This is a genomic window from Streptomyces zaomyceticus, from assembly GCF_014656215.1.
GTDB classification, from domain to species: Bacteria; Actinomycetota; Actinomycetes; order Streptomycetales; family Streptomycetaceae; genus Streptomyces; species Streptomyces zaomyceticus.
Window position 1 is genome coordinate 1 of sequence record NZ_BNBZ01000008.1, and the last position, 115,343, is coordinate 115,343.

General features: G+C 71.3%; 92 protein-coding genes and 1 riboswitch (1 of these 93 running past the window's edge). Of the genes, 45 read left to right on the forward strand and 47 right to left on the reverse strand.

Annotated elements, in window-relative coordinates; translation table 11 throughout:
- Positions 1–183 precede the first annotated feature (183 nt).
- Positions 184–810, reverse strand: coding sequence for an HAD-IA family hydrolase (locus IE311_RS13090; RefSeq protein ID WP_189831809.1), 627 nt, complete (start codon positions 808–810; stop codon positions 184–186).
- 261 nt (positions 811–1,071) lie between these two features.
- The gene (locus IE311_RS13095) at positions 1,072–2,331 is read right to left on the reverse strand and encodes an MAB_1171c family putative transporter (protein ID WP_189831810.1); all 1,260 of its coding nucleotides are present in this window, start codon (positions 2,329–2,331) and stop codon (positions 1,072–1,074) included.
- 1,093 nt (positions 2,332–3,424) lie between these two features.
- Here IE311_RS13095 and IE311_RS13100 point away from each other — a divergent pair.
- Positions 3,425–3,772 carry a hypothetical protein gene (locus IE311_RS13100; RefSeq protein ID WP_189831811.1) on the forward strand — a complete coding sequence of 116 codons (348 nt, stop codon included), beginning with the start codon at positions 3,425–3,427 and terminating at the stop codon, positions 3,770–3,772.
- A 747-nt stretch (positions 3,773–4,519) separates the two neighbouring features.
- Here the strand turns inward: IE311_RS13100 and IE311_RS13105 are convergent.
- Both IE311_RS13105 and IE311_RS13110 read right to left on the reverse strand, forming a co-directional pair.
- The gene (locus IE311_RS13105) at positions 4,520–5,407 is read right to left on the reverse strand and encodes a phosphotransferase enzyme family protein (protein WP_189831812.1); all 888 of its coding nucleotides are present in this window, start codon (positions 5,405–5,407) and stop codon (positions 4,520–4,522) included.
- Complete coding sequence (locus IE311_RS13110; protein WP_229901890.1) at positions 5,404–6,795, reverse strand: helix-turn-helix transcriptional regulator; 1,392 nt, start codon at positions 6,793–6,795, stop codon at positions 5,404–5,406. The genes IE311_RS13105 and IE311_RS13110 overlap by 4 nt, the downstream gene beginning before the upstream one ends.
- Before the next feature lie 175 nt (positions 6,796–6,970).
- Between IE311_RS13110 and IE311_RS13115 the strand changes: the two genes are divergently transcribed.
- From IE311_RS13115 to IE311_RS37330, 11 genes are all read left to right on the forward strand, one after another.
- On the forward strand, positions 6,971–7,444 hold the full coding sequence (locus IE311_RS13115) for an ATP-binding protein (RefSeq protein WP_229901891.1): 474 nt from the start codon (positions 6,971–6,973) through the stop codon (positions 7,442–7,444).
- A 36-nt stretch (positions 7,445–7,480) separates the two neighbouring features.
- On the forward strand, positions 7,481–7,933 hold the full coding sequence (locus IE311_RS13120) for a DUF6415 family natural product biosynthesis protein (RefSeq protein ID WP_189831814.1): 453 nt from the start codon (positions 7,481–7,483) through the stop codon (positions 7,931–7,933).
- Positions 7,933–8,406, forward strand: a complete 474-nt coding sequence (locus tag IE311_RS13125; RefSeq protein WP_229901892.1) for a DUF6302 family protein — start codon at positions 7,933–7,935, stop codon at positions 8,404–8,406. Before IE311_RS13120 ends, IE311_RS13125 begins: the two co-directional genes overlap by 1 nt.
- A 43-nt stretch (positions 8,407–8,449) precedes the next feature.
- Positions 8,450–8,650, forward strand: a complete 201-nt coding sequence (locus IE311_RS36680; protein WP_229901893.1) for a DUF5999 family protein — start codon at positions 8,450–8,452, stop codon at positions 8,648–8,650.
- Positions 8,647–9,312 carry a hypothetical protein gene (locus tag IE311_RS13130; RefSeq protein WP_189831815.1) on the forward strand — a complete coding sequence of 222 codons (666 nt, stop codon included), beginning with the start codon at positions 8,647–8,649 and terminating at the stop codon, positions 9,310–9,312. The genes IE311_RS36680 and IE311_RS13130 overlap by 4 nt, the downstream gene beginning before the upstream one ends.
- A 204-nt stretch (positions 9,313–9,516) precedes the next feature.
- Positions 9,517–10,752: a methyltransferase, FxLD system gene (fxlM, locus tag IE311_RS13135; RefSeq protein ID WP_189831816.1), complete on the forward strand. Its 1,236-nt coding sequence runs from the start codon at positions 9,517–9,519 to the stop codon at positions 10,750–10,752.
- Between the two features lie 50 nt (positions 10,753–10,802).
- Positions 10,803–11,000 carry an FxLD family lanthipeptide gene (gene fxlA / locus IE311_RS13140; RefSeq protein WP_189831817.1) on the forward strand — a complete coding sequence of 66 codons (198 nt, stop codon included), beginning with the start codon at positions 10,803–10,805 and terminating at the stop codon, positions 10,998–11,000.
- 91 nt (positions 11,001–11,091) lie between these two features.
- The gene (locus IE311_RS13145; RefSeq protein WP_189831818.1) at positions 11,092–14,151 is read left to right on the forward strand and encodes a lantibiotic dehydratase; all 3,060 of its coding nucleotides are present in this window, start codon (positions 11,092–11,094) and stop codon (positions 14,149–14,151) included.
- The gene (locus IE311_RS13150) at positions 14,148–15,371 is read left to right on the forward strand and encodes a lanthionine synthetase C family protein (RefSeq protein WP_189831819.1); all 1,224 of its coding nucleotides are present in this window, start codon (positions 14,148–14,150) and stop codon (positions 15,369–15,371) included. Before IE311_RS13145 ends, IE311_RS13150 begins: the two co-directional genes overlap by 4 nt.
- Entirely contained in the window at positions 15,353–16,477 is a 1,125-nt protein-coding gene (locus IE311_RS13155; protein ID WP_189831820.1) for a thiopeptide-type bacteriocin biosynthesis protein, read from the forward strand. Before IE311_RS13150 ends, IE311_RS13155 begins: the two co-directional genes overlap by 19 nt.
- Before the next feature lie 375 nt (positions 16,478–16,852).
- Positions 16,853–17,371, forward strand: a complete 519-nt coding sequence (locus IE311_RS37330) for a hypothetical protein (protein ID WP_229901894.1) — start codon at positions 16,853–16,855, stop codon at positions 17,369–17,371.
- On the opposite strand, the gene IE311_RS13165 is transcribed toward IE311_RS37330, so the two are convergent.
- Together IE311_RS13165 and IE311_RS13170 are read right to left on the reverse strand one after the other, a co-directional pair.
- Positions 17,319–18,113, reverse strand: a complete 795-nt coding sequence (locus tag IE311_RS13165) for an IS5 family transposase (RefSeq protein WP_189831821.1) — start codon at positions 18,111–18,113, stop codon at positions 17,319–17,321. The genes IE311_RS37330 and IE311_RS13165 overlap by 53 nt on opposite strands.
- Positions 18,114–18,579: 466 nt before the next feature.
- A complete protein-coding gene (locus IE311_RS13170; protein WP_189831822.1) occupies positions 18,580–19,425 on the reverse strand; it encodes a hypothetical protein in 846 nt (281 codons plus the stop codon).
- 438 nt (positions 19,426–19,863) lie between these two features.
- Here IE311_RS13170 and IE311_RS13175 point away from each other — a divergent pair, with 438 nt between their 5' ends.
- Positions 19,864–21,069: an IS110 family RNA-guided transposase gene (locus IE311_RS13175; RefSeq protein ID WP_189831823.1), complete on the forward strand. Its 1,206-nt coding sequence runs from the start codon at positions 19,864–19,866 to the stop codon at positions 21,067–21,069.
- A gap of 3 nt (positions 21,070–21,072) precedes the next feature.
- Here IE311_RS13175 and IE311_RS13180 read toward each other — a convergent pair whose 3' ends face one another.
- The 7 genes from IE311_RS13180 to IE311_RS13210 form a co-directional block, all read right to left on the reverse strand.
- Positions 21,073–21,597: a hypothetical protein gene (locus IE311_RS13180; protein WP_189831824.1), complete on the reverse strand. Its 525-nt coding sequence runs from the start codon at positions 21,595–21,597 to the stop codon at positions 21,073–21,075.
- 44 nt (positions 21,598–21,641) lie between these two features.
- Entirely contained in the window at positions 21,642–23,372 is a 1,731-nt protein-coding gene (locus tag IE311_RS13185) for a flavin-containing monooxygenase (protein WP_189831825.1), read from the reverse strand.
- A 109-nt stretch (positions 23,373–23,481) separates the two neighbouring features.
- Positions 23,482–24,702 (reverse strand): MFS transporter, encoded by a 1,221-nt coding sequence (locus IE311_RS13190; protein ID WP_229901895.1) that lies wholly within the window; start codon positions 24,700–24,702, stop codon positions 23,482–23,484.
- Positions 24,703–25,077: 375 nt separating this feature from the next.
- A complete protein-coding gene (locus tag IE311_RS13195; RefSeq protein WP_189831826.1) occupies positions 25,078–26,628 on the reverse strand; it encodes a SulP family inorganic anion transporter in 1,551 nt (516 codons plus the stop codon).
- Positions 26,629–26,699: 71 nt separating this feature from the next.
- A complete protein-coding gene (locus tag IE311_RS13200; protein WP_189831827.1) occupies positions 26,700–27,302 on the reverse strand; it encodes a carbonic anhydrase in 603 nt (200 codons plus the stop codon).
- Positions 27,303–27,776: 474 nt separating this feature from the next.
- Positions 27,777–28,436: a response regulator transcription factor gene (locus IE311_RS13205; protein ID WP_189831828.1), complete on the reverse strand. Its 660-nt coding sequence runs from the start codon at positions 28,434–28,436 to the stop codon at positions 27,777–27,779.
- Entirely contained in the window at positions 28,366–29,856 is a 1,491-nt protein-coding gene (locus tag IE311_RS13210; RefSeq protein ID WP_229901911.1) for a sensor histidine kinase, read from the reverse strand. Before IE311_RS13210 ends, IE311_RS13205 begins: the two co-directional genes overlap by 71 nt.
- A 733-nt stretch (positions 29,857–30,589) precedes the next feature.
- Here IE311_RS13210 and IE311_RS13215 point away from each other — a divergent pair.
- The 3 genes from IE311_RS13215 (at position 30,590) to IE311_RS13225 (ending at position 32,692) form a co-directional block, all read left to right on the forward strand.
- Positions 30,590–30,745 carry a hypothetical protein gene (locus IE311_RS13215; RefSeq protein ID WP_189831829.1) on the forward strand — a complete coding sequence of 52 codons (156 nt, stop codon included), beginning with the start codon at positions 30,590–30,592 and terminating at the stop codon, positions 30,743–30,745.
- Positions 30,746–30,875: 130 nt separating this feature from the next.
- Entirely contained in the window at positions 30,876–32,117 is a 1,242-nt protein-coding gene (locus IE311_RS13220; protein WP_189831830.1) for a phenylacetate--CoA ligase family protein, read from the forward strand.
- 65 nt (positions 32,118–32,182) lie between these two features.
- Positions 32,183–32,692 carry a glycine-rich domain-containing protein gene (locus IE311_RS13225; protein WP_189831831.1) on the forward strand — a complete coding sequence of 170 codons (510 nt, stop codon included), beginning with the start codon at positions 32,183–32,185 and terminating at the stop codon, positions 32,690–32,692.
- A gap of 568 nt (positions 32,693–33,260) precedes the next feature.
- Here IE311_RS13225 and IE311_RS13230 read toward each other — a convergent pair.
- Positions 33,261–34,256 (reverse strand): PP2C family protein-serine/threonine phosphatase, encoded by a 996-nt coding sequence (locus IE311_RS13230; protein ID WP_189831832.1) that lies wholly within the window; start codon positions 34,254–34,256, stop codon positions 33,261–33,263.
- A 426-nt stretch (positions 34,257–34,682) separates the two neighbouring features.
- On the opposite strand from IE311_RS13230, the gene IE311_RS13235 reads away from it, so the two are divergent.
- Positions 34,683–38,387 (forward strand): S8 family peptidase, encoded by a 3,705-nt coding sequence (locus tag IE311_RS13235; RefSeq protein ID WP_189831833.1) that lies wholly within the window; start codon positions 34,683–34,685, stop codon positions 38,385–38,387.
- 43 nt (positions 38,388–38,430) lie between these two features.
- Here IE311_RS13235 and IE311_RS13240 read toward each other — a convergent pair whose 3' ends face one another.
- Positions 38,431–39,375 (reverse strand): helix-turn-helix domain-containing protein, encoded by a 945-nt coding sequence (locus IE311_RS13240; RefSeq protein ID WP_189831834.1) that lies wholly within the window; start codon positions 39,373–39,375, stop codon positions 38,431–38,433.
- A 197-nt stretch (positions 39,376–39,572) separates the two neighbouring features.
- The gene (locus tag IE311_RS13245) at positions 39,573–43,163 is read right to left on the reverse strand and encodes a S8 family serine peptidase (protein WP_229901896.1); all 3,591 of its coding nucleotides are present in this window, start codon (positions 43,161–43,163) and stop codon (positions 39,573–39,575) included.
- Positions 43,164–43,777: 614 nt separating this feature from the next.
- On the opposite strand from IE311_RS13245, the gene IE311_RS13250 reads away from it, so the two are divergent.
- On the forward strand, positions 43,778–47,413 hold the full coding sequence (locus tag IE311_RS13250) for a S8 family peptidase (RefSeq protein WP_229901897.1): 3,636 nt from the start codon (positions 43,778–43,780) through the stop codon (positions 47,411–47,413).
- A 332-nt stretch (positions 47,414–47,745) separates the two neighbouring features.
- On the opposite strand, the gene IE311_RS13255 is transcribed toward IE311_RS13250, so the two are convergent.
- Positions 47,746–52,011: a S8 family serine peptidase gene (locus IE311_RS13255; RefSeq protein ID WP_189831837.1), complete on the reverse strand. Its 4,266-nt coding sequence runs from the start codon at positions 52,009–52,011 to the stop codon at positions 47,746–47,748.
- A gap of 455 nt (positions 52,012–52,466) precedes the next feature.
- Here IE311_RS13255 and IE311_RS13260 point away from each other — a divergent pair, with 455 nt between their 5' ends.
- The 5 genes from IE311_RS13260 (at position 52,467) to IE311_RS13280 (ending at position 60,551) form a co-directional block, all read left to right on the forward strand.
- A complete protein-coding gene (locus tag IE311_RS13260) occupies positions 52,467–56,219 on the forward strand; it encodes a S8 family serine peptidase (RefSeq protein WP_189831838.1) in 3,753 nt (1,250 codons plus the stop codon).
- A gap of 201 nt (positions 56,220–56,420) precedes the next feature.
- A complete protein-coding gene (locus IE311_RS13265) occupies positions 56,421–56,909 on the forward strand; it encodes a hypothetical protein (RefSeq protein WP_189831839.1) in 489 nt (162 codons plus the stop codon).
- Positions 56,910–57,043: 134 nt separating this feature from the next.
- Positions 57,044–58,039 (forward strand): helix-turn-helix domain-containing protein, encoded by a 996-nt coding sequence (locus tag IE311_RS13270; RefSeq protein ID WP_189831840.1) that lies wholly within the window; start codon positions 57,044–57,046, stop codon positions 58,037–58,039.
- A 141-nt stretch (positions 58,040–58,180) separates the two neighbouring features.
- Positions 58,181–59,296, forward strand: coding sequence for a PP2C family protein-serine/threonine phosphatase (locus IE311_RS13275; RefSeq protein WP_189831841.1), 1,116 nt, complete (start codon positions 58,181–58,183; stop codon positions 59,294–59,296).
- 226 nt (positions 59,297–59,522) lie between these two features.
- Positions 59,523–60,551, forward strand: a complete 1,029-nt coding sequence (locus tag IE311_RS13280) for an NAD-dependent epimerase/dehydratase family protein (RefSeq protein WP_189831842.1) — start codon at positions 59,523–59,525, stop codon at positions 60,549–60,551.
- A gap of 70 nt (positions 60,552–60,621) precedes the next feature.
- Here IE311_RS13280 and IE311_RS13285 read toward each other — a convergent pair whose 3' ends face one another.
- Both IE311_RS13285 and IE311_RS13290 read right to left on the reverse strand, forming a co-directional pair.
- Positions 60,622–61,734 (reverse strand): sensor histidine kinase, encoded by a 1,113-nt coding sequence (locus tag IE311_RS13285; RefSeq protein WP_189831843.1) that lies wholly within the window; start codon positions 61,732–61,734, stop codon positions 60,622–60,624.
- Positions 61,727–62,536 carry a response regulator transcription factor gene (locus IE311_RS13290; RefSeq protein ID WP_189831844.1) on the reverse strand — a complete coding sequence of 270 codons (810 nt, stop codon included), beginning with the start codon at positions 62,534–62,536 and terminating at the stop codon, positions 61,727–61,729. The genes IE311_RS13285 and IE311_RS13290 overlap by 8 nt, the downstream gene beginning before the upstream one ends.
- A 124-nt stretch (positions 62,537–62,660) precedes the next feature.
- Here IE311_RS13290 and IE311_RS13295 point away from each other — a divergent pair, with 124 nt between their 5' ends.
- The 3 genes from IE311_RS13295 to IE311_RS13305 are packed head-to-tail and all read left to right on the forward strand — an operon-like array spanning position 62,661 to position 64,647.
- The gene (locus tag IE311_RS13295; protein ID WP_229901898.1) at positions 62,661–63,377 is read left to right on the forward strand and encodes a glycosyltransferase family 2 protein; all 717 of its coding nucleotides are present in this window, start codon (positions 62,661–62,663) and stop codon (positions 63,375–63,377) included.
- A complete protein-coding gene (locus IE311_RS13300) occupies positions 63,374–63,994 on the forward strand; it encodes a TIGR04282 family arsenosugar biosynthesis glycosyltransferase (RefSeq protein ID WP_189831846.1) in 621 nt (206 codons plus the stop codon). Before IE311_RS13295 ends, IE311_RS13300 begins: the two co-directional genes overlap by 4 nt.
- Positions 63,991–64,647 (forward strand): class I SAM-dependent methyltransferase, encoded by a 657-nt coding sequence (locus tag IE311_RS13305; RefSeq protein ID WP_229901899.1) that lies wholly within the window; start codon positions 63,991–63,993, stop codon positions 64,645–64,647. Before IE311_RS13300 ends, IE311_RS13305 begins: the two co-directional genes overlap by 4 nt.
- 66 nt (positions 64,648–64,713) lie before the next feature.
- Here IE311_RS13305 and IE311_RS13310 read toward each other — a convergent pair whose 3' ends face one another.
- Positions 64,714–65,118, reverse strand: a complete 405-nt coding sequence (locus tag IE311_RS13310) for a hypothetical protein (protein ID WP_189831848.1) — start codon at positions 65,116–65,118, stop codon at positions 64,714–64,716.
- Entirely contained in the window at positions 65,118–66,260 is a 1,143-nt protein-coding gene (locus IE311_RS13315; RefSeq protein ID WP_189831849.1) for a molybdopterin-dependent oxidoreductase, read from the reverse strand. The genes IE311_RS13310 and IE311_RS13315 overlap by 1 nt, the downstream gene beginning before the upstream one ends.
- A 113-nt stretch (positions 66,261–66,373) precedes the next feature.
- On the opposite strand from IE311_RS13315, the gene IE311_RS13320 reads away from it, so the two are divergent.
- On the forward strand, positions 66,374–67,807 hold the full coding sequence (locus IE311_RS13320) for a glycosyltransferase 87 family protein (protein WP_308439808.1): 1,434 nt from the start codon (positions 66,374–66,376) through the stop codon (positions 67,805–67,807).
- A 118-nt stretch (positions 67,808–67,925) separates the two neighbouring features.
- On the opposite strand, the gene IE311_RS13325 is transcribed toward IE311_RS13320, so the two are convergent.
- From IE311_RS13325 to IE311_RS13360, 8 genes are all read right to left on the reverse strand, one after another.
- The gene (locus IE311_RS13325) at positions 67,926–68,444 is read right to left on the reverse strand and encodes a hypothetical protein (protein WP_229901900.1); all 519 of its coding nucleotides are present in this window, start codon (positions 68,442–68,444) and stop codon (positions 67,926–67,928) included.
- Positions 68,441–69,616 (reverse strand): molybdopterin-dependent oxidoreductase, encoded by a 1,176-nt coding sequence (locus IE311_RS13330; RefSeq protein WP_373313840.1) that lies wholly within the window; start codon positions 69,614–69,616, stop codon positions 68,441–68,443. Before IE311_RS13330 ends, IE311_RS13325 begins: the two co-directional genes overlap by 4 nt.
- Positions 69,617–69,939: 323 nt before the next feature.
- Positions 69,940–71,241: a Na+/H+ antiporter NhaA gene (gene nhaA, locus IE311_RS13335; RefSeq protein ID WP_189831851.1), complete on the reverse strand. Its 1,302-nt coding sequence runs from the start codon at positions 71,239–71,241 to the stop codon at positions 69,940–69,942.
- Positions 71,242–71,461: 220 nt separating this feature from the next.
- The gene (locus tag IE311_RS13340) at positions 71,462–72,520 is read right to left on the reverse strand and encodes an SPFH domain-containing protein (RefSeq protein ID WP_189831852.1); all 1,059 of its coding nucleotides are present in this window, start codon (positions 72,518–72,520) and stop codon (positions 71,462–71,464) included.
- A 3-nt stretch (positions 72,521–72,523) separates the two neighbouring features.
- The gene (locus tag IE311_RS13345) at positions 72,524–72,955 is read right to left on the reverse strand and encodes an NfeD family protein (RefSeq protein ID WP_189831853.1); all 432 of its coding nucleotides are present in this window, start codon (positions 72,953–72,955) and stop codon (positions 72,524–72,526) included.
- A gap of 694 nt (positions 72,956–73,649) precedes the next feature.
- Complete coding sequence (locus tag IE311_RS13350) at positions 73,650–74,762, reverse strand: tyrosine-type recombinase/integrase (RefSeq protein WP_457853424.1); 1,113 nt, start codon at positions 74,760–74,762, stop codon at positions 73,650–73,652.
- Between the two features lie 342 nt (positions 74,763–75,104).
- The gene (locus IE311_RS13355) at positions 75,105–75,749 is read right to left on the reverse strand and encodes a LysE family translocator (RefSeq protein ID WP_189831855.1); all 645 of its coding nucleotides are present in this window, start codon (positions 75,747–75,749) and stop codon (positions 75,105–75,107) included.
- 198 nt (positions 75,750–75,947) lie between these two features.
- Positions 75,948–76,721: a class I SAM-dependent methyltransferase gene (locus IE311_RS13360; RefSeq protein WP_189831856.1), complete on the reverse strand. Its 774-nt coding sequence runs from the start codon at positions 76,719–76,721 to the stop codon at positions 75,948–75,950.
- A gap of 1,215 nt (positions 76,722–77,936) precedes the next feature.
- Here IE311_RS13360 and IE311_RS13365 point away from each other — a divergent pair.
- The gene (locus IE311_RS13365; protein WP_189831857.1) at positions 77,937–78,356 is read left to right on the forward strand and encodes a TOBE domain-containing protein; all 420 of its coding nucleotides are present in this window, start codon (positions 77,937–77,939) and stop codon (positions 78,354–78,356) included.
- 165 nt (positions 78,357–78,521) lie between these two features.
- Complete coding sequence (locus IE311_RS13370) at positions 78,522–79,076, forward strand: MoeA family protein (protein WP_189831858.1); 555 nt, start codon at positions 78,522–78,524, stop codon at positions 79,074–79,076.
- 363 nt (positions 79,077–79,439) lie between these two features.
- Here the strand turns inward: IE311_RS13370 and IE311_RS13375 are convergent, their stop codons facing one another.
- The 5 genes from IE311_RS13375 to IE311_RS13395 form a co-directional block, all read right to left on the reverse strand.
- Entirely contained in the window at positions 79,440–81,401 is a 1,962-nt protein-coding gene (locus IE311_RS13375) for an ABC transporter permease (RefSeq protein ID WP_189831859.1), read from the reverse strand.
- Positions 81,402–81,494: 93 nt separating this feature from the next.
- On the reverse strand, positions 81,495–82,304 hold the full coding sequence (gene modA / locus IE311_RS13380) for a molybdate ABC transporter substrate-binding protein (protein ID WP_189831860.1): 810 nt from the start codon (positions 82,302–82,304) through the stop codon (positions 81,495–81,497).
- Positions 82,305–82,397: 93 nt separating this feature from the next.
- A complete protein-coding gene (locus IE311_RS13385) occupies positions 82,398–82,787 on the reverse strand; it encodes a TOBE domain-containing protein (protein ID WP_189831861.1) in 390 nt (129 codons plus the stop codon).
- Positions 82,788–83,091: 304 nt separating this feature from the next.
- Entirely contained in the window at positions 83,092–85,875 is a 2,784-nt protein-coding gene (locus tag IE311_RS13390; protein ID WP_189831862.1) for a molybdopterin-dependent oxidoreductase, read from the reverse strand.
- The gene (locus tag IE311_RS13395; protein ID WP_189831863.1) at positions 85,872–86,714 is read right to left on the reverse strand and encodes an FAD binding domain-containing protein; all 843 of its coding nucleotides are present in this window, start codon (positions 86,712–86,714) and stop codon (positions 85,872–85,874) included. The genes IE311_RS13390 and IE311_RS13395 overlap by 4 nt, the downstream gene beginning before the upstream one ends.
- 227 nt (positions 86,715–86,941) lie before the next feature.
- On the opposite strand from IE311_RS13395, the gene IE311_RS13400 reads away from it, so the two are divergent.
- The 4 genes from IE311_RS13400 (at position 86,942) to IE311_RS13415 (ending at position 92,950) form a co-directional block, all read left to right on the forward strand.
- Positions 86,942–88,471 (forward strand): PucR family transcriptional regulator, encoded by a 1,530-nt coding sequence (locus IE311_RS13400; RefSeq protein ID WP_189831864.1) that lies wholly within the window; start codon positions 86,942–86,944, stop codon positions 88,469–88,471.
- 310 nt (positions 88,472–88,781) lie between these two features.
- Positions 88,782–90,539, forward strand: a complete 1,758-nt coding sequence (locus tag IE311_RS13405) for an FG-GAP repeat domain-containing protein (RefSeq protein WP_189831865.1) — start codon at positions 88,782–88,784, stop codon at positions 90,537–90,539.
- A 4-nt stretch (positions 90,540–90,543) separates the two neighbouring features.
- Positions 90,544–91,623, forward strand: coding sequence for a hypothetical protein (locus IE311_RS13410; RefSeq protein ID WP_189831866.1), 1,080 nt, complete (start codon positions 90,544–90,546; stop codon positions 91,621–91,623).
- Positions 91,624–91,675: 52 nt separating this feature from the next.
- Positions 91,676–91,760, forward strand: a riboswitch (ZMP/ZTP riboswitch).
- Positions 91,761–91,798: 38 nt separating this feature from the next.
- Positions 91,799–92,950, forward strand: coding sequence for a phosphoribosylaminoimidazolecarboxamide formyltransferase (locus IE311_RS13415; protein ID WP_189832006.1), 1,152 nt, complete (start codon positions 91,799–91,801; stop codon positions 92,948–92,950).
- A gap of 382 nt (positions 92,951–93,332) precedes the next feature.
- Here the strand turns inward: IE311_RS13415 and IE311_RS13420 are convergent, their stop codons facing one another.
- The 3 genes from IE311_RS13420 to IE311_RS13430 form a co-directional block, all read right to left on the reverse strand.
- Positions 93,333–93,506 (reverse strand): hypothetical protein, encoded by a 174-nt coding sequence (locus tag IE311_RS13420; RefSeq protein ID WP_189831867.1) that lies wholly within the window; start codon positions 93,504–93,506, stop codon positions 93,333–93,335.
- A gap of 79 nt (positions 93,507–93,585) precedes the next feature.
- Positions 93,586–93,894: a hypothetical protein gene (locus tag IE311_RS13425; protein ID WP_189831868.1), complete on the reverse strand. Its 309-nt coding sequence runs from the start codon at positions 93,892–93,894 to the stop codon at positions 93,586–93,588.
- Between the two features lie 164 nt (positions 93,895–94,058).
- On the reverse strand, positions 94,059–94,379 hold the full coding sequence (locus tag IE311_RS13430) for a hypothetical protein (RefSeq protein WP_189831869.1): 321 nt from the start codon (positions 94,377–94,379) through the stop codon (positions 94,059–94,061).
- Positions 94,380–94,573: 194 nt separating this feature from the next.
- On the opposite strand from IE311_RS13430, the gene IE311_RS13435 reads away from it, so the two are divergent.
- A complete protein-coding gene (locus IE311_RS13435; RefSeq protein WP_189832007.1) occupies positions 94,574–95,476 on the forward strand; it encodes a PhzF family phenazine biosynthesis protein in 903 nt (300 codons plus the stop codon).
- A gap of 211 nt (positions 95,477–95,687) precedes the next feature.
- Positions 95,688–96,485, forward strand: a complete 798-nt coding sequence (locus IE311_RS13440; RefSeq protein ID WP_189831870.1) for an SGNH/GDSL hydrolase family protein — start codon at positions 95,688–95,690, stop codon at positions 96,483–96,485.
- 290 nt (positions 96,486–96,775) lie between these two features.
- Here the strand turns inward: IE311_RS13440 and IE311_RS13445 are convergent, their stop codons facing one another.
- Together IE311_RS13445 and IE311_RS13450 are read right to left on the reverse strand one after the other, a co-directional pair.
- Positions 96,776–97,171 (reverse strand): HflX-like GTP-binding protein, encoded by a 396-nt coding sequence (locus tag IE311_RS13445; RefSeq protein WP_229901901.1) that lies wholly within the window; start codon positions 97,169–97,171, stop codon positions 96,776–96,778.
- Positions 97,172–97,550: 379 nt separating this feature from the next.
- Positions 97,551–97,832: a hypothetical protein gene (locus IE311_RS13450; RefSeq protein WP_189831871.1), complete on the reverse strand. Its 282-nt coding sequence runs from the start codon at positions 97,830–97,832 to the stop codon at positions 97,551–97,553.
- A 249-nt stretch (positions 97,833–98,081) separates the two neighbouring features.
- Between IE311_RS13450 and IE311_RS13455 the strand changes: the two genes are divergently transcribed.
- The 4 genes from IE311_RS13455 (at position 98,082) to IE311_RS13470 (ending at position 100,994) form a co-directional block, all read left to right on the forward strand.
- Entirely contained in the window at positions 98,082–99,053 is a 972-nt protein-coding gene (locus IE311_RS13455) for an acetylxylan esterase (protein WP_189831872.1), read from the forward strand.
- 134 nt (positions 99,054–99,187) lie between these two features.
- Entirely contained in the window at positions 99,188–99,673 is a 486-nt protein-coding gene (locus tag IE311_RS13460) for a hypothetical protein (protein ID WP_189831873.1), read from the forward strand.
- Between the two features lie 86 nt (positions 99,674–99,759).
- Positions 99,760–99,960: a hypothetical protein gene (locus IE311_RS13465; RefSeq protein WP_189831874.1), complete on the forward strand. Its 201-nt coding sequence runs from the start codon at positions 99,760–99,762 to the stop codon at positions 99,958–99,960.
- 356 nt (positions 99,961–100,316) lie between these two features.
- Positions 100,317–100,994: a class I SAM-dependent methyltransferase gene (locus tag IE311_RS13470; RefSeq protein ID WP_189831875.1), complete on the forward strand. Its 678-nt coding sequence runs from the start codon at positions 100,317–100,319 to the stop codon at positions 100,992–100,994.
- Here IE311_RS13470 and opcA read toward each other — a convergent pair.
- Together opcA and IE311_RS13480 are read right to left on the reverse strand one after the other, a co-directional pair.
- On the reverse strand, positions 100,964–101,875 hold the full coding sequence (gene opcA, locus IE311_RS13475) for a glucose-6-phosphate dehydrogenase assembly protein OpcA (protein ID WP_189831876.1): 912 nt from the start codon (positions 101,873–101,875) through the stop codon (positions 100,964–100,966). The genes IE311_RS13470 and opcA overlap by 31 nt on opposite strands.
- 82 nt (positions 101,876–101,957) lie before the next feature.
- Positions 101,958–102,530 carry a DoxX family protein gene (locus IE311_RS13480; RefSeq protein ID WP_189832009.1) on the reverse strand — a complete coding sequence of 191 codons (573 nt, stop codon included), beginning with the start codon at positions 102,528–102,530 and terminating at the stop codon, positions 101,958–101,960.
- 218 nt (positions 102,531–102,748) lie between these two features.
- On the opposite strand from IE311_RS13480, the gene IE311_RS13485 reads away from it, so the two are divergent.
- The 3 genes from IE311_RS13485 (at position 102,749) to IE311_RS13495 (ending at position 105,356) form a co-directional block, all read left to right on the forward strand.
- On the forward strand, positions 102,749–104,125 hold the full coding sequence (locus IE311_RS13485) for a dipeptidase (protein WP_189831877.1): 1,377 nt from the start codon (positions 102,749–102,751) through the stop codon (positions 104,123–104,125).
- A 48-nt stretch (positions 104,126–104,173) separates the two neighbouring features.
- Positions 104,174–104,776 (forward strand): HdeD family acid-resistance protein, encoded by a 603-nt coding sequence (locus IE311_RS13490; RefSeq protein WP_189831878.1) that lies wholly within the window; start codon positions 104,174–104,176, stop codon positions 104,774–104,776.
- A 157-nt stretch (positions 104,777–104,933) separates the two neighbouring features.
- Positions 104,934–105,356 (forward strand): DUF350 domain-containing protein, encoded by a 423-nt coding sequence (locus IE311_RS13495; RefSeq protein WP_189831879.1) that lies wholly within the window; start codon positions 104,934–104,936, stop codon positions 105,354–105,356.
- A 120-nt stretch (positions 105,357–105,476) separates the two neighbouring features.
- Here IE311_RS13495 and IE311_RS13500 read toward each other — a convergent pair whose 3' ends face one another.
- The 4 genes from IE311_RS13500 to IE311_RS13515 all read right to left on the reverse strand — a co-directional run bounded on the left by IE311_RS13500 (position 105,477) and on the right by IE311_RS13515 (position 109,857).
- Positions 105,477–105,899: a hypothetical protein gene (locus IE311_RS13500; protein ID WP_409351068.1), complete on the reverse strand. Its 423-nt coding sequence runs from the start codon at positions 105,897–105,899 to the stop codon at positions 105,477–105,479.
- Positions 105,900–106,000: 101 nt separating this feature from the next.
- Entirely contained in the window at positions 106,001–107,434 is a 1,434-nt protein-coding gene (locus IE311_RS13505) for a WGR domain-containing protein (protein WP_189831881.1), read from the reverse strand.
- 169 nt (positions 107,435–107,603) lie between these two features.
- Entirely contained in the window at positions 107,604–108,308 is a 705-nt protein-coding gene (locus IE311_RS13510) for an ABC transporter ATP-binding protein (protein WP_189831882.1), read from the reverse strand.
- 37 nt (positions 108,309–108,345) lie between these two features.
- Positions 108,346–109,857 (reverse strand): ABC transporter permease, encoded by a 1,512-nt coding sequence (locus IE311_RS13515; protein WP_189831883.1) that lies wholly within the window; start codon positions 109,855–109,857, stop codon positions 108,346–108,348.
- A 123-nt stretch (positions 109,858–109,980) separates the two neighbouring features.
- Between IE311_RS13515 and IE311_RS13520 the strand changes: the two genes are divergently transcribed.
- The gene (locus tag IE311_RS13520) at positions 109,981–110,823 is read left to right on the forward strand and encodes an MBL fold metallo-hydrolase (protein ID WP_229901902.1); all 843 of its coding nucleotides are present in this window, start codon (positions 109,981–109,983) and stop codon (positions 110,821–110,823) included.
- 92 nt (positions 110,824–110,915) lie between these two features.
- Here the strand turns inward: IE311_RS13520 and IE311_RS13525 are convergent, their stop codons facing one another.
- Positions 110,916–112,127, reverse strand: coding sequence for an ROK family transcriptional regulator (locus IE311_RS13525; protein ID WP_189831884.1), 1,212 nt, complete (start codon positions 112,125–112,127; stop codon positions 110,916–110,918).
- A gap of 318 nt (positions 112,128–112,445) precedes the next feature.
- On the opposite strand from IE311_RS13525, the gene IE311_RS13530 reads away from it, so the two are divergent.
- The gene (locus IE311_RS13530) at positions 112,446–113,384 is read left to right on the forward strand and encodes a ketopantoate reductase family protein (RefSeq protein ID WP_189831885.1); all 939 of its coding nucleotides are present in this window, start codon (positions 112,446–112,448) and stop codon (positions 113,382–113,384) included.
- A gap of 169 nt (positions 113,385–113,553) precedes the next feature.
- Entirely contained in the window at positions 113,554–114,150 is a 597-nt protein-coding gene (locus tag IE311_RS13535) for a DUF1349 domain-containing protein (protein WP_189831886.1), read from the forward strand.
- 20 nt (positions 114,151–114,170) lie between these two features.
- Here IE311_RS13535 and xylB read toward each other — a convergent pair whose 3' ends face one another.
- Positions 114,171–115,343, reverse strand: the 3' portion of a protein-coding gene (gene xylB / locus IE311_RS13540; protein WP_189831887.1) for a xylulokinase. The gene runs 306 nt beyond the window's last position; the window shows 1,173 of its 1,479 coding nt (coding positions 307–1,479); its start codon lies beyond the right edge, outside the window — the gene reads right to left on this strand; the stop codon is at positions 114,171–114,173.

Here is a 115,343-nt window from a genome sequence, read left to right on the forward strand (position 1 = left end):
TCGCCACCCGGTACGACAAGACCGCCGAGTCCTACGACGCAGCAGTCACCCTCGCGTCACTCCTGATGTGGGCGTGACATTTGAAGACAGAACCTAGCGGGGATGCCCTTGTAGGGCATCCCCGCTAGTCCCTTCACTGTTGCTGTTCTCGGCACTCCAACGCCGCGTGCGGTCGGCGCCGGCTTAGGCCGTGAGGTCCACACCGAGCAGCTCGGAGAGAGTGTCCACCGTCTGCTGGGGGTCCTGGTTGTGCACTCCCGCGAGGCCCAGCTGTTCGGATGCCTGGACGTAGGTTGCGGTGTCGTCGACGAAGACGCACTCCTCGGCCGGCAGATCCATGAGCTTGAGCGTGATCTCGAAGAGCTCAGGGTCAGGCTTGCGCAGCAGGTGCTGCTCAGAGATCACCACGACGTCGTACAGCCGCTCAAGCTCGTAGCCGTCGTACAGGTCCCAAGGGGCCAGCCCCACGCTGTTGGACAGGATGCCCACCTTGATCCCGGCCCGCCTCGCCGCGGCTGCCGCATTGATCATCAGCGGCTCGGGGCGAAGGTCGCCGAAGATGCGGCCCATCAAGTTGTCAGCCGGCACGCCCAGCATCTTGCCGGCGAACTCGTTCCAATCAGTCTGGGAGACCGCTCCGCGCTCGAGGTCGCTGGTGATCCGGACGCCCTCCTCGTGCTTGTACAGGGCCGTGAGGCAGGCGCCCTGCGGGAGGCCCTCGCGCTGTTCGAACGCGAGCACTGCAGGCAGCAGCGGAGTGGTGAGAACACCTCCGAAATCGAGGATGAGGCCCGTGCGGCGGTTGGACATACGAGAACTCCAGATTGCTGAGATTTCGGACGCCCATCCAGACTGGATAGCGTCACTGCCCGGCCACATGTGGCGACGGGAGTAGAGGTTCGTCGCAGGCCGGGGTGAACTTACGAGGCGGAGCAAGACCTATCTATCCGCATGACCCACGGTACCAGCCTGGTTCACGCGGCGGACGGTGCCAAATCTCACTCACCGACCCTCCCTACAAGATCCCAATGCGGCCTGGTTTCACCCGTCGAGAGGGTCTGGATCGAAAAATCAGACTGTGAAGCTGTTAACGGGCTGGCGGCATGGTTCGGATTCCACCTCCATGGAGTGCAGGAGAAGAGCCCGAGCTTGATCCATGGTGATGTGCGAGTAGGCCGTGCTGACTCGCGAAAGCCACGCTGCTTCACTATCGGTGTCAACAAACGGTTTCTCTCTCAGAGGGGCAGTGGCGCACAGGTTGGCTCGCGAGGTGTCAGCGGCCTGGAGTGCAGCCTTAATCCAGTACGCTTCCGCAGCCGGCTCAGGGTCGGGGTGCGATGCGGTGATGTCCTCGGCGGCGAACATCAAGTTCCGTGGAGCGTAATAGCGCAGCTTCTCGCAAGCGTCAGCAATGTCTTGTGTCCATCGGTCCAGGCGAACATCGATGGGGACGCTTATGTGCCTGAGTTCCGCGAGGCGCCGCGCGGGTGGATACAGGCTCGTGCCGGGGAATGCATCCACCAGGTCAAACCAGAGTGGGTAAGTCCTGTACAGGATGCACCAAGTTCTCCACCGAGCCGCCGCCGCGCGGGTGGTGGGGATGCTCGCACCTACGGCAACGATCAGGAAGAGCAGGTTCATCCATATCGCCGTGGCGTCTACAAGAAGTCGGACCGTGGAGGGACTTAGAGGGAACGCGACCGCAGCCCACAGGATGGCGATACGCGCGACTGTGTGGGTCAGCCCCATCCACATTGAAATCCCCATCAAACCCAGCCCAATGCGCATGCTCGTGTTCTCGACCCGTCGCGCCGCCCTCGTCCACTGGTAGCCGCAAACTGCGGTCGTAACGAGCGGAAAGAAGTAGAACACGGTCATGTAGACCGCGACCCCCCATTGCCCTGCGTGGTCGATGAGGAAGTTCTGGCTCGGCTTTTCGCGGTCCACCACGGTGAAAAACAGGACCGTGAGCAGAATGACGCCTACCGCCCCCGTCCCGTAGGACGCGCGTGCGATTCGGCGGGAGACAGTAACGTGGCGGGGTACGACCGTCTCCGAGCTCCTCCCGTAGCTGGTGGCGACGTAGGTCAGGGCCGCGATGATAGCCGCGGTACTGGCAAAGTGCCTGAGTAGGGCGCTCAGGTCTACTACTGGAATGCGATCCACCGCATCCATTACTGCTGGCGTGTAAAGCCAGAGAGCGACGGCGAATCCCGCATAGCCGCCCCAGAGCGCCCGGCGGTGGGCGTCGGCGTACCGAACTGCAGGGAATCGCCATACGGCGATGAGGGTCATCACAGCCGCAGTAAGGTACTTGATGTAGTCGAACACGGAACCAATGGGTATCTGCGCCGGCTGCGCGTTTCGCCGACCTGGAAGGTCAGTCGGGCGCAGCCTTAATTGCCAATAGGTGGACTGCAGGATGTGGCGAAGCCGTAAGGCCGGGAGCTCGCCTCAGTGGCCGCCAGTCGATCGCAGCTAAGGTCGGCGCCGCGGTGGAGCAGCGACTGGGTGAGCAAGTGAATGCTCCAGGAGACTGACCATGTCGTCTCCCGTGAACGACTGACGGCGTGCCAGCCGCTTTATCAATGAAGCCGAAAGCTCGGCTTGTTTTTCCTCCGGGCTGCCAAAATCCACGCGTCCTTGGACCAGAGCTGACGGGAAACGCCGAAGAACTTCCTGACGAATACGCTCAGGGACGTATCGCTCGATCTCCGCATCCGTCAGGGAGGTCCCGTGGTTCAGCCACTCGTGCGCGAGCTCATGGAGAATGATGTGCTCGGTTTGATTGCGACTTGTACGGCGGCGGTAGAGAATCATCGTGGACTCCGGCGCTTTGACCCGCAGACCACATGCCGTGCCCAGGCCCCCGTCGGTGTCATCCAGTGGCACTAGCCGAATCTGGCGCCCCAGCGCGCCCTCCATATTCCGCACCAGCGCCTCGACGCTGAATGGAGCGGGGATAGGGAGATCGGCGAGCAGAATCTGACATTCTTTCACGAGGGCCCGCCGTGAAGGGTCCCTACGCCAACGCATCGCCGCTCCATCGAAATGCTACTGAGGTGTCACTGCCGGCCCGCGGCGCTAATAGCCAGGAGCTTGTACTTGAGGTGCGCGACGGTCGACCGATGCACACTGTCTGCCTAATCGTACAAGGAGGGAAGCTTGATACATGCCGACGAGCGTGTTGGGAAGCTCACCAAAGTGCAGCAGTCGCAACCTGGTCCCCAAGATCGAAATTTGGTGACGACGCGTTAATTGAAGTTTCAATGCCGGGTGTGGCGTTCCCGTCGGAAGACGATTGAACTGGTGGAACAGGCCTCGCCCTGCCCTCGATGCCCGGGCGGCCTGCGAGAGATGACCGTAACGTCCGCGCCCTCACCAGCAGGTCGGCCGGCCGACTCCAATCAATGTGAGCCGTTACGTGTACCAGATACGCAAGGCGCTGCACCTCTGCGTCGATCGCGATCGGCGGGGGATCGAATGGTCAGTGGCGATCGAAGCCGGTGACGACATCGAAAAGGTCTCCAAGGACGGCAGGGGCTACCACCAGCTGAAGCACAGGGCGCCAGGAGCAAGTCTGACGGACGCCAGCACGGATCTGTGGAAGACGCTGCGCATCTGGGCGCATGCCATCGCTGGTCATCGGCTGGACCCGGAGGAGACGGATCTGGTCCTCATGGCCACGGCGGAACTGCCCAGCGGCTCGGCGGCCAGCTTGTTGCTACCGACTGTGAGGCAAAGAGATGATGCCGGCGCACTGAAGGCTTGACCGCGGCGCGCACTCCACGAACAAGGGCCTCAAGAAGGCCTTCGTGGCGTTCGGCACTCTCACGGAAGAGCAACAGCAGGGCATGGTCAGCCGCCTCCAGGTGCTGGGCCTCGCTCCGGACGTGCGAGGGCACATGCACCTGTCGGTGGCCCGGCGGTGAGTTCGTCCTGCTGGGAATGCCGGCCTTGGCCCTCTCCCTGGACGGAGACCGGACATCGCCCCAGAAGGGGCTACGCCAACTGGGAATCATCCTTCGGTCCGTCGACGTACTTCGTGACCTGCCCGGCTGTGCACGGGCACAATGGACCACGCTCCAACGACCGTGGCGCTGCCGTGCCTGCAGCACCGTGCTCGAGAAGGAGCAGCTGCACAGGCCCGTCGACCGATTCGTCAAGTTCGTTGAAAGTACAGGTGATGGACTCTTCTCCCTGCCGGACCTGGGCGAGCGTCACCGACGCGGAGCTCGGACTCGACGAGGAGCACGACGAGGGCTTCCTGTAGCCAGGCTCGTCGCGAGAACCCTGCCGCAAGGCGCTAACCCAGCCGTTCAGCGATGGCCTGGGCCGCCTCTCGAGCCGTGCGGCCCACGCCGACGAGGGCGTGGCAGTCTTTGAACGGCCTGGACTGCGGCTGGACCTCCCACCAGGACCCGGACAAAGCCACCCGCGGTGTCGCCGTGGCTTCGAGCACCGACCAAACGCATAGGTCCAAGGGGGCCTTCGGGCACGCCTCTTCTGCCGTCCGGGGTCAGAGAATTCCCTTCCACGACCACGGCCGCGGGCCGGATCGACCGCGCAGGCAGTCGATCCGGTGCTGCGCCTGCCCCCTCCACTCCACGTGGCTGGCAGCGTGCTGGGCCGCGTATGTCACCATCCGCAGTTCTCGGGCGCGTGAGAGGAGGGGGTACCCCTCCCACTCCGTCACGTCGTACCCGTAGACCGCACAGAACCGGTCGTACTCGCGCCTGCTGACCGCGCCCGTGGTCATCGCTCGCACTGCAGTGGACACCAAGTCCCACTCCGGAGGCCCCACTGAGAAACGCTCCAGGTCCATCATCAGGACCCCGTCGACGGTGCGGACGATGTTGCCGGGCCAGGCATCGCCGTGCACTGCCCGGTCGGGCAGACCGGTCGGCCGTTCGGCCCATGCTGTCGCGAGGTCGCGGCGCAGGCCCTGCAGCCACTCTTTGTCCTCGCTGCTGATCGTCGTGGCCGCTTGCAGTCGTTCGCTGACCCGGACGAAGGGATCGAGGTACCCCAGGTCGATGTCCGGTGCGGGCAAGGAGTGGAGCTGGGACAGGAGGCGAGCCACGTCTTCGACAGAACCGTGCTCCTGCGGCGGGAGCTCCACCCAGAAGGTCACGGGCCTGCCGTCTGCGATGATCGGCTGCTCCACGTCGAATAGGCGAACGGCGGCGACGGCCTCCTCGGCGAGCCAACGCGCGACGCGTACCTCACGAGCCGTCGCAGCGCCTTGGCCCTCGCGCGCGATACGTACGATCACTCGCTGACCAGGGAGCCGCCATATCTGGTTCTCGGCCAGACGAAGCGGCTCCGCCTCGCCGGCGTCCAGCCCGGCCGCAGCGCATGCCTGCTCCAGGACCTGGCGCGCGGGTGCCGCTGCCGAAGTAGTCATGTGGAAACCGTAGCGGCGATGCGCTCCCGCAGCCCCGACGCCTCTGGAACCGTCTGATGCTTCGACGCGAAGTGACCGAGCTGCCGCAGATCATCGGCGGCTCGCCGGGAAGTGAGTCGGCCGACCTCGTCCAAGGCGTGATGACCGAGTGCCGCCGCCTGGCGCGGGTCGCCCTTGGCCATGATCAGAGAGGCCAACTTGGTCCGCGAGATCGCCCGCGACCGCTTGAAGGCATCCGCGTGCCCCTTCACCGCCGTGTCGAAGCGGCGCGCTGCCCGGCCGGGGTCCTGCCCGGCCAGGACGGCGAGATCGAACAGGGCGTGAGCTGTGTCCCCGTTGTGCTGCGCCTCGTCGTAGTAGGCCATCCACGGCGCGTCTTCGGCAGGACACGCCCGGGCGAACGCCTCATCCGCAGCGCCGACAGCCGCCATGGTGTCGCGCACGTTGCCCATCTTCCCGAAGGCTCGGGCCCGTGCGGTGTGGAGCATCGCCTGCTCCGTCGCGGTCAGGCGGTCGGAGCGCACGAGCCCCTTCTCGGCGTAGGTCAGGCCGTCATCGGGTGCTCCGATCCATACGGCCTGCCGTGCGAGGAACGAGTACGTCTTGGCCCGCAGATGCCATTGCCCGGCCTCCTCAGCGCAGTCTGCTGCGAACCGGAACGTCCGGGTGGCTTCATCGTGGTGATAGGCATCGAAGGCGGAGGCGCCCACCACGATCCCGAGTCGGGAGACGGCGGCGAACAACTCGGTGCGTAGGTGCTCGGGGCACTGGGCTTGCAGCAGGCCGGCTGACCACTGCATTGCCCGACTGGCCACGTCACGGACCATGCCGCCGCCGCCCAGCTCGTTGTCCATGCCGCTGATGGCGGTGGCAGCGGCCAAAACCTGATCGAGGTGACTCGGCTTGACGGTTGCTGGAAGGGACGGTTCGGAGGAGGCGAAGACGTTGGTGAGGTCGAGGGGGGCTATGGCGGCGAGGCCGCTGAGGTGGAGGAACGAGCGTCGAATCACGGGCTCATGGCTCCCAGGGCGCGGAGTGGGTTCGTCTCTGCCCAGGATGCGGCCTGCCGACGCCTGGGCGGGGCTCTCCTTCCCGCGCGTGGGAGGCTTATCGGCATCAGGCCGCTTTTTCTCGGCATCACGGTTGCCGAAGACCATCGGCCACGCGCGGTCGAACAGCCCTCCGGTGCGCAGGATGTCGTCGAGCCGTTGAGCGACATCACGACGGCAGCTGGGGTACTTGCCCTTCTCGATCGACAAGATCATGTCGCCGCTGACCTGCACTAACCGGCCCAACTCCTTGGCGGAGAGGCCCTGCTCAAGGCGGAGTCTGCGCAGCTCGTTTCCGAACCATTCCTGAGGGGACGCCCCCGGGTCGAGCTGCTTCATGGGCTGCGGCATGGTCTGTCCCCGAAGTCGTTGATGCCGAACTCTTCGGCTCTCGGCATCAGGCTCTGCACGCGCTCGGCGCGCTCTGCCTAAATGGTTGCTGATCGGTTCCAGCCCAGTACACACCGCAACCCACCCCCGCTGAAGGGGTTCTGGCAGAACGGAGGAAGCAACGATGGAGCTGCTCGTCAACACCACCGAGCGGGATGCTTCTGTTCGAGCCATGTCCAGAAGCGTGGACACCCAACTCGACATGATCTTCGACGTCCGCGCGGAGGACCTGGGAACCGTGCGGGACATCGTTGCAGCCCACCTTCGCTGGTGGCGCATCGACGCCGGCACCGTGCACCGCTTGCTGACCGTGGTCAACGAGCTCCTCACCAACGTCTTGCAGCACACGCTCGCGGGCGCGGACGGACACCGGATGGCCAGCCTCCTCCTCCAGAAGGTGCCGGATGGTGTCACCGCCGTCGTCCGTGACCAGGACCCCAGCTTGCCCGTGTACGCGACGCCGGACCTCATGGCCGAAGACGGACGCGGGTTGCTGCTGCTGAAGGCCTTGGCTGACGACACGTCCGTCTCTGTGACCCCCGCAGGCAAGGACGTGTGGGTCTTCAAAGGGCTCCCGGAAACGATCGAGCACCCCTAGTCCCCGGCCAGCACCTGGTCCCTTTCAGGAGTCCCGATGCCCCTCAGCGTTCTGGTTCCGGAGAACGACGTGGTCTCTCCGCCCGCCGACGAGCCCAACGCACCGCGGTGGATGCCCCCACTCGACGCAGACGGCCTGCGGTCGGTCCTGGAGCGCATCAAGGGCTGGAAGCCGTTCGACGTGGAGGAGGTCTTCGACGATCTCGACACCGCCATCGGCAACCATCCGCCGGCCGTCGCGGCGACCGACACCCTGATCGACCGCCTTTGCGGGCACGTGAAGCAGCTCAGCGACATCGCTGTGGCCGACGAGAAGTACCCGCCCACCACGGAGATGGTTCGGCTCGTTGAACGAGGGCGCCCCTTGCGAGAAGAGCGCACGCCAGCTGACCACCAGCAGGCCGTCGGCCTCGCTCGTCGCCTGGCCTTCGTCACCTCAGACCTGGTCGAAGCACTGATCGAAGCCCGATACATCAAGGAAGCGGAGTGATGCACAACCCCAACTCCGCCAGACACCCGGTCGTGACCGCCACGGCGGTAGGCGTCCCACAAGACGCCTTCGACTACGACTACTACGTCCGGCGGCTCTCGGACACCTGGCTCGTGGAGAAGAGCATCGCGGTACGCATCATGCGCATGCCGTTCCTCGCGGTCCCCGTCGGAGGAACACGGCGAGGCGGGTACTACCCCGTGCCGTGTATCTGCTTCGGGCTCGCGGTCCGTGACCTCCTCCGCGAGCACGCCGGTTTCCCGGACCTGCGGCTGCACTGGTCACAGGATCCGGAAACCAGCGACGTCGTCGAGTGGGGAGAGAAACCCCCGAGGCTCTGGGGCAACGACGACACCACCCTTGGCCGCTTCTACGGCTACAGCGAAACGGCCATCGCCGCCTTCATACGGCGACGGTACCCCACGACTCCCTCTTCGGCCTTGCCCGAACCGTGTCCCCCCACGGCACCGTAGCTCGCCGAAGAGGCCCAACTTCCCACCCGAGAGGACGAGCACCATGTGTGCGCACAACCCGCCGTGCCCCACGGCTGAGGACCCCGACAGGGAGGCCGCACACTCCCTTACGCACCGGCCTGAGCAGGGTTGGAGCCTGCTGTGCAACGGAGTGCTTCTCTTCGAGGACACCGGGGAACTCCTCCCCGACGGCCGTATCGTCGCCCCGCACCGGCCCCTCGCCAGGGCGAGGGCCGCCGCGTGAAGAGGACCAGCACAGCGCCGAAGCTCGTCCCATACATCACCCAGCGAGAGGGCGAGTACGGCGGGCTGGCGTCGGAACTCACGCTCAGCATGGACGCCTTCGGCTCCGTGCGCCTCGCCTACCAGGACGAGACCCCAGCGGATCGTGGGCCGGGCCGAGAGCTCTGGGCGCGGTGCTCCCAGTCGCTCAACGCCGCCGGGAAGCCGACGGGCAAACCGCAATGGCGACTGGTCAACCCGGCTCGGCAGCGGGAGGCGATGGAGCGGCTTCGGTGTCAGGTCGGTCTCTGCCCGGCCGAGACCGGCCAGGGCTACATCTTCCTCGCCGGGGTCACGGACGACGAGTCCTACCGCGCCGGGGGACCCGTGAGGACGTCCCAGCCACCGGTGTGCCTGAGGCACTTGCGGCCGGCCCTGGAGCTGTGCCCGCACCTACGGAAGGGGCACGTTGTCTTCCGCGCGCGGACGACGTCGGTCTGGGGTGTTATCGGCTCCCGGTACCGCCTCACGGCCACCGGCCTGGCGCCACTTCCCGTCGAGGAGGACGACGCTCCTGTGCCCTACGGGCACCCCCAGCTGGGCTGGTTCCTGGCGAGCCAGCTCGTACGCGAACTGCGGGACTACGAGGTCGTCAATCCGGATGATCTCGCGACCGCCGCCTAGACAGCCGCCCGGCCCTCCTGAGCGATCCGAACGGGAGCGCCGGGCGGCCTCCACCGGCGCCGAGCCATCGCGCGCCATCCAGCCCGAGAATCACCAACCCCTGGTGGTCTGGCCAGAACGGAGAGCCCTCGCCGATAGCGTCCCCGCCCACCGGCACGCAATGCCGGTCTCCCCTCCCCGAACATGAACAACCGAAGGAAGCCCATGACGAACACGACCGTCGAGCCCGACGAGGCGACCCGCCTGCGGAACAAGGTGGTGGACGAGCTGTGCGCGGACGGCAACATCTCCTCCCCCGAGATCGAGGCGGTGATGCGCCGCGTGCCTCGGCACGCGTTCACCCCCGACACCCCGCTGGAGAAGGCGTACGACACGTACGCCGCCGTGATCACCAATACGGACGAGCACGGCGTGCAGCTCAGCTCCGTCTCCGCGCCGCAGATTCAGGCGATGATGCTGGAGCAGGCCCAGGTGAAGCCAGGGATGCGCGTCCTGGAGATCGGCTCGGGCGGACTGAACGCGGCCTACCTCGCCGAACTCGTCGGCGAACAGGGTGAAGTCGTCACCGTCGACATCGACCTCGCCGTCACCGACCGCGCGCGTCGGCTCCTGGACGAGCACGGCTACGGGCGGGTCCACGTCGTCACCACCGACGCCGCCGAGCCCATCCCGGACCTCGATGAGGTCGACGTCGTGATGGTGACCGCCGGGGCCTGGGACATCTCGCCGGCCTGGACCGCGCAGCTCAAGCAGGGCGGCCGCCTCATCGTCCCGCTCCGGATGCGCGGTCTGACCCGGTCGGTCGCCTTCACCCTGGTCGAGGGCGAGCACGGCCCTCACCTGGAGAGCGAGTCGGCCTGCATCTGCGGCTTCGTCCCGATGCAGGGGTCGACCGCCCACCGCGAAGAGCTCCTTCTCGTCAACGGCACCCCGGAGATCGGGCTCAAGTTCGACGACGGCCTGCCCGCCGACCCGCACCGGCTCGACAACGCGGTGACGTTCACGCGCCACGAGATGTGGACCGGCGTGACCGTCCGGATCCAGGAGCTCATCGACACCCTCCAGATGGCGATGGCGATCAGCCTGCCGGGCTTCTGCACGATGGCCGTCGACGAGACCTCGGACACGAAGCTGGTCGACCCCGTCAACAGGCGGTTCGCCCTCGCGGCCGTCGACGACGACACCTTCGCCTACCTCGTTACCCGCCGCACCGAGGACAACAAGCTCCTGGAGTACGGCGTGCACGCCCTCGGCCCGCACGCGGAGCAGCTCGCCGACAAGGTGGCTGACGTGCTCCGCGACTGGGAGGCCAACCGCCGCGGCGGCCCCAGCCCGATCATCCGGGCCTACCCGGCCAGCACCCCCGACAGCCAGATCCTGGCCGACCGGGTCATCGACAAGGTGCACAGCCGGATCTCGCTCTCCTGGCCCCCGGCATAACGCCTGGAACCAGGTAGTCCCGCAACACCCCGACAAGAGGAAGGCACACCATGACCAGCGCCACTCTCACCCCGCCCGCGGTCACGCCGGCGGACGACCTGGACGACGACTTCGCGCCCCTGAACGTGAAGATCGTCGTCGCCGAGCACGGCTACGGCCACCTCATGTGCTCCACGGGCGACGGCTGCGGCACCACCTGCCAGACCGGTGCCTCCGCCTGCGGCTCCTTCACCGAGGACCCGGCCTGATCAAGGCCGCTTCTCTCCTGGGGGCCGGGCGACGTATTTCGCCCGGCCTCCAGGCACCTCCCTCCCCGCGCCGCCTCATGGAAGGAGCCCTATGGCTTCCCGAGCAGCCGCCGGATACCTGTGGCAGGGCGTTGCGATGCTGCGCGCCACCACCAGCCCGGGGCCGGCAAACATCCCCCGAACTCTCAACCTGGACGACGTGGCCGTCACCCGCGGCTGGCTGAACCGCATCTGGAAGCGCGAGGACTTCCGCAGCGCCCTGGAGCTGACCACGCCCGTCCTGTCCGAAGCCATCGAGTCCGTCGTCCGCGGCCGACAGACCGAGCCCCGCCACGTCCGCCGCACCGCGCTGTCGACGGTCTCCTACCTGCTGCGCTGGCAGCACCGGCCGACCCCGCTCGGCCTGTTCGCCGGCATCGCCCCGGTGTCCGTCGGACCCCGGGCGAGCGCGCGGTGGCGCAACAAGCACCTCGCTCTGGTCCGACCGGACGCCGAGTGGGTCACCGAGATGGTGCTCCGGTTCCAGCGCGCCCCCGCACTGCTGCGCCGGTTGCCGCTCGTCGCCAACAACGCCGCCCGTGTCCGCGGCGACCGGCTCGTGGCGCCGGGCCCGCCCTCCGAGGGTCACGCCCTTCTGCTGGCCCCGGTCGAGATATCCGTCCGCAACGCCCGGCCGGTGGCCGCCGCCATGGACGCGGCCCGCACTCCCATCCCCTACAGCGACCTCCACAGCCACCTCCGCGACCGCTTCCCGCAGGCCACCTCGGAGAAGATCGACACCCTTCTCGCCAGCCTGGTCGAGCAGCGGTTCCTCCTCACCAGCCTGTGGGCGCCCATGACCACCGTGGACGCCTTCCAGCACCTGTGCCGCGAGCTGGCCCAGCACCAGGCGGACCACCTCCCCGAGGTGCGGGACCTGGTCCACGCCCTGCACACCCTGCGCGACGACCTCTCCGCACACCAACCGACGCTCTCCGACACCAGCGTGAGCACCATCGCCGCACGCATGCGCGCCCTGACGCCGGTCACTCCGACACCGCTGCTCATTGACACCGCCCTCGACTGCGAGACCCAGCTCCCGCCGACCGTGATCGCGGAAGCGCAGGCAGCTGTCTCGGCTCTCTACCGGACCACCCCGCAGCCCTACGGCTACCAGCACTGGCGCGACTACCACCGCCGCTTCCGGGCCCGGTACGGTGTCGGCGCCCTGGTGCCGGTGATGGACCTGGTCGCCGACAGCGGCCTGGGCCTGCCCGCCGGATACGTCGGATCCGAACGCGGCACCGCACTGAAGGTACGCACCGAACGAGACGAACTGCTGCTCGCGCTCATGCAGCAGGTCCTCCTGGACGGCGGTCGTGAACTGCTGCTGACGGACGACATGATCGACGCCCTGGAGAAGGCTGCCGGAACGGACGAGCGGCTGTTCGTGCCCCGGGTGGAGATGGCCTTCGAGGTCCACGCCCCCAGCACCCAGGCCCTCTCCAGCGGCACCTTCGACCTCCTCCTCACCGCTGTCCCCCGGCCGGGCAGCAGCATGGCTGGCCGGTTCGCCCACCTTCTGCCGCCCGAGCAGCGGGACGCCCTTGCTGCCACGTACCGCGGAGCGCCGGACAGCCTCGCCGCGCAGCTCGTGTTCCCTCCGCGCCGCCACCGCAACGAGAACGTCATCCGGACACCCCGGCTGCTGCCGCACGTTGTGGAGTTGTCCGGCAGCCAGGAGAGCGAGGACGCGGCGATCCCGCTTGCCGACATCGGCGTCACTGCGGACCCGCGCAGCTTCCACCTCGTGCAGATCTCCACCGGCCGGCGCGTCGACGTACGGGTCCTGCACGCCTTGGAAGGCGGGACGCAGACCCCACCCCTGGCCCGGTTCCTCGCCGAAGTGGCCCACAGCCGCTACGCCGCCTACAAACCGCTCGACTTCGGCGCCGGCTCCCGGCTCCCCTTCCTCCCCCGGGTGCGCTACCGCCGCACCATCCTCACGCAGGCCCGATGGCTGCTGATGGCCGACAGTCTGCCCGGCCCCAAGAACCCGACCGAGGAGTGGGAGGACGCCTTCACCGCCTGGCGGGAACGGCTGCGGGTCCCGATGCAGGTCGCCATCATCGAGTACGACCAGCGCCTTCCCCTCGACCTGTCCCACCCGGTCCACCGCCGGGTACTGCGCACCCACCTCGACAAGGCCCGCCGCCTGGAGCTGCGCGAGGTCCCGGACCCAGACGCCCACGGCTGGATCGGGCGCGCGCACGAGATCTGGCTCTCCCTGGGCCGGACGCAGCCCGACACCGCCACCGTGCCCCGGCCACGCCCCGCCACGGCCGCCGGACGGCATTTGCCCGGCGCCGGAAACGTGGTGTTCGCGCAGCTCCACGCCCACCCGCGCCGTTACGACGAGATCCTGGGCCGCCACCTCCCGGGCCTCCTCGCCGCGTTCGGCGACACCCCACCGCTCTGGTGGTTCATCCGGCACCGGGAGGTGGCGCGTCCCGAAGCCGACCAGCGCCTCGACCTCGCCCTGCACCTGTCTCCGGACGCCTACGCGGCCGCCGCACAGTACGTCCGTACGTGGGCGGACAACCTGCACGGGGTCGGCCTAGCGGCCGGGCTCGTCCTGGCCCCCTACCAGCCGCAGACCGGGCGCTTCGGCAACGAGGCGGCCATGGATGCCGCGCATCAGGTGTTCGCCACGGACTCCGCCGCAGCCCTCGCGCAGATCCGGCTCGTCGAGCGCACCGATGCCGTCGCCGCGCAGGCCCTCGCGGCGGCCAGCGCCCTGCACCTCGTCACCCCGCTGGCTCCGAACGCCGCTGTCGCCGAGGAGTGGCTGGTGCGCGCACTTCCCCAGGGCACGGGCCGACTCGATCGGACCCTGCGCGCCCAGACGCTCGAACTGGCTGGACCGAACGGTGCCTCCGCGCTCGCGGCTCTCCCCAGCGGCCAGCTGGTGGCCGACGCGTGGGCGGCCCGCGCTACCGCCGTCGAGGTCTACCGGAACGCCCTGACCGGCCAACGTGACCCGCTGGACGTCGCCCGCTCGCTCCTGCATCAGCACCACGTCAGGGCCCTAAGCGTCGAACCGCGCGCCGAGGAGACCACCATGCGGCTCGTCCGAACCGCCGCCCTCCAGCATCGGAGGGCAGCCCGATGACCCCGCCGACCGTCGCCTCCGCGACACTCCTGGAGCAGTACACCGCCCGCCTCGCCCAACCCGCTGCGCCGCCACCGGGCGAGCCCTGGGCCGCACAGTCCCTGGCCGACGGCGCCGCCGGTATCAGCCTGCTGCACATCGAACTGGCCGCTCGTCACAGCGACTCCTGGCGCACCGCGCACCGGTGGATCACCGCCGCGACCGCCGGCCACATCAGCGCGGCCGACACCGCCGGGCTCTTCCTCGGCGCCCCGGCCATCGGCTTCGTCCTCGCCACCGTCCCCCCGGACTTCCAGCACCTGTACGACTCGGCCCGTCAGACCGTGCACCAGCACGTCATCGACCTGGCCCACCGTCGCGTGGACGCCGCTCTCACCCGGATCCGCAAGGGAGACCTGCCTGAGTTCGCCGAGTACGACCTGTTCTACGGCCTCACCGGCATCGGGGCGTACCTCCTGCGGACCGACCCCGAAGGGCTCGCGCTGGAACGAGTCCTGAAGTACCTCGTCGCGCTGACCCGCCCCATCGGCTCCGACGAGCGCGGCCTGCCGGGCTGGTGGGTCCGCCACGACCCGGCACGCGGCGAATCAGCCCACTTCCCGGGAGGCCACGGCAACTTCGGTACCGCGCATGGCGTCAGCGGCCCGCTCCTCCTCCTGGCCCAAGCCCTGCGGCGCGGGATCACCGTCAAAGGCCACCGCGAAGCCCTGTGGCGCATCTGCGAGCACCTGGACGCCTGGTGCCAGCTCAGCCCCTCTGGCCCCTGGTGGCCCGAACACATCTCACGCCGTGACCTCGACCGCAGGCGCCCGCACCACGACTCACCCACCCGGCCGAGCTGGTGCTACGGAACCACCGGCATCGCACGAGCCGGACAGCTCGCCGGGATCGCCCTGCGCGCGCGCAACGTCCAGGAGTTCTACGAGGACGCCCTGTACCGCGCCCTGACCGACCCCGAACAGCTCGACCAGGTCACAGACTCCGGCCTGTGCCACGGCTGGGCAGGCATCTACCAGACCGCCACCCGCGCCGCCGCCGATGCCGTCGACCTCCGGGTCCAGGCCCTCCCGAAGCGGCTCGGCAGCATCCTGGCAGCGAACGCCCCTTCCCCCCTTCCCGCGCCGGGCCTGATCAACGGCGACGCCGGCACCGCGCTCGCTCTCTCCACCTGCGCCTCGGCGCCGAACACCGGATGGGACGCATGTCTCTTGATCGACTGACCCTGACGGATCCAAGCCGGGTCCAGCGCGCGGTCTCCGCTGTGCTCACCGGCCTGTCGATCCCCGCGGCCGCGGCCCGCCACGGGGTGGAGTCCACGGTCCTGTCCGATGCCGTGGCCGTCTACAACCAGGCCGGCCGTGAGGCCCTGACACGCCACGACCCCACCACAGACTGGCAACAGGCATACCTCCACTTCACCGACTGGGCGAACGCCGACTCCACCTTCACCACGCATGTGCTCCCCGTGCTCCAGGAGGCGGAGTCCGCGGGGGTCATCGACGGCTGGTGGTACACCCGCAAGCACCCCTGCTGGCGCCTACGCCTCCGCCTTCATCCCGGAGCCAGGCCGACGTTTGACGACAGCTTTGATCGCCTGGTCTCAGACGGGCAACTGCAACGGTGGTGGCCTGGAATCTACGAGTCGGAGACCGCTGCGTTCGGTGGCGAGGCCAGCATGACGGCCGCACACGCCCTGTTCATCACCGACAGCCGGGAATCGTCACGGCTGCGGCAGCGCGACGACCTGACCGTGGGACCGCGCGAGCTGTCCGTTCTCCTCTGCACGATCATGATGCGCGCCGCCGGCCTGGAGTGGTACGAGCAGGGAGACGTCTGGCACCGCGTCATCACGGAGGAGCACCGATCGGCCGTCAGTGACGTCCCAAGAGACCGGCTTGACGCCCGCGCCCAGGAGATCCGTCCCCTACTCTTCGCCGACAGCGACGTACTGCTGCGCCCCGGAGGGCTGTTGGGGCCGGTCAGCGACTGGGTCGACGCCTTCCGCAGAACAGGACAAGAACTGCGGCGTGCCGTTCAAGACGGAACCCTCGACCGCGGGCTGCGGCAGGTGCTCAGTTTCCACGTGATCTTTCACTGGAACCGGCTCGGCTTGTCGCTACGAAGCCAAAGCGTTCTGGCCTGGGCAGCCAGAGCGGCGATCCTCCATGGCGAGAACGGAGGATCGACCACCTGGGCCCTGCCGATGAGCACGAATGTAACTGCCGCCGCGCGGAGCGCATGGCACCAATTCCAGACCGAGCTCGGGCTCGACGTACCTTTCGAGGATTACGAGCGCCATCCTGGCCCACCTTTCGCGCCATTTTGAAGCGGCTCGGGCTTACCGAGTCCGAGAGGTTTCACCGTACATACGAATAGGCGCCAATCTCGGCGCCTCACCTCGCCCGCGAGTTCGACGGTGCCATGGAGGGCCTGAAACCTCCGTCGCCGCCGGCTCCTTCCTCGGTGTCGGCGTACTCGTGAACGTGCCCAGTCACGTACGGATGAACGGGCTCTGTCGCTGATCTTGTGACGCCGTGATGATTGGATCGTTTCGCTTAGGTGTGCGTATCCGGGGGTTTGCATCAGAAGCCGTATCTCAACCGAACACGATCGCTTGATTTCCGCTGGTCAGGCATGATGTGGCTCAGAGTGAGGGAGGCATGCGGCGTCTTGTGTCGGCTCCGTGATCGAGGGGTGAGAGATGGCGTCAGTGCTGGGAATGCTGGAGGAGCGGGAGGCGGCGGCCCGGGTGCGGGTGGAGGGTCTGCGGGAGGAAGCCGCGCGGCTGGCTGAGGTGTTGGAGGCCGCGGAGATCGAGCTGGACCGGCGGGTGATCGCGCGGGAGGAGCTGGTCGAGGCTCTGGCCCTGTCCGCCGCCGAGAGTGCCGTGGCCGAGGCGGAGGGGGAAACGGCGCCCGCGCCGGTGCCGGGGTCGATCGTGCCGCCCTGGCGGGACGGGCTGCCGGTGACGGCGTTGACACCGGACTACCAGCGGCTCCTGGGCGTGCTGGAGGAACGGCGGTCAGCGGGCAAGGGTCCGGTGAAGGCCAAGGAGATCGCGGTGGAGGTGGGCCTCGGGGCGACGCAGGCGAAGGTCGAAGGGGTGCGTTCGAAGGCCAGGCGCCTGGCGGAGCGCGGGTGGCTCGTGCAGGAGGCGTCGGGGATGTTCAGTGCCGGCCGGCGGCCTGTGGCCGTGCCAGGCGCTGGCCCATCCGCGTGACCATCGACCACCGGATCATCGCCTCGCTGGTGGCGGGCAGGGTCTCGTAGTCCCGGGCGAGTCGGCGCGAGTGCATCAGCCACGCGAACGTGCGCTCTGCCACCCACCGTCTGGGCAGCACCACGAACCCGGTCATGTCGTCAGTGCGCTTGACGATCTCCAAGGTCAGGGCGAGTTTCTGGCGGCACCAGCCGACGAGGCCACCGGTGTAGCCGCCGTCGGCCCAGACGAGGGTGATGTCACGGTGCAGGCGGTGCAGGCGGGTCAGCAGGCCCACGGCGGCGTCCCGGTCGCCGATGTTCGCGGCGGTGACCGCGACGACCAGGAGCAGACCGAGAGTGTCGGTCACGAGGTGCCGTTTGCGGCCGGGCACCTTCTTCCCGCCGTCGTAGCCACGTGAGGCGGCCGGCACCGTCGCGGCGGCCCGCACCGACTGCGCGTCGATGATCCCCGCCGTGGGTTCGGCCTCCCGGCCTTCGTGTTCACGGACCGTGCCGCGCAGCCGGTCGTGGAAATCGGTGATCAGCCCGTGCTCGCGCCAGCGGCGGAAGAAGGCGTAGACCCAGCCCCAGGCGGGGAAGTCCGCGGGCATCGCCCGCCAGGAGATCCCGCCCGCGACCAGGTAGCGGACCGCGTCCAGCATCTGGCGGTGGCAGTAGCCCTCGGGCTGCCCGCCCCGCCCCTGCATCCAGGCCGGCACCGGCAGCAAAGGCCGGACAGCCGCCCACTCCGCGTCCGTCATGTCCGACGGATACCTCCGCACCCGATCGGGATGATCGGCCGCGTTGCCGTACACGTGCGCGAGGCAATCGCACGACACGGCAGGCGAGTTGAAGTGAAGGGGCTCGGGCACGAACAACAACGACAACAGGGCCTCCGGAACCGCTCGGATGGGATCGCACCCCCGAGCTACCAGGAGGCCCTGCCTTCATGCACACACGGTCGGAAGATCACCCGACCAGGAACTCTGTTCGACCGGGCGGTGCGGCAGCTCCACGAGGAGGACCAGCCGGCCCTGGTCGTGGGCGTACGCGCCGGGGCGGACGGACGCCACGGGGTGGGCGCCGACACCCGTACGCCCTCGGCGCCGCCGCTGGTCGCGTACTGCTCGGTCCCGCTCAGCCCTGCTCGGTCCCGCTCGGCTCCGCGCGGGCGCGCTGCCCGCTGCCGCGCTCGGCGCCGCCGTGGGCAGCGGGCCCCGCTGTCCGCTACTGCGCCCAGTCGAAGACGCCCGACTCCAGGTCGATCTGGGCGTTGCCGCCGCCGAAGTTGACCCCGCCGACGCCGTCCTCCAGCTCGAAGACGTACGGCGTCAGCCCCTCCGGCAACGTCTGGCAGGGCATCACCGTCCCGCCGAGGTGCGAGATGCCCTCGACGGACGACCAGAACGCGTCGAGATCCTTGTCGTCCGAGGACCATGCCTCCACGTAGCCGCCCTCGCCGTCCTCCGCCGGGGCGATGCCGGTGTTCGGGTCGCCGGTACGCTCCCCGATCCAGACCGTGATTTCGGGGGCGCTGTCGTCCCAGGCGTTCTGGCCGCGGCTGTACTTGTTGCCGAGGCCGTCCGGCCGGATGTCGGCCGGGGGATCCATGCGGGGCGCGGCGAACTCCTCGGCGGTGAGCCAGATGAGCGCGTGCGCGCCGCCGATCATGTCCTCCAGGTCCTGCTGCTGGGGGTGGCGGGCTGCGGCCGTCGCGGCCACCGCGGCGAAGAACGGATCGGCGGCCTGCTCCGGGGTGGGCACGGTGCCCGCCAGCAGCTCGTCCACGCCCTTGATGTCGTCGGCGACGTGGTCGTCGGCGTGGAAGAAGGAGACGGCTACCAGGTCCTGGCCCTTGCGCCGGTAGTCCTCCGGCAGTTCGAGGGTGATGACATGGGTCATCGGCAGTCCCGTGACAGGGCTCCGGGGCCAGGAGGCCGTTCCGATGCCGGGCGCACGACCGCCGCACCACCCGGCAACGCGGGCCCCGGGCAGATCGATCTCGACGGGCTTGCCGGGCCGGACCGACAGCGCGTCCACGGCTTCTCCGAACCCCAGGTCGTATGCCTTCACCGTGTTCCTCGTTCATTCCGTTCGACTGCGACGGTGCTCAACCTACGCGAGGCCTCCGACAGTCCCCGTCCCCGTCGCTCCCGCTCGGTCCGCCCGGGCACCCGAACCAGTCTGCTCGTACACCAGCCGCCCACTCCGCGTCCGTCATGTCCGACGGATACCGGCGCACCCGGTCCGGATCATCGGCCGCGTTGCCGCACACGTGCGCTTGGAAGATCACCCGGCTAGGAACTCTGTTCGACTTGCACGTTCCAAGATCGGTTGAGATACGGCTTCTAAAACGCTCATGCCGTGGATGTGGCTTTGACTGATTGGCCGCCCAGCGCCCCGCGACGACACGGCCACTCATTGGGATAAGCGAACAGAGATCGCTTCGTAAGGACACGTCGGCGTGGTCGTCTGCAGGGACCAGTCAACCCATCGACGAGGGAGGCTCGGGTGCCCGAGCTCTGGGCGGGGACGGATGCCGGCAAGGCCGCGCATCACTGCACGGTGATAGACACGGACGGCACGAAGGTGCTCTCGCGCCGTGTTCCCAACAACGAGGCCGAGCTTCTGGAGCTGATAGGCGACGTCCTCGCACTGGCCGAGGACAGCCCGGTGACCTGGGCCATCGACCTGAACGCCGGCGGGGGTGCACTTCTGATTGCTCTGCTCACTGGCCATGGTCAGCGGCTGCTCTACATTCCTGGCCGTACCGTCCATCACGCTTCCCGTGGCTACCGCGGGGACGGCAAGACTGATGCGAAAGACGCCTACGTCATCGCCGATCAGGCGCGGATGCGCCGGGACCTGCAGCCTCTGCAGGAGTGGGACGAGATCGCGGTGGACCTGAAGATTCTCACCGCCCGCCGCTACGACCTCGCAGCCGACCGCACCCGCTCCATCAACCGGTTGCGGGCCCAGTTGCTGGAGTACTTCCCGGCCCTGGAACGGGCCTTCGACTATGCCGCCTCCAAGGCCGCACTCGTGCTGCTGACCGGCTACCAGACACCGGCCGGCCTGCGCCGGGTCGGTCCGAGTCGGCTCGCGACGTGGCTGAAGAACCGCAAAGTCCGAGGCGCCCAGGCCCTGGCTGATGCGGCCGTCGCCGCGGCGCAGGCCCAGCACACCGCCGTGGCCGGGGAGAGCACGGCCGCCGCCGTGGTGAACACCCTGGCCCGGTCCGTCCTGGCTTTGGACGAAGAGATCGCCGCGGTGGATGCAAGGATCGCGGCACGCTTCCGAGAACACCGGCATGCTGAGGTGATCCTCAGCATGCCTGGCATGGGCTCGTTGCTGGGGGCGGAGTTCATCGCTTGCACCGGCGGAGACATGGACGCCTTCGGGACCGCGGGCCGACTCGCCGGAGTCGCCGGTCTGGCACCTGTCCCACGGGACTCAGGCCGGATCAGCGGCAACATGCGCCGGCCGCACCGCTACCACCGCCGACTCCTGCGCGTCTTCTATCTATCCGCCCAGATCGCAGCCCGCTTTTGCCTGACCTCGAAGACCTTCTACGACCGCAAACGGGCCGAGGGCGAGAGCCACAAGCAGGCGATCCTCGCCCTCGCTCGGCGGCGCCTCGACGTCCTATGGGCCCTCATACGCGATCAGCGAACCTTCGAGGCTCAGCCTCCCCAACGGGCCCTCGCCGCGGCCTGAGCCTCAGACCGTGAAGAGCGGCTCGTAGGGGTGTCCCTCCGGCGTGAAGATCAAAACGAAGTCTTCCCCCAGCCGAGTGGCCACCTCTCTCAAGCGCGCCAGGACCTCGGCCTGACCCGGAAGATCGAGGCCAAGGGCTGCGGCAGCACGGTCCCTCCTGGCCGCGAGGTCCGGCATGTCCTCCAGATACTCAGCCTCAAGCTCGCGACTCTCCTCGTCCGTGAACGCCTGGCAGTCGCGCCACCACGGAACGACCAGCAAAAGCCGCACCAGCTCGGCCAGGCCGATGGCAACCAGAGCCGCACCTCCTTCGGAGTCGGCATAGAGGATCGGACGCTCCTCCCCGCCTTCACCGCAGAAGAAGAACGTGCCGCCAGCACCGTCGCCGGCAAACCCCTCAAGCCTGGTGCCCGAGGCGAGGTGCACTTGCTCGACATGATCGCCTCGGTCAAGGTCGAAGTCCCCCGGCCAAGCGAGAAACCGGGCAGCTTCTTCGTGCTCACGGACAGCAGCGATCAACGATTCCATGGGCCGCAGCCTACGGCCCGCTGCTTGACAACCATCATTGGGAATCATTCACAGCCCATGATCCGCTTTCGGTGCACGGGCCGGTTCAGGTCCGACAGGGAACGCCCGTCCGCGGAGGAAGAGAGCACGAAGCCGGTGTAACCGGCGCGGGCCACGGCGTCACACTCTTCCCGGTACCGGTCGAGCCCGCCCGCGTAGGCGAGGAACACGCGGGGTTTCCCCGGGACGTTCGCCCCGGTGTACCAGGAGTCCACCGCCGGGTAGAGCGTACGGGCGGCGAGTTCCGCCACGCGTGCCCCCCAGTCGGCCTCGGCGGACGGGGTGACGTCGACCTCGGTGAGACCGTTCCTGAGCAGGTGGTCGATGCAGTCGGTGATCCACTCGACCTGTTGTTCCAGGGACACCGTGATGTTGGTGAGTACGGAGGGGCTGAGCGGCCCGAGGACGGTGAAGAGGTTGGGGAAGCCGGCCGAGACGAGCCCGAGGTGGTTCCGGGGACCTTCGGCCCACCGCTCCCGGAGCGTTATGCCTCCCTTTCCCACAATGTCGATGGCGAGCTGGGAGCCGGTGAGGGCGTCGAAGCCGGTGGCGAAGACGATCACGTCGAGGTCGTGCTCCCCGTCCGAGGTCCGGATGCCCCGGGGGGTGATCCGCTCGATCGGGGTCGCACGCAGGTCGACGAGCGACACGTGCGGCAGGTTGTACGTCTCGTAGTAGCCGGTCCCCAGGCAGGGGCGCTTGGTCGCGAACGGGAACGTACGCGGAGAGAGCAGTTCCGCCGTCGCGGGGTCGGTCACGATCGACCGGATCTTGGACCGGACGAACTCCGCCACGGTCTCGTTGGCCTTCTCGTCGGTGAGGATGTCGGTGTAGGTGCGCAGCAGCCCGTTGAGGAAGCCCTCGTCCCAGGCGGCCTCGTAGGCGGCGGTGCGCTCCGTCTCGTCCGCCTCCAGCGCCGAGCGGGTCGGGGGTGCGAAGACGGTCCCGCCCCGCGAGAGTCGTTGGGCCTGCCGGAACTCGGGGTATCGGGCTTTGAATGCCTCGCGTTCCGTGGCCCGCAGCGGACGGTTGCGGGCAGGCAGGACGTAGGCCGGGGTGCGCTGGAAGACGGTGACGGAGGCCGCCTCGTCGGCGATGACGGGAACGGCCTGGACGCCTGAGCATCCGGTGCCGATCACGGCGACCCGCTTCCCGGCGAAGGAGACGTCCTCGCGCGGCCACCGCGCGGTGTGGTGGACGGCGCCGGTGAAGCTGTCGACACCGGATATCGCCGGGTCCTTGGGCACCGACATACAGCCTGTCGTCATGATCACGAAGCGGGCGGTGACGGCCCGTCCGGTGTCCGTGGACAGCCGCCAGCGATGATCCGCCCCGTCGTACACGGCGCGTGTGACCCGAGTTCGCAGGACGACGTCTCTGCGCAGGTCGAACCGGTCGGCGACGTGGTGGATGTAGCGCAGGATCTCCGGCTGGGCGGCATACCGTTCGCTCCACTCCCACTCCTGGTCGAGTTCCGGGGAGAAGGAGTAGGAGTACGACATGCTCTCGATGTCGCAGCGGGCCCCGGGGTAGCGGTTCCAGTACCACGTTCCGCCGATGTCGTCGCCGGCCTCGACGACCATCGCCGTCAGGCCCAGCTCCCGCAGCCGGTGGAGCTGGTAGAGACCGGAGAGACCGGCCCCCACCACCACGGCGTCGACCCGGTCGCCGTCGGCGGGCGGCCGGGCGGCGGAAACCGTCGGGTCGCTCGTCGGAGAACTCGTCGGACGGCTCATCTGTCGGCTCCTGTTCTGTCGGATCACGGACGAAGAGGGAAGGGGCGCAGAGAGGCTGTCGTGACGGGTTCCGGGTCGTCCTCCCGCGCACGTACCGGCCGGCCGCTCGTCAGGTGGGGCGGCTGCAGCTCATCGCCACCGCCGGGATGACCGCGAGGGCAAGGGCCCCGGCTGCCGCGGCCAGGACCGGGTATCCGCCCCCGCCCATCACCAGCCCCGAGACCATGCCGCCGGTCGCGCCCGCCACGGACATCCCCACGTCCGCGAGGCCCTGCACCGCGGCCCGGTTCTCGGCGGGCGCGGCGTCCGTGAGCATGGCAGTGCCACCGAGCAAGGCCAGATTCCAGCCCACTCCGAGCAGGACCAGCGCGCAGGCCAGGAGGGGGACGGAGTGCGGTGGGGCGAGGCCGGCGAGCAGACCCGCGCCCAGCAGGACGGCTCCGGCCGCGACGGCGACCCGCCGCCCGCCGATCCGGTCCGCGAGCAGCCCGCTCAGTGGTGACGGCAGGAACATCGCGCCCACGTGCAGGGCGATGACCAGGCCCACCGCCTGTGTCGTGTGGCCGTGACCTGCCATGTGGACGGGTGTCATGGTCATCACGGCGATCATCACGAGCTGCGCGGTGATCATCACGGTGGCGCCGGTGACGACGCCAGGGGCGGGGCGCCCGGTACGGGCGGCCCCGAGCTCCGGGGGCGGGGCCGGTGGCAGCGTGTCCGGGCGCGACCACACCAGCAGGACGAGCGCCGCGGCCACGTACGCGACCGCCGCCAGCAGGAAGGGACCCGTCAGTCGTGGCAGGCCCCAGGTGTCGGCGAGGTCGCCGGTGGGTCCGGTCAGGTTCGGGCCCACGACCGCTCCCAGGGTCATGGCGAACAGGACGGTTCCGGCGGCCCGGCCACGTCGTTCCGGTGGAGCGAGGTCGGCGCCCGCGTAGCGCGCCAGGAGCCCGGTGACCGTGCCTGCCCCGTACACGAAGAGGGCGGCCAGGAGCAGGACGGGCCAGCGCGCCGCGGCTCCCGCGACCACGCCCACGCTGCCCAGTGCGGCGATGCCATGGCCGAGCGCCAGTCCCGGACGGCGCCCGAAGCGCTGGCTGACGCGCCCGAGACCCGCCGCTCCGAAAGCCGCGCCGGCGGTGTACAGCGCGGCCGGGACTCCGGCCAGACCGGTCGAGCCGAGCAGGTCCTGGGCGAGCAGCGCGCCGACGGTGATGCCGGCCGCCATGCCCGCGCCGCCGAGCGCCTGCGAGATGCCGAGCACCGTCAAGGCGCGGCGCTGTCCCCGGGAGAAACCCGCCACCGTGGCCGAGGGGATCGTCTGGGTCACGCGTGACCCCGAGCGGGGACCGTCGGTCCGTCGGACGTCGCCGACTTTCCGGCCGGCCCAGCTGTCTCCGCCGGCGACATGTGCAGTGCGTCGTGCTGGGCTGTCTCCGGCTTCTTCAGGATCGGGAAGTGACCGCGCTCGACGGAGGCACGGTAGATCGGAATGTCACGCACCTTGTCCAGGACATCGGCACTCGGCAGGCGCTTCACTAGAGCTCTCCGGGGCGGGTCGACGGCGGGCGGAGCGAGAGCTGTCGGCGCGGCGACGGCCGCGCCGACAGCGTGGGGCGTCAGCGGGTCGGAAAATGCGACCGCTCTTGGTGGTGCTGGTGCACGGTGGAGCCTCCTGAGAACGATGAGAAGGGGTGCATGTCCGTCAAGAGGTGGTTCCGCGAGGGCCGTCCCCGGTGTCGCCGCCCCGTGCGGCAGCCACGAGGGCGGTCTCGCGCGGTGCCGGATTCGGCATGCCTCCGGGGTCCCGGATGCCGGCGCTGTTCTGGGCGGTCCACGCGTCAAGGGCGGTACGGCAGGCATGATCGAGGTGACGCAGCCGCGAGAGGTCGATCTCCACCGGCCGGTCCTTGGGCAGCGCCTCCAGAGTGTCGAGGATCAGCGGAAGGCGCAGGAAGGTGGCGCTGCCGCTGAGGTTGACCGTGGTGCGCTCCTCCCGCTCGTCGATGTCGAGACGGACAGCGGAGGTCTCCCACGCCGTCTTGAGAACGGCCACCCCGATGCCGAGCAGGACACCCATGAACATGTCTGTGGCGATGATCGCCAGCCCGGTCGTCGCCAGCACCACGGCCTCGCCGCGGTGTTCGCGCCAGAGCGTCGCGAACATCCTGACCGGGACGAGCTTCGCGCCGGCGTGGATGAGCACCCCGGCGAGCGCGGCCACGGGTATCAGGCCGAGGACGGCGGGGAACAGGGCCGCGAACAGCAGCAGCCACACTCCGTGCAGGATCCTGGACATCTTGGTACGGGCACCGGCCTGGACGTTGGCGGCGCTGCGCACGATGACGGCGGTCATGGGCAGCGCGCCGACGAGGCCGCACAGTGTGTTCCCCGCTCCCTGGGCGACGAGCTCCTTGTTGTAGTGGGTGCGCGGGCCGTCGTGCATCCGGTCCACGGCGGCGGCGCTGAAGAGGGACTCCGCGGAGGCGATGAGCGTGAAGGCGAGAACGACGCCCAGCAGCGCGGGATCCGCCAGCAGCCCGATGTCGTCCAGGCCCGTCAGGTTCAGGGAGTCGACCAGGCCGCGGACCTCGATGGTGGCGACGGGCAGGTCCAGCACCGCCACCGCGAGGGTGGCCAGCCCCACGGCCACCAGCGGTCCGGGAAGCAGCCGGGGCAGGCGCCCGGGAAGCCGCTTCCACAGGATGAGCACGGCGATGGCCCCGACACCGATCGCACAGGAGGACAGGGCCGGGGCTCCGGACACACTCCTCGTGAGCAGCTCCGGAAGACCGGCCAGGTTGTCGAGACCGTTTCCGTGCGCCTCGGCTCCCGCCAGGGCGTAGAGCTGGCTGCCGATCAGGACGAGGCCGATGCCGGCGAGCATGCCGTGGACGACCGCGGTGGAGATGGCACGAAACCACCTTCCGAAGCCGACGACACCGAGCGCGATCTGGAGCAGTCCCGTGGCCAGGACGAGGATGCCGAGCGCACCGACCCCATGGCTGGTCACGGCCTCGTACACGAGGACCGTGAGCCCTGCGGCCGGGCCGCTGACCTGAAGCGCGCTGCCCGGCAGCGCGCCGACCAGCAGCCCTCCGACGATTCCCGTGACCAGGCCCAGTTCGGCGGGGACACCGGAGGCCACGGCGATGCCGACGCACAGGGGGACGGCGACGAGGAACACCACGACCGATGCGAGCAGGTCGCGGGAGAGGACGTCCGGCTGTAACCGGAGACGTGGAGAGGTCTTCATTGACTTCAGCTCCTGGGGGTGGGGGGAGCGGCAGCCGAGGGCGGCGGGGGACCGCGCGCCGGCACCGCCGTCTACAGGGAGGAGAAGGTACCCGTGGCGATCTGGTGGGCCTGGACGGTGCCGGTGTGGACCTCGTAGTACCAGGCGTGCAGGCCGAGCCGGCCCTCGCGGACGGCCTCGCTCACGCAGGGGTAGTCGCGGAGCCTCTGCATCTGCGCGACGACGTGGTGCTGCACGGGCAGCGCGACATCGGGACCGAGGTCGCCGAAGTCGGGCCCGCCGTCGTCCGTGGGGACGGACCGGCTGAGCCAGCCGCGCACCGCGGGCAGGGTCCGCAGGTCGTCCCCCCGCGCCAGGGCTCCTACGGCGCCGCAGTGGGAGTGCCCGCAGAGGATGATGTCGGACACCTCCAGCACGGAGACCGCGTACTCGATCGTCGCCATCTCGCTGGTGGCGTTCTCCGGGTCGTACGGGGGAACGACGTTCCCGGCGGTGCGCAGCTCGAACAGTTCACCCGGGCCGACGCCGGTCAACAGCGTCGGGACCACACGGGAGTCGGAGCAGGTGATGAACATGGTGGAGGGCCGTTGGCCGTCCGCGAAGCCCTGGAGACCGGGTCCCTCTCCGCCGTAGCGGGAAGGAAAGGCCCGGGTCTGGTCGATGATGTGTAACACAGGAGTGTCCTCCTTGGGGAAGTGGTGCGCGGCTCGTCGTGCCGGTGGCGGCTACGACCGGCGCGACGGGGCTCTCGGGTGTGCGGGGTGAACGGGTGCCGGAGGAACAGGTGCGAGTGGTCGCGCGGAGGAACCGTCGAGGTCGTCCATGCCTGCTGTCGGTGCGATGGCGCCCGGGTCCCGGAATGTCGCCACGGCGACCGAACGCGCCGTCCCAAGGGCGTCGCGTCGCCGGTGACCCGCAGGAACACTATTGGTCCAGACCATGAGCTGGAAATGAGATGACGGTGAGACAGTTCTCATGCGCCGGGGCCGGAGGCCGCCCGCCGGCAGGACGCGCTGGCGGCCGGCACGACCCGCGGCCGCCCGCACACGAATCCGCCCCGACGGTCCACGGGCGACGCCTCCCGTGGACCGGGCGCCGCGCGTGCACAGGCCGGCGCGGGCCGCCACAGCTCGGACTCGCGCCGCTGGTCAGACTCTGAGCCGGTAGCCGACCCCGCGCACGGTCTGGACGCGTTCGGCCCCGATCTTGCGCCGCAGGTAGCGGACGTAGACGTCGACGATGTTCGAGCCGGGATCGTAGTCGAACCCCCATACGTGGCTGAGTAGTTGCTCCCGAGAGAGCACCCGGTCGGGATTACGCATGAGGATCTCCGCCAGGGCGAACTCGCGGGCGGACAGGTCGGTGACCCGGTCCCCCGCCCGGACCCGGCGGGTACGGAGGTCGAGGACCAGATCTCCGACCCGCAGCAGGAAACCGTCCAGCGGTTCCTCGCGGCGCAGCCGCAGCCGTACCCGCGCCAGTAGCTCGTCGAAGGCGAAGGGCTTGGACATGTAGTCGTCGGCCCCGCTCTCCAGTCCGCCCACGACGTCGCTCACCGCGTCACGGGCGGTGAGGATGATGACGGGCAGGGTGACGCGTGCGTTTCTCAACTTGCGCAGGACCGTCAGTCCGTCGTGGCCGGGCAGACCGAGATCGAGGATCAGGAGGTCGAAGTCCCGGCCGCGTGCGAGCTCGTAGGCGGAGACGCCATCGGCGACGACATGGGTGACGTATCCGCTACGGCTCAGCCCCTTTTCGACGAAGGAGGCGATTCTTGCATCGTCCTCCGCTATCAGGATCCGGCTCACCGTGGGTGTCCTCCGTCGTCGGGTGCAGTGCGGGAATGTCGATGACGAAGCGCGCGCCACCGCCGGGAGCGTCCTCGACGTGGGCGCCGCCGCCATGGGCTTGGGCGATCTCGCTGACGAGCGCGAGCCCGATGCCGATACCGGTGTCGGAGCTCGCCGTATCGGCCTGGTAGAAGCGGTGGAAGATCCGCTCGCGGTCCTCCGGGGCCACGCCCGGCCCGGTGTCGGCGACCCACAGCAACACCCGGCCGTGCCGCAGACGCGAACCGATCTCGATGGCGCCCGCCTCGGTCGTGTGGGCGACCGCGTTGGCGGCGAGTTGCATCAGCGCCTGGGTCAGCCTCTGACCATCCGCTCGCACGGTGGCGTCGGCGACTTCGGCGACCTTCCAGTGTCGACGCCCCAGCCCCTGCGCGCTGGCCGCCACGTCGACCGCCAGATCGGTCAGCGAGGTCGGGCCGAGGTTGAGGAAGTCCGGGCGCTCGGCCCGCGCCAGGAGGAGGAGGTCGTCCACGATCCGGCGCATCCGGTCCAGTTCGCTGAGAAGCAGGGCTCGGGTCTGAAAGGACTCGCCACCCTGGGAGGCGTCCATGAGCTCCAGATGTCCGCGCACGACGGTGATGGGTGTCCGCAGTTCGTGCGCCACCTCGTCCAGGAAGCGGCGCTGTGAAGTGAAGGCCTGTGAGAGCCGTTCGAGCATATGGTTGAACGTTTCAGCGAGTTGTGCCACGTCATCGTTGCCCCGTACGGGCAGCCGCTGCGTCAGGTCGGTCTCGCTGATTCGTTCCGCCGTCTGCCGGACCAGTCGGATCGGAGCCAGTACTCTGCCCGCCACCAGCCAGCTCGCCGCTCCGGCGACCAGCAGAGCGACACCTCCTGAGGCCAGCAGGGTTCGTGCCATCTGCGACTCCCGGCTCAACTGCCGGTCCCGGAAGGCCACCAGGACGAGACGGGTGTCGGCGCGGTCGCCACTCACCCGCACCGGGACGACGCCGTAGCGGACACGTCCCGCCGGGGTGTCCAGCCACCGGATGCCCGGATCGGTCGTTTCCGCCACCATGGCGATGACCTCGGGATCCCGATCCAGACGGGTCGGCACCGGGCCGGGGCTGCGCCGGTCCGCGCGCCCGTCGACGACACTGAAGAAGGCGGTGTCATGGGCGGGATGGTGGACCGTCATGAACGCCGTGAGCAGCGCGGCCCCCGTGGCGAAGGGCTCTCCGGAGTGCGGGTCACGCGAGGTCCCAGCGAAGGCACGCAGTTTGTCCGCCTCGGCACGGAGCTGTACGTCGACCTGGCGGTCCAGCTCGGCCCGCCAGAGGACCGTGATCCCGAAGGTGGGCACGGCCAGAGCCGCACTCAGCAGCATCATCATCCAGCCCACGATCCGGGACCGAGCGCTGATCGACAGACTCGGCATCAGTCGTCCCACTCGTCGTCATCGTCGTCTCCCCAAAGGCAGCCCGACCCGTCCCGTACCTCCAAGTCCGTCAAGTCGTCCCAGAAGTCGTCGTCCTCGCTCTCCGGGGGAGGCAGGGCCGCCACCTCCCTGCCTCCGGAGCCGGGGCACGCGGAGGGCTGCGGGGAGGTCGGGGAAGGCTCGGCCGGCCGCCCCGGGCGGGACGCGGAGGCGGTCGGAGGCGCCTGCACGAGTGGAGGCCCCAGGACGACCGCGGGGCCCATGGAAGGTGGAGAGTGCTGCCCCGGCCAGTGCCAGACGATCAGCAGCGCCGGCAGGGCCACTCCCGCTCCTAATGTCAACCCCAGCCTGTGCCACAGCATCCGATCATTGTGCCCGCTCATGATCCAGGTGCCGGACACGAGGAGAGGATTCTCATGCGCGGGTCGCGGGAACCCGGTCGGTGCCCCCTCTCCTGTCCGCCGTCGCGACCGTCAGCCCACGTCGCCGCGTATGCGGGGACGTGACACAACGCGCTGGACACGTCGGCGCCGAAGCAGGGCCGAGAGGTCGGAATCACGCCAAAGACAGCTTCGGCGCGACCACTTCACATGATTCTTCTTTACCAATCGTTGACAGTCGATCGATCACGCTTCTAAATTCACCGAGCGGATCGTCAGGAGTGAATCGTCAGGCAATGCCTCCGTGATCGGTCCGCGCGAAGTGAACCGTCCACACGAGCATCGGAGAAACCATGGAACAGCTCATCCGAAGGATGGCAGCGGACGACGTCTGGAAGAACTGGCTGGCCGTCAACTCGGCCCAGGTGCAGGCGAAGAACGGCTGCATCAGCGAAACGACCAAGAGCGGCTGCATCAGTGCGGCTCCGAAGGCCGGCTGTATCTCCTGACACGTCGACAAGGGCGCCCGGGGCGAATTCGCGGGAGGTTCCCCTGCTTGCCCCGATACGCTCCGGGCGCCCCGACAGCCGATCCCCTGCCCCGTTCCGATTCAACCATGCGCAACATGAGAAGGAATTAATGAAGGGCCAGCCGACCGACACGGTGATCCAGCATGTTCGCGACATACCGATCTACCAGAAGGCGTTGGCCGAGGGGTACTTCCCCCTCCTGGAGAAGCCGGAGATCGCGCGGGGCTTCCCCGACAACTGGATGACGCCCCGACTCGCGGCGGCACTGGCATCGGGTGAGGCGGAGTTCGTCCTGTCCACCGGGACCAACCACGCGCGCATGCGGATCATCCGGCCTCCGTACTTCCTGCTGCGCTCCTACTACGAGTTGTGGAGCAGCCACCCCGACATCGCCGAGACGTGGCGGTCGGGCTGCCGCCGCGTCTCCCTGACCACGGTGCTCGCGACGGAGCACGTGGCGAGGATCAACGCCGCCCGGCGGGGCGTCGAGCCCGGCCCCGTACTCACCCTCGACGACCGCTGGCTGGACGAGCGCACCTGCTACCTCAACCTCCATCTCGATCCGGCGACATGGGACCGCGGGGAGGTGCTGCGCATGCTCGACGAGATCGATCGGGCGCGGAGAGACCACCCCCAGGGGCTCTACCACCTCGACTGCTCCGGCTACCACCTGGCGCATCTGGTGCGGAAGGCCCTGGCCTGGAACCTGTGGGACGCCTTCCCCCCGCCCGCCAGCATCATCCACGCCTACGAGTACACCCCGGTGAACGTACGGCGCTACCTGCGCGCCCACTTCGACTGTCCCGTCATCGACCTCTTCGGCAGCACGGAACTGGGCTACCTGTACTTCAGCGACCGTGACGGCCGGTACCGGCCCCACCTCGACGGGATGAGCGTCGAACTCCTCCCGGTGGCCCACGGAAGCACGATCCACGAGCTCGTCGTGACCAGTGTGCGCAACCCCTACATGCCGCTGGTCCGCTACCGGACGGGGGACTGCGTGCGCACGTCGGACGGCAAGCCGGACCCGGAGACCATCGTCCAGTTCTGCGGCCGGGTGAAGGAGTTGCTGAGCACACCGCAGGGACCGGTCGCCCAAGGCGATCTCGACCGCCTCGTGGGCGACGCGTCCGACGCGGTCTTCGTCCACCGGCTCGACGTCCACGGCGACAAGGAGGCCACTCTCCTGTACACGACGTTCACCGGCGAGCCCGTCGGAACCGGGGAGGCGGAGGCGCTGCGGCAGGGGCTCGACGAACTGACCGGTCGTCGCTGCCGAATCGAGCACCGAACCCACATTCCCATCGGGAAGTCCGGGAAGTACGCCTGGCTCACCGCCGGCGGCGCCTGACCTCACCGACGGATTCCCTCTCCCCTTTCTCTTCTGACTTCCTTTTCCTCAGGAACCGGAGCACCATGACCAGCGGTCGAACCCTCTCCACCTACGACATGAAAAGCCTCCTCGGGGAGTCGCTGCACGCGGAGATCGTGCGGCATTTCACGGACGGGACTCCGGACGCTCCGGTGGAGTTCGTGGAGCGCCAGATAACCGAGTGCCTGCGCTACCTCTACCTCGTCTCCCGTCATCGGGAACAGCTCAGCGGACTCTTCCTCCCGGTCGAGCAGGAAATCGACGAGATATGGCATTACCTCATCCTGCAGACACGCGAATACCGCACCTTGTGCGAGGAGCGCCTCCCCGGGCGATTCTTCATCCATCACCGGAGCATCGCCTACGAGGACTACCAGCAAGAGCCGGGTCGGGAACGGGCACTGGAAGAGGCGTTGCGTTGGATCCCCCTGTACTGCCGTGAATTCGGGCCCTTCGACGAGGGTGCGCTGCCCCACTGGACCATCGTGCGATTCCTGCACGAGGAGATGGGCCTGTCTCTCGCCGCCATCGCCGATCTGAAGCAGGTGGCCTAAGCGTGAGCGGTCCCCTTCCTCGGAGCGCCGCCGTTCCCGATCCGGCCGGCCCACTGGGCGGCCACACGTCCCGGATCCGCGCGGCGTCCGCGCTCCACGAAGCGTGACGCGGCGGCAGGAGCCCGGACACGAGTGCAGCCTCCTGTGCGCCAGCATCGGACTCGTGCCCGATCAGGACGCAGGCCGCGGGCGACGGCACCACTTGACCGGCGCACTGATCCTCGCCCACGCAATCGTCTCAGGTGCCCGGACCGTCGCCCGGGACACCGCGCGGAGACAGCGGCCCGCCACCCGGTTCCGGGGCGACCCGGCGTCCAGCGCCGTCTGCCTGAACGCCGGAACTCCGCGCCCTGCTTCACACTGACCCGCTCCGCGGCGACGCTCGAGATTGCTTGAGCGGGCGTCGATCTCCGCTACCGGGCCGAAGCCGTCCAGCTCGGGGACGGACCTGAAGGGCGGGCCTCGGGTGTGTCGGGTCGTCACCGCCATTTCCCCGGAGGCGGGTAGCGGGGCTGAGCCGCACCGGGGCGGCGGCATGGTGGTGGGTGCCACCGCCTCGCCAGGATGTCTACGTCGTCCTGTTGGACGGGCTCTGCACGGCGAGCAGGGCCATGTCGTCGGTGGGGTGACCGCCCGTGTGGCTGCGGACGTCCTTCACCACAGCCGAGAGAAGGCGTTGGGGTGTGGGAAACGTGCGTCCGGTGAGGCGTTGGACGGGGTCGTAGAACCGGCCCATCTGGTCCCGGGCCTCCGAGAGGCCGTCTGTGTACATCAGCAGGATGGCCCCTGGTGGGAAGTCCCAGTGGTCTTCCGCGGGTTCGCCGCAGGCGAGTGGGGCGAGTCCCAAGGGGACCGAGAAGGCGTTCGGTGTGAGGAGCGAGGCCGTTCCGTCGGATGTGAGCAGCAGTGGGGGTGGGTGGCCCAGGTTGATGGTGCGCAGGGTGCCGGGTTCGTCAGGGATTTCCGTGAGGAGGCAGGTGGCGAAGCCTTCGGCGTCGCCGTAGCCGCTGCGTCGTGCGGTTTCGCGGGCCAGGGCGCGTTCGAGGTCGTTGGCGACCTCGGTGAGGGTGGCTGCCCGGTCGGCTGTTTCCCAGAAGGCGCCGAGGATGATCGAGACGGTCTCGATGGCTTCCAGTCCCTTGCCGCGTACGTCGGCGACGATGGTCCGGGTGCCGTGCGGGGTTGCGCGGGCTGCGTACAGGTCCCCGCCGACGAGCGTGTCCTGCTGGGCGGTCTCGTAGTGCGTGCTCAGGCGCAGTTCGCCGATGTGCTCGGGTGCGGCCGGCAGGACGGCGCGCTGCGCCGCCTCGGCCACTCCTCTGGCCGCTGTGATCTGGGCGTGGACTCGTACGGCGGCGCGGTTCAGTACGCCGGCCATGACGGTGGCGAATCCGATGGAGATGAGATGGGTGGCGAGGTCCTGGTTTGCCGCGGTACCCCCGATGCTGTCCGAGACGACGCTGAGCAGCAGCTCGGCCGCGATGCCCGCGACACCGAAGGAGAGTGTCCCCCACCAGGTGTAGAAGGGAGCGGCCATGAGGGGGGCGACGACGAACGCGGGCATTCCGGTCAGCTGTTCCGGGGTAAGATCTGGAAGACGACGCCGAGGGTGACCAGAAGGGCGGGAATCGCGCGGGCGCGCTTGCGGGTGGTTTCGCCGCCCGAGTTGTTGCTGCTCAGAGACATTTCGCTCCGTTGTGTCCCCTCCGGTTACGCGACGGCCCTGAGACCGGTCCGGTCAGGCTACGCCGGATCGCCGCCCTGTCGTCGCTGCCACGCCCCGCGGCTTGGCGCCGGGCACGGGCCGCTACAGGGCGCGGTCTCCAGGACTCCAGCCCTTTGCCGGCCCGCTGACGGACGGCGCGGAGCCGTCGGCTCGACCGGGCGACACCGGACACGCGGTCTCCTTGACTGTCCGACTTCCGCCATGGCGGAACCTTGCCATCCGGTACCACTGTGCCTGTGTTTCGCCACCCGATAGACCAGGGCCATGAGATCCATATCCCGCCGGCGGTCCACCCTGGCCGCCGCTCTCGTCCTGGCCCTCGCCGGCTGGCCTCCCCTCTCCGCGGCATCGGCGGACACCCCGCCGCTCCGCGCCGCGGAGGACGGCACACCGGAGTCCGCCCGGTCCCACGACATCACCCTCGTCACCGGTGACGTGGTGCACTTCACCGATCTGCCCGGCTCCCGCGATGTGGTGACGGTCGAGCCCGCCGCCGATTCGTCCGGCCCGGTGCAGGTGTACACACGAGGTGAGGACACCTACGTCGTGCCCTCGGACGCGATGCCGCTGCTCGCGGCGGGACGGGTGGATCCTCGCCTGTTCAACGTCACGGATCTGCTCGCGATGGGGTACGACGACGCGCGGGCGGACTCGGTCCCGCTCATCGCGACACCGTCCTCGGTGAACCGCTCCGCCACGCCTCCGCCGGCGCCCGTCGGCTCCCGGACCGTACGGACTCTGCCGTCGATCCGTTCCACGGTCCTGAGCGTCGACAAGGAACGGTCCCGTGCGTTCTGGCAGGGCATTGCCCCGGGCGGCGGGACCTGGAGTCCCGCGAGCGGCGTCGGCAAGCTCTGGCTCGACGGCCGGGTCGAGGCCTCCCTCGCGGCGTCCACGTCCCAGGTCAAGGCTCCTGAAGCCTGGGCGAAGGGATTCGACGGCAGCGGTGTGAAGGTGGCGGTGCTGGACACCGGCGCCGACCTCGATCACCCGGACCTGCAGGGGCGGGTCGACGAGGCGAAGAGCTTCGTACCGGGTGAGGGCGTCGACGACGGCAACGGTCACGGCACGCACGTCGCCTCGACCGTCGGGGGCAGCGGGGCTGCGGCCGGCGGCGCGGAGAAGGGCGTGGCGCCCGGCGCCCGCCTCCTGATCGGCAAGGTGCTGGCCGACTCCGGATCCGGAGCCGACTCCGGAGTCATCGCAGGCATGGAATGGGCCAGGGCACAGGGCGCGGACGTCGTGTCGATGAGCCTGGGATCGAACGACCCCTCCGGCGGCGACGACCCGATGTCCCTGGCACTCGACGCGCTGTCGGCCGACGGCGGCCCCCTCTACGTCGTTGCGGCGGGCAACAGCTACTCTCCCGGCAGCATCGGTGCGCCCGGAGCGGCGAAGTCCGCCCTGACGGTGGCCGCCGTCGACGCGAAGGACAAGCGCGCCGACTTCTCCAGCCAGGGCCCGCTCACCGGCTCGCACGGGCTGAAGCCGGATCTCTCCGCCCCCGGTGTGGGCGTCCTCGCCGCCGCCTCCCAGTCCGTGCCCGGGTGGTCCGGCGGCATGTACCGGTCGATGAACGGCACCTCCATGGCCACCCCGCACGTCTCGGGTGCGGCGGCCGTGCTCAAGCAGCGCCACCCCGACTGGAGCGGTCAGCGCATCAAGGACGCGCTGATGTCCACGTCGCACACCACGGACGGAAAGCCGTACGAGACGGGCACGGGCCGTCTGGACGTGGAGACCGCCGTGGACACCGTCATCGACGCGACGGGATCGGTTCCGGCCGCCGTCTACCAGTGGCCCCACACGGGGGATGTGTCCAGCACCCGCACCGTCACCTACCGCAACAGCGGTGACGGCGCGGTGACGCTCGACCTCGCCCTGGACACCGCGGACTCCGCCTACAGCCTCTCTGCGTCCTCGGTGACCGTGCCGGCCCGTGGGAGCGCCGAGGTCACGCTGACCCTGGATCCGTCGCGGGTGCCCGTCGACACGACCTTCTCCGGCAGGATCGCCGCCACCGACGCGGCCACGGGCAAGGTCGTGGCCCACACAGGCTTCGCCCTGTACAAGGAGAGGGAACTGTACGACTACACGATCAAGGTCATCGGCCGGGACGGGAAGCCGGCCAGGGACACCGTGGTCGTCAACAGTCCTCACCGGAGCGACCCGATGTACGTCAACGTCGACGGTGAGACCACGCTGCGCCTGCCCCCGGGCGACTACACCGCCTGGTCGTTCATGGAGGTCCCGGGCGACACCTCCGACGGGCTCGGCATGGCCCTGCTCCTCGATCCCACGACCACGGTCGACGCGGCCCACCCGAGCGGCGAGGTGCGTCTCGACGCGAGCCGGGCGCGCCGCGCGTACGCCGTTCCGGAGCGCGAGAGCACGTCCACCCAGACGATCCTCGACTTCTCGCGTGCCTACGAGACGGGCCCGGTGACCTCGGCCTTCAACTGGAACAGCGCCCTGCTCCTGCCGGCCGCGTACGACTCCCTGTACCTCTCTCCCACGCAGCCGGTGACCAAGGGTTCGCTGGACACGCTGATCCACTGGCGGATGCGCGAGAAGGCGCTGGACGCCGAGACCGGCAGCGGTCGCGAGATCGCTCTCACGGCGCAGCGCAACAGCCCGTTCCGCGAGGGCACCAGCACCCTGCGGACGGTGTACGCCGGGAAGGGTTCGGCAGCCGACTACGCGGGGCTCGACGTCCGCGGGAAGGCCGTCGTCGTCGACCGCAGCACGGAAGTCCCGATCGCCGAGCGTGTGCGGGCCGCCTCCGAGGCCGGCGCCGCCCTGCTGATCAGCGTCAACGACACGCGGGGCCGACTCTACGAGTCCGCCACCGCGGGCGGTTCCATGCCCGTCGCCTCGGTCATGCGGCGGGACGGTGAGCTGCTCATCGCCGAAGCCCGGTCGGGACGGGGCAAGCTGCACGTACGGCAGAAGGAGTACCCGGACTACACCTACGACCTGCTGCAGACCTTCAAGGGCTCCATCCCGGACACCCCTCTCGTTCACCGTCCCGCGAACGACGACCTGGCACGTGTCGAGACCACGTACAACGCCACCCCCGGCACCCTGGGGCAGGGCTCGCGTCACTTCGCACCGACCTGGGGCCCGGCCGTGGGCGCGGACGAGTACGAGCGGTACTCCCGCACGGTCACGGAGTTCGTGGCCCAGCACCCCGCGGGCCTCGGGACCTGGTACGAACAGCACGCAGGCTCGGGTACGGGAGCCGGCTTCGCCGAGCGGAACGTGAGCGCCTCCTACACCGCGGGCAAGCGGTACCGCGCCGCCTGGTTCGCCCCGGTCACCGCGCCGCGCCTGAGCGCCGGCTCCAACTACGTCGCCCAGCAGAACGTCAGCGGAACCTTCCAGTGGAACGTCGCCATGTGGTCCAGCGGTCACGACGGCCACCTGGGCGTCGGGGGCACGGGCACGAAGACCACGTTGTACCGCGACGGCATGCAGGTCGCCACGTCCACCAGCCAGTCCGGCCGGGCGTGGAACGCTCCGCAGGGCAGGTACGAGCTCGTCGCCACCGGGCAGCGGGACAGCGTGGCCTGGCCCACGTCGACCCGCACGCGCACCGCGTGGGGCTTCGACTACCTGCCCCTGCCGGCGAACGGCGCCGTCCGCGCCGACGTACCGCTGCTGAACCTGGACTACGACGTCGCCACCGACATCCAGGGGAAGGCGCGCGCGGGACGCCGTCTCGACCTGGGGCTGCGCTCGACGACGTACACCGGTGAGATCGCGGCCACCGCCGCCTCGCTCCAGGTGTCGTACGACGACGGGGCGACCTGGCGACCGGCTCCACTGAAGCGGACGGGTGAAGGACGGTGGGCCACGGTCCTCCAGAGCCCGGACGACGCGTCCTCGATCTCCCTGCGGGCGACGAGTGAGGCGCCGGGCGGTCTGAGCGTCGAGCAGGAGGTCGTCCGGGCGGTCCTCCTGAAGTGATAAACACTCCGTGGGGCCGCCCGGGGGGCGGCCCCACGGTTTCTCACACCCAGCTGTGGTGTTTGGCGTGCCAGCCGAGTTGCAGTCGAGTGGTCACCTGCGCTCGTGCCATGAGGGCCTGCAACCGTCGCTGGACGGTCCGCACGGACATGCCCAGCTGGCCCGCTACGGCGGAGTCCGTCAGCCCTGCCAGGAGCAGCCGCAGGATGTGCGTGTCCAACACGTCGATCGCGGGATGCGGATCCAGGTAGGGCCGTCCCTGCGTCCAGACCTGCTCGAAGAGCACGGCCGCCACCTGGGCGAGACCGTCGCGCAGGACGACCGTCGGATCGACGTCCTCGCCGTGACAGCGCAGGGGCAGCATCGCCGTCTCGCCGTCGACGAGGATGAGCTTGCACGGGACGCGGTCGACGACGCGTACCTCCACGCCGTCCTCCACTGACTGCGCCACCTGGTCCTGCGCCCCCGGCTCGGTCAGGAACGTGCGGTCGACGACGGCCCGGACCCGCACGCTGCGACCGATGGCCGTCACCTCCTGGCTGTCGTCGGGCGCGACCGCGCGAGGATCCCCCGCGGACAGGATGTCGATGGTGCTGCGCGCGGACAGCTGGAGCTGGAGGTGGCGCCGGCGAATCGCCGCGGTCCCGTGGACGATCTCCACCAGGTCCCGCTCGGCCCGGTCCACGTCGACGGTCCGGTACGCCTCGACGAGCTGGGTGACGGTCAGTTCCGCCCGCAGGAGGCGTTCGCGCTGGGCCGCGAGCTCGGCGCCGAGCGCCACGGCCGGCGGTGAGGCCGCGTATCGTTCGCCGTCCGTCGTCAGGGCTGCGAGACCTCGGTCGACGAGGAGACTCAGTGCGTCCTCGACCCGGTGGTCCGGCAGGGCGGCCGCGTCGGCGACCTCTGCGCGCCGTGCCGCCGGAAGCCGCACGAGAGCCTGATAGACGGCGTCCTCGTCCGCCGTGAGTCCCAGCTCCTCCAGGCTCATGTCCGCTCCTCGTCCTCGTCCTCCGCCGACCGGATCCCGGCATTGTCGCAGGTCGTCGCGGTGGACCTGGAAAACCGGTGGCCGCCTTCGCCAGGCCGGGAGCGTCAGGCGCCACCCTCCGACGCGGCGACGCGGGACGGCCCGCCCGGAGGAAGACCGGGCGGGCCGCTGTGATCTGTGCGTCGGGCCGCTGTGACTCAGCCGGCCAGGTCAGGCCGCTGGGTGACCCGGATGGAGTTCACCAGCGACTTGCCGTGGATCGCCGACAGGCGGACGTTGAGCTGACCGTCGGTGACCTTCACCGTGATGGTCTTGTCCAGAGCCGTGAACGTGCCCGCCTCCAGAGCGATGTCGAGGTTGGGCACGAACTCCCGGCCCTCGGCGAGCAGGTCGACGACCCTGGCTCCGGGCTTGGTACCGCTGACCTCGGCGAATCCCAGCTCGATGCGGTAGACGCCGTCGGGGACGTTGTCGAAGCGGTACTCCTGCGCGCCGGTACGGGCCGTGCGGTAGAGCTCCTGCTCGTTCGTGCCGGAGATCGTCTTCTTCGTGCTGGACATCCCCCCGGACCCGATGTAGCCGTACGAGCCGGCCTTGTACGCCCGGTCGGGACCCCAGGCGTCGCCCCGCAGGTCCGTGATCGAACCGGTGGCGCCAGTGTCGAGCGCCGCCTGGTAGGCCGGGACGACGATCTTCAGCGGAACCTCGATGAGGGGGACCCGGCCGCTCTCCGACGTGATGAGGAGCGTGCCGGACAGAACCGTGCCCGGAGTGGCGCCGCGGGTGTCGAAGAGCAGGCCCACCTTCTGCGTGGCGCCCTTGGCGAGGGTGCCGGAGGTGGCCGCGATGGTGACCCAGGCGGCGGAGTCCTTCTCCTTCACCGTGTACGCGGTGGCGATGCCCTCGTTGGTCAGGGTCAGCGTGCGGGTGCGCGTCTGCTCCGCGGGAACGACCACGGTGTACTGGTCCGCGGAGGCCTTGACCAGAGCGGTCTTCAGGACGGCGTCGGCCACGGCGATGCCGCGTGCCTTCACCTCGCGCGCCGCGGTGGCGCCGGTGTAGTGCTCCGCGGAGACAGCGATGTCGTAGGTCGCCTCCGTGCTGCCCGCCGGAACCTGGAGGAGGTAGCTGCCGTCGGCACCCGTGGTGCCCGTGGCGATGTCGGTGCCGCCCTTGCCGACCTTGACGGTGGCGCCCTCGACGGCCTTGCCGTCATTCTCGTCGGTGACCTTGCCGGCGAGCACGGCGCTCCTGCCGGTGCTGAAGGAGACGCTCAGGCCGTTGGCGACGGCCGGCTGGTTGAACGAGTACTGCAGGGCGTCCATGCCGGTGTGGTCCTCGACACCGATCGTCGCGCTGGAGCCGTTCTCGTAGGTGCCGCCGTCGATGTCCTTGTAGTGGTACGAGACGGTGCCGTCCTCGCCGATGACCGCGGAGAAGCTGATCCGCTGAGCCGAGGCCGAGATGAACTGCAGGTCGCGCCACTCGACGACCACGGAGCGGTGCGGCGCGGTGCCGCGGGTCGCCCAGTAGACACCCGAGTTGCTCGAGCCGGTGTCGATCTGCAGGTTGTCCCAGAAGGGGTAGAGGACGCCGTTGGGAACACTGGTGGACGGCAGGCTGACGTTCGCCGAGGTGATGCTGGGGGTGCCGAACGCGAGAACGCCCTTCACGGTGGCGTTGGCGGAACGGTACGTCTTGCCGTACAGCGCGACCGGGAACGGCAGGTCCATCGTGGCTGCGCCGGCCGTCGGGCTGGCGATGGCGAGCTTGGTGTCACCGGCAGGGAAGGCGGCCGTGCCGACCGTGCAGGTCGTGCCGAAGCCGTCCTCCCGGCTGGCCAGGGAGAAGTCCTTGCCCATCGGGGAGGTCAGTTCCACCCGCGCGGTCGTCGCCGTGGCGCAGCGGCTGACCGGGGTGACGGCGATGTTGTACGCGCCGGTCGGCAGCGTCATCGAGTAGGTGCCGTCGGCGGCCGTGACCGTCTTCACCGGGGTGCCCTGGACCACGACGGTCGCACCGGCCTCGGTGCCGCCCTCGGTCCGCACGGTGCCGCTGATCGTGGCGTCCGGTGCCTTCTCCAGGGAGAAGTCCTTGGTCGCCGTCCCGTTCTCGACGATGGTGACGGTGGACTCGGTGGAGTGGTAGCCGAACTTGGAGACGGTGACCTTGTAGTCGCCGACCAGGACCTTGGGAACGCCGTACGAACCGTCCACGCCGGTGGTCAGCGTGGACTTCATCGGTCCGTCCAGCGTCACCGTCGCACCCGCGACACCGGAGCCGCCGGAGCCGACCTTGCCGCCGATCGCGCCGAGCGCGCCACGCGGGCTGGCCTCGACCGCGGCGAGCGCGTCCAGACGCCCCTCGCCCCAGACGTTGTTGAACTCCGCAGTGCCTCCGCAGCTCAGGTCGGCGGTGTCGATCGCGGTCTCGTTGAGGATCCGCTCCGTCGCGACGACGTCTCCGCGGAGGGCGGGCGAGGCAGCCCACATCAGCGCCACGGTGGCGGCGGTGTGCGGGGAGGCCATCGACGTACCCGACTTGACGGTGTATCCGCCGCCGGGCGCGGCCGAGCGGACGTTGGCACCGGGCGCGGCGATGTTCGGCTTGATGATGCCGTCCTCGCCGGTGCCGCGGGAGGAGAAGCTCGCGATGGCGTTGTTGCTGTCGAACGCGCCCGAGGCGTAGGAGTTGGAGTAGTTGCCGGGTGAGCCCGCGGTGTTGCAGCCCTCGGCTCCGTTGTTGCCGTTGGAGAAGGCCGGGAAGATGCCCGCGTCTCGCCAGGCCTGGACGAGGTCCTTGTACCAGGTGTCGATGATGTCGGCACCCCAGGAGTTGTTGATGACGTCCGGCGCGAGGTCGGGCCTGGGGTTGGCACCGGAGGCGTCCGTGGGCGCGAGCATCCACTGTCCGGAGGCGAGCAGGTCCGCCTGGGAACAGGAGCTGGTTCCGCAACCCTTGGCCGCTATCCACTGGGCGCCGGGGGCGACGCCGATCCGGTTGCTGCCGCCGTCGTCGCCGACCATGGTGCCCACGGTGTGGGTGCCGTGGCCGTTGTTGTCGCAGGGCGCGGAGGTCGGGCAGGTGCCGCCGGGGTCGAACCAGTTGTACGCGTGGTCGTACGAGCCGTCGATCTTCAGGCCTCGGTACTTCGACGCGAGGGCGGGGTGGTCGAACTGGACGCCGGTGTCGATGCTGCCGACGACGACGCCTTCGCCGCGGATGCCGAGGTCGCTCCAGATCTTGGGGGCGTTGATCCGGTCGACGCCCCACTCCACGGCGTTGACCCGGGGCACCTCCTCGGTGCCCGGCAGCGGGTCGGGAACCACGACCGGGTCGTCGGCCTCGATGGCGGTCACGTCCGCGCGGGCCGCGATCTTCTCGGCCAGCGCCCGGTCACCGGTGATCTTCACGGTGTTCGAGATCCAGAACGACTGGTACGTCGCCCCAGCTTCTTCGGCCAGGGCGATGACCCCGGCCTGGGACTTCTCGGCGAACGCGGTCTTCGTCCGGTAGACAGCACGGGCCTTGGCCGGCTTGCCCTTCGCCGCACGGGCGGACGTGGCGTCCGCTTCCTGCGTGAAGGTGACCCAGAAAGTCACCTTCTTCTTGTCGGCGAACTGCTTGAGCACCTTGCCCTCGGACTTCGCCTGGTAGGCGGAGTGCGGGGTGGGGTCCGTCTGAGCCTGGGCCGGAAGGGCTCCGGCCACCAGGGGTACCGCGGTGATCGCGGCGGTGACGAAGGCTGCGGAAGACCGTCGCCTGAGACGCGTGAAACGTCTGAGCACAAGCTCTCCTTGAGCAGTGGGTGGTGGGGGGCTGTCCCAAGTGGGTTCGGCGCAGCCGAGAGACGCGGCCGGCCGCCGGGACATGTGTGGGAGGTGCCGCAACTGGTGCCGGCGGGGCAGATCCTGTGGCACGTGGGGCGGACGACGCAAGACTCCCGGACGGCCACCGAGCGCCCTGCCGGCCTTCCTCGCCCGCACGATCGCGGCGGGACCACCGCGTGCCGTCGATGGCTCGCCTCCCTGCCGCCCGCGGCTGTCGATCCCCGGCACGGACGTCGCCCGACGGCCCCTCGTCCAGGACTCTGACCAGGCAGTAGGCGACGTGACGGACGCTCCGCCCGACCGGGACCGGCCGGTGGGAGACCCGCACCGGGAGGGGGTCCGTGCACCGTTCGCCGACGCGGCGCGGCGGTGCCCAGGTACGTCAGGCGGGTGCGAATCCGGGCCACTGGCGGTGAGTGGCCAGGCGACTTGCCGCCACCGTGCGGAGGCCGGCTACCCGCCCGGCAGGACGGAGGATGCCGCGTATGACCTCCGAAGCCCCAACATCCGGTTACCCCCGGCCGACTCGCAGGTGGCGAGGCCAGCTGGCGGCGCTCACCTGCGCCGCAGCCATGAGCGGCGGCCTCCTCATCCCCCTGCAGGCCGCCGCACAGCCCGCCGCCTCCGCGGCACCCGCCCAGGCACAGGACACCCGCTCCTACGACGTCACACTGATCACCGGTGACGTCGTCCACTACACGGACGGGCCGGGTACCCGTGACACCCTCACCGTCGATCGTGCGGACGGCGCCGAGGGCGGCGTCGAGGTGCGGCAACTCGGGGACGACTACTACGTCATTCCCGACGAGGCCGCCCCGCTGATCGCCTCAGGCACGCTGGACCGCCGGCTGTTCGACGTCACCGGTCTGATCGCCATGGGCTATGACGACGCCCGCACCGATGGCCTCCCCGTGATCGCCACCTACGGTGCCACGACCCGTTCCGCACCCGCCGTCCCCAGGGGCAGCTCCCTGACCCGTCGTCTGGACAGCATCCACGGCGCCGCGCTGACGGTGAGGCGTTCGGGGCAGGGGACGTTCTGGGACGCCGTCGACGCACCGGGTGCGAACCGTGCGCTCTCCGCCGGAGTGAAGAAGCTGTGGCTCGACGCCCGGGTCAAGGGTGCGCTGAAGGACTCGGTACCCCAGATCGGCGCGCCCGCGGCCTGGGCCGAGGGCTACGACGGCAAGGGCGTCAAGGTCGCGGTGCTCGACACCGGCATCGACCCCGCTCACCCCGATGTGAAGGACCGGATCGTCGGCTCCAAGAGCTTCGTGCCCGGTGAGGAGGTGCTGGACAGAAACGGTCACGGCACCCATGTCGCCTCGACCGTGGCCGGCTCCGGTGCCGCCTCGGGCGGCGACCACAAGGGCGTCGCCCCCGCCGCCGACCTGCTCGTCGGCAAGGTCCTCGGCGACGAGGGCTACGGACAGAACTCCGGGATCATCGAGGCCATGGAGTGGGCCAAGGAGCAGGGTGCCGAGGTCGTCTCCATGAGCCTGGGCGACACCACGCCCGACGACGGCACCGACCCGATGGCCCAGGCCGTGAACGCGCTGTCGGCCGACGGAGGACCGCTGTTCGTGATCGCCGCGGGCAACGCCTACGACCCCGGGGCGATCTCCACGCCCGGCTCCGCGGAGAAGGCCCTGACCGTCGCCGCCGTGGACGGTGCCGACCAGCGGGCGTCCTTCTCCAGCCAGGGTCCGCTGGTAGGGACGTCCGGCCTCAAGCCGGACATCTCCGCGCCCGGTGTGAACATCACCGCCGCCGCCTCACAGGCGGTCCCCGGCGCCACCGGCATGTACCGCACCATGTCCGGAACCTCGATGGCCACCCCGCACGTCGCCGGGGCGGCCGCGATCCTCAAGCAGCGGCACCCGGACTGGACGGGGCAGCAGCTCAAGGACGCGCTGATGAGCACGTCCGTGAAGCTGCCGGACTACACGCCGTACGAGATGGGCACCGGCCGCGTGGACGTGGCCGCGGCCGTCGACGCGCGGATCACCGCCACGGGTTCGGTCGCCGCGGCCTCGTACACATGGCCGCACCCGGCCGACGACCCCGTCGCCGAGCGCACCGTGACCTACCGCAACCAGGGTGACGCCCCCGTCACCCTGGACCTCTCCACCGGCACCTCGGACGCCGCGTACACCCTGTCCACCGACCGGGTCACCGTCCCGGCCGGCGGGAGCGCCGAGGTGGTCCTCTCGCTGGATCCGGCGAAGGTGGTCGCAGGGACCACCTTCTCCGGACAGGTGACCGCCGAGGACCACGCCTCCGGAAAGGTCGTGGCCCACACCGGGTTCGCCCTGGCCAAGGAGAGCGAGCGCTACGACCTCACCATCGACGTGCGCGGACAGGACGGAAAGGCCGCGACCAGTACGGTCAACGTGGCCCGGCTCGGATCCGGCACGACCGACACGTATGAGGTGGCGGGCACCAAGACCCTGCGCATGCCGCCGGGCAACTACGTCGTGTGGTCCCTGCTCGATGTCCCCGGCGACGGCGCGGACACGGCTGCGAAGGCCTTCCTCGTCGACCCGGAGACCAAGCTGACGCAGGACGCCACGGTCTCCCTGGACGCGTCGAAGGCGCGGCGGGTCAGCGCCACGACACCGAAGCGGACCGAAGCGCGCGAGACCCGGTACGAGATGGTGCGCACCGCGCAGGACGGCACCGTCATGCGGAGCGTGGTCACCCTGCCGATCGCGGCGGACCAGCTGTGGGCCACCCCCACCGACAAGGTGAGTGACGGCGACTTCGCGTTCCTCACCCGCTGGAACCTCCAGGAACCCCGGTTCACCTACCGGGCCGGCGACGGCTCGCTGCCCGCCTTCTCGCAGGGCGGCAGCGCGTCCGTCGCCGGACGGCTGCGCCTGCACACCGCGTACGTCCGTACGGGCGCCGAAGCCGACTACGCGGACGCCGACGTCAAGGGCAAGGCCGTCATCGTGGACCGCAGCGACGCGGTGCCGCCGAGCACCCGGGTGGCCAACGCCGAGGCCGCCGGAGCCAAGGCGCTCGTCGTCCTCAGCGACCGTCCGGGCAGGCTGTACGAGACCTACTCGAGCACGCAAGCCGGTATCCCGGTGCTCTCGGTCCGCCGGTCCCAGGCGGCCGATCTGCTGGACCGGGACGCTCGTGGCAAGGAACTCGTCATCGACGCGCAGGGTTCCCCCCGCTACATGTACGACCTGGTGTCCCGCCACGCCGACCGGATCCCGGACCGCACGATGAACTACGCGCCCGACCCGGACCGCGACCTGGCGCGCGTCGTCAGCAGCTTCCACTCGGACCGCGTCACCGCCGGCTACGGCTACCGCTACGACATCCCCACCTACGGCGCGGGCGTCGGCCTCAACCTGGAGGAGCACTACCCGATGGTCCGCACCGACTGGGTGGACCACCTGGAGAACGGCGCCACCTGGTTCGAGGACCACACCATGTCGGACACGCGCGGACGGCAGCAGATCACCGGTGGGCAGGTGAGCTACGCGGCGGGCAAGCGCTACACCAGCAGCTGGTTCTCACCGGTCCAGCATCCCGTGGCCGGCAGCGCCTACGCGGGGCCCTACCGTGACAGCAACAACAATCTCTCCCTGTCCGTCACCCCGTACTCCGACGGCGGCGCCGTCGACCGGTCCGGCTTGCTGGACACCGGCACCAGCAAGATGGCGCTCTACCAGGGTGACACCCTGATCGCGCAGTCCTCGGGCCGCTCGGTGCGCGCGATGCGCCGGCCCGCCGACGTGCTGCCGTACCGGCTGGTGATGGACAACGCACGGAACGCGGACGACTGGCACACCTCGGTGCGCAGCCGTTCCGAATGGGGCTTCGTCTCCGGGGCGGTCACCTCCGACGAGGGCAGGGAACCGGTGCGGCTGCTCCAGCCGCACTTCGAGGTGGACACCGACCTGGCGGGCGACGTCGCCTCGGGTCGCCCTGTCGAACTCACCCTGTCCGCCTCGACGCAGCAATGGCTGGACTCGGTCGTCCACGCGGACTCGGCGACCCTGTCGGTGTCGTACGACGACGGTGTCACCTGGCAGGAAGCCGCACTGCGCCGGACCGGGCAAGGTGTCTGGACGACGCGGCTGAACCTCCCGCGGAAGCCGGGCGGATTCGTGTCGCTCAAGGCCACCGCCAAGGCCGCGAACGGGCTGACCGTCGCGCAGGAGGTGATCCGCGCCTTCGGTGTGAAGTGACCCTCTGATATCCGTCGGCCGCCGCCCCGTGCACACGGGGCGGCGGCCGACGGCGTTTCCGGAGCCTGGGCGCGCCCAGGCGTAGCAGGCGCTCTGCTGCGCCTGCTGCTGCGGGTCGTGCGGCGCCCGGGCCCGTCGGCGGCCGTGATGTCATGAGCCGTCCTCGCCCGGCACCGAAGTGGCCCGCTCGCGCCGGGCGGAGAGCCAGGACGAGCGGGCCACGGGGAGGAACAGCTGTCGGTGCGCGGTACACAGGCACGTGCGCCGGTACGTCGCAACCGGCACGGCCGGCGGTCACACGAGGTGTGGCTTCCGGCCGTGACGTACGGGGATCAGCCGGGCAGTCCGGCGACGACGACCTTCGTCGACCCTCCGTCCTTCAGGTCGGTGGCGTAGAACGCCACCTCGCCCCGGTTGTTGATGCCGATGCCCTCGATCGGGGCCCAGTGGGAGGAGTCGACCATGGCGCCCAGGTCGAACATGCGGCCCTGCGGGTCCCACACCACGGACGTGGTCACGTCGGGCTCGGTCTCGGCCGTACCGATGATCCAGCCCGCGTCGTTCACCTTCAGCGCCTCGGCGTCGAAGCCGAAGTCGGGGAGCCGGGCCATCGTGCCGCCCGGGGCCAGGACGAAGGCGTCGTCGCCGCTGGTGCCGACGACCGTGCCGGCGGAGTTGACCGACTTGGCGTAGCTGTCGGTCATACCCGGGAGCGTGCCCAGGTCGGTGATCCTGCCGTCGGCGTCCCAGCGCACCGCGCGCCGCTTGCCGTCCTTGGCGGAGTGGCCGACCACCACTCCGGCGTCGTTGACGGCGATCGGTTCGGTCAGGGAGCGGCTGTCGGTCAGGTGCGCGAGCCTGCGGTACCCCTTCTGCGCGTCCCAGACGAACGGGTCGTTCACCTGCTGGTCGCGCCCCGTCGCCGGGTTCTCGACGTAGCCCGTGGCGTTGCCGGTCACGGTGCCCCCGTCGTTGACGGCGAAGCCGCGGGCGAAGGTGTACGCCTCCCAGTCCGGCAGCGGAAGTGTGGTGAGCTCACCTTCCGCGTTCCAGAGGGCCGCACGCGTCTCCTTGCCGACCGTCAACTGACCGGTGGCGTAACCGCTCGAAGCGCTCTGGGCGAACACGTATCCGCTGCCGCTGCCGGCGTTGTCCAGCAGCGTGACACCGCTGTCGGGCGACCAGCGGACCGGCCGGGTCACGTTGGACACCTGCTTGGCACCCGAGACCCGTCCCTCGTCGTCCAGGCTGTAGCCCATCGCCGGCCCGAACGAGCCGGTGACGTCAGCCTGCGGCTGCGTCACCTTGCCGAGCAGCACGTCCGCGCTGCCCAGCGTCGTGCCCTCGTCCGTCGCCAGCGAGAACCGTCCCACAAGCCGCCGTCCGGCCGGCGGCGCGGTGTCCGCGGCCAGACGGCCGCGGATCTGTATGGACTTTCCGGGGGCGAGGCGGACGGGGTCCGCCTCGTCCACGGTCACCGAGCCGAGCGAATTCGAGAACAGGGAGTCCTGGATGTCGAACGTGGTGCTGCCGGAGGGAATGTCCGTGCCGGCGATGTAGATCCCGTAGAAGCCGGGTGCCGGGTCCTTCAGGGCCAGTGACTCGCGGGCGCCTCCGTTGGTGGAGGAGGCGATCAGCCCGCCGGACGGGCCGATCAGGTACAGGTCCAGGTCGGCGTTCTCGTCGGAGGCGTTGCTGATGCTCACCTCCAGGCGGGTCGCGTCCCGCGGAACCGAGATCCGTTTGCCCGTCATCTGCTGGTCGGCCAGGGTCGGGTGCGCCTCGGAGAGCCCGCCGAGCGAGCCGCCCGATGCGTGCGCCGTCACCGGGGCGAACCGGTTGACGGCCTTGAAGGTCCGCTCCACCGGGGAGTGCAGCGCCGCTTCGTCGATCACCGAGGACGCCGGATCCAACGTCGCCCCCAGCACGGTGGCGGTCAGCCGGTACGGGTTCTCCAGGAGCGGTGAGGTACGCCGTGCGTCCACCTCGAACTCCCAGACTCCGGGCATCGGCTGCTCGTAGGTGCGGCCGTCGGACGCGCAGTCCTTCGGGTCCGAGTGCTTCGTGTAGCAGCGGCTGACCGCGGTGTTCTCGACCGGCATGCCCTGCGGGTCGATCGCCAGGAAGCGGGTCTGGCTGCCGTCGGCGATGCCGGACAGGTCCACGTCGAGCGCTGCCGCGCCGTCCGGGACCGCTACGAACAGGGACTGTGTGGCGTTGCGGTCCACCGCGTCCATGGCGGACACCGCGTACGAGGGCTTCGCCGGGTCGGCAGCCACCACGACGGTGACCGGCACGAGACGGTCGACGCCGGGCGTGGCCGGGTCGTCGACGCGCAGCAGCGCCGAGTGCGCACCCGAGGACTTCGCCCGGGCGCGGATGCCGATGGTGGTGGCCCTGCCCTCGTCGAGCTCCACCGAGCGCGGTGCGCTGAACGTACCGTCGTTGCCCAGCCACGACAGCTCGGCCGTGCGGCTGCCGGAGCCGGTGCGGATCAGCTCCACCGAGTACGTCCGGGGGCGGTGGAGCTCCTGCCCGCCATCACCGGGTGCGCAGCGGTTGTACACCCCGGTGCCGGACTTCGGCGTGGGTAGGAGCCCGGCGAGCACACCGCATACCGGTGCCTTCACCTCGTACGCGGTCGGCTCGGAGTTCTTCGCCAGCAGCTTCCACGCCGCCGGCACCGAGATCAGCCCGGCGCCCTGTGCGTAGGCAGGCTGGTCGTCGAGGAACTTCGCCGAGGTGGTCAGCGCGGTGCGCAGCGCCGCCGGGGACACCTTCAGACCGGTGTGGGACGCCGCGGACAGCAGCAGGGCGACGGCCCCGGCAGCCTGCGGTGAGGCCATCGAGGTGCCGTTGAACATGCCGTATCCCGGCGGGAGTCCGTAGCCGGTGTCCGGTACGCCCTCGCCCGGCAGCCAGGTCGGTATGGAGGAAACGGCGGCGCCCGGTGCGACGACCTGCGGCTTCATCCCGCCGTCCTCGCGGGGGCCGCGCGCCGAGAACGGGAACAGCGACTGGCGCGCCCGGACCCTGGAGCCGTAGTCGGCCCACCAGGTGTCCTTGCTGACGGAGGCGCCGACCGCGAGCACCTTGTCGGAGACGGCAGGGTCGGCGACGGTGTTCATGCCGGGGCCGTCGTTGCCCGCGGACGAGACGATCTGCACGCCGTACTCGTCGATGAGGCGGTTGTACAGGACCGCGCGCGCGTTGCTGCCGTCGTTGAGGGCCGGCAGCCCGCCGATCGAGAGGTTGACGACGTCGACCCCCTTGTTCACCACGGCGTCGATCATGCCCTCGGTGAGGGCGTAGGAGGTGCACCCGGAGGCGAAGAGGCAGACCCGCTCGGAGACGATCCGCGCGCCGGGCGCGGCGCCGTTCATCTTCCCGCCGAACAGCCCGTGCCCCGCGGTGATTCCGGCGACATGGGTGGCGTGGGCACCCGAGACGATGCCGATGTTCACGAAGTCGGCGGTCTTGCCGACACTGCTTCCACCGCGCGCCGACAGGTCCACGTCGTCCCGGTACTCGACCGTGAACGGCATCGCTTCCACGACCGCCGTCTCCGGGTCGTCGGTACCGAAGGTGCCCCACGTGCCACTTTGCGCGTACGGCCGGACGACGTCCTCGTCACCGAAGGCGCGGTCCAGGTCGGCGTCGACCCAGATCCGGTGGTCGGACGGCCGGTAGAGGACCCCGAACCGGTCCTTGTAGTCGCCGTCCCGGTTCACGTCGCCGCGGAGCTCGCCGCCCCAGGTCCCGTCCTCGTCGAAGATCTGGAACTCGTACGAGCCGTCGGGCGCCCGGTAGTCGACGCCCCCGTACCGGAAGGTGCCGTTCACGGCGGTGACGTTCAGCCGCATCTCCAGCCAGGTCGGGTCGGCGTCGGCGACCGGATCGGTGGCCGTCACCCAGTCCTGGATCTTCGGCTCGCCGGTCGTGGTGGTCCGCAGGGCCGGGTGGGCGGCGTCGACGCCGGTGTCCAGGATGCCGACCGTGATGCCGCGGCCGTCCCAGGAAGGGTGGTCGGCTGTGAAGCCGGTGGCACCGGTCTCCGCGACGGGCAGGTACGGGTTGTCGGCCGGAGTGCCCTTGCCCGGCGCGGCGGGGGAGCCCGTCCTGCTCACTGCCTTCTTGTCGGCAGCGGTGACCGGCGACGGATCGGGGATCCTGTACGTCTCGTTGAGGTCCACGGCACGCACCGAGGCGAGTGCGGCGAGCGCGGCGACCTTCCCGGTGGGCACGGTCGCCCGGACGTAGCCGAGCTTGTCGTCCGCCTTCCCGACGTGGCCCCCGATGTCCGCGATCTTCGCGCGCAGCGCCTTCGTGTCGCCCTCGCCGGTGGCGAGCAGGACGGTGACGGTGCGCTTCTTGCCGCTCGCGGCCTTCTGCAGCAGCGTCCGGTCATGGGAGCCGAGCTTGTCCTTCGCGGACGCCAGCGCCTTCTTGGGGGAGTCGGGCACGGATGTGCCCAGCGGATGCGGCACATCGGCCGCCTGCGCGGGCAGGGCCGACAGGCTCAGGAGTGAGCCTGTCAGGCCGACCGCGAGGGCGGCGGCGGTGTACCGCCGTCTGCGGCGGGGGACGGAGCGTAGCATGGGTGGCCTTTCGGATGGCGGGTCCACGGCGGGAGCCGGGACTTCGGCGGTCACGCGAACGACCTCCGCGGGATTGCCGGGAGGTCGTGGTCACCGGTCTACCGAGTGGAGCGCCGCCTAACGCCCGGTATTCGTGGCGGATACATGACAGGCATCAACTCGCCACGTGCGTAGGGTGATCCGAGCCGTGGCCGGCAGGGGACACAGCCCCCGCGTTCGCGGACCGGCGGCGACCGACGAGCCTCTCGCCCCGCCGGGCGGAGTGGGCGCCGACGGCTCCCCCCGTGTCAAGCCGTCAGCGCCCCGTCCGGCTGGCGGGTGGCGTATCCGGGGGCGCCACCGGGCTGGCGGATGTGCGCCAGGACATCATGCGCCACCTCCAATTCCCCTACACGGCCGAGACATTGATGAGGCTGTTGCCCGCCGGAACCCCTCTCTCCACCCGGAGGACACCTGTGAGACGCAGCAGATCATGGCGGCCGGCGGCCGCCGGACTCGCGGTCGTCGCCCTGCTGGGCGTCGGCATCCCCGCGGCTACCGCCGACGACGGGGCCGATGCCACCGCAGCCCCCTTCACGCCTGACCGGCCGTCCGTCGGCCGGTCCGTCACCGTCACACTGATCACCGGTGACATGGTCGACGCCCGCGTGGACGCCGACGGCCGGGTCCTGTCGGCGGCCCCCCGAACCACCGACGGTACCGACCACCCCGCCGCGGTCTGGCAGGACGGCACGCGTACCTACGTGTTCCCCGAGGGCACCGAGAAGCTCGTCGACGCGGGCACGGTCGACGCAGCGCTGTTCGACATCGGCAGGCTCGTCGCCGACGGATACGACGACGCGCACACCGACACGCTCCCCGTCGTCGTCGCGTACGAGGGCGGGCGCACGCCCCGCGGCGCCACCCCCGGCACGAGGACCACCGCGAGCCTCGAATCCATCGGCGGCGCCGGCCTCTCCGTCGCCAAGTCCTCCGCCGCCGACGCGTGGAAGGACCTCGCCCCCCGCGACGGACGGTCCAGGGCCACGGGCGGCATCCGCAAGATCTGGCTGGACGCCAAGGTGCGCGGCACGGCCGCCCCGGCCCTCGGCACCCCGACCGTCCCGCTCACCGGCGCCACCCGCGCGCACGACGCCGGGCTCGACGGCTCCGGAGTGAAGGTCGCCGTGCTGGACACCGGCGCCGACGCCGGCCACCCCGATCTGGCCGGCCGGATCGCCGCGAGCAAGGTCTTCGTCAACGGAGCCGACGGCAAGGACCGCACCGGCCACGGCACGCACACCGCCTCGACCGTCGCCGGCACCGGCGCCGCCTCCGACGGCCGCTACGCCGGCATGGCACCCGGGGCCTCCCTGCTCATCGGCAAGGTGCTCGGCGACGACGGATCGGGCAGCCTCAGCGGCATCGTGAACGGGATGGAGTGGGCCGTCGACCAGGGCGCCGACATCGTCTCCATGTCCCTGGGCGCGGACGGCGCCACCAGCTGCGGCGGCCCGGACGTCGAAGCGGTGCAGAAGCTCGGCGACAAGACCCTGTTCGTCATCGCCGCGGGGAACGCCTCGCTGCGCGGCACCGTGTCCACACCCGGCTGCGCCTCGAAGGCGCTCACGGTCGGCGCCGTCGACCGCAAGGACGGCACGGCGTCGTTCTCCAGCCGCGGTCCCTCCGCGGACGGCAGGACCGCGAAGCCCGACATCGCCTCGCAGGGTGTCGACGTGGTCGCCGCGAGGTCCGGCGGCCGCGGCGAGCTGGCCTACCAGTCGATGTCCGGTACCTCGATGGCCACCCCGCACGTCGCGGGCGGCGCGGCGCTGCTCCTCCAGCAGCACCCCGGTCTCACCCCGGCCCGCCTCAAGGGCCTGCTGACCGCCTCCGCGGCGAGCACCGGTGCGCCAGTCCTGGACCAGGGGTCGGGCCCGCTCGACGTCGCGCGGGCGATCACCCAGCCGGTGGTCGCCGAACCCGCTTCGCTGCTGGATGACTTCGCGTACCCGCAGGCCTCACTCGAAGCCGTCGAGAAACCGGTCACGCTGACCAACATCACGGACAGGCCCGTCACCCTGGCCCTGACCGTGCGGGACGTGCGCGGTGACGACGGCTCCCGGCTGGCCGGCTTCGCGAGGGCGGCCCGGCACGCCGTCACCGTCCCCGCGAACGGCACGGCCGACGTCCCGGTCCGGATCACCCCGTCCGCCCGCCTCGACGCCGGTGACTACGGCACGGTCACCGGGCGCCTTGTCGGCATCGGCGCCCACGGCACGCGCGTCACCGTCCCGTTCGGCGTGCACATGGAGGAGCCGTCCGCCGACCTCACCGTCAAGGGCCTCGACCGGCACGGCGACCCGGCGGCCACCCCGTCGACGTTCCAGCTGTACGACGACCACCGGGACACCGCGAAGCGGTACACCCTCGGCTACCCGGACGCGGGCAGCACCACGATCCGGGTGCCTCTGGGCACGTACGCGCTCGGCGGCGTGATCATGACGCGCGACGCGGCGGGCGACGTCGGCCTCGTCGCCTCCGTGTCCCAGCTGTACGACCCCGAGGTGAAGGTGTCCGGCGACACCGTCGTCACGCTCGACGCACGGGACGCCCAGCCGGTGGGCTGGGACACCGACCGGCCCAGCCGGCCGGCCGGATTCGCGCTCGGCACTACCTTCGGCATCGACGAGAGCAGGAAGCTCCTAGCGGGCTACGTCGCGGCGGTGCCGTCCTACACGCAGGGGCTGTACGTGCAGCGGGTCTCCGGCGACGACCGGCTCACCTTCCTCGCGTCGGCACGCCAGGTCGCCCCGCTCGCGGTGCTGAAGTCGTCCGAGGGCCGGGTCCTCGATTCGCTTCCGCTGCAGACGGCCACCGAGTTCGACGGGAAGGGATCGGCCGAGGTCGTCGCCGTGGGCAAGGGCACGGACGAGAACTTCGCCGCCCACGACCTGACGGGCAGGATCGCCCTGGTCGACGCCGGCGTCGCCGGAGGAAACGGCTACGGATGGGCGAAGGCGGCCGAGAAGGCGGGAGCCGTCGGCGTACTCGCGGCGGTCCCCGACACCGAGGGCCGGTTCCAGATGTCCGGTCCTGAGGGCGTGCCGCAGGCCACCATCACCTGGGCCGACTCGCTGGCGCTCAAGTCGCGGGCCGAGCAGGGCACGGCCACCGTGAGCTGGTCCGGAACCGAGAGGGCGAAGAGCCCGTACGTCTACAACCTGGCGTCCGTCACGCACGGCGCGATCCGGCCGGGCACCCAACGGGTCCGCGACTCCGGCCTCGCCGTGCGCGACGCCCGGTACCACGTGCAGAGCACCACCGACGCGATCTACTGGTCCGACGTCCAGCTGGGGCTGCCCGGCATGCCTTCGGTCTGGGCCGGCGGCACCACGCTGGCGCTGCGCGCACCGCAGACCCGCACCGAGTTCTTCACACCTGCGGGCCGGGACGGCCTGACCTGGACGACGCTGATGCGCCGGAACCTCGGACCGAACGGTGGCACCGCCTACGACGGTCCGCACACGGTCGACAAGGGCCGGGCGACGGCCGACTGGTACAAGTCGCCCTACGGTCCGGTCCTCAACACCTACGCCAAGCCGCTGATGACCCGGGACAGCAACCGGCTCTCGTACGCCCTCGCACCGGTCGGTGACGCGGGCGGCCACGACTCGACGATGGAGCAGAGGGACTCCAACGCCCGGCAGCTCCTCGTGAACGGGGAGGCGGCGGTCCCCACCGCCGGCCTGGTCACGCTGCCGCAGGAGAAGGCGGAGATCACGTTCCGCCAGGCGTGGCGGCGCCCCGCCTCGGCCACCGCCCGTACGGGACTGGCCTACAGCACGGAGTGGACGTTCTCGTCGGCCGCCGCCGACCAGGGCGCGCAGCGCCTGCTCGTCCCGGTCGTCGACGTGCCCAGCGACCTGCGCAACAGCCGGCCGGCCGGCGTGACGACCACGATCGGGTTGGGCGCCGTGATCGACGGTGCCGACGGCCCCGTCTCCCTGGCAGGTGCGACGCTGGAGTACGCCTACGGCGACGAGAGCGCCGTCGAGTCGGTCACGGCCTGGCAGCCGGCCCGGCCGGCGCGCGTGGGCGGCACCTGGCGGGCGACGCTCCCGGCGGACGCGCCCGCGGGCACCTTCGTGCACCTGCGGGTGACCCTTCGCGACGGTGACGGGGCCGGGGTGACCCAGACCCTGGTCCGCGCCTACGAGGTGCGCTGAGCACCTGACTTCGGGCCCTTGATCACGGACGGTACGGGCCCGGATCACCACGGCGTCGCCCCCGCGACGGCGCGCGTGCCGCCGTGACCCGACCTTCCCGAAGGCGTCTCCCGCCCTGCTGCGGGGCCCGGCACACCGGGTCCCGCAGCAGGGGTCACGGTCCGCGTCGGGCGCGTAGTTCATCGGCCGGTCCGGAATGCGGTGGCGAAGGTCGTCAACAGCTTCCACTCGGACCGCGCCACCGCCGGATTCGGCTCCCGCTACGACGTCCCCGCCTACGGCGCGGCCGTCGGCCTCACCCTGGAAGAGCGCTACCCGGTGGTCCGCACCGACTGGGCGGACCACCTGGAGGGTGGCGCCACCTGGCTCGAGAGCCACACGATGTCGGACACACGCGGAGTGCAGCAGGTCTCCGGTGGGATCGTGAACTACGCGGCAGGCAAGCGCTACACCACCAGCTGGTTCTCACCGGTCCGGCACCCCGCGGTCGGCAGCGCCTACGCGGCCCCTACCGTGACAACAACAACCTCACCCTGTCCGTCACCCCGTACTCCGACGGCGGCGCCGTCGACCGGTCCGGCTTGCTGGACACCGGCACCAGCAAGACGGCGCTCTACCAGGGCGACACCCTCCTCGCGCAGTCCTCGAACCGCACGGCCCGCCGAAGTGCCGGTTGCGCATGTGCCGTAGGGCCTGGCCGGGGCACACGACTCCGGCTGAGCCTGGGGCGCCTGTGCCCGCCTCGGCACGCTGCGTCACACTATGGCCTTCGAGACCGCGATGTTCGCGGAACGGAAGCGGAAGCGGAGGGAGATGAGAGGGCCATGCTTGGATCCATCGGTCTACCGGAGGACGAGGAGCGGGTGTACCGGGTACTGGTACGGCTGGGCAGCGCGACGGCCCCCGAGGTGGCCCGGCATCTGAACCTGGACGCACGGGAGGCTGGAAGACTGCTCGGCAGCCTGGAGAACGGCGGGATGGTGTCCCGTGATGTCGGGCAGGTGGGCGCCTATGTGGTCGCACCGCCGCGGCTGGCCTTCGGCCCCGCCCTCGCCGCGGGGCGCCATGCCCTGGAGCAGGCGGAGTCCACGGTGGCCGCCCTCGCCGACGAGTACCGCCGGTCCGTGGCCGGGCAGGAACGCGCGGGACTGCTGGAGGTGGTGACCGGAGCGGAGGCGATCCGGAACCGGTTCGAGCAGATCCAGTACGGCGCCCGGCATGAGCTGCACGCCCTCGTCACGGTGGAGCCGGCAGTCGTACGGGAGGACGAGCACGAGGCCGAGGAACACGCCACCGCCCGCGGGGTCAGGTACCAGGTGATCATCGAACAGGCCGCTCTCGACCGACCGTCGACGACGGCCGAGCTCTCCGCGGCGCTGGGGCGCACCCAGATGGTGCGGGTGGCCGAGCGGGTGCCGTGCAAGCTGGTGGTGGCCGACCGTTCCACCGCGCTGATGCCGTTGCTGCGCCGCGATGCCGGTCCGGCCGATGAGCCGACCTCCGTGGTGGTGCGCGCTCCGGGCACGGTCGAGGCGCTGCTCAACCTCTTCGAGGCGGTCTGGAGGTCGGCCCGTCCCCTGCTGTTGTCGGCGTCGGGCGAAGTGGAGGTGGAGCCGCAGACCGAGGGCCCGGACGAGACCGACCTCCTCCTGCTGTCCCTGATGCTCACCGGACTCACCGACCGCGCCGTAGCGGCCCGCCTGGGGCTCGGGCTGCGCACGGTCCAGCGTCGGCTGCAGCGGCTGATGGAGGTCGCCGAGGTCTCCACCCGGATGCAGCTCGGCTGGCACGCCTACGAACGGGGATGGGTACGGCGCTGAACGCCTGGCGAGGTCCCGTCTCCGTATCGCGGGCGCGACACGCGCTTTCTATGCTGGCACCCAACCACCCAGATCGGACTTTTACCCCATATCGACACTTCAACCCTTAAACTTCGAGTCTTCGATCGTACGGGAGGTCTGGTGACCGAGTGGCGCCGAGCGGTAAGAACGGTGGGGCGGTCACCCAGTGCGCTGCCGCTGGCCATGATGCTCGGAATCGCGGTCGTGGACGCCTCCACCGGCTCGGAATTCAACCTGCTGCCCGTGTACGCGGCAGGTCCCGCGATCGCCGCCGCGCGCGGACCCGTCCGGAACGTCGTGGCGATGGGTGGCATCGCGATCGCCCTCTGCCTCCTGTTCGCCGCGAAGGCGGACCGGTTCGGCGCGCTGCGGATGTACGTCGCGCTGGTCGCCATCGTCTACGTCACCCTTGCGGCGGTGTACGCGGCATGGGCCCGGCAGAAGACCGAACGCCGTCTGGTGGACGTGCAAGAAGTGGCCAGGACGCTGGAGGACGTGCTGTTCGTCCCTCTGCCGTCGGAGATCGGCCCGGTCCGCCTCGGAGCCTCCTACCTCTCCGCCAGTCGCGCCACCCGCGTCGGAGGAGACCTGTACGAGGCCATGCCCTCCCCCCATGGCGTGCGCCTCGTCATCGCCGACGTCCAGGGCAAGGGCCTGCAGACCGTACGCTGTGCGGCGGTGGTACTGGCCGCGTTCCGCGAAGCCGGCCACGAACTCGAAGACCTGACGGAGCTCGGCCTCCGTATCGAGGCGGCACTGGACCGCCGAACGGACGGCCAGCGGTTCGTCACGGGCATCCTCGCCCAGATCAGCCCGGCCGGACACCTCCTCATGCTCAACCACGGCCATCCTCCGCCCCTGCTGCTCACGCGCGACGGCAGGATCAGCTCGGTCGAGGCGGACGAAACAGTCCCGCCTTTCGGCCTCAGCGCCCTTGCGGCACCCGTCCAGGACAGCGTGACGAGGCTGACCCTCCACGCCGGGGACCGGCTCCTGTTCTACACCGACGGCCTGAGCGAGGCCCGGAACAGCGAAGGGCAGTTCTACCCCGTGAGCGAGCGAGCGGGCCCACTGCTGAAGCAGGGCAGCCCGCAAGAAGCCCTCAGCCGCATCCGAACCGACGTCGCCGACTTCACGAACGCCCCGTCCGAAGACGACTCCGCCCTCCTCCTGGTGGAGTTCACCGGAGAGCCGGGCGACCAGGAGGACCAGGCGTGGGGCTTGCAGGTCGCATGACCTTCGCAGCCCCTCGGCATGACCGCGCGCAGCTGCCGTGACGAGCCGTAATCCGGGCTCGGCGCCTCTCACTGAGCGCCCCTGGCTGGGGAGAATCCGGGAAGAATGCACAGCGGTGGGGAGTGCACGCCTGGGACTGGCAGAGAAGGCCGAGCATCCCTTACGGATCCGTGACGCGCGGCACGCCGGCCGCCTCGCCGGGACCGGGGCGGCATAGCTTCGGGGCATGCGCGTACTTGTGACTGGAGGAGCGGGCTTCATCGGCTCGCACATCGTCGCCGAGCTGATCGGACGCGGGCACGACCCGGTGGTCTTCGACATGACGGAGGAAGGGCGGGACGTACGGGATGCCGCCGCCGTGCGGAGAGCCCTGGCCGGGGTCGACGCGGTCTGCCACCAGGCGGCCAAGGTGGGCCTGGGCAAGGACTTCGGCGACGCACCCGCGTACGTGTCGGTCAACGACCTCGGGACGGCGGTGCTGCTGACCCAGATGGCGGATGCCGGCGTGCGGCGGCTGCTGCTCGCCGGGTCGATGGTCGTCTACGGCGAGGGACGGTACGCGTGTGCCGCGCACGGCGTGGTCCGGCCCGGTCCGCGTGCCGAGGCCGATCTGAAGGCCGGCCGGTTCGAGCCGCGCTGCCCGGACTGCGGTGCCGACCTGGCACCGGGGCTGGTCTCGGAGGACGCGCCGATGGACCCCCGGAACGTCTACGCCACCACCAAGCTGGCGCAGGAGCACCTGGCAGCCGCGTGGGCGCGGGCGGTCGGCGGACGCGTGATCTCGCTGCGCTACCACAACGTCTACGGCCCCGGGATGCCCCGCGACACCCCGTACGCGGGCGTGGCCGCCCTGTTCCGGTCCGCGCTCGCGCGAGGCGCGGCGCCGCGCGTCTTCGAGGACGGCGGTCAGCGGCGGGACTTCGTCCACGTACAGGACGTCGCGTCGGCCAACGCGGTGGCACTGGACGCCTTGGCGGAGGGGCCGGGCTTCGCCGCGTACAACGTCGGCAGCGGCGATCCGAGGACCGTCGGCGACATGGCTCAGGCGCTGGCCACCGCGTGCGGAGGCCCGGACCCGGTCGTCACCGGCGAGTACCGGCTGGGCGATGTCCGGCACATCACCGCCGACTCAGCGCGGCTGCGCCGCGAGCTGGGCTGGCGCCCCGCGGTGGCGTTCGCCGAGGGCATGGCCGAACTCTCCGGCGGCACGGCACGCCCGGCGCTGCGGGAGGCCGGGCTCGCCCGGCAGCCTTAGGGCGGCGCGGGGCGATCCGGTTGAGGGACGTCCCCGTGGGGTGAGGGACCTCCCGTGGGGTTCCCGGCCCCTACCCCGCCGGTGCCGGCAGGGTCAGTTCGAAGCGACAGCCGCCGGAGACGTTGCGGACGTCGGCCCGGCCCGCGTGGGCCTCGACGATGCCCCGGACGATTGCCAGGCCGAGGCCCGCCCCCGAGGGCGGAGTACGTGCCGGAGTGCCGCGCCAGCCGGTGTCGAAGACACGCGGGAGGTCTTCCTCGGGAATGCCTCCGCAGGCGTCGGTGACCGAGAGCACCACGGAGGCCGCGCGGCGTTCGGCGGCGATCGCGACCGTACCGTCGGCGGGAGTGTGATGGATGGCGTTCACGAGGAGATTGGCGAGAACTCTGGTCATCTCCTTGCCGTCCACCTCCACCGGGAGCGGTGCGACGTTCTCGCCCACCAGGCGCACGCCGTGTTCCCTGGCGAGCGCGTCGGCGCCGGCCAGGGCGTCTCCGACCAGGTCGTAGAGAGACATCCGGGTGGGGCTGAGGGACAACGCGCCGGCGTGGATGCGGGAGAGCTCGAACAGGTCGCCGACCATGGAGTTGAGGCGGTCGACCTCCGTGCGCATCTGCCGGTGGTAGCGGGCGGGATCGGCGGCCATGCCGTCTTCCAGCGCCTCCGACATGGCGCGCAAACCTGCCAGTGGGGTGCGCAGGTCGTGCGAGATCCAGGCCACGAGCTCGCGCCGGGAGGTCTCCAGGGCCCGCTCGCGTTCACGGGAGGCGGCCAGGCGTTCACTGGTGAGGGCGAGCTCGCGGCTCAGGGCCTGGAACTCGGCGGGGGCGGGTACGGGCGGTGGCGAGAACGTGCCCTGCTCCCCGAAGCCGCGGGCCGCGCGGACGAGTTCCCGGCATCGTCGTACGACCTGACGGCCGAGGAGCAGCGCGGTGGCCAGCGACACGGCGGCCGCCATCGCCACGACCGTGGTCACCACGGCGAGGTCGTGGGAGGACAGGAACATCGCCCACGCCACGGCGAGCGTCCCGGCGAGCATCGCGGCCACGGCGACGGCAGCGACGACGGCGAGGGACACCGCGAGGCTCCGGTGCCTCAGCACGCGCAGCGCCACGCCCCCCAGAAGGCCGGCGGCGCCCGCGCCGAGAAGGGCGTACAGGACGATCAGCAGCAGGTCACGCATGGACGGCCGCCCTCCCGACGGCCGTTGCGGCCTCCGTGGGCCGCATCGACTCGAAGCGGTAGCCGACGCCCCAGACGGTCTGGATCAGTAGCGGGGCCGCCGGGTCGTCCTCGACCTTTCCGCGGAGCCGGCGCACGTGGACGGTCACGGTGGACAGGTCTCCGAAGTCCCAGCCCCAGACCTCCCGCATCAGCCGCTCCCGGTCGCAGACCTGACCCGGGTGCCGCAGGAAGTAGGCGAGGAGATCGAACTCCCGCAGGGTGAGGGCGAGTTCCCTGCCGTTCTTGGTGACCCGACGCGCCGCCGGGTCCAAGGACAGACCCGCCGCGGCGAGGCGCGGCTCACCGGCCGGAGCGGCGGCCGCCGCCCGGCGCAGGACCGACCGCACCCGCAGGACGAGCTCTCTCGGGCTGAAGGGCTTGGTCACGTAGTCGTCCGCCCCCACCTCCAGGCCCAGGATCCGGTCGTCCTCGTCGCCGCGCGCGGTCAGCATGATGACCGGGACCGGCCGTGCGCCGGTCTCCCGTGCACGGATTCGGCGGCAGACCTCCAGTCCGTCCATGCCGGGCAGCATCAGGTCGAGCACCACGAGGTCGGGCGGGAGCTCTTCTGCGCTGCGCAGCGCGGCCGTCCCGTCTGCCGCCAGACGCACCGCGAAACCGGCCCGCTCCAGGTATCCGGCCACGACCTCCGAGACGGTCGGGTCGTCGTCCACGACGAGAACACCGCCCAGGGCACCGGCCTCGCCAGTGCCGGTCGCCCGGTGCCCCTCGTACGCACTCTCCCCATCGTTCTCTGCCATGGCTCCAGGTTGTCACCCGTCTGGGCGCGGACGCAGTGCGCGTTCCCGTGCTCCGGGATGGCGTCCGCGTTTCGTAAGGACTGGAAGGGCCGTTTCCCGCCTCTCGGTTCCTACGGTGTGGAGGGTGACTTCATCTGCTTGCTCACCGCCCCGCGCGGACCTCGTCCTGCCGTGCCTCGACGAGGCAGAAGCGCTCCCCTGGGTGTTGGGGCGCGTGCCCGCCGGGTGGCGGGCCATCGTCGTCGACAACGGGTCGACCGACGGCTCCGCGGAGATCGCCCGAAGCCTCGGGGCGACCGTCGTGCACGAGAGCCGGCGTGGTTTCGGTGCGGCCTGCCACGCGGGGCTGCTCGCGGCCCGGGCCGACGTGGTCTGCTTCTGCGACTGCGACGCGTCGCTGGACCCCGGCCTGCTCGCCCCCATGGCCGCGCGCGTGGCATCGGGCGAGGTCGACCTGGTGCTCGGGCGTCGACGCCCGCAGGGGCGAGGGGCGTGGCCCGCACACGCACGCGCCGGGAACCTCGCCCTCGCGCGCATGCTGCGTCACCGCACCGGGCTGCGGCTGCACGACCTCGGGCCGATGCGGGTGGCCCTCCGAGAACCCCTCCTCGGGCTGGAGCTGACCGACCGGCGCAGCGGCTACCCGCTCCAGATGGTCGTGCGCGCCGCCGACGCGGGCTGGCGGGTCACCGAGACGGATGTCCCCTACCTGCCCCGGTCGGGGAAGTCGAAGGTCACCGGGACTTGGCGGGGCACCTGGCAGGCGGTGCGCGACATGCGGCGGGTCCTCGCGGAGCCGCCCGGCGCACCGTCCGTCGCGGCCGGGGAGGTCGCCGTATGACCGCCGTCCTCGTCATCGCCAAGGAGCCGGTCGCAGGTCGGGTCAAGACGCGCCTCACCCCGCACTTCACCCCGGAGCAAGCCGCCGAACTGGCCCGAGCCGCCCTCCAGGACACGCTGGCGACGGTGCTCGACACCCCCGTCGATCGGCGTGTCCTGGTCCTCGACGGGCGACCGGGGTCCTGGGTGCCCGAGGGCATCGAGGTCGTTCCGCAAGGTGCCGGCGGGCTCGACGTCCGACTGGCCGCCGCCTTCTCCCACGTCGGAGGACCCGCCCTGCTCATCGGCATGGACACGCCCCAGATCACACCCGGTCTCCTCGCCCAGGGCCTCGACTTCGGCGAGACCGACGCCTGGTTCGGCCCGGCCGACGACGGCGGGTTCTGGGCGCTCGGCCTGGCCGAGCCCGACCCGGCGCTGCTCCTCGGCGTCCCCATGTCGATGGCGTCCACAGGAGGGGAACAACGCCGGCGGCTGACCGCGTCCGGGCGGACGGTACGGGACCTGCCCGAACTGTGCGACGTGGACACCCCGTCCGACGCGGCGCTGGTCGCGGCCGCCGTACCCGGTACGCGCTTCGCCACCCTCCACGACTGCCTGTGCGCGGTGGCGCGGTGACCGCCCAACTGGCCGAGCCCGCCCTCGCCTGGCGGGTCGACCCGTACGCCGAGGCGCTCCGCACCGGCCGGGGCCCCCTCTACCTGCGACGGGACGACGGCTGGCTGCTGCCGCTGGAGGTCGAGCGGTGGTGCGCCGAACCCGACGAGGCCGACGCCACCGTCCTCGACCGCTGCGAGGGCCCCGTCCTGGACGTCGGGTGCGGACCCGGCCGGCTCGTCACCGCCCTCGCCGCCCGCGGACACCGGGCTCTGGGCGTGGACGTCACTCCGGAGGCGGTGGCCCGCACCGTCCGTGCGGGTGGCAGCGCCCTGTGCAGATCGGTCTTCGACCCCCTGCCCCGTGAGGGCCGCTGGGGCACCGTGCTGCTCATCGACGGCAACATCGGCATCGGAGGCGACCCGGCCGCCCTGCTGCGCCGGGCCGCCCGACTCGCCTCACCGTCCGGCTCCCTGCTGGTCGAGGTGGCCACCGTCGACGTCGACGAACGCGTCGAGGTCCACGTCGACGACGGCCGCGGCGGCCGTGGGGGGCCCTTCCGGTGGGCCCGGCTCGGCACGCGGGCCCTGTGCGCGGAGGCCCGGGAGGCCGGCTGGCCCCGCTCCCTCACCTGGCGGGCCGCCGGCCGCAGCTTCGTGGGACTGCGCCGCTGACCACCACGCGACGCGGAAGGGGGCCGACGCGGACACGCGTCGGCCCCCTTCCGCGTCGCCCTCGGATCAGCGCCGCCGAACCGCCCGCCTCAGGAGAGCGCGCACCCCGGCGTACACGAGCGTGAGCACGGCGACGGCCGCCATCGCGAGCAGCCAGTTCCGTGCGTAGTCGAACGGCAGCACCGTCGCATTGGCCACACCCCCGGGGCGCAGGAGCGGCGGCAGCGCGATCACGGTGAGCGAGCCCGCGACGACCAGCGCGGCGCGCGGAACTCCGCGGGGACGCGGACCCACCGCCACGGCGAGCGCGGCGCAGGCGAAGACGAGCGGGGCGATCAGCCCGTCGTGGACGAGGACACCGCCCGCGAGCCACACGGCGACACGCCACGGCTCGGGTTGCTCCAGCAGCAGAGCGCCCCCGAAGCCCATGAGGACGAGTCCACCGCCGCCCACCACGTACCGGTACGCCATCACCGCACCTCCAGTCGGCCGACCCACTTGGTCTGGAGCACTCCGGGCCGGTTCGGGGCGATGATCCGCGCCGGGTACCCGTGGTCCAGGGAGAGCACCTCTCCGTTCAGGCCCAACGCCAGCAGGGTGAGAGGGTCCCGTGCGTACGAGCGGCCCATGTCCGTCACCCGGTAGGCGCCCGCTGCCTCCAGTGACACCACCCGGCACCCGACGTCCGGGCTGCCTCCCGCCCGGTCCAGCAGGTCGCGCACCCGTACCACCGTCCAGCGGGCGGACTTGCTCCACCCCTCCACGCACGCGAGGGGAAGGGTCACCTCGTGCTGCGCCATCGCGTGCAGTTCTTCCAGGGTGAGGCTGTACGGGCGCGGACCGTCGACGCTCAACCGCCAGCCCGTCAGCGACGCCTCCGTGACACGTGCTGCGGCTGCCGTGCGGTTGACCGGCAGTCCCTGCGGCCCGTGGTCCGGACTACGCGGGCCGAACAGCTCCAGCGGACCGAGCGCGGTGACGGACTGGCCGACCGTCGTCAGCGTGACGGCCCCGACTCCTGCCGCGACGGCCGCCAGCAGCTGACGACGGTCCGGTCCGTCGGCGGCGGGCAGGGTGAGGGTGCCGGGTGAGCGGCGGGTGAAGTGGTCGCGGATCACCGGCCACTGAACGGCGACGTGGAGCAGCAGCGCTCCCACCAGGAGCCATCCGACGGCGTGGTGGACGGGCACGAAGGAGAACGGCCAGGGGTACCACTGGAAGGTGTTCAGCAGCCCGGTGAACAGCTCGAAGATCCCGGCGGCGACGAGCACGGCCACCGAGAGGCGTTCCAGCGCGTGCCGGACCGATCGGACCGGCGGCCAGGCGAAGAGCCGGGGGTAGACCGCCCACAACTTGGCCAGGAGCAGCGGGATCGCGGCGATGCCCGAGGCCACGTGCAGCCCCTGGGTGAGCCGGTAGCCCCAGTGCGGGCGGCTCGGCAGCCGGTCGACGAGCCAGACGGGCGGGTGCTGGAGGACATGGCTGAGCACGCCGGTCGCGAAACAGGCGACGACGGCGAGCCCGAGCCATCGACCGATCACCGTCGCGGTACGGGCATCGTGCAGACGGCCCTTGAAACCGATCGGCGGTCGAGGAGACGGGATGAGGCGCATGGGCCCATGACACCCCCGGAAAGGGCCCCGCGGGTGGTCGGAACACCTTACGAAACACGGACGCGCGGGGCGCCCGACCTCACTTCCGGAACCGACCCTGGAACGCTGCGGACGTGAACCCGCGCACCGCCCTCACCGCCACCGCCCTCGCCGCACTCACCATGGGCCTCGTCCTCACCATCCGATACGACGGCTACGTCGCCGATCCCGGCGGGCTGTTCTGGTGGTACGCCGCGTGCTGGGCGCTGTTCGCCGGAGCTCTGCTCGCGCTGCGCCGGGTACCGTCGTCCCATGTCGTGCCCCTGCTCGTGGCCGGGGCGATCGCCGTCACGGTGACCGGTCTTGTGGCGCCGCCCCGGACCAGCACCGACGCGTACCGCTACGCCTGGGACGGCCGTGTCCAGTCGGCCGGCATCTCCCCGTACGACCACGCACCGCAGGACCCGGAGCTGGTCCGGCTGCGCGACTCGTGGCTCTTCCCCACGGGCCCGGCCTGCGCCGCCCCCGACCGTGCCCGCGTCCCCCACACCGGACCGGTACCGCACTGCACGCGTCTCAACCGGCCCGCCGTACACACCATCTACCCTCCCGTCGCCGAGGCGTACTTCCTGGCCGTCGACCGGCTCTCGCCGGAGGGCACCCGCCACAAGCCGCTCCAGATCGGCTCAGGCCTGATCTCCCTGGGCGTGACCGGTGCGGTGCTGCTGATCCTGCGCCGCAGGGGCACGGACGCACGTCGGGCCGCGTACTGGGCGTGGTGCCCCGCCGTTCCCATCGAGGCGGTCAACAACGCGCATGTCGACGCCCTCGGGGCCCTGCTGACCGTGACCGGCCTCGGGCTCCTCGCCGTCCGTCCGGACCGCCGCTGGGCCGGCGGACTGGTCCTCGGCTCCGCCATCGCCACCAAGCTGATGCCCGCCGTCGTCCTGCCGGGCGCGCTGTCCGGGGTCCGCCGCATCCGCGACGCGGGCGCCGTGCTGCTGCCCGCCGCCGCGTTCACCGTGCTCGCCTACCTGCCGTACGTCCTCCTCTCGGGCGGCTCCGTCTTCGGGTATCTCGGCGGCTATGTGGAGGAGGAAGGCTACGACGACCCCGCGGCGGGCCCCCGGTACGCGCTGCTCCGCCTGGTCCTCCCCGACAGCTGGGCGTTGCCCGTGGTCATCGCCGTCATGGCGGGCGTGTCCTTGTACGTGATGCGGCGCGGTGACCCGCAACGGCCTTGGAGCGGCGCACTCCTGGTCACGGGCTGGGCGTTCGCCCTCCTCACCCCCGGCTACTCCTGGTACGCCCTGCTCCTGGTCGCCCTCGTCGCACTGGACGGACGCTGGGAATGGCTGGGCGTGGCCCTGGCCGGACCGGCCGTGTACGTCATCGACCACCGGGAGCCGACGGCGGCGATCGCGTACGGTGTCGCGGCGCTCCTCGTCCTCGCGGGCGCCGCCGTGCGGTGGCGCCGCGGAACTGGTCCGCGTCAGCCCGAAGACGTGTCCCTCCAGGCGCCGGGGCCGGCGGCGCCCTCGGCCAGGACCGCCGACCGGCCCGCGTAGGGGCGCCGGCCGCGACGGGAGCGGAGCCTCCGACGGTCACCCGGCCGCGCATCGGCCTGCCGGTGGAGTCCACCGGCCGACGCGCGCCGCCCGGTGGGGGTCCGGTCGGCCCTCGCCGTCACCGCGCGGCTGCGCGTGCACGCCGCTCACGGCGTGCGGCTCGTCGTCGAGGGGCCGATTCGTGCCACCTCCGGACGAGGAGGGTCACGGCCGAGGCGAGGAAGAGCACGGCTGTGATCAGCAGCCAGCGTTCCAGGAAGCCGTCGGCCGGGAGCCCGGTGTACGCGGTGTAGTGGTCGACCCGGCCCAGGATCAGTGGCCACCAGACCAGCAGCAGAAGTCCCGAGACGAAGAGCGGTACACGCACGTGGTTGACGCTCGGCCTCGGCGGCCGCTCCTCCGCGTCTTCTTTCTCCCGGAACAGGCGCTGGGCGGCCCGGTCGGTCACCGAGTAGCAGGGGAGCAGCACGAGGTCGTGGATGAGTGCCGCCCCGACGAACCACAGGGCCACGCCCAGGGTGTCCCCCTTGAGCAGCCGGACGCCGGCGTACGCGGCGAGGGCGAAGGAGGAGAGCACGAGGAGCAGGTGGAGCGGAGAGGCTCCGTAGCGGCGGCGGAACGAGGTCAGGTGGCTCATGTCGGCTCCCCGAAGGTGATCCGGCCGACCCACTTGGTGTTGTGCACGCCGGGCGCGCCCGGGACGATCACGCGGGCAGGATAGCCGTGGTCCTGCGAGAGGACGGCTCCGTTGACCCGTACGGCCAGGAGTGAACGGTGGTCGCGTACCTGGTTGTCCCTCAGGACGACGGAGCTGAACGACCCTCCCCGCTGTACCGACTCCACCAGGGCCCGCGGAGTGTCGGTCCCCTGCCCCACCAGTGCGGCCAGGTCGGTGAGCCGTACACCGCTCCACAGCTGGTCGGAGGTCGACCACCCCTCCACGCAGGCGATGGGCAGAGCCGCTTCGTTCTGCTCCATGGCCAGGAGCTCCTCGCGGGTCAGCACGACCTGGCGGCCCGCGCCGCGCACGGTCAGCCGCCAGGCGGGGCCGATGTCGCTGGGCCGGATCCCGACGGATGCCGCGGTCTTGTTGATCTGGAATCCGTTCGGCCCGGAACCGGGGTCCCGGCCGTGCGGGGCGAGCAGCGCCGTCCGGCGCCACCAGCCGCCCATGCTCTGCCCCGCCGTCACCACGAACAGCGCCAGGGACCCCAGTCCGACCATGCCCAGGGCGCCCCGGCGTGAGATGGTCGGCGGCGCCGGCCGGGGCGACACCAGGCCGGCCGCCTCCTCCGTACCGGCTTCCGGGAGCTCGCGTCCGTACGTCAGCGCGCGGAGGGCACGCGGCAGCCGGAAGACCACGTGCACGACGAAGGCACCGATGAACACCCACGCCCCGTAGAAGTGCAGGACGTAGAAGGAGCCCGGGAAGATGTAGTGCAACTGCACGTTGACGATGCCCGTGGCGAACTCGAAGCCGGCGCCGCCCACCAACAGGAGCAACGACAGGCGCTCGATCCCGTCGCTGACCGACCGTACGGGTGGCCACTGGAACAACTTGGGGATGACCGACCACAACTTGGCCAGCAGGACCGGCACGAGCACGACGCCCAGGACCACGTGTACGCCCTGGTTCACCCGGTAGAGCCAGTACGGCGAGGTCGGCCAGGAGAACAGGTAGAAGCCGAGCCAGCCTTTGTCCGGCGTCTGGTCGTTGACCGGCGAGAGATCCGGGTTGTACGCGGCGTACGACAGCAGGCCCGTCACGAACAGCACCGTGACACCGACCAGCAGGACCAGCCCGAGCACAGCCGTCAGCCACGGCCCCCGGAGCGGACTGCGCCAGAACTCCGGCCGCGCGGGCCCGGGCGGGGGCTCTGACACGACAGCCCGCAGACGGGCAAGCGCGGCCGGCCGCTTCTCAGCCTCCGCCGGCCCCCGGGACGAGGGCTCGGCCCGATCCCGCTCGCCGTCGCTCGCCTCCATCAGGCCACCTCCGCACACTCGCCGATCGCCGGAGACGAACATCCCGCACCACAGACCGGGCCGAGCCCGTGACACGCCCGTCCGGGGCCGTCAGGAGTTCCCACACGACGGCGGCGCCGAGTGGTGCCGGGAGGTGGGCGGCTTGTTCAGCCGGAGGCGCTGGGTCGCGCGGTGGTCTGGTAGATGTCGGGGATGCCGTCCGCGTCGTCGTCGCGTTCCTCGTCCTCCCACAGCTGCTTGTAGACGCGGTTGCGGCGACGCAGGAGAACGGCGGCGAAGGTCGCGGCGACGAGGGATCCCACGAGGACGGCGGCCTTGATGTGCTCGGTCGTGGTCGGGTCGGGGAAGGCGAGCTCGCCGATGAGGAGGGCGACGGTGAACCCGATCCCGGCCAGGGTCGCGAGGCCGAAGACATCGGCCCAGGCGAGGTCGGGGTTGAGCTGGGCGCGGGTGAATCGTGCGGCGAGGTAGGTACCGAGGAAGATGCCGACGATCTTGCCGACGACGAGGCCGATGACGACGCCGAGGGGTTCGGGGTCGGTGAAGACGTGGCCCAGTGCACTGCCCGAGATGCTGACTCCGGCGGCGAAGAGGGCGAACAGCGGAACCGCGACGCCCGCGGAGAACGGGTGCAGCAGGTGCGAGACACGGGCGGCCGGGGACGACTTCTCACCCCGGTCGCGGGTGGTGCGCAGGATGAGGCCCATGGCGACGCCGGCGACGGTGGCGTGGACGCCGGAGTTGTACATCAGCGCCCAGGTCGCGAGGCCGAGCGGTACGTACCACCACCAGCCGCGGACCCGGAAGCGCTGGAGGGCGTAGAAGAGGACGAGGCCCGCGAAGGCTCCGCCCAAGGCCCAGAAGTTGAGGTCGGAGGTGAAGAAGACGGCGATGATGAGGATGGCGCCGAGGTCGTCGACGACGGCCAGGGTCAGCAGGAACGCGCGCAGCGCCGCAGGCAGGTGGGTGCTGAGGACGGCGAGGACCGCGAGCGCGAAGGCGATGTCCGTGGCCATCGGCACGGCCCAGCCCTCAAGGCTCCCGTTGCCGATCGTGACGGTGAGCGCGTAGAGGGCGGCGGGGACCGCCATGCCGCAGACGGCGGCGATCACAGGCAGTGCGGCGGTGGCGGGGGTGCGCAGCTCCCCCACGACGAACTCGCGCTTCAGCTCGATGCCGGCGACCAGGAAGAAGACCGCGAGCAGACCGTCGGCGGTCCAGTGGGCGACCGAGAGGTCGAGGCCGAGGCCCGGTATGCCGAAGTGGAAGTCCCTGACGGACTCGTACGCCGCACTCCACGGGCTGTTCGCCCAGGCGAGCGCGACGACGGCCGCCGCGAGGAGGACGAGGCCGCCCACGGTCTCCGTGCGGAGGGCTTCGGTGATCGCCTGTCGTTCGGACCAGGGCAACAGGCCGAGGATCACCTTGCGCGGGCGTGACTGCGTCATGAGGGACGGCCTCCGGGACGGGTTGACGGTTGGGCACAGGGCCCCTCGACGCCGACCAGACTTCCCGGCACACCAGCGCGTTCCATTGACGCGTTCTTAACACCCTATCGAGCTCCCGAGAGGGTTGCCAGGGCGCCTCTCGGTTGCCGAAGCGGGTGTAGGGCCCGGCTTCTCACCAGGGCGTGAGGTGAGGGCAGGCCCCTGCGGGAGCCGGGGCGGGCTACCCGTCCTCCGGCCCCCGCGGCATCTGACGGCCACCGGTGAAGGGAAGCGTGTCGGCATCGGCCTCGGCCGCGTCGGCAAGCGCCTCGGCGGCGGCTTCCGCGGCCTTCGCCGCATCCTCGGCCGCCTGGGCGGCGGCCGTGCCCTCCGCGGACGTCTCCCTGGTGGCCGGAGACTGCGGCAGCACCTCGTTGAACGCGCGGGACACCCCTTGAAGCGCGGACGTGACCTCGCTGGGAATCACCCAGAAGGTGCTGCCCGCCCCCTGGGCGAGCTGGGGCAGCATCTGCATGTACTGGTAGGCGAGGAGCTTGGGGTCGGGGTCGTTGCGGTGCACGGCCTGGAACACCTCGTCGATGGCCCGGGACTGGCCCTCGGCCTTGAGGATCTCTGCGGTGCGGTTGCCCTCCGCCCGCAGGACGGCGGACTGCTTGTCCCCCTCGGCGGTCAGGATCTGCGACTGCCGCTGCCCCTCGGCCCCGAGAATCGCCGCCCGCTTGTCGCGCTCGGCGCGCATCTGCTTCTCCATCGCGTCCTTGATGGACTGCGGCGGGTCGATGGCCTTGATCTCCACGCGGTTGACCCTCAGCCCCCACTTGCCCGTCGCCTCGTCGAGCACACCACGGAGCTGGTTGTTGATGGTGTCACGTGAGGTCAGGGTCTTCTCCAGGTCCATCGAGCCCACGACGTTGCGCAGGGTGGTCACGGTGAGCTGTTCGACACCCTGCAGGAAGTCGGCGATCTCGTACGCGGCCGCTCGCGGGTCCGTGACCTGGAAGTACAGAACGGTGTCGATCTCGACGACCAGGTTGTCCTCGGTGATGACGGGTTGCGGCCTGAAGGAGACCACCTGTTCCCGCAGGTCGATCACCGGATAGACGCGGTCGACGTAAGGGATGACGAGGTTGAGACCCGGCCTCAGGGTGCGGCGGTAGCGGCCGAGGCGTTCGACGTTGCGGGCGCGGGCCTGCGGCACGATGCGTACCGCCCGCACCACGGTGAACACCGCGAGCGCCGCGAGGATCAGACCGGCTATGAGCAGTCCCGACACGTCCATGACCTACTCCCGGGGGTAGACGACGGCGGTGGCGCCGTCGATCTCCATGACGTCGACGGTCGCCCCCGGAGGTATCACCAGCGTCTCGTCGTAGGCGCGGGCCGTCCACTCCTCGCCACCGATACGGACCCTGCCGCCCAGTCCCGTCACCTCCGCCACGACGTGAGCGGAGCGGCCCACCAGAGCGTCCACGCCGAACCTCTCGGCCTGCGGCGTGAGCAGATGGCGCACGGCGACGGGGCGCACGAACAGCAGACTGACCACGGACAGAACGGTGAAGACCACGAGCTGCAGGGGCAGCGGGAGCCCCAGGGCGGCTGTTCCCGCCGTGACCGCTGCGGCGACACCGAGAATCCCGAGTGCAGCGGTGAGGGTGAAGATCTCCGCCACCACCAGCACCCCTGCGGCGATCGACCAGACCAGCCTAAGGTCCATGGCGCTCTCCCGGCAGGTACGACTGCGCGAAGGACTGAACAAGAAGTGCACCCTTCTGCCGTATCTACCCCGTTTTGCGAGGGAGCACGCTCAGGTCGTCGGGAACGGCCACGTCGGCGGGGGGGTGCCGTGTGCCGCCCAACGGGGCGGGCGAAGAGACGGCGAGGGTCCGTCGCCAGGGCGATCGCGGCTTCGACGGCGGGCTCCGCGCCTGTCTGGAGGGCGGATCAAGACGTCTGCCGAGAATCCGCACGACGCCGTCGACGTGTACGTCCTGCACTCCCTCCCCCTACCGAGGACGAACCCGCCCTGGACGGCAAGGGCACGAACCGTTGGACACTTACCGAAGGCTTCCGCCGAGACAGACCGTTCAGAACATGCACGACACGATCGCGCTCTTCCCCTGTCACTGTGCGTAGCCGCTTCTCCGAGCCGAGAACTAGCCTTGACCAGGGGCTGCGCTCCTGCCGAAGCAGTGCCAGCCGGGGAGAATCTGGGGAGAATCAAGCCGCCTTGGGGAGCGGCTGGGGAGAATCGGCCGCGTAAGGCGGTGTCATCGCGAAAGCTCCGGAAAGGAGCAAAGTCGCAGGCCAGCACCCCTTAGACGTCTATCTGCGCAGGTCAGCGCCCCGTGGGCGAGGACTTCAAGAAGATCTCCTCGCCCTTGTAAGATCATGCGGCCCCTACGCGCTCGTCAGGCTGCTTCCCAGAGGCCGGCGTCCAGGATCCGGGCGGCCTTGGTGATACTGCCCGGCATCAGGTGCCGGTAGGTGCGGTACGTCTCTTCGATGGACTTGTGGCCCATCCATTCCGCGACGTCGGTGATGGGGATGCCGTTGCCGAGAGCGTTCGAGGCGAAGTAGTGCCGGAAGCCGTACATCCCCACGCCTTGCTCTGGCGGGAGGTTCTCGAAGAGTCGCTTCACGCGCCGCCGCTCCATCGGCTCCGTGTAGCAGCCACTGGGACCTCGCAGCAGGTACCCGTCCCCTGTTGTGCCGTACTTCTCCGCGTAGCGCTCGATCGCCTCGTGGACCGATCGGGGCAGAGGCACCTCGCGGAACTCCCCCGTCTTCCGGTGCTTCAGCTTCGCCGGCTTGTGCGTGTTGGAATGGATCTGCTCGTCGACCCGGTACACGTCCTTGGCCACGACGTTGTTGACGTTCACCGCCCGCGCCTCACCGTTCCGCAGACCACATCCCGCCATCATCACGATCTCCAGCGCCAGCTCCTCGTCGGCGACCATCAGCGCTTTCGTCACGTAGGCGAGAGAGGGAATGGCAACCTGCTCGCGCACGTACTCCGGTTCCTGGACCCCCTTCACCGGGTCGTCCGCCATGGCCCCCTTGGCGTACGCGTCCCGCAGGATGGTCTTGAGAACCCGGAATATGTTCACCTGGTTGCCCCGACCGACCCCATCGCCCTCCATCTCGTCAAGAAAGCGCTCGACCACCATCGGGGTGACCGAATTCAGCTTCCTTGCCCCCAGGCGCGGGACGATGTGCACGTTGATCGAGCTGTCGACATGCCAGCCTGTGGAGTAATCCGTCATCCTGCGCTGCCGGGGCCGCCACTGCTTCGCGTACTCCTCGACCGTCAGCTGACCCAGCTCACGGCGGGCCGCCGCCACCGACGGCGCCGTGGTCTTCTTCTCCGCGTACAACTGCGTGAGGCGTTCGATCGCGTCATCCTGCGTGCCGTATCCGGACTCCTCACGCTGCTTGCCCAGCGCGTCCCGGAAGCGGATCGAGTACGGGTGAGGGCAGCGGGTGGGCTTCGCGCAGTCACAGTCCTTGAAGAAGGACCCCATGCCGCGGGCGAGCTGTCGGGCCATGTACGCACCATCCGTTCGAGCCCAAGAACCTGCTCAGGCGCCGCACTGTAAGGTCGCAGGTCAGCAAGCGGGGACACGTCCGGGACGCATGCTGACCGTTTGCTGACCTGAGGGGGGCACATGATGCCCCTGACCTGCGGCAACGCCAAATAGTCAGATCTTGGACTTGAACAGAGTGCGCAGCACTGTGGACTCCTCGAAGACGGCTCCCTGCCTGCTTTGTGCAGGTCAAGGGCGGCCTCGACCCTACACCGACACCCCCGCCCGATGTTTGTGAGGAACGTCGCTCCGATCAGGCGAGACGGCTTCCTGAACGGCTCAGGCCGAGACCGGTGTACGGGACAGGGCCGTACGCAGGGCGAAGACGCCGAGCAAGCCGCCTGAAGCGAACCGCTGAGCGGTCATCACGCGGGGTCGGGCGGCCAGGAACCCCGACACGCGTGCCGCGCCCAGCATGATGAGAGCGTTCACGGAGATCCCCACGATGATCTGCACCCCACCGAGCTGCAGCAGTTGCGCCCACTCCGGGCCCGCCTGCGGATCCATGAACTGGGGCAGAAGAGCGGCGTACAGGAGAGCGATCTTGGGGTTGAGCAGGTTGGTCAGGAGCCCCATCGAGAACAGGCGGGCGTCGGAGACGGGCGGCAGATCCTGGGTCGGAGCGAAGGGCGACCGGCCACCGGGACGGAGCATGTCCCAGGCCAGGTAGGCCAGGTAGGCGGCCCCCGCGAGCTTGACCACCGTGAACGCCAGTGGCACGGCGGCGAACAACGCCGACAGGCCGGCGGCCGCGGCCACCAGATAGCAGAGGAATCCCACCGCGGTCCCGCTCAGGCTGACCAGGCCCGCCCTGCGGCCTTGGGTGATCGCGCGAGAGGCGAGGTGGATCATGTTCGGTCCCGGAGTCAGGGCCATGCCCAGTTCGACCAGGGCTACTCCCCCAGCTGCGGCCAGACTGATCACCGATCAACTCCCGATCATTCAGCGGGCACTTGCTACCCGGAGTGGGGCGGCGCCCTGCTGGGACGGGCAGCTGTGACGCGTCGGCAGTGCCCACATCGCCTTCCTCAGGATACGACCCTGTCGTTCGGTGTCTCCGTGCGCCCCTCACTGCCTCTGACGGACCGCCGTCGCGGACCGTGGCTGTTCGACGGTGGCCTGTCATACCGCGCGGATGACGACGAGCGAGCCCTCGTAGGCGGGTTGGTCGCGCAGGTGACCGAAGCGTTCGTCCCAGGCCCCTGAGGCCAGGTCGCGGCGGAGCGTGCGGTCGAAGTGCTCGCGGGTGTTGTCGTCGACGAAGCTCCATGCGGAGCACGCCTGCCTGGCGGCGGGGTCGAGCAGCATTTCGGGGCGGCCGTAGTACGCCTCGTTGAAACCGTCGGTGCAGTCGAGCGGGATCGGTACGGCCTCGATGGAGACGGTGCCGCCCAGCGCTGCCGCCATCTCGTCGACGGACGGGTGGCGGCGGGCCTCCGTGTCGAGGACGGCGGGCGCGTACTCGTACAGCCAGAAGTCGCGGACGAGGGCGGGGTCGCAGGTGAGGATCACGACGGGGCCACCGGTCACGCGGCGCATCTCCCGCAGGCCGGCCGTGACGTCGCTCCACTGGTGGACGCTGAACAGGGTCATCGAAGCGTCGAAGGAGCCGTCGGCGAAGGGGAGGTCCTCGGCGACGGCGTCCACGGCCGGGTCGAGTCCGTTCGGGCGCCGGGCCCGCATGGAGGCCGACGGTTCGACGGCGGTCACCGTGCCGCCGATGTTCTCGTACGAGCCCGCGCCGGCGCCGACGTTGAGGACGGTCCGGCCGTCTCCCAGGGCTCTGGCGATGAAGCGGGCGATGCGACCGTCCGGACGGCGGTAGGTGGAGCAGCCGGAGCCGACGGTGCCGTAGTCGACGTCGCCGGCGCTGCCGTCGTGGGTACGTGTCGTCATCTGTCCGACCTCGCCTCGTGAGCAGGAGCAGCGGAGGCGGATGGGGGTGGGCCCGCCCGGAGCGGCGCATGCGGGTACGTCCGCCGCGCCGCCCGCATCACTATCCTGCATCTGCCCAGGCAAGTTGCACAATGCCCTCATGAATGCCTGGATCATCACCCGTATCGACGTGCATTTGCGGTTTGGAGGTGTCGACGGAAGAGTCGTGCGGCGGGTGTCATCCGGACGGACTGGCGCGGGCCGGGAGGTGTCCTCGCACTCGTCCAGCCCCTGCACGGAACGCCCGTGCAGCGGACGACGGTTGCGGTCGGCGGCCAACACGCCCAGGTGCCGTACGGGCACCTCGGCATGGGGTCTGCAAAGGGCCCCTGCGCGCAGAACACCGCGAACAGCGCGCAGGGCCCTTCCCGGCCGGCCGGCCTAGGACGGCGAGAGCCACTCTTCCGTCTCGGCCCCGACACGAGCCAGTCAATCAGTCTCCGACATCGGGGCGCGATGGGATCCAGGTACAGAAATCAACCCTCCCACGAGGGGCCATTACAGTAGATCATCCAAGAGGGGAAAGCGCCCTGTAGGGGCACATCTGCCAGGTGACTTCTCGACTCGGTCTCGCCGATGCGGCCTCAAGGCGAGAGGAACGCGAGGCCCCGACGGTCGAGGAAGCCGTGTCGACACCGGCTCCGCTCCATGGCCCGCGCCAGGCCTCCCTCCTGACACCCCGTCGACAGGACGTGCGCCTGGCGGCCTTCGATCTCCGCGCCGCCACCGACCGTGGCCGGGCGGCTGAGCCGGTGCCGCGCCGGACGGCCGCGGCCGAACGGCTGAGCCGGGGCTCGGGGCGATACGCCGGATCTTCATCACTCGGACTCCGCTGGACGATTGAATCGGCTTCCTGGCAGCTGAAGCGGAATTGCCGGATAGCGAGTGGCAGTTGCGGCCAATGGAGGGATGCAACAGGATCATCTGCCGCCCGTGGGCCCACCCATCAGGAGATTCAGCGACCTTCCCAGGGGATGTATCCACAGGTCAGGCCAGTAGCGCCGGACAGGGCCGCTTTATTGGATCGATTTGCGAATACGCAAGCCCAACGCGTCCGTTCGGCTGGTGCATGCGATGCGGGACACCGCGTGACTTTCCCGTTCCGGTAGCGTCGACGAAGACGAAGCAGGTCACAGACGTGACAACTGCGCTTTCCGGCTTTGTGAGGCGTGCTCCATGACCCTGTCCATTCGTAACCAGCTCCCCGGCACCGTCACCGCCGTCACCACGGGTGAGGCCATGGCCTCGGTGAAGGTGCGCCTGGTCGGCGGCCAGGACATCACCGCCGCCATCACCGCCGACGCCGTCGAGGACCTGGGCCTCGCCGAGGGTTCCGCGGTCAAGGCCCTCGTCAAGTCGACCGAGGTCGCCCTGGCGACCGGTCCGGTCGAGGGACTGTCCATCCGCAACCAGCTTCCGGGCTCCGTCACCGAGGTCACGACCGGCGGCGCCATGGGCTCCGTGAAGGTGTCCGTCCAGGGCGGCGAGCTGACCGCCGCGATCACCAGGGACGCCGTCGAGGACCTCGGCCTGGCCGCCGGCTCCTCCGTCGTCGCGCTCATCAAGTCCACGGAGATCTCCCTCTCCGCCGCCTGATCGAGGCGCTCGCGGTGAGGGCCGTGCCCCCGGACGGAGCACGGCCCTCACCGGCTTGGGGAGGACGCGGCTCACGGTGGGTTCCTACGGCCCGTGAGCCGATCGGCGCGCCGGGGACACGAGGTCGGCCGCGACCCGAAACACCGGCGGCGGAAGGTGGAGACCATGCCTCCTCCGCCCGCCTCCGCGGTGACCGAACCGTCCTCGTCCACCCCGGGCGTACCGACGCATCCGCGAGCGGTCCCTTGGCACGAGGCCCGCGTGCGCGCGCACCGCGCGGCACACCCCGCTCCCCCGCGCCGTACACCTCTGCGTGACGCCACCGGGCTCACGCTCGCCGGCGACCTCCTCGCGCTCGGCCCGCACCCTGCCTTCGACACCGCCGCCATGGACGGATACGCCGTGTCCGGAGCTCCGCCCTGGAGCGTCCGGGGAACAGCCCGTGCGGGCATGGCGTGGCCGGGGATCCTCGCCCCCGGCGAGTGCGTCCGCATCTCCACGGGCTCTCTCGTGCCGGTCGGCGCGGACGCGGTCGTCCCGCTCGAGGTCGCGACGGACACCGACGGTCACGTGTTCGGCGCCGCCCCGCCGGAGGGCCGCCACGTCCGGCGTACGGGCGAGGACGCGGCGGCCGGCGACCGGCTGGCCCCGGCGGGGACGCGCATCGGGCCCGACTGGAAGGACGGGGGTCTCGCGCCGGTGCTCCTGCCGCAGGCATGAGACCCGTGTGCCGGGTGCAGGACCGGAGCCGCCGCCGCTGCCGGCCGACGGCCTCGCGTTCGTAGCGCGATCGGACGTGGACCCGGCCGGCGGCGGCCTGCCGGCACTCCACGACGTCGGGCACCACGGTGGAGAACGTCCGGTCGGGGTCGGTGCGGTGGCGGCTCTGCCGCCCTCGAGGCATGCGGGTCGGGAACACCGGCCTCGACCGCCTTCGTCGGCAGGTCCAAAAACAGTGGGGAGGGCTCGTCCGGTGCCCTCTCCGGGTCGAACGCGGGCAGCGGGCGAGCGTAGACCTCGATACCGCGCAGCCGGGTGCGCACGGCCGGGGGATCCGTTTCCGGCATGGTGCGCTCCCGGGGTTCAGAGGGTGACGACCGTGGTCTCGGTGGCCTTGACGCTGGTCCAGACGGGCACGCCTTCGGCGAGGCCGAGTTCGGCGGCGGCCTGGGGGGTGATCTCGGCGACCAGGTCGGGGGCCTCGGCGGAGGTGACCAGGACGCGCAGGCGGCTGCCGCTGGTGGTGATCTCGCGTACGGTGCCGGGCCACACGTTGCGGGGGCTGCCGGCGGGCTTCTCCCGGTGCAGGGAGACCGCTTCGGGGGCGACGATCGCGAGGGCCGGGGTGCCGGGCGGCGGGGGTTCGGCGGCCACGAGGACGCCGCCGTCGTCGAGGGCGAGGCCGTCGGGGGTGGCGGTGCCGGGCAAGGCGTTGCGGCCGAGCATGCGGGCGACCCAGGGGGAGCGCGGGTGGCGGGTGACCTCGGCGGGGGCGGCGTCCTGGAGGGCGCGGCCGTCCTGGAGGACGAGGACGCGGTCGGCGAGCGAGACGGCCTCGACCGGGTCGTGGGTGACGATGAGGCAGACGCCGCCGAAGCCGGCGAGGTGGGTGCGCAGGGTGTGGCGTACATGCGCGCGGGTGGTCTGGTCGAGCGCGGCGAGCGGTTCGTCGAGGACGAGGAGCCGGGGCCGGGCCGCGAGGGCTCGGGCGAGGGCGACGCGCTGGGCCTGGCCGCCGGAGAGCTGGCCGGGGCGCCGGTGGGCGAGGTGCCCGACGCCGAGGCGGTCGAGCCAGGCCCGGGCCTCGCGGCGGGCCTCGGCACGCGGGACGCCCTGGGCGCGAAGCCCGTACGCGGTGTTGGCGAGGGCCGACAGGTGGGGGAAGAGGGCGCCGTCCTGCGGGACCCAGGCGACCCGGCGCCGGTGCGGGGGCAGGGCGGTGACGTCCTCGCCCCCGAGCCGGAGCTCGGCGTGGGCGCGGGGGGTGAGGCCGAGGAGTGCGCGCAGCAGGGTGGTCTTCCCGGCGCCGTTCGGGCCGACGACGGCGATGGTGGTGCCCGGGTCCGCGTCGAGGGTGAGGACGGTGAAACCGGTGACGTCGGCGTGCAGCGACCAGCGTCCGCCGGACGGCGCGGCCGATCCGGCGCCGGACTGCGGCTCCGCGACGGGCGTTTCCTCGACGGGCGGCTCCTTGACGGCGGCCGGTTCCTCCGCGGGCGCACCGCTCCGCCGCTCGGCCGACGGCGTGCCCGTCCAGCGGCCGCGCAGCGCGATGAGTACGCCCATGGCGATGGCGAGGAGGAGCAGGGAGACGGAGGTCGCCGCCTCGGGCTCGTCCTGGAGGAGCAGGTAGACCTGAAGCGGCAGGGTCTGGGTCGTGCCGGGCAGGTTTCCGGCGAAGGTGATCGTCGCACCGAACTCGCCGAGCGCCCGCGCCCAGGTGAGCGCCGCTCCGGCGAGGACGCCGGGCGCCACCATGGGCAGGGTGACGGTGAAGAACACCCGGACCGGTGAGGCCCCCAGGGACGCTGCCGTCTCCTCGTACCGGGGGCGCAGTCCGCCGAGCGCGCCCTCCAGGCTGATCACGAGGAAGGGCATGGCGACGAAGGTCGCGGCGAGGACGGCGCCGGAGGTGTGGAAGGGGAGGGTGATGCCGAAGGTGCCCTCCAGCCACGGGCCGAGGAGTCCGCGCCGGCCGAAGGCGAGGAGCAGGGCCACACCACCGACGGTCGGCGGCAGCACCATCGGCAGCAGCACGAGCGAGCGGACGAACGCCTTGCCGGGAAACGGCACCCGGGCGAGCAGCCAGGCCAGGGGCACTCCGAGGAGCAGCGAAAGACCGAGCGCCCAGAAGGAAACGAGGAGCGACAGCTTCAGCGCCTGGACGGTGCCGGGCGAGGTGAGGTGGTCGGCGAGTTCGCCCCACTCGGTCCGGGCGAGGATGCCGACGAGGGGGAGGGCCAGGAAGGCCACGGCCAGGAGCGCGGGCACGGCCAGCGCGAGGGGCGGACGTGCCCCCGGAGTTCGTACGCCTGCTCGTTTCATCGGAGATCCCGGAGAAGTGCGGACATGGAGCGGAGGGGCTGTCCGGTCCCCCGATGCGGACAGCCCCCTCGCGGTCTGGGTGATCCCGGGCGGTTACGGCTTCTGGAAGCCCGCGTCCTGGAGGATCTTCTGGCCTTCGGGCGAGGACAGCCACGCGACAAACGCGGCGGCCGCCTCGGCGTTCTTGGACTCCTTGATCGTGGCGGCCGGGTACTTGGCGATCGCGTTCTGGTCGTCGGGGATCTCGACGGCGTCGACCTTGTCCTTCACGCTCTCGGCATCCGTCTTGTAGACGAGACCGGCGTCGGCCTCACCGAGCTCGACCTTGCTGAGGACGGCGCGGACGTTGGGCTCCTGGGAGACCGGCTTCACCGTGACGTTCTGCTTGTCGAGGATCTGCTTGCTGTACTTGCCGGCCGGGACCTCGGGGGCGGCGAGAACGACCTTGAGCTTGGTGTCGGCCAGGTCCTTCAGGTCGTCGACCTTGAAGGGATTGCCCTCACCGGTGGCGATGACCAGCCGGTTCTTCGCGATGATCGCGGGCGTACCCGTGTCGGCCCTCACCTTGTCCATGCTCTTGGTGTCGGCGGTGACCAGGACGTCGGCGGGAGAGCCCTGCGCGACCTGGGCGACGAGCTCCTGCGACCCGGCGAAGGAGAAGACGAGCTTCGTGCCCGGGTGGGACTTCTCGTACGCGGCGCCGGCCGTCTTGAAGACGTCGGTGAGGGAGGCGGCCGCGAGGACCGTCAGGTTCACGCTGGGCGCGGCGCTCGCGGACCCGGAGGGGGTGGAGCCGGCCGTGTCCTTCTTCGTGTCGTCGCCGGACGAGCAGGCGGCGAGCGGGACGAGCAGGGCGGCGGTGAGCGCGGCGGCGGTACGGCGTCTGATCGGTGTGAGGGACATGAGGGTCGGAACTCCTTGGAGAGGAAGGGAAAGACATGGACAGGCCGGCCGCGCCGACGGCCGAGAGGGTGGCGCGTACTGCGTGAGGGGTGGTCAGGTGCGGTCGATGTGCACGCTGGTCGACTTCACGCGGGCGGTGGCCTGCATGCCGACTTCCAGTCCCAGCTCCTCCACGGCCTCACGGGTGAGGAGGGAGACCAGCCGGTGCGGTCCGGCCTGGATGGTGACCTGGGCCGCGATGTCGCCGAGCTTGATCCCGGTGACGATCCCCGGGAACGCGTTCCGCGCCGAGGTGTACGACGCGTCGTCGTCGTCGCCCAGCGCGAGCTCCACGGAGAACGCCGCGAGCGACTTCCCGTCGATGACGCGCCGGCCGCTCTCGTCGCGGTGGGTCGCGACCCGCCCCGCGTCGGCCCAGCGCCGCGCCGTGTCCGGGCTGACGCCCAGCAGACGGGCGGCCTGCCCGATCGTGTAGGACTGCATATGCGACACCGTAGGGCGCGATCGATCTCATCTGCAACAAGGTCGTGGGACTCTCCATCGCGGATGAGAGATCGATCGTAGGAATCCACGAGAGATGCCGTCCGGTGGTCTCACGCCTCGGACGGAATGACTCCGGCGAGTCGGGGGGAACCGACCCGGACCCCGGCCGGGGAACCGGCATGCCGGGCTCCGTGGTGGTCGTACGGCACGCCGAGCCGGGTGCCGACCGGGGCGGGGTACCGGCCGTCCGTCCGGGCCGCGGGGAGGACCCGGGCGTTGGCGCAATGCGTGACCGTCGCCCGGTCTACCCACCGAAGCCTCTCGCGTGCTCGTCGAGGGCGAGCCAGACGCGGTCGCGGGTCACGGGAAGCTCGGTGAAGCGGATGCCCGTCGCGTCGCGCAGGGCATTGGCGAACGCGGGGGCCACGGGGTTGAAGGGGCTCTCGCTCATGGACTTGGCGCCGAGCGGGCCGATCGCGTCGGACGTCTCCGTGAAGTGGACCTCGGTCCGGGGCACGTCCGCGTACTGGGGGAGCCGGTAGCGGCGGAAGGCGGCGGTCGTCACCTCTCCGCGTTCGTCGATCCGGACGGTCTCGAAGAGCGTGGCGCCGAGCGCCTGCGCCACCCCGCCCTCCACCTGGCCCCGGCACTGCATCGGGTTCATGACCTTGCCGGCGTCCGCCGCGTGCACGCTGCGCAGGATGCGGATCTCGCCCGAGCCCGGATCGACGGCGATCCTGAACCACTGGGCGTTGAAGGCGACCGAGCGCGGTGAGCCGCCCCAGTGCCCGTCCGCCGCCAGCTCCTCCGCCGCGCCGAGCGCGTGGGCCGCCTCGTACAGCTCCTTGAGAGTGACCGTACGGCCGGCGCAGTCCACGGACTCGGCGCCGAGGACGCACAGGTGCCGGGCGATGCCGGTGTGCCGGGCGGCGAGGGTACGGAGGCGTTCGGCGAGGGAGGTCGCGGCGAGGAGGACCGCCTTGCCGGCGACGACGGTGCCGGCGGAGCCGAAGGCGCCGGTGTCGTGGCGGACGACGTCGGTGTCGGACTGGCGGACGGTGAGCCGGTCCGCGGTGGTGTTCAGGGCGCCGGCGGTGATCTGCTTGTGCACGGTGGTGGTGCCGTTGCCGAACTCGGCGGTGCCCACCGCGATGTCGTACGTGCCGTCCTCCAGGAGGGAGACGCGGGCGTCGGCGTAGTGGCCGCCGGGCGGGCCCGTGGCGATCATCGCCATGCCGGTGCCCTGGCCGACCAGCCAGCCCTCGGGGGCCTGTTCGGCGCTGCGGTCCTCGGCGATGGCCTTCCGTACGACGGAGAGACACTGGTCGAGCCCGTAGGAGGCGATGTACAGGTCCTCCTCCTCGCCGATCGGGCTGTGCATGCCCTCCCCCGGGCCGATGATGTTCTTCTCCCGGAGAACGAGCGGGTCCATGCCGAGGCGGCGGGCCAGCTCGTCCATGACGGACTCGACGGCGAAGGTGACCTGCCCGAGGCCGTAGCCCCGGAAGGCGCCCGCCGGGACGACGTTGGTGCAGACGGAGTAGGCCTCGACCTTCTTGTGCGGGGCCCGGTAGACGGCGAAGGACTCGCCGACGCTGTGGAACATCACCGCCGGACCGTGATTGCCGTACGCGCCGGTGTTGGACACCACCCGCATCTGTACGGCGGTCAGCGTCCCGTCGTTCCGCGCCCCCACCTTGATGCCGATGGTGAACGGGTGCCGGGTGGTCGCCCCGTAGAACTGCTCGGCCCGGGTGTACTCGAGTTTCACGGGCCGTCGCAGCGTGAGGGCGGCGAGAGTGACGATGTCCTCGGTGAGCATCTCCTGCTTGCCGCCGAAGCCTCCGCCGACGCGGCCCGCGACCACCCGGACCTCGTCCTCCGGCAGCCCGTAGAGCGCGCACAGCGCCCGCCGGGTCAGGAACGGCGTCTGGGTGGAGGAGCGCACGGTCAGCCGCTCGCCCGTCCCGTCCTCCTTCGGCTCGAAGTACGCGACGCAGCCGTGCGTCTCCAGACTCGCGTGCTGCACGCGCTGGGTGCGGAACGTCTCCTCGTGCACGACGTCCGCCTCCGCGAAGCCGTCCTCGACCGAGCCGATCTCGCCGTGCACCTCGCCCGCCACGTTGTCCTCGACCCGGGCGATGCGCATCTCCGGGCCCTTCCCCGCGTGGATCACGGGCGCGCCGGGGCGCATCGCCTCCTCCGGGTCGATGACGTGGGGCAGTTCCTCGTACGTCACCTCGATGCGGCGGCAGCCCTCCTCGGCCGCCTGCTCGCTGTCGGCCACGACGGCCGCGACGCGCTGGCCGACGTACCGGACGACGTCGTCCAGGACCCGGGTGTCGTCGGGGTCCTCGGTGGGGTGCTCGTGGCGGGCGGAGGAGTAGAGCGTCTCGGGCGCGTCCTCGTGGGTGAGGACGGCGACGACCCCGGGGACGCGCCGCGCGGCCGCGGTGTCGATCGCGAGGATCCGGGCGTGCGGGTGCGGGGAGCGCAACAGCTTCATGTGCAGCAGGCCCGGGACCTCGACGTCGAAGGTGTACCGGGCGGTGCCGGTGACGACCTGCGGACCGGCCGGGGCGGCCACGTTGCGCCCCACCGCCTCCCCCGCGCTCGGCCGTTCGGTGTGCCGCACGCCCCGGACGGCGTCCTCGATCGCCCGATAGCCGGTGCAGCGGCAGATGTTGCCCTTGAACGCCCGGGGCAGGTCGTCCAGCTTGGCGTCGTCGTGCGGGGTGCCGCGCTCCGCCTCCAGGGCGGCCGTCGTCATCAGGAAGCCGGCCGTGCACATGCCGCACTGGTAGCCCTGCGCGTCCAGGAACCTCTGCTGGACGGGGTGGAGCTCGCCTTCCGGGGAAGCGAGTCCCTCCACGGTCGTCACCGCTCGCCCCTCGGCCCGTACGGCCGGGTAGACACAGCTGTGCACCGGTTCCCCGTCGACGTGGACGGTGCAGGCCCCGCAGTCGCCGGCGTCGCACCCCTTCTTCACCCCGAACCATCCCCGCTCGCGCAGATAGGTCCGCAGGCACTGGCCGCCTCGCGGCTCGGTGTCGAACGTGCGGCCGTTGACCTGGATGTCGAAGCTCATCGGGCGCCTTCCCGGGTGCCGTGGGGGGTGGTGAGTTCACGGCGGATCTCCTCGGCGAGGCGCAGGCCCATGTGCCGTCGCCATGCGGGGAGTCCGTGGATGTCGTCGAACCATTCGGGGCCGGACACCGCGGTTTCGATCGCGGTACGGAGCTGCCCGGCGGTCGGCGGCAGGGGAAACCAGAACCGGAACGGGCGGGTGGTGGCGGCGGTGACCGTCACCGCCATCGCCCCGTCCACCGGGTCGAGCGTCCCGATCACCAGGGCGCCGGACCGCCCGAGGCCGTAGAGCGACGCCTGCCGGAAGGCCGTACGGCACTCCAGCGACCGCCCCGGCAGCGTCACCGAGCGCAGCAGCTCGCCCACCGCGAGGTCCTTCAGGCCCGCGCCCCGGATGAAGTCGGCCACCTTCACCTCGCGCGTCGACCCGTCCTGGGCCAGGAGGAGACAGCTGCCGTCGAGGGCGGCGGTGAGGGAGATCATCGGCCCGGCCGGCAGGCCGTTGCACAGGTTTCCCCCGACGGTCGCCATGTTCCAGATCTTGAACGAGGCGAGGAAGGCCCGGGAGCACTGCTCGAAGAGCGGTGCCGCGGGTGCGTCCAGGAAACGTCTGCCGTAGCGGGACAGTTGAGTGATGGTGCAGGTCGCCGCGATCTCCAGCGAGCCGTCCGGGTGGCGCGTGAGCGGCTCCCAGTCCATCCGGCTCAGGTCGACCAGCCGCCGCAGATGCGGCTGGGGCTCGGAGAACAGATACGTACCGCCGCCCAGCCACGCGTCCCCGGGCCGCCAGGGCTCACGCAGTCGCGCGTCCCTCACGTCCGTGATCGTGTTCAGATCCATTCCCGCCACTGCCTTCCGACCGATGCCTTCAGGCCAGTGAAGCCCGGCACGGACCCCCGGCACGACTGGATGGGAGCCCGGAAAACATCCATCGGGCCTCGCACCTCCCTGGAGGATCGACCAAGAAGCATTTTCTGCCTGAGCTTGGGCACTTACGATGCAGCGACTCGTATCTGCCTCGTGAATGTGAGTGCGGGCTTCGGCCCGCGACCTCGCAAGGAGCCCTCATGCACGTCGATCACCTCCTCCACCTCGACCGCCTCGACCTCTCTCTCGTCTGGGGCGAGGAGACGCTGCTCGGCCAGGAGATCGCCGGGGTCACCGCGACCGATCTGGAGGACCCGGCGCGCTTCCTGCAGCCCGGAGAGATCGTGCTGAGCGGACTCGTCTGGTGGAGCCGCGACAGCGCCGCCGCCAAGGCCGACCGCTTCGTCTCCGCCCTGCGGGAGGAGAGAGCCGTGGCGCTGCTGGCCGGCGAGGAGACACACGGGCATGTGCCGCGCGAACTCGTCGAAGCCTGCCGCAGGCACCGCGTCCCCCTCATCGCCGTACCCCCGCACACCAGCTTCCGGGCCATCACCGAGGCCGTCTACCTGCGCCAGTGGAGCGAACTCAACCGCCATCCCGCGAGCCACCACGCCCTGCCGGAGAACGTCCGCCTCGACCTCGGCCGCGCCCTGGAACACCGCGCCGCGGCCGGCGAACTGCTCGACCGCGCCTTCGCCCACCTCGGCACGCCCGTCTGCCACCTCCTCACCGCCGCGGGCCGAACCGTCGCCCGCACGGGCGCCACCACGGAGCTCCCCGCAAGGGAAGCCCTGAAGGCGCTCGCCGGTCCGCGGGGCACGAGGCTGCGGATCGAAGCCGAGGGCACCGACTTCGACACCTGGTACCTGCACCTTCCCGAGGAGGGGCAGGTCCCGCCTCGGGTCCTCCTGGAGATAGCCGAATTCCTCAGTCTCCACCGGCGCCGAGAGGACAGGCAGCAGGCCGAGCGCGGCCCCGCGGCCGCCCGCCTGATGGAGGCCGTGAGCGCGCCACGCGTCGACTCCGGCCGTCTCCAGCGCGCGCTGGCCTCCTGCGGGCTGGCCGACCGGCCCTCCTGCACGGTCGTCGCCGCCGCTCTGGAACCGGACGGGACCGCCGGCGCCGACGGCGTCGCCGCACTCACCGAGGCACTCCGGCACCTGCCGTCCACCGCGTTCGCCGTCGCCCTGGGAGACGACGGCGCGGCGACGGCCGTCCTCGCGCACGGCGACGACACGACGCACGGGACGACGGAACGACTGCGCGAGGTCGCGCACCTGATCCAGTGCTGCCGGCCGGGGAGCACCTGGCACGTCGGCCTGAGCGAACCAGTCGGGCCATCCGCGTTGAACACCGCTCTGACGCAGGCCCGTTACGCCCTCGCCGGGACCCGCGCCGCGACGCCGCCGTCACCGCGGGTCGCGCGGGTCCGCGACCTCGACAGGCTGGCGATGCTCCTCGCCGGCGTCCCCGCGTCCGTGCGCGACATCTACCGCGAGACCGTCCTCGGCCCCCTGTCCAGGGCCGGACAGAGGTCGGGCGCCATGCTCCTGGAGACCCTGGAGGTGTTCCTCGCGCACGACTGCTCCTGGACGCGGACCGCCGAAACCCTGCACATCCACATCAACACGGTCCACTACCGCGTCGGGCGCATCGAGACCCTCACCGGTCGCGACCTGTCCCGCCTCGACGACCGGGTGGACCTGCGCGCCGCACTCCTGAGCCGCTGACGCCGGAACCTCAGGGCAGATCGATGGGGACGCCGGTCGACGTCACCCCTCACGCATCGGACCGCTCACGCGCCACATTCCGCGGTCGTGCACGCAACCGTGTGGGGCCGCGGCGGGTCTCCCCGTCCGCAGCCGGCCTGCCGGTCGTACGAATCACCAGGTCAACTCCCCGGAGCGCCCCCGGAACTGGTGGGACATCCACTGCCTTCTCCCCGCCCGGCGGTGTTGACTTCATCTGACACCCCCTCAACACCCCCGCAGGCCGACACCTCCCATCGGCGTGCCTCGACTTCCCCAAGGGACAGGTACGTTGAACACTTCCACCACCCGCGGAGCCGGGCTCGTGCTCGGCTCCGCGGCCGCGCTCGTGGCCGGGCTGTGCCTGGCGCCCGCCGCCCAGGCCGCGCCCGATCCCACCGTCTCCTTCGGAGGGGCGACCGCCGTCCCGCTGCCCGCCGGCTCCGGGAAGGGCACCGTCCCGGCACTGGGCGACCTGAACGGCGACGCCAAGCCCGACCTCGTCACCGCCGTCAAGGGATCGAACACCCTGGTGGCCGCGCTCGGCGACGGCAAGGGCGGCTTCGGCCCCGGGGTCTCCTTCAAGCTCGACACCGGCACCTTCCCGACGGCGGTCGCCCTCGCGGACCTCAACGGTGACGGCCGACTGGACGCGGTCGTCGCCGCGGCCCTGACCAAGCAGCCCACACAGCACGGCACGGAGAGCATGGGAAGTGTCGTCGAGCTGCTCGGTGACGGCAGGGGCGGCTTCGCCCCGGCCACCTCCTACTTCGCGCCGACGCTGGTCAACCAGTCCACGAACGCCATGTTCCCCGCGGACATCACGGTCGCCGACATGAACGGCGACGCCAGGCCCGACGTACTGACGTCCAACACCAACGGCGACAACGTCTCGGTGTGGACCAACGACGGCACCGGCGCACTGGGCACCGCGAGCAACTACTACGTCGGCGGCGGCCGGCCCACCGGCTACTCCGCCGCACAGCTGCGCCCTTCCGGTCTGAAGACCGGGGACGTGAACGGCGACGGCAGGCTCGACGTGGTCACCGTGAACGCGGGGACGTCCGACATCTCCGTCCTCCTCGGTGACGGCAGGGGCCGTCTCGGCCCGGCCACCCGCTTCGCCGACGGCGTCTCCCTCGGCCGAGCCATCGCCCTCGGCGACGTCAGCGGCGACGGCAAGCCCGACGTGGCCGTCGCGCACACCGACCGGACGATCACCCTCTTCCTCGGCGACGGCGCCGGAGCCTTCGGCGCCCCGGTCACCCACCCGGTCGGCGGGAGCGCTCTCGAGGGCGTGGCCATCACCGACGTCAACACGGACGCCAAGCCGGACCTGGTCACCGACAACGGCCCCGACGACCGGCCCACCGTCCTCCTCGGCGACGGCACGGGCACCTTCCGCAACGCCGGCCCGCTCTACGACACGAAGGCCGGCGCGAACGGTGCGTACGCCGTCGGAGATCTGAACGCCGACGGCAGGCCCGACCTGGCGGCCTCCTCCACCGTCGCGGGCGTCGCGGCGCAGGTGCTGCTGAACACCTCGAAGCCGAAGCGCACAGCGCAGTCGATGGCGGTACGGGTCGCCAAGGCACCCGGTGTCCTGTCGCTGGAGGTGAACCTGCCGACCGTCGACTTCGGCACGCTGACACCCGGCACCGTCAGCACCCCGGCAGGACTGGGCAGGTTCACGTACACCGACACCCTCTCCACCGCCGCCCCCTGGTCGGTGACCGTTGCCACCACCGACCTGGTCAGCGGCACGGACACCATCGGCTGGAAGAACGTGAGGATCACGACCGGCGGACACCTCAACGGGAGCGGCAGCCAGTGGACGGGCATCGCCAAGCCGGGTCCGGGGGGCCACTTCCCCCAGGGCGCCGACCCGCAGCCGGGCACCAGCCTCTCCCCGGCCGTGACGATGGCGACCGGCGACGGCGGCACTCGGGGCGTCTTCACCCACCAGGGATCGACGGCGCAGTGGAACATCCCCGCGGAGACGGTCCCCGGCTCGTACAGCGGCACCCTGCAGTACACGATCACCGGCTGATCCCGTGAACAGCTGTCCGCGCGCCCGGAGCGGCGCCACCGCCACCCACCGGGCACGGTTCGCCGCCCTGTGGAGCCTCCTCCTCACGGTCCTCGTCCTCGCTCCGGCGCCGGGCGCGCAGGCAGTACCGGGCCCCACACCCTCCACGTCCGCGGCGGGCGCGCCGTTCGGCGTGCGGGCCGGGCTCCACGGCCTGACGACACTGACCGGCGGGCACTTCGGGTACGCGCTGAAGTCCGGCGCCCGGATCGAGGACTCCGCGGTCATCTACAACGAGAGCGACGAGGCCCGCACCTTCCACGTCTACGGAGCCGACGTCACCCACGCGGCCGGTGGCGGCCTGGCCCCCGCGCAAGAGGGCCAGAAGATGGTCGCGGTCGGGTCCTGGCTGAGGCTGGACTCCGCGGCCACCGTCACCGTGCGGCCGAAGAGCCGCGCCACGGTCCGCTTCTCCCTCGCGGTCCCCACGGGCACCCCGTCGGGCAGCTACCTCGGCAGCCTGGTCACCGCGCTGCGCACCCCCGCGGTCGGCGGCGGGGTGAACACCGAGACCCGTATCGCCCGGCTCGTCGAACTCACCGTCCCCGGCACCACCGACCTCCAGGTCTCCCTCACGGAACTGGAACACCGGCCCGCGGGTGGCGGGGAGGAGTTCACCGTGACCGTACGCAACACGGGCAACGTCCTCTACACCTTCGCCGGAACGCTGAACATCACCGGCGGCGGCGCCGCGCGTACCGTCCCGCTCACCCCCACGGGGATCTATGTGATCCCCGGCGGCAGCGCCACCCTCACCGGCCGATGGGGCGGCCTTCCCGTTCTCGGCCGCCGCACGGTCACCGCCTCGGTGACCGCCACGGTCCCCGGCGGCGCGACGAAGACCGTGAACAGCAACACGGTCCGGCTGTCCTCCTTCCCCTGGCTCATCGCCGCCCTCACCGTCGCCGGCGCCCTCGCCCTGACGCTCCTCCTCGTCATGACGCGCAAGCGATGGCGAGCCCGGCTGCGGCGTCGCGCGGAGGAACGCCGCGCGCTGCGCGCACTGCGACGGGAACTGCGGACCGGTCTTCGTACCGAGGGGTGAACGACCACTGTTCGAACGCGCGTTGCCGACGCTCAGCGGTCGCGGCTACGATCCCCCCGGTCGTGACTGGCGAGAGTGGAGCACCACAAGGAAGCGGCCCCTCCCCGGATCCGACGTCGACCGCCTGGGCGTCCTCCCCAGCCTCCCCAGCACCCCGAGGAGACCCGGCGTGGACATGCGTTACGGAATCAACCCCCAGCAGGCGGCGGCCAGGGCCGTGCCCTTGGACCCGGAGCGGGTGCCGCTCCGGCTGCTCCAGGGCCGCCCCTCGTACATCAATCTCCTGGACGCGCTGAACTCCTGGCAGCTGGTGCGGGAGGCGGCACGGACCCTGGGCCGGCCGGCCGCCGCGTCGTTCAAGCACGTCTCCCCCGCCGGTGCCGCCCTGGCGGGCCGTGTCGACGAGGCGACCGCCCGCCTGTACGGCGTGGACGCGGCCTCCGTGGGCGAGCTGACCAGCGCCTACCTGCGGGCCCGGGACGCCGACCCGAAGTCCTCGTACGGCGACTTCGTCGCGGTCTCGCACGAGGTGGACGTGGAGCTGGCCCAGCTCCTCACCAAGGTGGTCTCGGACGGGATCGTGGCCCCCGGGTACGCCCCCGGGGTGCTGGAGATCCTGGCGAGGAAGAAGAAGGGCGCCTTCCTGGTGATGGAGGCCGACCCGGCGTTCGAGCCGCCCGAGGAGGAGTCCCGGGACGTCTTCGGCTTGCGTCTGGTCCAGGAGCGCGACCGGGTCGAGCTCTCCGGGGCGGTCCTCGCCGACGTGCACGTGGGCTCCCTCTCCGAGGAGACCCGCTCCGACCTGCTGCTCGGCCTGGCCGTGCTGCGCTACACCCAGTCCAACTCGGTCTGCTACGTGCGGGACGGGCAGACGCTGGGGATCGGGGCGGGGCAGCAGTCCCGGGTGGACTGCACCCGGCTCGCCGGGGGCAAGGTGGACACCTGGTGGCTGCGCCGCCATCCGCTGGCGCAGGCGCTGGAGTTCCGGCCGGGCGTCCGCCGCCAGGACCGGGTGAACTGGCAGGTCCGCTTCGTCGAGGGCGACCTGACCGACGACGAGCGCGCCCGCTTCCGCGAGGCGGTCGAGGCGGAGCCCGGCACGCTGGACGCGGCCGAGCGGGCCGCCTGGCTCGCGAAGCTCACCGGGGTGTCCTTCGTGTCGGACGGCTCGCTGCCGTTCCGGGACAACGTCGACCACGCCCGCCGGCACGGGGTGACCAGCATCGCCGAGCCGGGCGGTTCGATCCGCTCCGGCGACGTCGAGGACGCCTGCCGCGAGTTCGGCATCGCCCTTGCCCGGACCGGCCTGCGGCTGTTCCACCACTGACCCCGTCCCCCCTCCCCCGGTTCCGACCAGCGGCCGGAGCGCCGCGCACCTGGTGCGCGGCGCTCCGGCCTTTTCTCCTGCCCGCGCGGCGGTGTGGGGGGTCCTGGACGTGAACGCGGCGGGCTGGCTACGTTCGTCGGCGGGTCGTGGCCGGGCCCGTAGCGCACCGGCCGGCCCCGTCTCCGACGCGGCCGGCTCACCTCGCCGCGGCCCGGCCGCCCCGAGGTCCGCCACCCGCGGCCCGTCACCGTCCACGCTCCCGCCGCCCGGCCCGTACCGGCGGCGGTCCGTGCGCGCACCCCGGCACTGTCCGGGGCGGGCAGCCCCGGGGGAAGGCCGCACCTTTCGCGCGAGGGAAGCCTCCACCCGTCGCGGCGGCGTGTCAGGAACGCCGTCTGACGCTCCGGCCGGCACCGATGCCCGCCACGTGCAGGGCCAGGGCGGTCAGCCCGAGCAGCATCACGTTCGCCGAGGAGAACGTGTCGTTGGTGCTGATGTCCGCCGCGTTGATCAGGAAGGCGATGAAGAACAGCACCGCCGCGACTATGCCGAGCATGATCAGGCTCCTCTCGAAGGGTGCTGTCCGTCTGCCCCCGCGTCGGCCTTGTAAGCCGGGGCGACCGCTCACCGGCGCGTCAGAGGTCGCTGTCGATGCCGGTGACGGCCGGCTGCGCGAGCGGGGCGTCGGCTTCCGCGATTCCCGCCTCCCTCAGTGCGGCCGAGACGAGCCTCGTCGCGTCGAGTTTCGCCTCGTAACGGTCGGCGGCCTCGACCTCCAGCCGGACGGCGAACGTGCCGTCCTCGTTCAGCGTCAGCAGGTTCACGCCTTCGCTCTCGCTCACTTCTGTGTGCTGGGGGGCCAGCTTCCGTTCGAGGGCGGCGCGCTCGGAGTCGGTGATGTCCGAGGTGAACGTGCCGGGAACGGTGATGACGAAGGTGGTCACGGGGACTCCTCTCGTGGAACGGAGTGTGAGCGTCGCACTGCTTCCCTCATCCTCCGTGATGGCTGTGCTCCGAAAGGCTTCTGACATGGCATCGGGCCAGGGTGAAGAGGTGGTGTGTCGTGGCCCCGGCCCCAAGCGCTCGTGCGCCGTGGAGTGGCCGAGCGTCACGGGGCGGCGTGATGCGTGCGCGCGTGGCCCAAGGCGGTGTGACGTGTGCGGGCGCGGCCGGGGGCGGCGTGATGCGCGGGCCTGTGGCCCGGGGCGGCCTGGAAGCGCCGCAGCCAGACGGAGGCCGTGGCGAGCAGGCCGGCGAAGACCGCCAGGAGGAGAAGAGAGACCCACATCTGCCGACTTCCGGGGTGGGTCCATCCGGTCCAGGCCGCGGCTGCCACCCACAGCAGGACGCCTGCCGAGTAGAAGTCGCGAACCCGGCGCAGCTGCCGTGCGGCCCGCAAGGACATGAGACGTTCGGTCTTCGTCGACATGTCCGCCCGTGTACCCCGATCCGCGCTGTCCATCAGCGGCGGGCGGGAGCTGCTCGGCCGATCACGCGGGACGCAGGCTGTCGTCGGCCGCACGGCACCGAACCGGTGACTGCGTGGAGGGTTGCGCGCGTACGGATGCCGGCACGGTCCTCGAGCCGGGGAATCACATCGAGGCCGTGTGCCGTTCCCCCGGCATGAACTCCGTACGGGCAACCCCCGAGGTCCTGCGTTACACCGCCTTCTCCGACGACCCCGAGGGAGGCAATCCCGCCGGAATCGTCCTCGACGCCACGGGCCTCGGCGAGGAGGAGATGCTGGCGATCGCCGCCGACGTCGGCTACAGCGAGAGCGCGTTCCTCACAGCACCTCCGTCGGCTCCGTCCGACGAAGCGCGTTCCGACGGCGCGCCGGACGCCGGCCGCGCGTACTCCATCCGCTATTTCAGCCCCAAGGCGGAGGTGCCCTTCTGCGGGCACGCCACCGTCGCGACGGCGGTGGCCCTCGGTGAGCGCATCGGCCCCGGGGACCTGGTGTTCACCACGCCCGCCGGGATCGTGCCGGTCACCGTGACGCGGGAGGGCGGCGCGCTGCGGGCCACGCTCACCAGCGTCGAGCCGTACGTCGAGGAGATCGCGGCCGAGGACCTGGCCGAGGCACTCGCCGCCCTCGACTGGCCGGCCGGGGACCTCGATCCGGCGTTTCCTCCGCGTGTCGCCTTCGCGGGCGCCCGCCATCTGGTCCTGGCCGCCGCGACCCGCGAGCGCCTGGGCCTCCTGGCGTACGACTTCGCCCGCCTGGAGGCCCTGATGCACCGGTTGGACCTGACGACGGTGCAGTTGGTGTGGCGCGCCGATGCGGAGACCTTCCACGTGCGCGACCCGTTCCCCGTGGGCGGGGTGGTGGAGGACCCGGCGACCGGGGCGGCGGCCGCCGCCTTGGGCGCGTACCTCCGCGAGCTCCGACTCGTGCCGGAGGCGACCGTTCTCACCCTTCATCAGGGCGAGGACATGGGACGCCCCGGTGTTCTGACGGTGGAGCTGCGGGCGGGAGACCGGCGGGTCGGGGTCAGCGGCGCGGGAGTCCGCATCCCGGCCTGATCCGAAGGGCATCGGACCCTGACCGGTCGCATCGACCGATCTGCGCCTTCGCTCGGGGCCGGCCGCCGTTCCACTGCGGCCGGCCCCGAACTGTGGGGTCCGATCTGTGTCCACCGGGCTCCATGTAGCCATCGACACGAGTACTCACTTTATTGAGTAATATGCGCTTCCGGGTGCGGCACGCCGGTGCCGCGGAAGAGACGGACGGCGCATGAGCAACGGTCAGTACGTGCGATACGTCGCGCTGGGCGACAGCCAGACGGAGGGGGTCGGCGACGGCGACGACATCACCGGGCTGCGTGGCTTCGCGGACCGCCTCGCCGAACGGATCGCGGCGGTGAGCCCCGAGGTCCGGTACGCCAACCTGGCCGTCCGGGGCCGGCTCGCGGGACAGGTCCGCGCGGAGCAGCTCGGCCCCGCGCTCGCCCTCCGGCCCGATGTCGCCACGGTGGTCGCCGGGGTCAACGACCTGCTGCGCCCCCGCTTCGACCCGGACGAGACCGCCGCCCATGTGGAGGCGATGTTCGCCGCGCTCACCGGCGCGGGTGCGCGCGTCGCGACCGTCACGTTCCCCGACATCACGCGTATCGCGCCCATCGCGCGCCCCGTCGCCCCCCGGATCGCCGCCCTCAACGACCGCATACGGCTGGCGGCGGCCCGGCACGGCGTCGCTCTCGCCGAGACCTCTCCGCACGCCGCCGCCACCGATCCGCGCCTCTGGGCCGCGGACCGACTGCACGCGAGCCCGGTGGGACACGACCGGATCTCCGCCGCCCTCGCGCACGCGCTCGACCTGCCGGGCAGCGACGACTCGTGGACCCGGGAGGTGGAGCCGGACACGGCCGCGACCGCCGGCGCGGTCCGCACGGCGGCCGCCGAACTGCGCTGGGCCGCCGGGTTCCTCGGCCCCTGGCTGCTCCGTCGCCTGCGTGGCCGTTCCTCCGGCGACGGCCGTGCCGCCCGGCGCCCGGAGCTGCTGCCCGTGGGGATGCCGCCGGCCGGGCTCTGAAGGACGGGAGTGCCCTGCGGCCGAAGCGCGACGATCACGGTCGAGCGGGGTGGGTGTTTCCGTCCAGCGGGGTGGCGCATCGCTCGACCCTCCGCAGTCGCGATGCCGGTCTCCTCGCGCCTGTCTCGATCTTGCACGACGGTCCCCCCGGTTCCGCACGACGGGCCGAGTCGCCGTTGCGGACAGGCCGCGGGAATGCCGGTGGCCCGGCTGTCGCGGCGAGTGGGCCCTGGGGTTCCACGCCGCCGGTGGGGTGACGCCGCTCGGAGAGACCCGCGCCGAGTTCGCTGTCAGTCGGCGGGGAGGATGTCGGAGAGACTCTCGGCGGGGCGTCCGAGCATGCTTGTCAGCGTGCGCCGCTGGCGCTCGGTCAGGGAGGCGGCGAAGATCACCGCGTCGGCGTCGGCCCGCTCACACGCCAGAGCCACCTCGCGGACCTTTCCGTAGGTCAGCAGGGTTCTCGAGGAGTAGGGCAGCCCCATCTTCCGGGCCCCGCCGTCCGAAACGCCTCGGCGTTGCACGATCCGCGCGACGACCCGAGCGCCGTGCGCCGCCAGTTCCGTGGCCGCCGTCGCCATGAGCGACTCGAAGTCCTTCTGTCGGGCGGAGAAGTAGCCGACCAGGACCACATCGGCGCCCGCCGCGGGGATGCGGAACACCTGGCGCCGGGCCGGCTGTGACGACACGCGGCGAGCCGGGCGCCGGTCGCGCCTTCGAGGCCGGTGCATGGGCCGCAGGCTAGAGCCCCGGCTCCCTGCAGCGATACCGGGTTTCCTCTCGATGGACTCGCACCCCGTCCGCTCCGCGACATCGCCTCCGGCGACTTCCGCCCGGCCGGCCGACCCTTCCTGCGCCTCCGGGCCCCGGGGGTGCGTCTCGGTCGTCTCCCGGTACTCCCCGAGGACACCTCCGGGTGCCCGCCGGGTGGACTCGGCGACGTGCCCGGAGGGCTTCTCCTTCCCACGGCCGACGGTCCCTCGGGCGGCTCGGGAATCGCGTCCCCAGGGTTCGACGTGCCCGGGTCCGACGCGCGTCACCGACACCCGGTGCGCCGGCTCGGACGGTTCACTCGCCCGTCACGTCCAGGAGGCGGCGGGTGCGGGCGCTCGCTCCGCCGAGGGCCAGGGGGATGCCGAGGCTCGCGCACATGCGGTGGGCGCGGGCGAGGGCGCTGAGGGTGGCCGGGGTAGGGTCGGCGGTCGGGACCCCGACGACGACGCGGGTGGGACGGTGCATCTGGACCAGGGCCTGGATCTGGAGGGCGGCGGCGGCCCTGTTGGTGACGTCCAGGTCGTGGTGGAGCGTCACGTGCAGCTCATGGTGACGTACGGCGTGGCTGATGATCATGGTGTCCCTTCGCGCAGGACGACGAAGGCCCACAACTGAACGTGCTGTGGGCGGTTCGTCCGAGGATGTCACGGGGACCGTCCCGGTGGCGTTCTCGCGGCATCGCGGCGCGGAGTGTCAGGCCGGAGCGAGCGAAATTCATGTATATGAATTCGATCATCATGCGGGCTAGGGTGGCGGGGGCCGGGTGAACCGGTCGGCATCCCGAACGCGACCTCCCCTCACCGAGCGACTTCCCAGGCGGCATTCATGACCCGGTTCGACCTCACCCTCGATCAGCTCCACGGCTATCGCAGCGCTTCCGTCGAGCCGGAGGACTTCGACGCGTTCTGGACGGAGACCCTCGGCGAGGCACGCGCGCACGAGCTGGACGCGCGCTTCGAGGCGGTCCCGACGGGGCTGTCCGCGGTGGAGGTCTTCGACGTGACCTTCGCGGGCTTCGACGGGCAGCCGGTCAAGGGCTGGTTCGTCCTGCCCGCCGGCACGACCGCACCGCTGCCGGTCGTGGTGGAGTTCATCGGGTACGGCGGCGGGCGCGGCCTTCCGCACACCCATCTGCTCTGGGCCTCGGCCGGGTTCGCGCACTTCGTGATGGACACGCGGGGTCAGGGCAGCGGCTGGGCGACCGGCGACACCCCGGACCCGGTGGGCAGCGCCCCGGCGTTCCCCGGCTTCATGACCCGGGGCGTCGAGGATCCGTACACCTACTACTACCGGCGGGTCTTCACGGACGCGGTCCGCGCCGTGGAGGCCGCGCGCTCCCACCCCCTGGTGGACGCGAGCCGTACGGCCGTGACCGGCGTCAGCCAGGGCGGCGGGATCACGATCGCCGTGGCGGGGCTCGTCGGCGACCTCGCGGCGGTGGCGCCGGACGTGCCGTTCCTGTGCGACTTCCCGCGTGCGACGACGATCACGGACCGCACCCCGTACCGCGAGATAGGCAACTACCTCAAGACGCATCGCGGCCGTGCGGACCGGGTCCGGAAGACACTCGCCTACTTCGACGGGGTCCACTTCGCGGCCCGTGCGACGGCCCCGGCGCTGTTCTCGACGGCCCTGGAGGACCTGACGTGCCCGCCGTCGACGGTGTTCGCGGCCTTCAACGCGTACGCCGAGGACGAGAAGGCGATCGAGGTGTACGAGTTCAACGACCACGAGGGCGGCGAGGCCTTCCAGCAGGCGGCCCAACTGCGCTGGCTGCCGGGGAAGCTGCGGGGCTGAGGGTCCCCTCCGTTCGGCGCACCCCGGGGTCAGGTACACGTGCCCGAACCCGGGGGGTGAACGAGGCCCGGTCGTCGCGCGCCGAGGGGACCCGGCCCGGCCGTGCCACCCCGGAGGGTGACACGATTCGCGTCGTGGACAGTACGCGCGTGTGGAGCGGCGGGCCCGTGGGCGACGACGCGGGAGACGGTGCCCTCGGGCGTCTGCTGGGTGTGGACCCGCCCGGAGGGGCGGACCGGCGGATCGTGACCGGTGCCCTCGTGTGCCGGTACTGCGACGGGCACGAGTTCGAGGTGACCGCGTCGGAGTGCTTCTGCGTGGGCTGCTGCCTGCCCATCGGCGTACAGGACGGGGATCTGTACGAGAGTCCCGGCGGGGATCCGTACGCGAGCTCGGACCGGGCGCTGTGGAGGTTGGAGCCGTCCGCCGTTCCGGTCCCGGGTGATCCCCCGGACGTGATCAGGTGCCCCGCCGACCACGACCTGTTCCAGGTCGCCGCCGCGTACGCGCTCGGCGAGGACCGTCGGGTCCGGCGCCTTTCGGTCGGCCTGCGCTGTCCCGTCGACGGCGCGCTGCATCTCTTCGTCGACGACGCGCGCGTGGTGCCGCTGGCCTGCTGACGGACGGGCGGTGGCGGCCGACGGGCCGGGCACTCCGCCGCCGTGGGTCGTCGGGGGCCGTGTCCGGGGTCCGAACCGGCCCCTGCATGGGCCGGAGCCCGAAACCGTGCAGCGGGTTCGAGCTGGGCGCGCCGCTCGCCCGCGCGGAGGCCAGGATCGCCATCGGCACCCTGCTGCGCCGCTTCCCCGACCTGCGGCTCACCGACCCGGACGCGGATCTGAGCCGGCGCGAGGGCATCCCGCGCGGCATGGCGACGCTGCCCGTGACTTTCACGCCCGAGGGCTGACCCACCCCGAGCCAGGGGGCGATCCGCCCCGGTCCTACGCCGCGGGCGGGTCCGCACCGCCCCCCGCTGGCCGGTCCGCCTCGGCGTGAACGGGTCCGCCCGCGGCATCGGCGGCCGGCACACACCAGGAGCACACCCGGCGGCGCGCCCGGCAGCACATCCGGCAGCGTCCGGCAGCGCATCCGACGGAGAAGAGAACGGGGACATCAGAATGACATCGGCTTCCGGCATTCCGGCATTTCGGCATTCCGGAGTTCGACGCCATCGCCCCGGGGTACGACGCCTCGCGCGGTGGCACCGCCCGGGCCGCCGGTTTCGCCGAGCAGCTCGCACCGCTCCTCGATCCGGCCCGTCCCGTGTTCGACATCGGGGTGGGCACGGGCATCGTGGCGGCCGAACTGACGGCGCGCGGGCATGTGGTGTACGGGATCGACCTCTCGTCCGGGATGCTCGCCCGGGCCCTGGACCGCCTGGGTCCGCGGGTGGCGGTGGCCGACGCCTGCCGGCTGCCGGTGCGGACCGCCTCCGTGAGCCAGGCCGTGTCCACCTGGCCGCTGCACACCGGGCCCGACCGCGGCAGGGTCTTCGACGAGGTCGCCCGGACTCTCCGGCCCGGTGGCCGCTGTCCGGTGATCCCGGCCGGAGGCACCCGCCCCACGGACGACGTCGGGGTCGTGGTGGGAGAACTGGAGGACCGGCTCGACCCCGGCCGGACCCGTCAGGACGGGCCGTGGACCCTCGCGCCGGTCGCCGAGGCGCGGGGGCTCGTCTACCGGGGCACGGCCTCCGAACGCCCCACGACCTTCCGGGTGTCCCCGCGGGCGACGGCCGACTCCCTGGCGGGCGGGCTCTTCAGGGGCGCCTGGTCGGTGACGGGCGAGGGCATCCGGCTGGTGGACGAGGCCCGGGAGCGGCTCGTATCGCTCCCGGACCCGGACGTCCCCCCGTGTGCGGGAGACGTCCGACTTCGTCATGGTGTTCGAGAAGCCGTGAAGCGGGTGGTTCAGCCGCGGCCGCGCAGGGCGGCGGCGTAGGCCTCGTCGGGGTCGAGGCGGCGCAGCTCCTCGGCGATCAGCTCGGCGGTGGTGCGGACCTTCAGGGCGAGGACCCGGCTGGGCTGGCCGGGGATGGCGAGCCGGGCCACCGGGCCCTCGGGCCGGTCGATGCGGATCTCGCCGTCCGCGGTGCCCATGCGGACGGCGGTGACGACGGGGCCGTCGGTGACGATCCGGTCGACGGTGACTCCGAGGCGGACCTCGAACCAGCGGGCGAGCAGCTCGGCGCTGGGGTTCTCCGCCTCGCTCTCGACGGCGGCCGAGGTCACGGTCAGCGGGGCCTGGTCGAGCGAGGCGGCCAGCATCGAGCGCCACGGCGTGAGCCGGGTCCAGGCGAGGTCCGTGTCGCCGGGGGCGTAGGAGGCGGCCCGGGCCTCCAGGGCGGCGAGGGGGTCCTCGACCGCGTACATGTCGGTGATACGGCGCTGGGCGAGGACGCCCAGCGGGTCCCGGGAGGGCACTTCGGGGGCGTCGACGGGCCACCAGACGACGACGGGCGCGTCCGGCAGGAGCAGCGGCAGGACCACGGAGTCGGCGCGGGCGCCGAGTTCGCCGTAGAGGCGGAGCAGGACGGTCTCGCCCGAACCGGCGTCGGTGCCGAGGCGGACCTCCGCGTCCAGCCGGGTCTCGTTGCGCTCGCGGGGCGTGCGGGCGTGGCGCTTGATGACGACGAGCGTGCGGGAGGGGTGTTCCCGGGAGGCGTCGTTGGCGGCCTTGACCGCGTCGTAGGCGTTCTCCTCGTCGGTGACGACGAGAAGGGTGAGCACGGCGCCGACGGCGGGTGTGCCGACGGCCCTGCGGCCTTCCAGGATCGCCTTGTTGATCTTGCTGGAGTTGGTGTCCGTCAGATCGATCTTCATGCGCGGCGGTCGTCCCTTCCTCTGCGGCGAGCCTATCCCTCCCGCGCGGGGGACGCGTGCGGGCCCCCGCCACCGGTCGGCGTCACGCCGATTCGGGCTCCGGACCCGGGTCCGGCTCGAAGTCGGGCTCCGGCGCGGAGTCCGCGGCCGCGGCCCGGTCGTCGGCGCGGCGGTTGACCACGGCGGCCGCGGCGATCGCGGTGCCGACGAAGGCGGTGGCCACCACCCAGGGACGGTCGAGGACGTGGCCCGTGGCGTGGTCGAGCGAGTAGCGTCCCGCACCCGTGACACCGATCGCGGCGGCGACGAAGCCGAGGAACGCCGGGTACTCGTAGCCTCCGCTCTGGGCGAAGAAGCCGGCCGGGGCGTGGACGGCGACCGCGCCGGTCATGGCGCCGGCCGCGGCGGCGCCGGCGGCGGGCGTGGCGAGACCGAGGGCGAGCAGGGCTCCGCCGCCCGCCTCGCCGAGACCCGCGGCGACGGCGCTCTCCCGGCCGGGGTGGAAGCCCATGGCCTCCATCGCCTTGGTGGTTCCCTCGATGCCGCCCCCGCCGAACCAGCCGAAGAGCTTCTGCGTGCCGTGCGCGGCCAGTACGGCACCGGTGCCGACCCGCAGCACGAGGAGTCCGAGATCGCGTCGATTGAGGTGGCCCATGGGGTTCTCCAGATGCGGGAGGAGCGGACGGGAGCGGACACGTACGCCGTCCACTGTCGTCGTGCTCGTCGGCTCCCGCCGCCCGGGGCACTGCCCGAATACTCCGTACGAGTCACCTTTTGCGGCAGTTGTCCAGCGGTGCTTGGGTGGGAGTGCGCTTCGCCGTGCGGAGGCCTCGTGAGCCGCGCCCCGCACCGGCCCGAGGGAAGTGGGTACGCATGACCGCAGAGTCCACCGAGACCGCAGCCCTGCGGGAGAAGGTCCGGGCACTGATGCCCCGGGCGAAGGAGGACCTCGCCGCGATGGTGGCGATGCGTTCCGTCGCCGACCCTCGCCAGTTCCCGCCCGAGGAGTGCGCGAAGACCGCCGACTTCCTCGTCCGGGCCTTCACCGAGGCGGGACTCCGCGACATGCGCCGGGTGACGACCCCGGACGGCACGGACGCGGTCGTGGGGCACGCGCCGGGCCCCGAGGGAGCGCCCACCGTGCTCCTCTACTGCCACTACGACGTGCAGCCGCCCCTGGACGACGCCGCCTGGGAGACGCCTCCCTTCGAACTCACCGAGCGCGACGGACGCTGGTACGGCCGCGGCTCGGCCGACTGCAAGGGCAACATCGCCATGCACCTCACGGCGCTGCGCGCGCTCGGCGGTCCGGAGGGCCGGGGCTTCCCCGTGAACATCAAGTTCGTGGCGGAGGGTTCGGAGGAGCAGGGCACGGGCGGACTCGAGCAGCTCGTCCCCCTTCAGCCCGAACTCTTCGCCGCCGACACGCTGCTGATCTGCGACACCGGCAACTTCGCCCGCGGCCTGCCCACCACGACCACCTCGCTGCGCGGGCTCGCCAACGTCGTCGTCACCGTCTCCACCCTCAAGGGCGCGATGCACTCCGGCATGTTCGGCGGACCCGCGCCCGACGCCCTGGCCGCGCTGGTACGGATCCTCGACAGCCTCCGCGACGAACACGGCAACACCGTCGTCAAGGGACTGCCCGGCGACGGCACCTGGGACGGAGTGGACTACCCGGCCGAACAGTTCCGTACCGATGTGGGCGCTCTCGACGGGGTGTCCCTCGTCGGGACGGGCTCGGTCGCCGACGAGTTGTGGGCGCGGCCCGCGGTCACCGTGCTCGGCATCGACTGCCCGCCGGTGGTGGGCTCGTCGGCCGCGGTGCAGGCCGAGGTACGGGCCAGGGTCAGCCTGCGGGTCCCGCCGGGGATCGACGCCGAGGACGCCCTGCGCGCCCTCACCGACCATCTCACCGACGCCGCCCCGTGGGGCGCCCGGGTGGAGGTGGAGCCGGAGGGTGTCGGCCAGCCCTTCCGCGCGCGCACCGACGGCCCCGCCTACCGGGCTCTCGCGGCGGCGCTCCGCGAGGCCTACGGCACGGACATGGTCCAGTCGGGGCAGGGCGGTTCGATCCCCCTCTGCAACGTCCTCGCCGCCCGGTTCCCCACCGCGGAGATCGCCCTGATCGGCGTCGAGGAACCCGGCTGTCTCATCCACGCACCCAACGAGAGCGTGGACCCCTCCGAGATCGAGCACATGGCGCTGGCCGAGGCGGTCTTCCTCAGTACCTACGCCACCCCGCTCTGACCCGGCCCCGCTCCGAACATCCCCTCCACGGAAGGACGGGAACCCTCCATGGCACAGACTCAAGAAGGCCCGAGGCACCAGGACATACCGCCCGGCCCGCTGAGCGCGCTCGCGGGCGCCGCCTGGCAGGCGCTCCTCTTCGCCGGGATCGCGTCCCTGGTCCTCGGCGTCATCGTGCTGGTCTGGCCGGACGCCTCGCTGTTCGTGGCCGGCCTGCTCTTCGGACTCTTCCTGCTGTTCAGCGGTGTGATGCAGCTGGTCGCCGCCTTCGGCACCCACACCACGACCGCGCACCGCGTCATGGCCTTCATCAGCGGCGCCCTGTCGATCCTGCTCGGCCTGCTCTGCTTCCGAGGTGCGACGCAGTCGATTCTGCTGCTCGCGCTCTGGATCGGGATCGGCTGGCTCTTCCGCGGGATCACCGAGACCATCGCGGCGGCCTCGGACGTCACGATGCCGGCGCGCGGCTGGCACATCTTCCTCGGCATCGTCAACGCGCTCGCCGGTGTGGTCCTCATCGTCTCCCCCCTGGAGTCGGCGGCCGTCCTGATGGTCCTGGGAGGCATCTGGCTGCTCGCCGTCGGAGCGGTCGAGATCGTCACGGCGTTCCAGGTGCGCTCGCGCGCCAAGGACCTTCCGCCAGGGGCCTGATCAGGGCGGTTCGCCGCCCGCGGAACTCCCCGTCGTCGCGCCCGCCGCCCGCCCGATTCCCGGGCGGGCGGCGGGCGCTGTTGACGCGTGCGCTACATTTTGCCGGTCCTTGACCACCGATCCCCCGTGATCGTGACCTCCCGGAGACCGGCACCCCATGAGCGACATCGTCAACGGCCTCGGCCGGGCCGGCGCCTACGGCGCCCTCGGCGTGGTTCTGCTGATCCTCGGCATCGTGCTCGTGGACCTGCTGACCCCGGGGAAGCTCGGGCGGCAGATCTGGGAGGACCGCAACCGCAACGCCGCGATCCTGCTGAGCTCGGCGCTCCTCGGCATAGGCGGCATCGTCTTCACCTCGATCTGGACGACGTACGAGAACTTCGGCAAGGGCCTGGTCTCGACGGCCGCGTTCGGCCTTCTCGGCCTGGTGATGATGGCCGTGGCCTTCCTGGTCGTGGACCTCGTCACGCCGGGCAAGCTGGGCGCCACCCTGGTCGATCCCCAGCCGCACCCGGCGGTCTGGGTGACCGCCTCCTGCAACATCGCGGTCTCGGCGATCGTCTCGGCCTCGATCGCCTGAGCCCCGCCGGGGGCCGCCCCCGGCCCCAAGGCCTCCCCCGGAGTCGCGGTGCGCGCTACGCGACTCCCGGCCGGCGGCCGGTGGCCGGTGGCCGGCGACTCCCGGTGGCGGCTCGCGGCTTCAGCGGGTCATGGGCTCCACCTCGAGGAAGCGGCGGCCTCGCGGCCCCTTGTAGAGCAGGGCCTCCCAGCCGAGCCGCGCCAGGGCCGGTACACACGCGCCGAGAGCCGCCGTCTCCTCCTGGGCCGCTCCCGAACCCGCCGGGCCGAGCCACTCCACGACGGCCGTTCCCGGCCGGTCCCCCGCCCCGACCCGGTATCCGGTGGCGATCCGTGCTCCGGAGGCGTCCACGGACGAGGCGGCGAGCCCGCCGGACTCCAGCGCGAGCGCCACCGCGCGGACCGGTTGGCGGAGTTCCCAGTCGGCGGGTGCGGCCTTCGGGTCCCCGCCGCCCGGGCCACGGGTCAGCCGTCTGATCTGGAGCAGCCCGTCGAGGGCCGTCCTGACCTCCCGCGACCGCTGCTCGGCATCGGCCGGAGGCACCGGCGGGCCGTCCCCCGTGGCCGCCCGGAACGTGCCGGCTCCCCCGTGCACTCTCTCCCCGTCGCCCCTCTCCCCGTGCTCCCCTCCCCCATGGCCCGCCGTCACCGCAGCCGCCGGATGTCACCGCGGACCCGGTAGAAGCCGCCCGCGGCGGCGTGCAGGGCGTCGACCACGTATCGCGCGCCGGGCTCCCGGATCGCCCGGGGGAACTGCACGTTCCACGCGGAGTCGTAGCCCTGGGAGACGACCCGAACCCGGGTCCTGCCCGACTCGTTCACACACTCCACGACCACCGAGCCGGCCGGGGCGTCGCTGATGGACGCGACGGCGGTCACGGTCGTCGCGGGCTCGTACACCGGCAGGGCCGCGGCGAGCTTGATGTCCCGGGCGACGGGGACCGTGCCGCCCTGGGCGGCCTCGATCGCCGCCTCGCTCGCGTCCACGCACACCAGCGACCCGTCGGTGGTCACCAGGTAGAGCCGCTCGTCGCGGTACTGCATGGAGAGCGCCGAACCCCCGCCCGTTCCCAGCTTCCAGAGCCGGGTGCCGTCCTCCGCGAAGCAGTAGACGGAGGAGGAGGAATCGGCGGCGAAGACGAACCGGCCGCCGGGCGAGGTGGCACAGGAGTACACCGGGCTGTCGCAGGCGTACACCGCCTCGATCCGCCCGTCCTTCTTCGCGAGCCGCTGGACCTTCTTGCGGGCCGTGCCCGCGTAGACGGCGGTGTCCTCCTGCCAGCCGAAGAGCACCCCGCCCTCGGTGGCCGTGTGCCACAGTTCGCCGCCGCCGTCCGGCGCGTGGGCGGCGACGCCCCGTGTGTCCCCGTAGTAGACGGCGTCCCCGTCGGCGCGGACCATCCAGGCGTGCTCGCCCTGGCCGCCGCGCGCCCACTGGTGCTCGTCCTCGTGGTCGATGACGGTGAGCCGGCCCGAGCGGTCGGCCACGTGCAGGACGCCCTCGTGGATGTCGAGCCAGAAGATGTCGACGTCGGTGGCGATGTCGTACGCGGCGAACGGCAGCTTCGACGACAGGTCGTACACCTTGCCGTCGTCGCAGCCCGCGTAGATCCAGAAATCGTCGGCGACCAGGCACTTGACGCCGTCCGGCAGGCTGAACCGGGCCTGGACCTCGCCCGTGCGGTCGAGCGTGAAGACGTCCCCCGCCTGGTTGCCGACCCAGCAGCGCTCCTCGTCGACGTGGATGCCGAAGGCCGCCGATCCGGTCCGGAAGCGCCAGAGCACGGGGGCGACGGCGCGCGCGGTGGAGGGCGCGGAGCTCACCGCACGGCGCGTCACGGCGCGCGCGGCCCGCTCTCCCCGGACGGCGGGAGCGTACCCCTTGCGGACCTTCTCCCCTATCTTCTTCGCCGCGGCGGCCTGCGCCTTCGCCTGCGTCGGGAACGTGGAGCGCTGCGTCTGGCCCGCGGCGCCGATCCGGCCGTAACGGACCGACACCGTGAGGTCGTCGACGGTCACTTCGTAGAACTTGTGGGCAGCGCCGTCGTCCTGCGACAGCTCCAGATAGGTCGTCGTCATGGTGAGAACGTTAGGGGCACCCACTGACAACGATCCTGGTGAAGCCCCGGCCACCACTCCCGTCGCCTCCGCCGGGACATCAGCCCGCCGGCCCACCCGCGCGGCCGCGGCGTGCCCGTGCGGGCCGTCGGGCCCCGACCGCCGGGCCGCGGCCACCGGGCGTCTGCCGTCAGGCCTCGACCGGGGCGGGCGCCGCCGGGCGGTTCTCCTTGATCGTGATCCGGCCCTTGCGGATCGTCGCCAGGCGGGGCGCCCGGCGGGCTATCGCGCTGTCGTGGGTGACCATGACGAAGGTCAGCCCGTGCTCCTTCCAGAGCCCTTCGAGCACGTCGACGATCTCGTCGCGCATCGACTCGTCGAGGTTGCCGGTGGGCTCGTCGGCGAGCAGCACCTTGGGGCGCTTCACGAGCGCGCGGGCGATCGCCACGCGCTGCTGCTGGCCGCCGGAGAGCTCGGACGGCAGATGGCCGCGGCGCTCGCCGAGCCCGACCGACTCCAGGGCCTCGGCGGCGCGGCCGCGGCGTTCGGCGGGCCTGATGCCGAGCGGGACGAGCGCCGTCTCCACGTTCTCCTGCGCGGTGAGGGTGGGGATGAGGTTGAAGCTCTGGAAGACGAAGCCGATGTTCTGGCCGCGTACGGCCGTCAGCCTGCGCTCGGAGAGAGCGGCGAGGTCGATTCCGTCGAGCAGGACCCGGCCGGAGGTGGGGCGGTCGAGGCCGCCGAGCATCTGGAGGAGGGTCGACTTTCCGCCGCCCGTGGGGCCCTGGATGACGAGCCGGTCGCCCTGGTCGAGGGTGAGGTCGACCCCGGCGAGCGCGTCGACTCTCGTCTGCCCCCGTCGGTACTGCTTGGTGACGCCGATGAGTTCGTACATGGTGCGACTCCTGTGGTGCGTGAGTGGGTGGGGGTGGCTACTCGACGCGACGCAGTGCGTCGGCGGGGCGCAGCCGCGAGGCGCGCCAGGCGCCGAAGGCACCCGCGACGAGCCCGCCGCCCAGTGCGAGGAGGACGGCGAGGCCCACCGTGGTGATGCCGACCGGGGCGGTGAGGGCGATGTCGACGGTCCTGCCGGTGGCGGTGCCGCCGGGGCCTCCGCCGAAGACCGTGCCACCGCGTCCGCCGCCTCCACCGCCGAACGCGCCGCCGACCGAGCCGAGTTCGGCGGTCAGTGTCGGGCCGGCGACGGTCACGGCGTACGCGCCGACCAGGCCGATCGCGATACCGAGGGCGCCGCCGACGACTCCGTTGACGAGGGCCTCTCCGACCACCTGCCGGGTGACCCGGCCGCTCGTCCAGCCCAGCGCCTTGAGGGTGCCGAACTCGCGGACCCTGCGGGTGACGGCGGAGGAGGTGAGGAGACCCGCGACGAGCACGGCCGCGAGGAGCACGGCGTACGAGAGCCACCTGCCCACGTTCGAGGCGAGGTCGGCCGCGGTGTCGAGCGAGCCGGAGACCGTTCGGGCGAGGTCGGCCGAGGTGGTGACGGTGGTTCCGGTGACGTTCTTCTGGATGGCCGTCTTGAGCGCGTCGATCCGCGTCGAGTCGGTCGCCTTCACGTAGATCGTGGTGATCTTGGAGGCGGAGGAGGAGAGCGTCTGCGCCTGCTTCAGCGGGAGGTAGACCTGTGCGGCGGACTGGCCACGGTCGGCGGTGGCGATGCCGACGATCTCGAACTCGATCCCCTTCACGGTCAGTTCGTCACCGACGTCGAGTCCCTGCTCCTGGGCGTAGGCGCTGTCGACGACGGCCACCTTCGCGTCGGTCTCGGAGGTCTTGAAGGTGCGGCCCCGGGAGACGGTGGAGGTGGTGAGGGGGCCGAGGTCGGGTGCGGTGACGTCGGTGCCGTAGAGGGTGAAGGAGTCGACGTCGAAGGCCGCGCCGCCGCCCGTGACGGTGTCGCCCGGTCCGGAGCCGCCGCCGGCGCCGCCGTTCTGGCCGTTCTGAGCGCCGCCGTTCTGGCCGTTCTCGCCGCCCGGCTGACCCTGCTGGGTCTGGCCGCGCTGGATCCGGCCCCGCTCGAACTCCCCGTTGATCTTCAGGTTGACGAGGCTGAGGCCGCCCACCGCCCGGTCGACACCGGGCTGTCCGGCGACCGAGGCGACGGTGGAGTCCGCGAGGGTCTGGAAGCCCTGGACCATCAGCCGGTCGCTGCTCTGCTCCTCGCCCTCCTCCTTGCCCTGGAACTCGAACCGGGGTCGCTGCGGCCGGGAGCCGTCCTCGGGCCGTTCCTGCGCCTTGGTCACCGTCAGGTCCGTACCGAGTCCGTAGAGGGACTCGAGGACCTTGCCCTGGGCCCGGCTCATGCCGGTGGAGACGGAGTTGACGACGATGACCAGCGCGATCCCGAGCGCGAGCCCGGAGGCGACGACGAGCGCCGCCTTTCTGCGACGGCGCAGTTCGCGCCGGAGGTAGGTGAAGAACATGGGCGTGAAGCTAGGCGCGGCTCGTGATGACGGGATAAGGCCCGCGTGAGAGCGGGATGAGAGCGGACGATCTTCCGGTCGTCCTCGGGACGGGCGGGGCGTCCCGGTGGCAGAGTCGGCGTCATGTCGGACAGAGCAGATGAAGAGATGACACGGATGGGACCGGTGACGGCCCTGCTCGACGCCACCGGACTGTTCTTCAAGTCGGCGCGGGACGCCTTCCCCGGAGCGGTCGCGGCGGACTGGGCCGCGGCCGCGGCACTCGATCCGGGCGCCGTCGGACCGGAGGGCTCCTGGCGGCTGGACTTCCGCTGTTTCGCCGTCGCCGACCCGAACGGTGCGGGCTGGACGTTGATCGACGCCGGCGTGGGCCCCGCCGACGGTCCCGGGGCACCCTGGTGTCCCGTACCCGGCCGGCTTCCGGAGCTCCTCACGACGGCCGGGATCGACCGGTCGGACGTCCACACCGTGGTCCTGACGCATCTGCACGAGGACCACACCGGCTGGGCCGCCGACGCCGCCGGACGGCCCTACTTCCCGCGAGCCCGGTATGTCGTCCAGCGCGCGGAGACCGCCGCCCTCGACCGGCTGGACCCCGTGTGGGGCTGGGTGGTGGAGCCGCTCCGCGCCGCCGGGCAGCTCCACGAGGTCGACGGCGGGCACCGACTGCGCCCGGGGGTCACGCTGCTGCCCACTCCGGGGCACACGCCCGGCCATCAGTCCGTCCTGGTCGAACGGCCCGACGGCCGGGACGTCCTGGTCACGGGTGACCTCCTCGTCCATGCCGTGCAGCTCGCCGCCCCGGGTGTGGCCTACGCCCACGAACGCGACCCGGTCGCCGCCCGTACCTCGCGGGAGGAACTGCTCGCGCGGGCCGCCGACAGCGGGGCGGTGCTGGCGACGGCACACCTGACCAGGCCGTTCGTCGACCCGTCGCGGTACGGCCCGCCCGCCGTCGGGACGTGAGCACCGGAACGACGACGGCCATGGGCCCGGAACCGCGACGGCCATGAGCCGGGGGCGGCGCGCGGCACGAGCCCGGGACCGGTGAGGCGCGCTCAGTCCCCCGCGGCCGTGGCGTACGCCAGCGGGTCGGCAAGGACGTCGTGGAGGACGAGGGCCGCCGCGCCCCGGGAGGCGTCGGTGGTCGCGGAGGCGGGGCGCAGCCGGCCCTCGTCCGGGGACCAGAGCCCGGAGACGACCCGGTCGGAGAGCTCCTCGGTCAGGGCCGGGACGAGCCACGGCATCAACTGCGGGTAGATCCCGCCGAGGACGACCGCCTCGGGGTCGAGGAGGTTCACGGCGCCCGAGAGGGCGCGCCCGAGCATCCGGCCCGCCTCGGCGAGCGCGTCGAGGGCCCGCCGGTCGCCCGCGGCGGCGCGCTCCGCCAGCTCCGGGACTCCCGTCGCCTCCGCCGAGCGGAGGAGTGCCGCCTGCCCCGCGTACTGTTCGAGGCAGCCGCGTGAGCCGCAGCGGCAGCGGGGGCCTTCCGCGTCGACGACGAGATGGCCGATCTCGCCGGCGAAGCCGTGGGCGCCGCGCAGGAGTTCGCCGTGGACGACGATCGCGCCGCCGACGCCGATCTCCCCCGTCAGGTGCAGAAAGGTGCGGAGGTCGCCGAGCGCGCCGAACCACAGCTCGGCGAGGGCCGCCATGTTGGCCTCGTTGTCGGAGGTCAGTGCGAGGCCCCGGGTGCCGGGGCGCAGGGCCGTGAGCGCCTCGCCGAAGAGACGCTCGGCGTCGACCTCGTACCAGCCGAGGTTGGGGGCCTGCCGGACGGCTCCGTCGGAGACGAGGCCGGGCAGCGCGAGTCCGGCGGCCGCGGGGACGAGCTGTCGCTCGGCGGCCGTGTCCAGGGCCTCGGCGGCGATACGGGCGGCCCGGGCGAGGACCTCGGGGGCGCCGACGGCGCGGTTGTCGAGGCGTTCGGTGCGCCGGACGCGGTCGGTGCCGGTCAGGTCGACGACGCAGACCGTCACGTAGTCGACGTTGATCTCGACGCCGAGCCCGGCGGGTCCGGTGTCGGCGGGTTTCAGGACGGTGCCGGGCCGTCCCGCCTGGCCGCTGAACGTCTTGCCCGATTCGACGAGGAACCCGAGGTCGAGGAGTTGTTCGACAAGGGAGGAGACCGCGGGCCGGGTGAGTCCCACGCGCGCGGCGACGGCCGCCCGGGTGGTCTCTCCCGCGTCGTGGACGGTCCGCAGGACGAGGCTCAGGTTGTGCCGGCGCACTCCCGACTTGTCGGCCTTGGGTTCCGTGGGCTGGTTCATGGTGAGCGAGAGCCTAGTCGTCCCTTTCGCTCACCCGAAACGGCAACGCTCGCTCACAGGGCAACGACTCCCGGTCACCCACGTACAGCCATGTGGTCACCTCTGAACAGCCTCGTTCATCGACAACGGTTCGGTCGCCGAACCGTCTGCGGCGGCGCGGGCCTGGCACGATCCGGAAACGACGGCCTAAGGTCCGGGGATCGCCCCCGCGTCCCCGGACGACGATCCGGTGACGGCGGCCCTCGCCCGGCCGCACCGGCCGCTCCACCCCCTGCTCACCACCGCGCCCACGGGGCGCTTCACGAGAGGTTCGCAACGATGAGGATCCTGGTCGTCGGCGCCGGTGCCACCGGTGGCTACTTCGGTGCCCTGCTCGCCCGCGCGGGACGGGACGTCACCTTCCTGGTCCGCCCGGCCCGGGCGGAGGCGCTGCGTGAACGCGGGCTGCGGATCGTGGGCCGCGACGAGGAATGGGTCCTGACGCCCCGGCTCGTGACGGCCGACGTGCTCGACGGCCCGTACGACCTCGTCCTGCTCTCGGTGAAGTCCACCGGTCTCGACGGGGCGATCGAGGACATCGCCCCGGCCGTCGGACCGGACACGGTCGTCGTGCCGCTCCTCAACGGCCTCGCCCACTTGGACGCCCTCAACGGCCGCTTCGGCAGCGCGTCCGTCCTCGGCGGCGTGGCCAAGGTGGTCACCACCCTGGACGACTCGGGTGACATCCGGCGGCTCGCCCCCCTGGCCCATCTGACGCTCGGCGAGCAGGACGGCACGGACACCGCGCGAGCGGCGGGGATCCGGGCCGTGCTGGAAGAGGCGGGCGTCGTCTCGCCGGTGCCGGCGCACGCGGTCACGGCGATGTGGCACAAGTGGGTGTTCATCACGACCCTCGGCGCCGTGACGAGCCTGATGCGCGGCACGGTCGGCGATGTGTACGACGCGCCGGGCGGTCCCGGGCTCGGCCCGGCGGTGCTCGACGAGGCGGCCGCGGTGGCCGCGGCGGCCGGGCATCCGGTACCGGCGGCGGAGCGGGCGGCGACCCTCGCCGTGGTGTCCGTGCCGGGTTCGCCGATGGTGCCGTCCCTCTACCGCGACCTGGCGGCGGGCCGCCCGACCGAGGTCGAGCACCTCTTCGGCGACCTGACCGAACGGGCCCGCTCCCTGGGTGTGGCGACTCCGCTCCTCGACCTGGCGACCCTGCATCTGCGGGTGCACCAGCGGCGCGTCACGGCGGGGACGACGTCCGGGTCGTGACCGACCCCGACCCCGACCGAACCCGACCCCGACCGGCTCCGACCCGACGGTAGGCGCCTGCGCCCGGCGTCGAGCCCTCGCCCGGGCTCCGGCTTGGACTTTCGCAGCGGTTCATGGATCCTCGCCCGAGACCGTGGCGGGGACCCGCCCGGCTCGCGATCATGACGCCATGAACGTCCACACCTCGCTCCCGCTCGGCCTCGACTGGACCACCGCCCCGGCGGCATGGTCCCTCTCCGACGGCGTCCTGACCGTCTCCGCCGCCCCACGGACGGACCTCTTCACGGACCCGCTCGGCGGGGCGGCGCGACGCGACGCCGCCGTCGCCCTGACCACTCCGCCGGAAGGCGACTGGCAGTTCTCGGCCCGGCTCCGCGTCGGCTTCCGGTCCGCCTGGGACGCGGGGGCTCTCGTCGTCCGGTCCGACGACGACCACTGGGCGAAGCTCAACTTCGAGCAGGCCCCCGACGGGACTCCCTGCGTCTTCTCGGTCGTGACCCGCGGCCGGTCCGACGACGCGGTCGGGAGCCCCGTCACGGGCGAGGCCCTGTGGCTGCGCATCTGCCGGATCGGCGAGGGGTTCGCCTTCCACGTCTCGGACGACGGGGGCTTCTGGCGCCTGGTACGGCAGTTCGCCCTCACCGGCCCCCGTCCCCTGCGGATCGGCGTCGAGGTGCAGTCGCCCGTGGGCGAGGGGTGCCGTGTGGACTTCGACGACATCCGCCTCACCCCCACGAGCCTGCCCCATCTCATCGACGGTCGATGACGCGTCCGGGCGGCCCGGCCTCAGCTCAGCAGCGCGGGCGTCGCGGCGGCCAGGACCCCCTCGATCCTGTCCCAGGTCGCCCCGTCGCGCTCGACCGGGGGCAGGACCTGGCCCGACCCCGTACCCCAGGCCGTCGCCAGGGCCACCGGATCCGCACCCGTCACCGCCCCGGCGGCGAGGGCCGCCGCGCCGAGGGCGACGAGTTCGTCGGCGGCGGGGACGACCAGAGGCCGTCCGGAGAGCCTGCGGACCGTCCCGGTCCAGGCGCGGCCGCGCGCGCCGCCGCCGATCAGACGCAGCGGCCGGTCCCGTACGGCGGGGTCGGCCGGGTCGAGGCCGCAGGCGGCGAGGAGCTGGTCGAGGGCGCGCAGCACGGTGAACGCCGCTCCCTCGTACGCGGCCCCCAGGACCACCCGGGGGTCCGTGCCGTGCCGGAGGCCGGTGACGAGCCCTGAGGCGTGCGGGAGGTCGGGGGTCCGTTCGCCGTCGAGGTACGGCAGGACGACGACGTCCCCGCCCGGCGCCGCGTCCTCCCGGTCCAGGCCCAGGAGCGTGGCGAACCGGTCGACGGCCAGGGTGCAGTTGAGGGTGCAGCCGAGCGGGAGGTACGTGCCGTCGGTGGCGGCGAAGCCGGCGAGTCCGGGATCGGCCGGCCGGGCGCGGGTCGCGGCGAAGACGGTTCCGGAGGTGCCGAGGCTGACGACCGGGTGGTCGAGGAGCCCCGCGCCGCCGAGGCCGAGGCCGACGGCGGCGGCCATGTTGTCGCCGGTCCCGGCGGCGACGACGACCGTACGGGGCAGCCCGAGGGCCTCGGCGGCGGCCGGGGTCAGGGTGCCGACGGGGGTGGCGCCCCCGGGCGCGACGGCGGGCAGCAGGGCGGGGTCGAGGCCGATGAGGTCCAGGACGTCGGGGTCGTAGGCGCCGTCACCGGTCCCGTACCAGCAGGTCCCCGAGGCGTCGCCGGGGTCGGTCACGGCGACCCCGGCGAGCAGCTCGGTGAGGTGGTCGTGCGGGAGGCGGACGCCGGCGACGGCCGCCGCCTGTTCGGGTTCCCGCTCGCGCAGCCACTGCCACTTGGCGGCGGTCATGGAGGCGACGGGGACCGAACCGGTGCGCTTCAGCCAGGCCGCGGGGCCGCCGAGGCGGGCGGCGAGGCCGGCGGCCTGGGGCGCGGAGCGGGTGTCGTTCCAGAG

What these genes read in the sequence shown, in the direction of transcription:
- IE311_RS13360 (WP_189831856.1), bottom strand. Translation starts at nt 76,721, where the DNA reads ATGACGACACGTACCCACGACGGCAGCGCCGGCGACGTCGACTACGGC.
- IE311_RS13385 (WP_189831861.1), bottom strand. Translation starts at nt 82,787, where the DNA reads ATGCAGTCCTACACGATCGGGCAGGCCGCCCGTCTGCTGGGCGTCAGC.
- IE311_RS13390 (WP_189831862.1), bottom strand. Translation starts at nt 85,875, where the DNA reads ATGAGCTTCGACATCCAGGTCAACGGCCGCACGTTCGACACCGAGCCG.
- IE311_RS13420 (WP_189831867.1), bottom strand. Translation starts at nt 93,506, where the DNA reads ATGCTCGGCATAGTCGCGGCGGTGCTGTTCTTCATCGCCTTCCTGATC.
- IE311_RS13290 (WP_189831844.1), bottom strand. Translation starts at nt 62,536, where the DNA reads ATGGCAGAGAACGATGGGGAGAGTGCGTACGAGGGGCACCGGGCGACC.
- IE311_RS13125 (WP_229901892.1), top strand. Translation starts at nt 7,933, where the DNA reads ATGCACAACCCCAACTCCGCCAGACACCCGGTCGTGACCGCCACGGCG.
- fxlM (WP_189831816.1), top strand. Translation starts at nt 9,517, where the DNA reads ATGACGAACACGACCGTCGAGCCCGACGAGGCGACCCGCCTGCGGAAC.
- IE311_RS13300 (WP_189831846.1), top strand. Translation starts at nt 63,374, where the DNA reads ATGACCGCCGTCCTCGTCATCGCCAAGGAGCCGGTCGCAGGTCGGGTC.
- IE311_RS13210 (WP_229901911.1), bottom strand. Translation starts at nt 29,856, where the DNA reads ATGCCGAGTCTGTCGATCAGCGCTCGGTCCCGGATCGTGGGCTGGATG.
- IE311_RS13350 (WP_457853424.1), bottom strand. Translation starts at nt 74,762, where the DNA reads ATGGGGTCCTTCTTCAAGGACTGTGACTGCGCGAAGCCCACCCGCTGC.
- IE311_RS13365 (WP_189831857.1), top strand. Translation starts at nt 77,937, where the DNA reads ATGACCCTGTCCATTCGTAACCAGCTCCCCGGCACCGTCACCGCCGTC.
- IE311_RS13270 (WP_189831840.1), top strand. Translation starts at nt 57,044, where the DNA reads ATGCTTGGATCCATCGGTCTACCGGAGGACGAGGAGCGGGTGTACCGG.
- IE311_RS13345 (WP_189831853.1), bottom strand. Translation starts at nt 72,955, where the DNA reads ATGGACCTTAGGCTGGTCTGGTCGATCGCCGCAGGGGTGCTGGTGGTG.
- IE311_RS13185 (WP_189831825.1), bottom strand. Translation starts at nt 23,372, where the DNA reads ATGAGCCGTCCGACGAGTTCTCCGACGAGCGACCCGACGGTTTCCGCC.
- IE311_RS13495 (WP_189831879.1), top strand. Translation starts at nt 104,934, where the DNA reads ATGAGCGACATCGTCAACGGCCTCGGCCGGGCCGGCGCCTACGGCGCC.
- IE311_RS13530 (WP_189831885.1), top strand. Translation starts at nt 112,446, where the DNA reads ATGAGGATCCTGGTCGTCGGCGCCGGTGCCACCGGTGGCTACTTCGGT.
- IE311_RS13520 (WP_229901902.1), top strand. Translation starts at nt 109,981, where the DNA reads ATGTCGGACAGAGCAGATGAAGAGATGACACGGATGGGACCGGTGACG.
- IE311_RS13090 (WP_189831809.1), bottom strand. Translation starts at nt 810, where the DNA reads ATGTCCAACCGCCGCACGGGCCTCATCCTCGATTTCGGAGGTGTTCTC.
- IE311_RS13165 (WP_189831821.1), bottom strand. Translation starts at nt 18,113, where the DNA reads ATGACGGACGCGGAGTGGGCGGCTGTCCGGCCTTTGCTGCCGGTGCCG.
- IE311_RS13400 (WP_189831864.1), top strand. Translation starts at nt 86,942, where the DNA reads ATGCACGTCGATCACCTCCTCCACCTCGACCGCCTCGACCTCTCTCTC.
- IE311_RS13225 (WP_189831831.1), top strand. Translation starts at nt 32,183, where the DNA reads ATGACCAGCGGTCGAACCCTCTCCACCTACGACATGAAAAGCCTCCTC.
- IE311_RS13395 (WP_189831863.1), bottom strand. Translation starts at nt 86,714, where the DNA reads ATGGATCTGAACACGATCACGGACGTGAGGGACGCGCGACTGCGTGAG.
- IE311_RS13480 (WP_189832009.1), bottom strand. Translation starts at nt 102,530, where the DNA reads ATGGGCCACCTCAATCGACGCGATCTCGGACTCCTCGTGCTGCGGGTC.
- IE311_RS13145 (WP_189831818.1), top strand. Translation starts at nt 11,092, where the DNA reads ATGGCTTCCCGAGCAGCCGCCGGATACCTGTGGCAGGGCGTTGCGATG.
- IE311_RS13375 (WP_189831859.1), bottom strand. Translation starts at nt 81,401, where the DNA reads ATGAAACGAGCAGGCGTACGAACTCCGGGGGCACGTCCGCCCCTCGCG.
- IE311_RS13430 (WP_189831869.1), bottom strand. Translation starts at nt 94,379, where the DNA reads ATGTCGACGAAGACCGAACGTCTCATGTCCTTGCGGGCCGCACGGCAG.
- opcA (WP_189831876.1), bottom strand. Translation starts at nt 101,875, where the DNA reads ATGAAGATCGATCTGACGGACACCAACTCCAGCAAGATCAACAAGGCG.
- IE311_RS13315 (WP_189831849.1), bottom strand. Translation starts at nt 66,260, where the DNA reads ATGCGCCTCATCCCGTCTCCTCGACCGCCGATCGGTTTCAAGGGCCGT.
- nhaA (WP_189831851.1), bottom strand. Translation starts at nt 71,241, where the DNA reads ATGACGCAGTCACGCCCGCGCAAGGTGATCCTCGGCCTGTTGCCCTGG.
- IE311_RS13370 (WP_189831858.1), top strand. Translation starts at nt 78,522, where the DNA reads ATGCCTCCTCCGCCCGCCTCCGCGGTGACCGAACCGTCCTCGTCCACC.
- IE311_RS13150 (WP_189831819.1), top strand. Translation starts at nt 14,148, where the DNA reads ATGACCCCGCCGACCGTCGCCTCCGCGACACTCCTGGAGCAGTACACC.
- IE311_RS13310 (WP_189831848.1), bottom strand. Translation starts at nt 65,118, where the DNA reads ATGGCGTACCGGTACGTGGTGGGCGGCGGTGGACTCGTCCTCATGGGC.
- IE311_RS37330 (WP_229901894.1), top strand. Translation starts at nt 16,853, where the DNA reads ATGGCGTCAGTGCTGGGAATGCTGGAGGAGCGGGAGGCGGCGGCCCGG.
- IE311_RS13510 (WP_189831882.1), bottom strand. Translation starts at nt 108,308, where the DNA reads ATGTACGAACTCATCGGCGTCACCAAGCAGTACCGACGGGGGCAGACG.
- IE311_RS36680 (WP_229901893.1), top strand. Translation starts at nt 8,450, where the DNA reads ATGTGTGCGCACAACCCGCCGTGCCCCACGGCTGAGGACCCCGACAGG.
- IE311_RS13255 (WP_189831837.1), bottom strand. Translation starts at nt 52,011, where the DNA reads ATGCTACGCTCCGTCCCCCGCCGCAGACGGCGGTACACCGCCGCCGCC.
- IE311_RS13280 (WP_189831842.1), top strand. Translation starts at nt 59,523, where the DNA reads ATGCGCGTACTTGTGACTGGAGGAGCGGGCTTCATCGGCTCGCACATC.
- IE311_RS13490 (WP_189831878.1), top strand. Translation starts at nt 104,174, where the DNA reads ATGGCACAGACTCAAGAAGGCCCGAGGCACCAGGACATACCGCCCGGC.
- IE311_RS13340 (WP_189831852.1), bottom strand. Translation starts at nt 72,520, where the DNA reads ATGGACGTGTCGGGACTGCTCATAGCCGGTCTGATCCTCGCGGCGCTC.
- IE311_RS13535 (WP_189831886.1), top strand. Translation starts at nt 113,554, where the DNA reads ATGAACGTCCACACCTCGCTCCCGCTCGGCCTCGACTGGACCACCGCC.
- IE311_RS13120 (WP_189831814.1), top strand. Translation starts at nt 7,481, where the DNA reads ATGCCCCTCAGCGTTCTGGTTCCGGAGAACGACGTGGTCTCTCCGCCC.
- IE311_RS13525 (WP_189831884.1), bottom strand. Translation starts at nt 112,127, where the DNA reads ATGAACCAGCCCACGGAACCCAAGGCCGACAAGTCGGGAGTGCGCCGG.
- IE311_RS13450 (WP_189831871.1), bottom strand. Translation starts at nt 97,832, where the DNA reads ATGATCATCAGCCACGCCGTACGTCACCATGAGCTGCACGTGACGCTC.
- IE311_RS13110 (WP_229901890.1), bottom strand. Translation starts at nt 6,795, where the DNA reads ATGAAGCAGCTCGACCCGGGGGCGTCCCCTCAGGAATGGTTCGGAAAC.
- IE311_RS13485 (WP_189831877.1), top strand. Translation starts at nt 102,749, where the DNA reads ATGACCGCAGAGTCCACCGAGACCGCAGCCCTGCGGGAGAAGGTCCGG.
- IE311_RS13440 (WP_189831870.1), top strand. Translation starts at nt 95,688, where the DNA reads ATGAGCAACGGTCAGTACGTGCGATACGTCGCGCTGGGCGACAGCCAG.
- IE311_RS13415 (WP_189832006.1), top strand. Translation starts at nt 91,799, where the DNA reads ATGCGTTACGGAATCAACCCCCAGCAGGCGGCGGCCAGGGCCGTGCCC.
- IE311_RS13220 (WP_189831830.1), top strand. Translation starts at nt 30,876, where the DNA reads ATGAAGGGCCAGCCGACCGACACGGTGATCCAGCATGTTCGCGACATA.
- IE311_RS13505 (WP_189831881.1), bottom strand. Translation starts at nt 107,434, where the DNA reads ATGACGACGACCTATCTGGAGCTGTCGCAGGACGACGGCGCTGCCCAC.
- IE311_RS13515 (WP_189831883.1), bottom strand. Translation starts at nt 109,857, where the DNA reads ATGTTCTTCACCTACCTCCGGCGCGAACTGCGCCGTCGCAGAAAGGCG.
- modA (WP_189831860.1), bottom strand. Translation starts at nt 82,304, where the DNA reads ATGTCCCTCACACCGATCAGACGCCGTACCGCCGCCGCGCTCACCGCC.
- IE311_RS13155 (WP_189831820.1), top strand. Translation starts at nt 15,353, where the DNA reads ATGTCTCTTGATCGACTGACCCTGACGGATCCAAGCCGGGTCCAGCGC.
- IE311_RS13250 (WP_229901897.1), top strand. Translation starts at nt 43,778, where the DNA reads ATGAGCGGCGGCCTCCTCATCCCCCTGCAGGCCGCCGCACAGCCCGCC.
- IE311_RS13195 (WP_189831826.1), bottom strand. Translation starts at nt 26,628, where the DNA reads ATGAAGACCTCTCCACGTCTCCGGTTACAGCCGGACGTCCTCTCCCGC.
- IE311_RS13230 (WP_189831832.1), bottom strand. Translation starts at nt 34,256, where the DNA reads ATGCCCGCGTTCGTCGTCGCCCCCCTCATGGCCGCTCCCTTCTACACC.
- IE311_RS13215 (WP_189831829.1), top strand. Translation starts at nt 30,590, where the DNA reads ATGGAACAGCTCATCCGAAGGATGGCAGCGGACGACGTCTGGAAGAAC.
- IE311_RS13115 (WP_229901891.1), top strand. Translation starts at nt 6,971, where the DNA reads ATGGAGCTGCTCGTCAACACCACCGAGCGGGATGCTTCTGTTCGAGCC.
- IE311_RS13240 (WP_189831834.1), bottom strand. Translation starts at nt 39,375, where the DNA reads ATGAGCCTGGAGGAGCTGGGACTCACGGCGGACGAGGACGCCGTCTAT.
- IE311_RS13325 (WP_229901900.1), bottom strand. Translation starts at nt 68,444, where the DNA reads ATGAGCCACCTGACCTCGTTCCGCCGCCGCTACGGAGCCTCTCCGCTC.
- IE311_RS13465 (WP_189831874.1), top strand. Translation starts at nt 99,760, where the DNA reads ATGGGCCGGAGCCCGAAACCGTGCAGCGGGTTCGAGCTGGGCGCGCCG.
- IE311_RS13435 (WP_189832007.1), top strand. Translation starts at nt 94,574, where the DNA reads ATGAACTCCGTACGGGCAACCCCCGAGGTCCTGCGTTACACCGCCTTC.
- fxlA (WP_189831817.1), top strand. Translation starts at nt 10,803, where the DNA reads ATGACCAGCGCCACTCTCACCCCGCCCGCGGTCACGCCGGCGGACGAC.
- IE311_RS13235 (WP_189831833.1), top strand. Translation starts at nt 34,683, where the DNA reads ATGAGATCCATATCCCGCCGGCGGTCCACCCTGGCCGCCGCTCTCGTC.
- IE311_RS13285 (WP_189831843.1), bottom strand. Translation starts at nt 61,734, where the DNA reads ATGCGTGACCTGCTGCTGATCGTCCTGTACGCCCTTCTCGGCGCGGGC.
- IE311_RS13105 (WP_189831812.1), bottom strand. Translation starts at nt 5,407, where the DNA reads ATGACTACTTCGGCAGCGGCACCCGCGCGCCAGGTCCTGGAGCAGGCA.
- IE311_RS13180 (WP_189831824.1), bottom strand. Translation starts at nt 21,597, where the DNA reads ATGGAATCGTTGATCGCTGCTGTCCGTGAGCACGAAGAAGCTGCCCGG.
- IE311_RS13455 (WP_189831872.1), top strand. Translation starts at nt 98,082, where the DNA reads ATGACCCGGTTCGACCTCACCCTCGATCAGCTCCACGGCTATCGCAGC.